At 38.1% G+C, this 83,357-nt stretch carries 60 protein-coding genes; 36 read left to right on the top strand and 24 right to left on the bottom strand.

From position 1 onward, the window contains the following. Window positions 1–100: 100 nt before the first annotated feature. Complete coding sequence (locus tag XM47_RS15465; protein WP_048694481.1) at window positions 101–2,482, bottom strand: alpha-L-rhamnosidase-related protein; 2,382 nt, start codon at window positions 2,480–2,482, stop codon at window positions 101–103. Window positions 2,483–3,106: 624 nt separating this feature from the next. Between XM47_RS15465 and XM47_RS15460 the strand changes: the two genes are divergently transcribed. Continuing rightward, complete coding sequence (locus tag XM47_RS15460) at window positions 3,107–3,937, top strand: heparin lyase I family protein (RefSeq protein ID WP_048694479.1); 831 nt, start codon at window positions 3,107–3,109, stop codon at window positions 3,935–3,937. 143 nt (window positions 3,938–4,080) lie between these two features. Here the strand turns inward: XM47_RS15460 and XM47_RS15455 are convergent, their stop codons facing one another. The 3 genes from XM47_RS15455 to XM47_RS15445 form a co-directional block, all read right to left on the bottom strand. Further along, window positions 4,081–5,781 carry a LamG-like jellyroll fold domain-containing protein gene (locus XM47_RS15455; protein WP_048694476.1) on the bottom strand — a complete coding sequence of 567 codons (1,701 nt, stop codon included), beginning with the start codon at window positions 5,779–5,781 and terminating at the stop codon, window positions 4,081–4,083. Further along, window positions 5,778–6,356 (bottom strand): sigma-70 family RNA polymerase sigma factor, encoded by a 579-nt coding sequence (locus tag XM47_RS15450; RefSeq protein ID WP_078061934.1) that lies wholly within the window; start codon window positions 6,354–6,356, stop codon window positions 5,778–5,780. The genes XM47_RS15455 and XM47_RS15450 overlap by 4 nt, the downstream gene beginning before the upstream one ends. A gap of 367 nt (window positions 6,357–6,723) precedes the next feature. After that, the gene (locus tag XM47_RS15445; protein WP_048694473.1) at window positions 6,724–7,491 is read right to left on the bottom strand and encodes a PEP-CTERM sorting domain-containing protein; all 768 of its coding nucleotides are present in this window, start codon (window positions 7,489–7,491) and stop codon (window positions 6,724–6,726) included. Window positions 7,492–7,743: 252 nt separating this feature from the next. Between XM47_RS15445 and XM47_RS15440 the strand changes: the two genes are divergently transcribed. The 5 genes from XM47_RS15440 to XM47_RS15415 all read left to right on the top strand — a co-directional run bounded on the left by XM47_RS15440 (window position 7,744) and on the right by XM47_RS15415 (window position 12,497). Continuing rightward, on the top strand, window positions 7,744–8,331 hold the full coding sequence (locus XM47_RS15440; RefSeq protein ID WP_048694472.1) for an ECF-type sigma factor: 588 nt from the start codon (window positions 7,744–7,746) through the stop codon (window positions 8,329–8,331). A gap of 1 nt (window position 8,332) precedes the next feature. Then, on the top strand, window positions 8,333–9,025 hold the full coding sequence (locus XM47_RS15435; protein ID WP_048694469.1) for a protein kinase domain-containing protein: 693 nt from the start codon (window positions 8,333–8,335) through the stop codon (window positions 9,023–9,025). A 57-nt stretch (window positions 9,026–9,082) separates the two neighbouring features. Then, window positions 9,083–9,361, top strand: coding sequence for a hypothetical protein (locus tag XM47_RS15430; protein ID WP_048694467.1), 279 nt, complete (start codon window positions 9,083–9,085; stop codon window positions 9,359–9,361). Continuing rightward, complete coding sequence (locus XM47_RS15425) at window positions 9,358–12,000, top strand: hypothetical protein (RefSeq protein ID WP_048694465.1); 2,643 nt, start codon at window positions 9,358–9,360, stop codon at window positions 11,998–12,000. The genes XM47_RS15430 and XM47_RS15425 overlap by 4 nt, the downstream gene beginning before the upstream one ends. Window positions 12,001–12,185: 185 nt before the next feature. Next, the gene (locus tag XM47_RS15415) at window positions 12,186–12,497 is read left to right on the top strand and encodes a hypothetical protein (RefSeq protein WP_048694459.1); all 312 of its coding nucleotides are present in this window, start codon (window positions 12,186–12,188) and stop codon (window positions 12,495–12,497) included. Between the two features lie 83 nt (window positions 12,498–12,580). Here XM47_RS15415 and XM47_RS15410 read toward each other — a convergent pair whose 3' ends face one another. The 3 genes from XM47_RS15410 to fdhD are packed head-to-tail and all read right to left on the bottom strand — an operon-like array spanning window position 12,581 to window position 16,313. Then, window positions 12,581–13,243, bottom strand: coding sequence for an HAD family hydrolase (locus XM47_RS15410; protein ID WP_048694457.1), 663 nt, complete (start codon window positions 13,241–13,243; stop codon window positions 12,581–12,583). 5 nt (window positions 13,244–13,248) lie between these two features. Further along, the gene (locus XM47_RS15405) at window positions 13,249–15,567 is read right to left on the bottom strand and encodes an FdhF/YdeP family oxidoreductase (protein WP_048694456.1); all 2,319 of its coding nucleotides are present in this window, start codon (window positions 15,565–15,567) and stop codon (window positions 13,249–13,251) included. A gap of 14 nt (window positions 15,568–15,581) precedes the next feature. Then, complete coding sequence (gene fdhD, locus XM47_RS15400; RefSeq protein WP_053084589.1) at window positions 15,582–16,313, bottom strand: formate dehydrogenase accessory sulfurtransferase FdhD; 732 nt, start codon at window positions 16,311–16,313, stop codon at window positions 15,582–15,584. A 151-nt stretch (window positions 16,314–16,464) separates the two neighbouring features. Between fdhD and XM47_RS15395 the strand changes: the two genes are divergently transcribed. After that, window positions 16,465–17,352 carry a LysR family transcriptional regulator gene (locus XM47_RS15395; RefSeq protein ID WP_048694450.1) on the top strand — a complete coding sequence of 296 codons (888 nt, stop codon included), beginning with the start codon at window positions 16,465–16,467 and terminating at the stop codon, window positions 17,350–17,352. Between the two features lie 19 nt (window positions 17,353–17,371). Here XM47_RS15395 and XM47_RS15390 read toward each other — a convergent pair whose 3' ends face one another. Beyond that, window positions 17,372–17,980 (bottom strand): GntR family transcriptional regulator, encoded by a 609-nt coding sequence (locus tag XM47_RS15390; protein WP_048694448.1) that lies wholly within the window; start codon window positions 17,978–17,980, stop codon window positions 17,372–17,374. A 763-nt stretch (window positions 17,981–18,743) separates the two neighbouring features. On the opposite strand from XM47_RS15390, the gene XM47_RS15385 reads away from it, so the two are divergent. The 4 genes from XM47_RS15385 (at window position 18,744) to XM47_RS15370 (ending at window position 27,008) form a co-directional block, all read left to right on the top strand. Further along, window positions 18,744–22,460 (top strand): TonB-dependent receptor domain-containing protein, encoded by a 3,717-nt coding sequence (locus tag XM47_RS15385; protein WP_048694446.1) that lies wholly within the window; start codon window positions 18,744–18,746, stop codon window positions 22,458–22,460. A 58-nt stretch (window positions 22,461–22,518) separates the two neighbouring features. After that, window positions 22,519–24,630: a COG1361 family protein gene (locus XM47_RS15380; RefSeq protein ID WP_048694445.1), complete on the top strand. Its 2,112-nt coding sequence runs from the start codon at window positions 22,519–22,521 to the stop codon at window positions 24,628–24,630. An 89-nt stretch (window positions 24,631–24,719) separates the two neighbouring features. After that, window positions 24,720–26,270, top strand: a complete 1,551-nt coding sequence (locus tag XM47_RS15375; RefSeq protein ID WP_048694441.1) for a tryptophan halogenase family protein — start codon at window positions 24,720–24,722, stop codon at window positions 26,268–26,270. A 24-nt stretch (window positions 26,271–26,294) separates the two neighbouring features. Continuing rightward, window positions 26,295–27,008, top strand: coding sequence for a SapC family protein (locus XM47_RS15370; RefSeq protein WP_048694438.1), 714 nt, complete (start codon window positions 26,295–26,297; stop codon window positions 27,006–27,008). A 65-nt stretch (window positions 27,009–27,073) separates the two neighbouring features. Here the strand turns inward: XM47_RS15370 and XM47_RS15365 are convergent, their stop codons facing one another. Further along, complete coding sequence (locus XM47_RS15365) at window positions 27,074–27,619, bottom strand: hypothetical protein (RefSeq protein WP_048694436.1); 546 nt, start codon at window positions 27,617–27,619, stop codon at window positions 27,074–27,076. 12 nt (window positions 27,620–27,631) lie between these two features. After that, on the bottom strand, window positions 27,632–28,240 hold the full coding sequence (locus tag XM47_RS15360; RefSeq protein WP_149865533.1) for a hypothetical protein: 609 nt from the start codon (window positions 28,238–28,240) through the stop codon (window positions 27,632–27,634). Window positions 28,241–28,602: 362 nt separating this feature from the next. Here XM47_RS15360 and XM47_RS15355 point away from each other — a divergent pair, with 362 nt between their 5' ends. Further along, the gene (locus tag XM47_RS15355) at window positions 28,603–30,144 is read left to right on the top strand and encodes a CHRD domain-containing protein (RefSeq protein ID WP_048694431.1); all 1,542 of its coding nucleotides are present in this window, start codon (window positions 28,603–28,605) and stop codon (window positions 30,142–30,144) included. 254 nt (window positions 30,145–30,398) lie between these two features. Beyond that, window positions 30,399–31,481, top strand: a complete 1,083-nt coding sequence (locus tag XM47_RS15350; protein ID WP_053084588.1) for an NHL repeat-containing protein — start codon at window positions 30,399–30,401, stop codon at window positions 31,479–31,481. A gap of 326 nt (window positions 31,482–31,807) precedes the next feature. On the opposite strand, the gene XM47_RS15345 is transcribed toward XM47_RS15350, so the two are convergent. Then, complete coding sequence (locus XM47_RS15345) at window positions 31,808–32,575, bottom strand: phytanoyl-CoA dioxygenase family protein (RefSeq protein WP_048694426.1); 768 nt, start codon at window positions 32,573–32,575, stop codon at window positions 31,808–31,810. A 205-nt stretch (window positions 32,576–32,780) separates the two neighbouring features. Between XM47_RS15345 and XM47_RS15340 the strand changes: the two genes are divergently transcribed. Then, window positions 32,781–33,554: an IclR family transcriptional regulator gene (locus XM47_RS15340; protein WP_048694422.1), complete on the top strand. Its 774-nt coding sequence runs from the start codon at window positions 32,781–32,783 to the stop codon at window positions 33,552–33,554. 222 nt (window positions 33,555–33,776) lie between these two features. Continuing rightward, entirely contained in the window at window positions 33,777–34,559 is a 783-nt protein-coding gene (locus XM47_RS15335) for a hypothetical protein (RefSeq protein ID WP_149865532.1), read from the top strand. Window positions 34,560–34,651: 92 nt separating this feature from the next. Here the strand turns inward: XM47_RS15335 and XM47_RS15330 are convergent, their stop codons facing one another. The 3 genes from XM47_RS15330 to XM47_RS15320 all read right to left on the bottom strand — a co-directional run bounded on the left by XM47_RS15330 (window position 34,652) and on the right by XM47_RS15320 (window position 38,614). Continuing rightward, entirely contained in the window at window positions 34,652–36,577 is a 1,926-nt protein-coding gene (locus XM47_RS15330; RefSeq protein WP_048694418.1) for a glycoside hydrolase family 97 protein, read from the bottom strand. A 63-nt stretch (window positions 36,578–36,640) separates the two neighbouring features. Further along, window positions 36,641–37,693, bottom strand: a complete 1,053-nt coding sequence (locus XM47_RS15325) for an aldose epimerase family protein (protein ID WP_048694415.1) — start codon at window positions 37,691–37,693, stop codon at window positions 36,641–36,643. A 60-nt stretch (window positions 37,694–37,753) separates the two neighbouring features. Continuing rightward, window positions 37,754–38,614, bottom strand: a complete 861-nt coding sequence (locus tag XM47_RS15320; RefSeq protein WP_078061932.1) for a substrate-binding periplasmic protein — start codon at window positions 38,612–38,614, stop codon at window positions 37,754–37,756. 839 nt (window positions 38,615–39,453) lie between these two features. Here XM47_RS15320 and XM47_RS15315 point away from each other — a divergent pair. The 3 genes from XM47_RS15315 to XM47_RS15305 all read left to right on the top strand — a co-directional run bounded on the left by XM47_RS15315 (window position 39,454) and on the right by XM47_RS15305 (window position 47,762). Further along, window positions 39,454–42,984: a LamG-like jellyroll fold domain-containing protein gene (locus tag XM47_RS15315; RefSeq protein ID WP_048694413.1), complete on the top strand. Its 3,531-nt coding sequence runs from the start codon at window positions 39,454–39,456 to the stop codon at window positions 42,982–42,984. 105 nt (window positions 42,985–43,089) lie between these two features. Then, window positions 43,090–45,882: a TonB-dependent receptor gene (locus tag XM47_RS15310; protein WP_048694410.1), complete on the top strand. Its 2,793-nt coding sequence runs from the start codon at window positions 43,090–43,092 to the stop codon at window positions 45,880–45,882. A gap of 398 nt (window positions 45,883–46,280) precedes the next feature. Continuing rightward, a complete protein-coding gene (locus tag XM47_RS15305; protein WP_053084586.1) occupies window positions 46,281–47,762 on the top strand; it encodes an aldehyde dehydrogenase family protein in 1,482 nt (493 codons plus the stop codon). 109 nt (window positions 47,763–47,871) lie between these two features. Here XM47_RS15305 and XM47_RS15300 read toward each other — a convergent pair whose 3' ends face one another. Then, a complete protein-coding gene (locus XM47_RS15300) occupies window positions 47,872–48,837 on the bottom strand; it encodes a glycoside hydrolase family 43 protein (RefSeq protein WP_048694408.1) in 966 nt (321 codons plus the stop codon). A gap of 238 nt (window positions 48,838–49,075) precedes the next feature. Between XM47_RS15300 and XM47_RS15295 the strand changes: the two genes are divergently transcribed. The 4 genes from XM47_RS15295 to XM47_RS15280 are packed head-to-tail and all read left to right on the top strand — an operon-like array spanning window position 49,076 to window position 55,230. Beyond that, window positions 49,076–50,437 (top strand): MFS transporter, encoded by a 1,362-nt coding sequence (locus XM47_RS15295; protein ID WP_048694405.1) that lies wholly within the window; start codon window positions 49,076–49,078, stop codon window positions 50,435–50,437. Window positions 50,438–50,474: 37 nt separating this feature from the next. After that, complete coding sequence (locus XM47_RS15290; protein ID WP_048694402.1) at window positions 50,475–51,434, top strand: glycoside hydrolase family 43 protein; 960 nt, start codon at window positions 50,475–50,477, stop codon at window positions 51,432–51,434. Between the two features lie 8 nt (window positions 51,435–51,442). Continuing rightward, the gene (locus XM47_RS15285; protein WP_078061931.1) at window positions 51,443–53,836 is read left to right on the top strand and encodes a glycoside hydrolase family 127 protein; all 2,394 of its coding nucleotides are present in this window, start codon (window positions 51,443–51,445) and stop codon (window positions 53,834–53,836) included. Window positions 53,837–53,853: 17 nt separating this feature from the next. After that, window positions 53,854–55,230, top strand: a complete 1,377-nt coding sequence (locus tag XM47_RS15280; RefSeq protein WP_053084585.1) for an MFS transporter — start codon at window positions 53,854–53,856, stop codon at window positions 55,228–55,230. Here the strand turns inward: XM47_RS15280 and XM47_RS15275 are convergent. Then, on the bottom strand, window positions 55,227–55,949 hold the full coding sequence (locus tag XM47_RS15275) for a FadR/GntR family transcriptional regulator (protein WP_048694399.1): 723 nt from the start codon (window positions 55,947–55,949) through the stop codon (window positions 55,227–55,229). The genes XM47_RS15280 and XM47_RS15275 overlap by 4 nt on opposite strands. Before the next feature lie 362 nt (window positions 55,950–56,311). Continuing rightward, the gene (locus XM47_RS15270; protein WP_048694396.1) at window positions 56,312–57,355 is read right to left on the bottom strand and encodes a cupin-like domain-containing protein; all 1,044 of its coding nucleotides are present in this window, start codon (window positions 57,353–57,355) and stop codon (window positions 56,312–56,314) included. A gap of 261 nt (window positions 57,356–57,616) precedes the next feature. Here XM47_RS15270 and dsbC point away from each other — a divergent pair, with 261 nt between their 5' ends. Genes dsbC through tadA form a run of 3 tightly spaced genes read left to right on the top strand, consistent with a single transcriptional unit; the run spans window position 57,617 to window position 60,549 of the window. Then, entirely contained in the window at window positions 57,617–58,327 is a 711-nt protein-coding gene (gene dsbC, locus XM47_RS15265) for a bifunctional protein-disulfide isomerase/oxidoreductase DsbC (protein ID WP_048694393.1), read from the top strand. Window position 58,328: 1 nt separating this feature from the next. Beyond that, window positions 58,329–60,032 carry a single-stranded-DNA-specific exonuclease RecJ gene (gene recJ / locus XM47_RS15260; protein WP_048694391.1) on the top strand — a complete coding sequence of 568 codons (1,704 nt, stop codon included), beginning with the start codon at window positions 58,329–58,331 and terminating at the stop codon, window positions 60,030–60,032. A 25-nt stretch (window positions 60,033–60,057) separates the two neighbouring features. Continuing rightward, on the top strand, window positions 60,058–60,549 hold the full coding sequence (gene tadA / locus XM47_RS15255) for a tRNA adenosine(34) deaminase TadA (RefSeq protein WP_048694388.1): 492 nt from the start codon (window positions 60,058–60,060) through the stop codon (window positions 60,547–60,549). 62 nt (window positions 60,550–60,611) lie between these two features. On the opposite strand, the gene XM47_RS19470 is transcribed toward tadA, so the two are convergent. Together XM47_RS19470 and cysZ are read right to left on the bottom strand one after the other, a co-directional pair. Then, the gene (locus XM47_RS19470) at window positions 60,612–60,746 is read right to left on the bottom strand and encodes a hypothetical protein (protein ID WP_281175820.1); all 135 of its coding nucleotides are present in this window, start codon (window positions 60,744–60,746) and stop codon (window positions 60,612–60,614) included. A 184-nt stretch (window positions 60,747–60,930) separates the two neighbouring features. Continuing rightward, a complete protein-coding gene (gene cysZ, locus XM47_RS15250) occupies window positions 60,931–61,647 on the bottom strand; it encodes a sulfate transporter CysZ (RefSeq protein WP_048694385.1) in 717 nt (238 codons plus the stop codon). 126 nt (window positions 61,648–61,773) lie between these two features. On the opposite strand from cysZ, the gene smc reads away from it, so the two are divergent. The 5 genes from smc (at window position 61,774) to nspC (ending at window position 69,397) form a co-directional block, all read left to right on the top strand. Next, on the top strand, window positions 61,774–65,250 hold the full coding sequence (gene smc, locus XM47_RS15245) for a chromosome segregation protein SMC (protein WP_048694383.1): 3,477 nt from the start codon (window positions 61,774–61,776) through the stop codon (window positions 65,248–65,250). Window positions 65,251–65,326: 76 nt separating this feature from the next. After that, window positions 65,327–66,232, top strand: a complete 906-nt coding sequence (gene zipA / locus XM47_RS18765; RefSeq protein WP_053084584.1) for a cell division protein ZipA — start codon at window positions 65,327–65,329, stop codon at window positions 66,230–66,232. A 14-nt stretch (window positions 66,233–66,246) separates the two neighbouring features. Next, window positions 66,247–66,501: a DUF2164 domain-containing protein gene (locus tag XM47_RS15235; protein WP_048694380.1), complete on the top strand. Its 255-nt coding sequence runs from the start codon at window positions 66,247–66,249 to the stop codon at window positions 66,499–66,501. A 417-nt stretch (window positions 66,502–66,918) separates the two neighbouring features. After that, the gene (locus XM47_RS15230) at window positions 66,919–68,127 is read left to right on the top strand and encodes a saccharopine dehydrogenase family protein (RefSeq protein ID WP_048694377.1); all 1,209 of its coding nucleotides are present in this window, start codon (window positions 66,919–66,921) and stop codon (window positions 68,125–68,127) included. Between the two features lie 100 nt (window positions 68,128–68,227). Continuing rightward, window positions 68,228–69,397: a carboxynorspermidine decarboxylase gene (gene nspC / locus XM47_RS15225; protein WP_048694375.1), complete on the top strand. Its 1,170-nt coding sequence runs from the start codon at window positions 68,228–68,230 to the stop codon at window positions 69,395–69,397. 153 nt (window positions 69,398–69,550) lie between these two features. On the opposite strand, the gene XM47_RS15220 is transcribed toward nspC, so the two are convergent. From XM47_RS15220 to XM47_RS15210, 3 genes are all read right to left on the bottom strand, one after another. After that, on the bottom strand, window positions 69,551–71,068 hold the full coding sequence (locus XM47_RS15220) for an SEL1-like repeat protein (RefSeq protein WP_048694372.1): 1,518 nt from the start codon (window positions 71,066–71,068) through the stop codon (window positions 69,551–69,553). Between the two features lie 138 nt (window positions 71,069–71,206). Beyond that, entirely contained in the window at window positions 71,207–71,953 is a 747-nt protein-coding gene (locus XM47_RS15215) for a hypothetical protein (RefSeq protein WP_149865531.1), read from the bottom strand. 48 nt (window positions 71,954–72,001) lie between these two features. Then, window positions 72,002–72,901, bottom strand: a complete 900-nt coding sequence (locus tag XM47_RS15210) for a hypothetical protein (protein WP_048694366.1) — start codon at window positions 72,899–72,901, stop codon at window positions 72,002–72,004. 300 nt (window positions 72,902–73,201) lie between these two features. Here XM47_RS15210 and XM47_RS15200 point away from each other — a divergent pair, with 300 nt between their 5' ends. Together XM47_RS15200 and XM47_RS15195 are read left to right on the top strand one after the other, a co-directional pair. Next, on the top strand, window positions 73,202–74,464 hold the full coding sequence (locus tag XM47_RS15200; RefSeq protein ID WP_048694362.1) for a sugar MFS transporter: 1,263 nt from the start codon (window positions 73,202–73,204) through the stop codon (window positions 74,462–74,464). A gap of 11 nt (window positions 74,465–74,475) precedes the next feature. Further along, the gene (locus XM47_RS15195) at window positions 74,476–75,777 is read left to right on the top strand and encodes a glycoside-pentoside-hexuronide (GPH):cation symporter (RefSeq protein ID WP_172656548.1); all 1,302 of its coding nucleotides are present in this window, start codon (window positions 74,476–74,478) and stop codon (window positions 75,775–75,777) included. Window positions 75,778–75,786: 9 nt separating this feature from the next. Here XM47_RS15195 and XM47_RS19150 read toward each other — a convergent pair whose 3' ends face one another. Beyond that, window positions 75,787–75,930, bottom strand: coding sequence for a hypothetical protein (locus XM47_RS19150; RefSeq protein WP_154665756.1), 144 nt, complete (start codon window positions 75,928–75,930; stop codon window positions 75,787–75,789). Between the two features lie 69 nt (window positions 75,931–75,999). On the opposite strand from XM47_RS19150, the gene XM47_RS15190 reads away from it, so the two are divergent. Together XM47_RS15190 and XM47_RS15185 are read left to right on the top strand one after the other, a co-directional pair. Then, complete coding sequence (locus tag XM47_RS15190) at window positions 76,000–78,525, top strand: glycoside hydrolase family 3 protein (protein WP_048694359.1); 2,526 nt, start codon at window positions 76,000–76,002, stop codon at window positions 78,523–78,525. Between the two features lie 69 nt (window positions 78,526–78,594). Next, window positions 78,595–79,602, top strand: a complete 1,008-nt coding sequence (locus tag XM47_RS15185) for a glycoside hydrolase family 16 protein (RefSeq protein ID WP_053084583.1) — start codon at window positions 78,595–78,597, stop codon at window positions 79,600–79,602. A gap of 83 nt (window positions 79,603–79,685) precedes the next feature. Here XM47_RS15185 and XM47_RS15180 read toward each other — a convergent pair whose 3' ends face one another. Further along, entirely contained in the window at window positions 79,686–81,134 is a 1,449-nt protein-coding gene (locus XM47_RS15180; protein WP_048694357.1) for a helix-turn-helix transcriptional regulator, read from the bottom strand. Window positions 81,135–81,323: 189 nt separating this feature from the next. Between XM47_RS15180 and XM47_RS15175 the strand changes: the two genes are divergently transcribed. After that, window positions 81,324–82,766, top strand: a complete 1,443-nt coding sequence (locus XM47_RS15175; protein WP_048694351.1) for a sulfatase-like hydrolase/transferase — start codon at window positions 81,324–81,326, stop codon at window positions 82,764–82,766. A 19-nt stretch (window positions 82,767–82,785) separates the two neighbouring features. Further along, window positions 82,786–83,357, top strand: a 572-nt coding sequence (locus tag XM47_RS15170; protein ID WP_048694484.1) for a sulfatase-like hydrolase/transferase, incomplete at its 3' end; no start/stop codon positions are given.

The raw sequence follows: 83,357 nt of genomic DNA, 5'->3' as shown, positions 1-83,357 counted from the left end.
AGGCTTTCATATGAAACTGATATTTTTTAAGGCCAAGCATCACACAAAGCACGGCCTGATTCAGTTTCGATTTTTAAAGTTTATTCATCGTGTTGGCGTTTTAATTGGCACTGATTGCCCAAGTGCCCTCTGTTATTTCAAACTTTAGGTATTTGTCGTCATCACCGATAAACCGAACGCCATCGAGCTTTTCTGGTTTTGACCAGAATGAGCTGTTTTTTTGCCACACCTTTTTGCCGTTTATGCTTACCTGTTTAATGTTGAAATAGTGCTTTGGAATACCGACCACGGCTATTGTGTTTGCCGGTGAAGTTAAGCTAATAGCAATTTTGGAGTCGGTGCGTTTAATCTCAAAATCAATATCACCTTGTACACTGGGTACTGATTGTTTGATGTGCTTCATGTGCGCCATATTTGGCATGATTTCATAAGTTTTCCAAGCAACTGATGTGGGTGCAATGCCGGCAATATGTTGGCTTAATACCGTAGCTGGAGCATTCCATGCGTGGTTTTCGGTGCCACGACCGTCCATATACTCGGTTAAGGTGGAGCGTTCTTTGTTATCCACTTGCTTGCCATAACGTTGTTTCATTCGCGCTAACGCGTCGTCGTAACGGCCAGCAATCGCCATGGCGTTATAAATCATCCATTCAAAATGCGGGCTGGCAAAGTGATTAGGAATTAATACGTTATTGACAATTTGTTGATACTGCTCTGGCGTTGCTAAACCGAATAAAATAGCGATGGCATTGGCGCGATCATCTTTGAGCTTGTTAGGCTTACTACTATAAAAACCATCTTGCCAAAAGTGCTGTTGGAAGGCTTGTTTAAGCTCTGTTATTCGTTTTTCGTAAAACGCTATATGAGTATTGTCGTTTAAGGCTTTTGCCATTTTATGAGCAGATACTAAAGCGCTGTAATATAAAGCGTTTTGGATCACATCGTAATCAATAGTGTCTTGTGGGCCCCAGTCAGTCCATTTCCAAGCGCCACTTCTAAAGACGATCAGGCCATTGTCTTGTTTGTCCCAAATTGAAATATATCTGTGTACATAAGGGTAGGCGTAGGCGAGGGTTTCTAAATCACCGGTATTGTAATAATAATGCCAAATGGCTTGTTCAATAAACTGCAGGCTTTGTGCTGGTAATTCACGAAAACGTCCCGGACCTAAGCCTGCGAATACGCCTGATTCAGAATCACTAAAGGCCATGGTAACTTTAATCGCTTTTTTCAGAAGATCTCGGCCGGGTTTATCCATGCTATAAAATAGATAACTGGCTTGGTCGGCGACATCGCCAATCCACAAACCACGTTCACGGTCGGGGGTGTCCATAAAGTTATCACGTGCACAAATGTACAGGGTGTTTTCAGACATTTGCCAGATACGTGAATACCATGCATCGTCACTTTCAAAATGACCAACAGGCTTACCTACACCTGTCCAGCGGTATTTTAAACCGTGCACTGTCACGCCTTTAGGAATGGTATATTCAATGATGCGACCATTTAACCAAGAATAAGATTCAAACTGCTGGCGACCAGTTTTAGTGGTATAAAAGGTCTCAATTGTGTTTAATCGCATATTCGATTTGATGTGAATGTTTAAGCCCGCAGGCGCTTCAATATCAAAATAAGGCGTGAAGTTTTTATTAAAATCTAACTTACATTTTATTTTTTTACCGTCACTGATAAACGGGAATTTGGACGCAGGGAAGTTAGTGCAATTGACTAAACCGAAGTTATTTAACGGCGGGATTTCACTCGGGAATAACTCGAAAAACGGGGCGCGAGGAGGGTTTTTTGCACTGTTTGCCGCTTTCCACTTAGAGTCGTCAAAACCCGGTAAATACCAAGCGTCGTTACCCCAGTCACCCATATCATTGCGGGCATCATAATTAACACTCCATGCAGCAACTCGGCGATGTTTTTCTTTCGCTACCGGTTGATAAGCTAAATGTTGTTTAGCTTTCCATGACGTGTCAGAAATAATGAGCTGTTCACCCACCTTAGCCTGAAATATAAAACCACCAATTCTCGCCGAAATATGGGTGCCTTTGTCACCATTAGCGCCGTAATACCAAGCTAAAGCCGCAATGGTGTTTTTACCTTTTTTTAAGTATTTCTTGATATCAACTTGGTCGTAATATTTATTAGACGCAATGGGAAAACCGTCAACACGAGGCGAGGCTTTTACTGGCGATGGGCCACCAGTATAGCTGCCTTCAAACACCACCATTTCGCCATTGATCCATAACCAATATTTAGTATCGGCGCTGATATAAGCGGTTATTGCTTCATTAGTCGCTATCTTGTCAAAATCAGTGATATCGACTTCTTTACGCAGTGCAACCCAAGTGTTTGGGTTGCCAATTTTTTGTTTAGTCCAAATCCATTCCGCATCCCATTTTACAGCGGCAGATTGTAAAGAAAATAAAGTTAATAAGCTGGCAAGCAGCCCGAGTAATGTTATTCGTTTAGTCATTTGGTGTCCTAGATGTCTTAATAAGCACTGCATATATTTCACTCAGCACTTTTAGTCATTGGCTGTTATGTTTTATATGCATAAAAATCTTGATAGATATAAGACTTAGTCACCTTAATTGGCTATTGATACCCCTATTTTTTAAATTCTTTTATTTGTTTCTGTCATGGGTGTGTGAATCTTTGGCTTAGGTTTGAGCAACAAGTTATTTTCTTCATTAAAAACAAAGCAGAAAGCAGAACTAGAGTAGCTTAGCTCGCTTAGTTTAATGTCGCGCTAAGATGGGTTATGCGTAAGTGATTTAAACCATTCCACTGTAATGAACCTCAACTCGGTGCTTTTTTGAGGGCCTTTTTCCTGATAACTACGTTCAATTCGTTAGCAATAGCCAGCTATTACGTACGCAAATCCGTCTAGTTTAAGAAAGACACCTGTGAAAATAAATAATATCAATGGTTTAATTTGAATGGCTAATTTCATAATCAGAGTTAAGGTTAAGTAAATTCGGCCCTAATCTTTACAACTGAACTAAAATAATAAAATCTCAGAATAAGTTTGATTTGAGTGTTTTGGATGAATACTGTGCTGCTGTTAACACCCATTTAATAAGGAAGTAACTCGGACATGAAACAATTATTGTTAATATTATTTTTATTTACCTTCAATATATCGTCGCTTTCAGCACAAATTATATGGTCTGCGGAACCCACTAAAAGTGCTCAAGTCAGTGACTTCTTTAAAAGACTGGATACGGGGAACTATCCTCAAGATTATTGTGTTAGTCGAGGTGATGAAAAGGGCGTCCCCTCATCGTCAGCCAAAATAGCACAAGACCCTGAATTGGGAAGTATTTGGAAAATACATAAACCGCTTAATCGAAAAAGAGCCGAGTTTGCGCGTTTTGAGGGCACAGTTAATGCTTTATCGCCTAAAGAGGGAGATGACCTTTATATTTCATGGCAGTGGAAAATTGATACCCTTGATGGAGCCAAAATTGATAAAGAAATCACGGTATTTCAATGGAAATCAGCAAGTCCGCATCACCAAAATTATCCGCTTAACCTAGAGTATGATGGTGAGTTAACCTTAAATGCATTTGGCGCGAATTATAAAGGAAAGGTTTCGCAATCTGCTCGTCGGACTGTGCTGTGGCGCAAAGCTGTTCCGCAAGGTGAGTGGGTTTCTTTCATAGTTCGGATTAAAGTTGATAAAAATGATTTTGGTGGCATTGTTCAGTTTTGGTTTAATGGCGTTCAACAAGCGTTAGATAATAAACAAAGTAAGTTATATCAGGTGAAGTTATCGGATGATAAAAAAACCGCATTCCATAGGACTAATGATGGCAAGTTTGTTTATCCAAAGTGGGGCGCTTATAACAAGAAATCTTGCAAATATGCTGTCAACACTTACTACCATGATATGAAGGTGGGGACTAGCTTAGATTCTGTCATGTAAGTTTACGACGCAAACCATACATGCATCCCTCCTCTTCCTTAAGGGGGTTTTGCCTACAGCCATGGTAACATTTCATAGTGAGTTGTAGGCAGCCTGTTTTCCTCACCTTTTTTCCCGTTTCTTTTTCCTTTAGTTGGTATATATCAATCGTACGATTTTTGTATGCGTTTTAAAGGTAAGCCAGTTAATGGCTCTAGCTCAACAGCAGCATTCGCAGGTAACTCTAGTGTAGATGTTTTGGGGAGTGGTTGGGCATTTGGCGGTCGACCAAAGTAATTTTGCCCTTGCTGAACATTTTTAAAATGCTGCTGTAATAAAAATGGCGGTAAAGCAAAATCGTAAAACGCGACTTCATCAATAATGCCTGAGAAAGCCTCCATCGCCCAACGAGATTCTGCTGGATTATTTCCAATCGAAGCTTGTCCTGGCCCGCCACTTAAAATTTTTGACCCAGCTGGATATTGGTAACTTGCAAGTCGAACACCGTTTATATAGATGGCTTTCAAACCTGTTGTTACATTGTAGCTTGCTACTAGATGATGAAAATCACCTTGTTGCAACTGAGCTAATGTTGGGCGTCCTTCGAGCCCATCAAGTGGCAGTTTTAATTCATGGTAACCTTGACCGACAATGTAGAGACCAAAGCTTAAACTTTCATTAAATTGACCTTCTGGTCGCAGGTAGTTTTTACCTTGATCATGCTGAAAGCTGAGTAGCATGCGGAGTTCACCATCTCCTCGGTCTTTACGAAAGATAGTATCTATCGCTTTAAATTCACCAGAATATTCTGGACGAATCAGTGCCTCAATGGTGACGCCATCGGTCACCGAAAAAGATCCAGTTGCCGGTGCTGTACCACCACCGGAGCCTACATCAATACGTGCGTTGGCGCTATTATCAAAAATAAACGCGCCGTGTCCTACTAATCCGACTGTTCTGGAGGTTCCTGTTGAGGGGATGCCTGTTGCTCCGCCCGCTGAATCAATCGCACGATCACTTTGGCTATCAAAACTCCAAAAATGTTTCGGTTGCCATCGGCTGGGTATTAACAAGGTATTGTCGCCACTATGTATGATGGGGTTTTGATGCGCTTGAGTTAAGTCGAGGGAAAGCAATCCGCCATTTGTATGTAGGGTAAAATTGGAGCCATGCAGAATAATATTATTATTTGTTACTGGAGTGATTCTCAATTTTCCTTGGGTTAATCGTATTTCATTATGATTAAAAAACTTAATATGGGTATTGGCGGTTAAGAACAGTTTATCACCATCGGCGAGTATCAAACTAGAATCTTGATCAACTTGATATTCGCCCGAAAATAGCTGGGATTTATCTATTCTACCTTGGCCAATAATTGAAATTTTTCCCTGCTCGATTTCTGCAATAACCGGCGCAGTGTTTGGATTAAATATTTGCCAAACTAAGAATAACAAAAAGGTTAGAGTGATGAGTATTATCGACAATTTTAACAGCTTAGCAGGAGCTTTAGGGGGCTGTTTATTATCTTGGTTAGAAGATGCTGCTAATGGCATAGCTGTTGTTTGTTTTGGGTTGCCTGTGTATGTCGCTATATCGTTTAGTGCGTCTTCGCTGTCTTTACGTCTAATGACAAACTCTTCTGTGACGGCGGTTTCTGTTTTGCGTTTGTAGGAAAATTCTAAATTACGATCGGCACCAGAGAGTAATTGAGCATGCATTCCCATGTAATCATAAAAAAATTGTTGCGCTTCAAGGTTACCTTTAAGCAACTGTGATAATTGCTTTTGTTGTTCGGGAGTCGCTGTTTTAGTGCCTATCGCGTCAGCAATTTCTCGAATAGCGGCAAATTTTTCACTTCTGATCATTTCTTCTCTCCGCTAATTTTTTGTTCAACACAATCGAATAATTTTTTTCTTAATTTGTGGATAGCCTTGCGAATAGCATAGATAGAACGACCAGATTGATCAGCAATCTCTTGTGCCATCAAGTTATGATTATAAAAATATTGGTAAATTTTCTGCATTGGAGGGGGAAGCAAAGTATAGCAATGCTCTAAATGACGCCACTTTACTTCCTGTGCTGCAGTATTCTCTTCAAGGATTGAAAGGTTATTACTAAATTCTTGTAATAAGTCGTCTTCTAATCCTAACTGATATTTATTTTGTCTGCGTTTAAAGGCCCTAATGCGGTTAAATGCAATACAAGTTGCCCATTTAGAAAAGTCACTTCCGGGTTCAAATTTAGAAAACTCATTCCACAAAGTTAAACTAGTTTCTTGAAAAATATCGTCGGCAGCACTGGAATCCCAAACAGAAGCATAAATATAGCGATAAAGCCGATTTTTATCAGCTTCAAATAAGGCTTCAAATCCCTCAATGCTAGCTAAATTAGAGGGATTATTCTCAGATAACCGTATTTTATTTGATTGGTTTAGCGGCAAGCGAAGACCTTTAACATGTAAATCGAAAATGACTCGGCAGTGTATTAAACGTGCATATTGTTTAAAAAATGAGGAGGTATACTAGCCTATTAGTTATATTCTAAACAAGTCCTATCAAATTGAGTCATATTTTGATTTTTTCTTTTACCAAATTTAACTAGCTGTTTTTATGAGCTCAAGTTTAAAGTTAAGCGCAACAGGCTTTTAGCGGATCTATAAAAAGACTTATGATACATAGAAGATGCATTAAATATATCGTTAGTTGAGTTAAAGGGAGAAAGGTAAAGTTGCTTTATTAGTCATGCCGCTTCAAGCAAGCGGCATACTTTAGCTCAGGTCAAATAAATCATTTTTTTAAGTGGTTAAACTAATTTCCTTTGGGATTGCTTAATTTTCGAGCCGCCAAACCTAACATGCCAACACAGAAAATTGCTAAAGAAGTCGGCTCTGGTACTTTCGATACTTGAGACGATAGGATATCGCCATCTCTTACAGCCCAAGCATAGTAAGCACGAGATTTGTGAGAGTTAGTGACAGAGCCGTAAGTCGAATTTAAGTTAAATGCGGAGTTGGAACCTTCACTGTATTCGTCTTGAGTCCAATAATGAGAAGAAATCAGGTTATCAATTTGTAAGATCTCGCCAGTGATTGCATCGTTAAATTGGTTCGTTAATGCTAAAGAGCCACCTATATCATGCCATTCTGGATCGGTTGCACCATTTGAGTCGTAGATCCCGTGTAAACCAAGGTTGATATAAAACATGTAAGATAATTCGTTTTGGTGGCTAATGCATCCATAACCATTGTATATAGGATCACAGCTGGTATCAGTTGGATCTGCGGTTGTTAAGCGCCAATCGTCAAACCCTTCATATACAAGTTGGTCGGCCCAATTGTTAGCCGCATCCCAGCCCATACGGCCATTCGATTTTATGTCATGTGTCGAGCTAGAGAAAAATGAACCTTGCTTATTTTCTGAGGCGTACCCACTCGTATAGGCGTAATTAGCATCTTGTAACCATGTGATATCTAGCACGTCGTCGTATAACATGCCGTTACCTCTGTTGATTAAGCCTGCATGGGCGACGTTACTAAATATTAATGCGGCTAAGCTAATCAATTTAATTTTAGTCATCTTATCTTTCCTTATATGTGGTAAAACTAAACTCTATTTATTTCAGCGCTCTGTTGGAGCTTGCAATATGAGAGTCGTAGCAATGAGATTATTAAACTTGCTCTAGTTTAATAAGATGATTAGCGGGTGGTAGATACGTATTTTTGAAAGCTAAGTGCAATAAATAAATAAAAATTTAGTGCTTGAAGCTTAAAATTAGAATCATATAAGATAGAATCTGTATTTATTTTACGGAATTTATAGAGTCACTGAATGAACGATGTACGAGATAGCTCTCCAGACATTACGGAGTTAATTGTAAAGTGGAAATCTGGCAGTTCGACATCTTTTAATGACATTTTTTCATACTGTTACCAAAGAATAAAAAACGAAGTTAGAAAACAAAAACTCAAACAAAACAGTAAATCTGCCGCTTTGGACATTTGTTTACAGACGACCACCACTATCGTTCACGATGCTTATATAAAACTATCAAAGCACAGAGAACAAACAGTGAGTACAAGGAAAGAACTTTATACCTTGATTGCTCAAGTGGTTAAGAGTGTGTTGTATGATCAATACCGGAAAGCTTCTAGTTTAAAAAGAAAGACAGATTCTGCCGATAACTTTAATCATGAGCAAAATCATATTTTTGAAGTACCTGATATTTATGCCAAATTAAATCTGGCGGAAACCAGCTTAGCGGCTGAAAAGGAAAGGTGCGTTGAGGTATTTAATTTAAGTTTATTTGCTGGTTTAACGCCAGATGAGATAGCTAATTTACTGGGCATATCTATTAGGACAGTGCACAATGACTTAAGCTTTGCTAAGTCGTGGTATCTTAACGAATTAGTTGATTAATATGTCAAATTTTTATGATTTATTTATAGAGCTTTCTAAAGAGCCGAATCCTGAAGTCTCTGAAATTTACAAAAACCTAGTACAGCATAGCCCTAAAAAAGCTAGTAAGTTGCTTAATCTGCTTTCTCACAAGCAAAAAGATTCCGATTTGCTGTTTGAAAAAATTTACGAACCACTCATGCAAATGGATGACCCTGATAACAGAATAGGTCGCTTAATTAATGGAAAATACCGTTTGATCGAACTGATTGGTCAAGGTGGTATGAGTGATGTGTATAAAGCTGAACGTATCGATGGATTAATTGAGCAAGTTGTCGCGGTGAAATATTTTTCGTTAGCACATAGCTACGATGATGCAATGGTCACAATTAAAGGCGAAGCACAAATTCTGGAAAAATTAGATCACCAGCACATCGCCAGTTTTATTGATGTTGGTTTTGATGAAACGGGAGAACCAAATATACTAATGGAATATATAGCAGGTGAGACTCTGCATCGTTTTTTACAATCAAATCCAGAACCGAAAACACTGAAAAAAATTGAACATACCTTTAGGCAGGCATTAGCACATGCTGAGTCTAAAGGGGTTAAACATGGTGATATTAGTTTGAACAATGTATTAGTGGATCATGATGGTAACGCGAATATTATTGATTTCGATATAGCCAGTACAGAACCAAGGTGTGTTGATTAGCGCACTTTGAGTTCCAGCAAGCAATAAATTATTAATTCCAAGGAGAAAGGTATATTTATGTTTTACAAACTCTCACGTTACTTTAGCTTAATTTTCGCTATATTGTTTTTATCAAGCTGTGTCAGTGGACCTTCTAAGTCTACTCAAAAAATTAATGCAATTACGAGTAGCCCAATTGCCCCTTCATCTTACAAGTCAAATATTTCAAAAAATGTGAAAGTCGTAAAAGATAGATGTCAGGACGTTAAACCTCAAGATCAACACTATCAATTCTGCATTGACAGGAAACGTGACGCTCAAAGCCGTGCTAAAGATAAAGTTGTGGTGTTTAAATGATAATGGAACAATCAGAAATCAAGCCATCTTCTTGGTATACCCATACTAAAATCATACTGCTTATTTCAATATTTGTTATTTATATTGGATTAGAGTTGTCTCTCAATTTTATGCTGATTGATTTTTATTCATTACCCGTTAGTGAATTATTTGGGGAGCAAGCGGAAGCTATAAAACGTTTGGATATTTTTGGTCGTTTGTTATCTAGCTTCGGCCTTGCTTTGGTCATTGTTTCATTTTTTCCTAAGATTAATGCACTGTCTCTTAAGCTTAATAACCGCTTTATGAAGCAATTTCCTGCGCTGGCTTTTTTACGTCAGGATATTGTTTGGTCAAAGATTATTATTTTTATCTTAATTTGGGCTATGTTGTTCCCCATTTATAGGATTGCGGTTGACTCTTATGTTCACTCTCGCAGTAATGATGACAAGTTGAGTGCAGTGAGGGCTATTATTTACAAGGAAGGTCACTTAGCTGGTCGAATAAAAATTGATGGTGCCAATGATTATAATGCTTTGTTGGAAGACGGGCAGAGAGCTGGGTTAATTAACTCGTTAATTCCAGCATTAGCCTATATCTCTACAGAATTTAATCAGCTCATTGAGCGTAACATGGAGCAGTTAGCTGATACATATTTAACGGGTCACCAAGAAGAGCGTTTCTTAAAAGAAGGGCTACCCAAATTAAGACGGTTCGATGATTTTTATCGACAGGAATACCAAAAATATCAACAAGCGAACAATCGCTATATGCGAGCGGTCGAACGATTAGAAGATGATGACGCGATATATAGAGAGCAGTTGCAGTTAATTGATATCACAAATAAGGAATTGCAAACGAGCTGGGACACCTATGTTTATCAATTTGAATCGGCGAGAGATAACTTTAAAACTTTATCAAAAAACCCAAGCTTGGAAGATTTACATCGCCAATATAAAAAGCAATTCAAATCTAGCCGATGTAACGATAGTTGCCGCCAACAAATCAGAGCTGCACATGCTAATGATTTGAATAACATCAAGTATGAAAGTGGCCAATATATAGGTGTTAATGTTCTCCCCGAAGATGTCTTCTTTATGGGGATAATAGACACTGATGACCGATTATTAGCTATGCTTACTACTGGCCGTAAACGTTGGTTGAAAGCTGCTTATGGTGTTGGAGAGCATGAAACCTTTGATACTTTTGTTGTTTCGGAAGATGCACGTAAATTACTGATTAAAAAATTTAATCAGCAGGGGATTACTTTACCTGATAATTGGCAAGTTCACGAGGTATCTGCAATTGCAGAATTTCTTTATAAGAAATATGAAACTGAAGCAAAAAATATCTGGGATGAATACAAAACAACCTCCAAGCTTTCAATATTTGAGTCTGGTTTAGATAGGGTTGGTTTTGCGACACACAAAAATGTAAATAAAGAAGCAAAACGAGTACTTGGCTCATATTACATATCCGAGTTTACGCCAGGTTTATCGGAAAGCGAGTATTTAAAAAAATGGATAGCACAACAAGATAATATTTCATTTATTCGAATGATATCTTCAACTGCTGCTGCCTCTGCTTTTGCTCCGGGTGGATCTTTGTATCAATTAGGTGTCGATGCACTGAAGCTATCTGTCGTTTTGCCTTTTAGTGTCGCTATTAGTTTTACGGCTATTTTTGTCTTAATGTTGAAAACTTTGATTCAATTATGTCGTTTTAGATGGCACGGATTGCCATACATAATTTTATTATCTAGTTTAGTTTCAGTGGTATTTATTGTTCCTGTGTATGACTCCCTGCATGAAGAAAATAGCTTTGCACAAATTATGAATTCTTTTGCAGAAAATGTTAAAGATGAAACTTCATTAGCTATCAAAAGTGATGAAGAGGAATTAAAATTTTTAGTTTTTGGCCGTGGTTTAGACTTAGAGAGTGGTTTGTATCTTAAATATAGAAATCATGGCTTTTTACAGTTTGTTTCAAGTTTGGTTGTACCTCAATTTTATCTCAATAATGAAGGCGAAAAGATAGCTAAAATTAGCTCTACGGATTCTGTGTTTAAAGCCTTAAGTTCTTATGATGAAATTTTTAATTCAGTGTTTTATCAAGTCCCAAGTTGGATGCTCTCCGACTTTTTATTTTGGGTGAGTGATAAAAAAGAATTTGACGCGAATGTAACTATCCTCAAGCGAGATCATAGTATTGGTGCTTTCTTTGGGGTTAATTTAACGAATAACAAAGTGTCTAAAGTCACAGTCCCTAATTTTCTAGAAAATAGAGATTTAGCTTTACTCGCGGAACAAAAGTATTTCTATAACCCTGATATATCCAGTTTAGCCGAAAGTTTTGTTAATAATTACGGCGATGGCGGATATTTTTTGAGTATGGCAAACGGGTCTATTTTTAAAGAATCACTGTTAAATAAAATTGAAAAATCTATGGTAACGCTTTTGAATGATCAGAAGCACTTATTAGCAACCATTAATAACTTGAAATCCATGGGCTATGAGAATTTAGTTTTAGTGCAGACAACTCGGTCTGATGATTATCAATGTTTTGCTGTGCCAACAGTTTCAACAAGTTCATTTGCTGAAACGATTACGGCTAATAATCTCAGCTTTAAGCAAATAGATAACTGTAAAGGAGTTTTGTAATGTTTAAATATGGACTGAATTGGATTAAAAATACCTTCATTGATTTGGTTTTTCTTTTGATTATGTTTTCGATTATTTATTTCGCTTTTAAGTCGATGAATCAAGAATTACAAGAAGAGGTCAATCAAGCTGTTCACACACTAGAGCGGATTAAGATTAAATGGGTAATGATTAAGGAATAAGTTATGTCAGATGAAACGAACACGAGTAATGTAGAGAAAAAGTCCATGTTTAAATTTTCATTCGAGTTAAATGCCTATGTCGGGATCGCAGTTTGTGGATTGCTTTGGTTTGGCTATTCAGGGCACCAAGAAAACTTGAAAAACAGTCAAAAAGTGAATGACTTACTTGTTAAGTACGAAAAAACACTGGATGCCGCAATCAAAAATGATTCTGCCTCTTTGAGAAATTACCAAAAAAATCTTGAAAAAGCATTGTCAGATCTTTCACCACAAGAGAAAAAAATATTAGAAGCCGCCTTAAGGTTGTCTGAATAATCTAGCAGACAGAATTATTAACACTGCACTGGAAAGGGCATTTACATTCTGCCCTTTCCCACCTAGGTGAGTTCAAGGATAAATTATTGAGTAGAGATTCTGTCTATTAAAAAATGAGCTTGCTCAAAGCTTTCTAACACATGGATGCATTTACCTAGTAATTGTTTATCGACAGGCAGATAATCTGGAATGGCTACAGTTTGACAACCTGCACTTGTCGCGGCGGCAACACCTGCTGATGAATCTTCAAATACCAATACATTTTCTGGATTAAGTTTTAGCTGCTCACAGGCCATTAAATAACAGTCAGGTGCTGGTTTTGCCTGGGTGACTAAATCGCCGGTGATAAACACTTTAAATTCATCCATGTAATCTGTTTTTGTAAAGCTAAGTACGGCTGCGTCATGCACGCTAGAGGTGACTAACCCAATAGGCATATTGAGTTGCTTTAGTTGACTAAAAAAATCTGAAAATCCAGGTTTCTGTGGTAAGCCTAAGCTTTTTTGATGATCTATATATGCACGATTGTGCGCGATAAATTCTTCCATAGGAAAGTCTTCGCCAAACATTTTATGCGCCCGTGCATAGCATTCAACTGCTCTGACGCCAACAAAATCATCATACATTTTTGCAGTAAAATGCTGATTAAAGGCTTTAGCGCTTTCAACCCAAGAATCACAGTACATTTTTTCACTGTCAAAAATGGTTCCGTCTTTATCAAATAATACGGCTTTTATTGGTTTCATTCTGTTTATTCCTGACTGGTTTGGTTTTGTATAGATAAATGGTCTTTTGACTCACATATGGTCACTGGAATCGATTTAGAAGTTGGAGTATATGATTGTTTACCTACACTATCAATTGCAAGTAAAGGGTTAGTCTCCGGGTAATAAGCCGCTAAATTTCCGGCTGGAATATCATAAAAAACGAGACTAAACCCAGTGACCTTTCTGCTAATACCTTGGTCGCATTTTGAGTGAATGTCAATGAGTTGAGATTCAGTTAAGTTTAATTTTTTGGCGTCATCAGGATTAATAAAAACGATATTGCGTTGACCTTTGATACCTCGATATCTGTCGTCTAAACCATATATTGTCGTATTGTATTGGTCGTGTGAGCGTAGGCTTTGAAGCATAAAAAATGCTTTGTCATTGGCAACCTTTTTTTGCTGGCTGTAACAGTCCGCCAAAATCGATGTTGGCAAAGCGCTAGGGTTAAATTGGGCGCGGTTATTTTGTGTTCGCCAAGTTAAGTTTGCCGCTGAATTTGCTAAATGAAATCCATGTTTTTGGGTAATCTTTTGATTAAAGTCCTCAAAGCCTGTGACGGTCTTTGCGATTAGATCTCGGATACGGCTGTAGTCTTCAATTAAGTGAAGCCAGTTTATTGATGTCTCGCCTGTCTTTTCTGAAAGTGTTGCATGAGCCATATTCGCGACAATAGCAGTTTCAGATAGACATAATTCAGAAATCGGCGGTGTTAGACCAGATGAGGCATGCACCATGCTAAAGGTATCTTCAACGGTAATTTGCTGGGGGCCAGTTGCTTGCATGTCGATTTCGGTTCTACCTAAACAAGGTAAAATTAAGGCTTGGTCTGAAACGAGCAAATGTGAGCGATTGAGTTTGGTACTAATTTGAACGTTTAGCTCGCTGTTTGTGATGGCTTGATGAGTATATTCTGTGTCTGCCGCCGCCGATGCTAAATTGCCACCTAGGCAGATTAAAACCTTGCTGCTTTTTTCATGTAAGGCTTTTAACGCCGCTTGCACATTATGTCCTGATTGTTTAGGCAATTCGGTCGCGTAGAAATTCTCTAAGCTTTGAATAAAATCGAGTGGCGCTTTTTCGTTTATCCCCATAGTGCGATTGCCCTGAACATTACTATGACCTCGAACTGGACACAAACCTGCGCCTGGTTTGCCAATTTGACCGGTAAGCAAATGCAGGTTGACGATTTCTTTAATTGTATCTACCGAGTGGCTATGTTGAGTAATGCCCATTGCCCAACAGCTAATCACCTTGTCACTTTGAATAAAAATATCCGCGGCTTGCTGTATTTCGGCTTTTGTTAAGCCAGATTGCGCTTCAATTGATTGCCAAGAGGTTTGCTTAACTGCTTGCTGGTAAGCTTGATAAGCATGGGTATGTTGTTCGATAAATTGAGTATTAATCGCTTGGTTATGCTGCTCAAAAATGTGTTTAGCCATCCCTCTAAGCGCTGCCATGTCACCGCCAAGAATAGGGGTAAGGTATAAGTGACTAATTTTAGTAGCGGCAGAGGTTAATAATTCGGTTGGGCTTTGCGGACTAGCAAACTTTTCTAATGCGACCTCTTTTAGATTATTAAAGCTGACAATTTTACACGCATTTTTGGCCGCTTTTCTGAGCGCGTTCATCATTCTCGGGTGGTTTGTACCTGGGTTTTGACCAAACACAAAAATAGCACTTGCTTGATAAAAATCGTCTAAAACAACAGTACCTTTACCAACCCCTACGGCCTGATTTAATGCCACGCCACTGGCTTCATGACACATGTTTGAACAGTCTGGAAAGTTATTTGTTCCAAACATTCGGCCAAACAATTGATATAAATATGAAGCTTCATTACTGGCTCTACCTGAGGTATAAAATTCGACTTCATTCGGTGAACTGAGTTGATTTAGTTTACGGCTAATGAGCTCAAATGCATCGGCCCAGCTGATCGCTTCATAATGATCAGTTTGCTTGTTATAAGACATAGGCTGAGTTAGCCGGCCTTGGTATTCCAGCCAATAATCGGACTGTTTTCTAAGTTGACTCACTTTATGCTTGGCAAAAAAATCAGCTTCTACTTTTTTCTCTGTTGATTCCCAAGCGATTGCTTTGGCACCATTTTCACAAAATTGTAGATGTCCTTCTTTGCTGTCTCCCCAAGCGCAACCAGGACAATCAAAGCCGCCTGATTTATTCATCCTGAGCAGGTTCTTAATATTATCTTTTGCTCTTTTACTTTGTAAAACATGTTTTATGGTTGACTGTACCGAAGCCAAACCGCCTGCTTTACTTGGTTTTTCTATGTTATCAGACATATTTAATTACCTGTTTATTGACTAAGGGTTGTGCGGCAGTAATAAATTGGCGCGTCTACTTTAGGAATGTGAATTAGATTTAACCCATGTTCTATTGCCATATTGACCGCAAGCTGGCTGGGGGAAGCTAGACTGACTAAATTATTAATTTTTGCCAAAATCGCTTTTTGGATTAGCTCACTACTACATCGACTTGTGACTAATACAGATTTAATTTGTTGATTTGATCTTAGGTTATGACCTATAAGCTTATCTAAAGCATTGTGCCGGCCAATATCTTCACGACATGCCGTTATATTAGTCTGTTCATCCAAATTAAATGCTGCGTGGATTGCCCCGCTCTGCTTAGCTTTAACTTGAAAGGTTTGGATTTGCCGCCTTAAAGCGACTAGATCTGTAAATTCAAGCGCTTCACTAGGTGCTAGTTGATTTAATTTGGGAAAGGCTTGTTCTAATGCTTCTAAGCCACAGATACCACAACCAGCAGCTGCTGGATACTGACGTTTTTGCTGCTTTAATTGTGAGCTACACCGATTGGCAATATCGACATTAATTAGCAAGCCAAGGTTAGTATTTTCGACCTTAATATCATGAATATCATGATTATTTTTAATCACAGACTGACTAAATAAAAAGCCCACGACAAAATCTTCTAGATCATCCGGCGTTAACATGACCACGGCATAGTTGATGCTATTAATACTAATAGCCGCAGCGACTTCATCGACTAGGTGGTTAATTTTCATTATGGGGGCTGGGTTTGATTTCAAATTTTGTCTTGTTAGTAAGGTCAATTAGGCCTTTATATTAGTCATTTGTTAACAATAGTCCAATTAAACAATTTTATTCCGTGATAGTATTAATCTATCGTTAAATTAACTTTAATAGTTATTGTAAATGAATTTAAAGCAGCTTAATTATTTTCATCAACTTGCCAAGCACAAGCACTTCGCAAAGGCCGCTAAAGCTTGCCACATTACTCAGCCTACTTTATCTGCAAGTATTTCTGCCTTGGAGCGAGAGTTAAACACAGATCTTGTGATCCGAAACAGCCAGTTTTTGGCTTTAACGGATGAAGGTAAAATTTTATTAAGTCACGCGGAGAAAATCTTGTTTGAACAACAAGCTCTAACACAAGCGCTGTCGGTTAAATCTGGTGAGTTAAGCGGAAAGTTAAAACTAGGCGTAGTGCCTCAATCTGATAAAGATATTATTTCAATCGTTAAGCGCTTTAATCATAAATACCCTAATATCACTCTGGTTTTGAGGGTAATGAGTAATGAACAAATTTACCAAGAATTAGACTCTCACGCTTTAGACATAGGACTCGGCTTTGTGCCGCCAAATGAGGCTAGCTTTAGCGCTTATCAATTCATTGCTACTTGCCAAAATCGTTTAGCCTATATTACTAATCAAAAGTCGATTACTGCGGATCTTGAAACTTGTTCATTATCTCAGCTGGATGGACAAAAAATTTGCCTACTCAGTGAAAATATGAAGTTTAGGCAACTAATAGATACAGCACTTGAAACTAATCAAATTAAAATACAACTCGTATTGGAAACTGATTGTATGTTGAGTTTAGCGACAGCGGTTAAACAAGGGCTAGGTGGAGCGATTATAAGCCTAAGTAGTGCGAAAGCCATAGCAGAGGCGTTTCAATTAACTTATCTGGAAATTGTAGGGGGGGAATTAAGTAAAACAGCCTTTATTACACGTAAGACAAGTATGACACCTGCAACAAAGGCTTTTTTAGCTTTGCTAGATGAATATCAGCAAAGCTAATGGAGAAGATAAGGTATGGCTACTTTATATTTTTTCTTAAAGCAGCAATGGCTTCTTTAACATCATCGTTGCGTATGCCATTAATGATATGCTTATGCTCATCTACAAGCGCTTGTGACGTTTTAATTCGCTTATAGTTCATACGCATACGCATGACAATTGGATACCATATATTAGTTAAATCTTCGCCGCCGGCTAGATTAACTAAATATTGATGGAATTCGACATCTGTTTTAGTTAACTCAGTAAATTCTTCACGGTCAAAATGCTCTTGCATACGTTCTATGATGAGTTCAAGGTCGCTTAAATGCTTTTCTGTCACAATTGACATTAAGTTTTTAATCGCAAATTCTTCAATTTTACGACGAATTTCAACGTTTAACTTTTGCATTTCTGGTGATAACGGACTGCTGACTGATGAGCCTATGTTATTTTTACTAACTAATAATCCTTCTTTAGTCAGCTTTAATAATACATCTCGGATAGGTCCACGAGAAACGCCAAAACGTTCGGCTAGTTGTTGTTCGTTGAGCTTAGTATTTGACTCTAGCTCGCCAGAGATAATGTCTGACCTTAAAGCATCTGCAATTTGCTCACGAACAGGGACTATTTTGTTAGTTTTATTCATCTTACTCAGTTCCAATTCATATGATAATTGATATATATGGTCGATTGTAAACGAAAAACAATTGATAGCGAAGAGTTTAATATTGCTTTGCGACAATTTTCTATATTTATCTAATTTATATTTCCAAATATATATATGTTATTAACAAAAAAACAACAGTTAAATCTGATTAAGATTTAACTATATGATATTTATGTAAAATGTTAATTATTAGATACTCCCTGTACTTTCTCTATTTAGTTAACTGTTAACTATTTTGTTAAAAAATGCAAGTTCACATTCAAAAATACCCTTAAGTTAGTTAAAGAATTTAATCTAAATTTACACTTCTAATTTGATTGATATTCCTTTTTGTACTTAAAACCTAGTCCTAATAACAAAATATCATATAAATTTTTTTCTATTTTTTTAAAAAAAAATTATTAGATTCGTCTAATTTTCGTGCCGAAAATACTAAATTAACAAAATTAGTGGAAATCTTTATTGCGTTAAATTCATACAAATAATTAAATTAAGTAACTGTAAATCTTATATATTTTTTGTTTGTTTATTTTTTAAATACTTTAAAAAGAAAATGATTTGTGATTAATTTGTGAATTTATATTGATTTAAGTTAATTGTTGACAATATACTATATGTGTCGCGTTCGGTTATGTGAGTAATCAGGAGCACGATCTCGATGGGTAGTTTGCTTGAAAAAGCTTAGTTATGTGCTTGAGTCATATAACAGGGTGAAATGTGTAATCCTTAGTGGAGATAAAAGATGTCAACAACACGAGAACGATTCAATTTAAGTGCGCTTTCGTTAGCAGTCATGGCGAGCATTAGTATGCAAGCACATGCAGCTGAAAATAATAATAATAGTGAAGAAGAAGTCGAAGTCATTGAAGTATCTGGTATGAGAGGCAGTATTGCTAAGTCAATTAATGACAAGCGATTCTCAAAAAATATTGCGGATACAATTAATGCAGAAGATGTTGGTAAAAACACAGACCAAAATATTGCAGATGCTTTAGGTCGTGTAACCGGCGTGTCAATTGTCAGCCGAGATGGTGAAGGATCACAAGTTACAATTCGTGGTGCGACAGCTCAGCAAAATAACATTACGTTAAATGGTCAAACATTGACCTCTACAGATTTCAGCCAAGCTGTAGATTTAAGCTCGTTCTCAGCGGATATCTTATCTCGTTTAGAAGTTGTTAAAACTTCAAGTGCAGATCACGATGAAGGTTCACTTGGTGGTAGTGTTAACTTAGTGACAGTAAAACCTCTGAATACAAAAGATGACATTAGAACATTACAAATTCAGGGTCGTTACAATGATTTAGCTGAAGAAAATGATCATAAAATCCAATTTACTTTCACAGATAAATTTTTAGACGACACATTAGGTTTAGTTGTATCTGCTTACAATCAAACGAACTCAGTCCGTCGAGATCAATACCGTGTTGGTAACTTTGTAGAGTCCTTAGATTTTGTTGCTGCGACCGATCAAAATGGCAATGTACTAAATAATGTACGTGGTATCACGCAAAACGAAACTTTCTATGAATTACACCGCAATGAATCAGACCGAACAGGCTTAACCCTAGGCGTTCAATGGCTTGCGGGTGATGCGACAGAAGTTAATTTTGATTTAACTTACAGTGAACAAGATTATGTTAAAACGTTTGATGCAGTTAAAACTCGATTTGGTTCTAGTGCGGGTTTTGTTGAAGGCGATTTAAATACACCAAACTACTCTGCTGAATCACAAAGAGATGAGTATGAATCCCCGTTTACTGACCCATTTGCTGATTGGATTAGTGTTGATACAGATACAAAAACCATTACTAAAAACATAGGCCGTTTTGGTCAAGGTGATGTAATTCGTTCCGATGGAGGCGACGAGCAATCTAATTTAAGTGCTATTTTAGATGTTAAACACTCTATTACCGATGACTTAGAAATGAGTGTGAAATTAGGTCACTCGAAAAGTGAATCTAACAGTCTTCCGAATAATGCATATACCAATATGCAAAATTTTAACCAAATAAATAGCCCATTATTATACAGAGCAGGCGCTGATATAGTTGCGACTGGTTATGACTGTACAAGCGGCTTATGTCGTTTAGTTGCAGGCGATACTGTGAGTGATTTAGGCGAAAATATCACTAATGCTCCATACACTGATAGCGAAGGTGTGTCTCGTCCAGGTTGGTATGATAATACGAATGTATTAACAGGCTTTAACCCATCTGACACTAAAACCTTTCACTTAGGATTTATACAAACTAAAGGTCGTACGGTTGAAGATACAGCTAATAATTTCCAAGTAGATTTTGATTGGTACAAAGAATTAGGCCCGATTACATCATTTGAATTTGGCTTAAAATTAGCTGAAAGAGAAAAATTTGTTGATAATCAAGAGTATAGGTTTAACTCTGCAACGCAGACTGCTGTATTCCAAGATCCTATTACAGGTGAACGTTTTATCATTCAAGAAGGTGGCCTGAACGATATCCGTGCGGATTTAATTGCTAAACCAGGCGGTTTAGGGGTTGATAATTTCATGGAAAATTTAGGGTATGGCGACGACCCTGTCGCTAACGGTTTAACTCCAATTGATATTAAAACAGCTCGTGACCTAGTATTAAGTGCTCAAGATACAGTAATTAATGTTGACGATACTGAGACACGTTTAACCAATATCGATAGCCAAGCCTTATATTTTAAAACTAACTTTGAATTACTGGATGGCCGCTTAACAGGTGACTTAGGTGTTCGCTATGTTCGCACAGATGTTGAGTCTAAAGGCTCAGCAGGTGCCGTTTGGTATACACATAGAGATACTAACTTAGTTCGTGAATTCGACATGATTAAGTTAAAAGAGTTAAGAGATCGTTCTTTACCTGCATGTCCAGATGCGAATTATACTGATGACACGCCAGGATATGTGAAAAAATTTGGTCGAGTTGATGGCTATGGTTGGGATACAAGTGCTGGGACAGATCCAGCTACTTGGACTCGAATTCCAGATGCGGGTCCATGCTATGATAAAGAATATGCTGATTGGTTTGATATTAAGAGTGTCGATCCGTCAGCAACTGTTTACCCACAAGATTGGCCAGAACTAAGTAAACGTGCAGAAGACTTGCCTGTTGTTGATTGGAACTCAATGTGGCGTCATGCTGACATTAGTGGTACGCACTTCTTTGAATTTGGTAACTTAAGTGATACGGCAGCTCAGATAACATTTGATAATACATCTACGCCAGGCAAGTTTGATACTACGGGCTTTACTGCTAATCAAGTACAGGATAAAACAGTTTCAGCATATCCTGCATCTAACAGCCATACGTATACTAATTTATTACCGAGTTTAAATTTAAACTATGCATTCTCTGACGAGTTAGTTGGTCGCTTTGCTGTGTCAAAAACTATGACTCGGCCTGAGATTGATTCATTAAGACCTGGTTTCCAATTAAATCAATCACCTTATTGGTCTGGTACAGATTCAAATGTGGGCAGTAAAATTGACATGTTCAATACTAAATTGGACCCACTAGTTTCTAAAAACTTAGATATTTCTTTGGAGTGGTATTTCAATCCAACAGGCATGTTAAGTGTGGCCGTATATCACAAAAATATGACTAACTTTGAAACTATTAATTCGGGTTTATATCATATTCGTGATTTTAGAGAAGATGAGGGTCAATTAGATCCTAATTCTATCCGATTAGCGGAAGCTACGCTTGAAGACCAAAACGACGCTGATTTAGAAGGTTGCTTCGGATTAAAAGCGGTTGCTGATTATCCATTCGGTACAGGACCTGATAATGCAATTGGTTTAAGTGATGACTTAGACGTGTTATGTGATACGTTTGAGGTTAATGAGCGAGTGAACGGTGACGGCGCTAAAATTACAGGTGTTGAACTTGGTTATTCTCAAACTTATGACTTCTTGCCAGGCATATTTAGCGGTTTAGGTTTATCTGCAAACTACACATATCAAAGCAGTAAATATGATACGACTTCAGCTGATGAAGTTGAGTACCCTGTAGAAGATACACCAGAGCATAGCTATAACATGACAGGTTTCTGGGAAAAAGATGGTCACTCAGTTCGTTTAAGTTATCGTGGAACGTCTGATTCATTAGTCGGAATGGACTGGAATACAGCACTTCGCGGTCGTAACTGGAAAAGTGGTACTTTATGGAATGAAGGCCGTGATTCTTTAGATCTTTCAATTAATTATAAAGTTAATGACACAGTTTCAGTTAGCTTCCAAGCGGTTAACTTAACTGATGACAACTTCCGTCAATACTTTACTAGCCGTACCTTACCTGTATTACGTGTAGCCGCTGACAATGCAGCTGGTTACGAGTATCAAATGTACAACGAAGGTAACCCGCTAGATGGCGATGCGACTAAATCACGCACCTATGTAAATTATAAAGTAGGTAAAACATACAGATTAGGCGTTCGAGTTAACTTTTAAGAATAATTAAATGTGGGCGATTTGACGGTCGCCTACATAAATTGAATGGTGTAATACTATGAATATAATGAAAAAGTCTTTATTAGTAAGTGCTGTATTAACTGCACTTACAGGTTGTCAAGATGACGATAATTCTGGGATTGTATTCCCACAAGAAAACTTAGCGCCTTCTCAGCCAGGCGACATTGCTGTAACAGTAAATGAAAGAGACGAGCGAGTACGTCAAGTTTATTTATTAGGTACAGCGGCGGGAGAAAAATCTGGGATTAATGATAATGGCACACCAGATGATACATCTGATGATTTATCTGCTGTTGCAACGGATCCGAATGGTGATTTCTTAAGTGTTATTGACCTTCAATCTTCTTCTGAAGATCTGACAGGTTTTGAAATTAACAATGGTGTTGTTACCGTTCGTCCAGCTGAATTGAAACCGATTCTAGATGCCGGTGATGAACGCACAGTGACTTTCACTTATAAAATTTCGGATGGTGAACTAGTAACTGAAGAGCGAAAAGCTGTTATTACAGTTGTTGGTGACGAATCTGTGCCAACAGCAGAAGGCGACTTAGCCTATAACTATACAAAATCTTCTACCGTTGAGATGGTCGATTTATTATTGGGCGTTGAAGATTTAGATGGTGAAGATTTAACCATTAGTAACTGGCAGAAAGTAGGCGCTCACGCCTATGATTTAGACGTTAGCTTAGATACTAGCAACTTAACTGTCGATCTTGCAACAGTTAAAGATGCGGTGCCAAGCGGTGAGTTTGTACCTTTTACTTACAGCTATGATATTTCGGATCGTAAGAATACGATTACTCGTAATATTACAGTGAACTATCTTGCGGTAGAAAAGATTGAAGGCGCACCATTTTTCACTGACTATTTCTTGACCTTACCGGTTACAGAAAATACTAACCCTACTGATATTGATCTAACTATGGGTGCTGAAGATGACGACGGTGCAATTAGCATTAAAGATCTTCAAGTTGAAGGTATGTCGGAATTACCTAAAGGTGTTTCGGTTGAGGGTAATATTTTATCTGTCGTCCCTGCTATTTATAGTGATGATTTAGCGCCAGGTGAATCACAACAATATGTTTTCAGTTTCCAAGTTGAAGATGAGTCAGGCAACACAGCTGATGGCCGTCGCCGTTTAACTCTGACAATTAACGGTGCGGATAACAACTTATTACTCGCTCAGGGCTTTAATGCTGACTTTGAAGATGTGAATAAAGTGGGAGCAGTTGGCGAAAGCAATACGAATGACTTTGTTTTTGGTTGGGCTAACTGGGGCTGTCCAGTTAAATCGATTCAAGCAAGCTCAGCTAGAACGGGCGCGTATGGTTTCCGTTTAGAAGGTAATTGGTGTGATAACCGTATTCCGGGTCAATATTTTATTCCTGAATTAAAAGCGGGTGAAAAATATGTAACGTCTTACTGGATTCGTTCTGAAGAAATAGTTGGCGCAAATGGCAACCCATATGTACCAATTTATGCTGGTCCTGGTGACGGTCCTCGTTTTTGGGTTGGTGCTCGTTTTCAGAATACTAACTTGAATGAGTGGAACCAACACGTGCAATATATTGATGCGAGCGAAGCTAGTTTTTCTGCTCATGTCGGCAAACCGTTTTGGTTTGGCTTACTTAAATATGATGGTCAGGGCAAGCATGACATTGATGACTTAAGTCTGATTCGCTATAGTGCATTTATGCATCCATCATTGGATTTACTAACGAGTGATTATGGTTTATTTGAAAATAATGAATCCATTACAAGCTCAGGCGGTGTGGCTGAAATTCGCGACGTGGCAGGTGAGAATAAGTTATACGTAGATACAACAGGCGAAGCTTCTGGTGTGACTGTGAGTGTGCCACTTGAAGCTGGCAAAATCAGAATGAATCGTCATTATGTGGTTGAGTTTGATGTTGAAAATATTAACTCAGATGACAACACCACATTTACGGTTAATATCACAAACGGTGTTGAATCAATTACTATGTCAGGTGATGTAGAAGATGGCTCTGCTGAGTTAGTGATTGATGAGCGTATGGCGAAATCGGCATCTATTGACTGGTCTGCTGAGAATATGACTTTAGATATTACCTTTACAGGTACGGACACACAGCACTATATTGATAACTTAAGACTATATAGTGCGCCATAGTTGATGATTTAAGATTGATTTTCAATTAATGTAAATGCCGCTCTATTGAGCGGCATTTTTGTTTCTAGCATGGTGTAATAGGTGAGTTAATGGCAAAACCCTTACAAGATATTCTGATCCTCGGCGGCGGAACTGCAGGTTGGTTAACCGCGGGTATTTTAGCTGCGCGACATCAGGCTAAAATTCAAGCGAATCAATTATCGATAACGCTTTGTGAATCGCCAAATATTCCAACTATAGGCGTGGGTGAAGGCACGTGGCCGACTATGCCTAAAACATTGCAAAGTTTGGGAATTAGTGAAGCCGAATTTGTTAGTGAGTGTGATGCGTCTTTTAAACTTGGCTCAAAATTTAACGGATGGGATAGGGCGGATAGTGAGGATTATTACTACCACCCTTTTGAAGATATACACGCGAGCAAAGAAGGCTTAACAGCTGAGTACTGGCTTTATCTGCAAAGCAAAGGACAAGTTACAGATAAATATTCAGCCATGTATTGTTTTAGTGACTTGCTTGCCAATGCAGGTTTAGGTCCAAAAACGCCTGAAAATCAGGCATATCAGAGTGTGGTTAATTATGGTTACCATTTGGATGCGGGCAAATTTTCTAAATTCTTGACTCGGCATTGCACTGATAAACTAGGTGTTAAACATGTATTGGCTGATATCACGCGAGTTAATTTGACGCCAACTGGGGAAATTGATTCTGTATTAACGAGCAAAAATGAAAGCTTAACGGCGGATTTATTCATTGATTGTACTGGCTTTAAAGCATTACTTTTAGGTGAAGCACTAAACATCCCCTTTATATCCGTTAAAGACTGCTTATTTGCTGATACAGCGATAGCAACTCAAGTCCAATACGTAGATGCTCAAGCTTCGATTAGCTCTGTTACTCAATCAACAGCTCAGCGAGCTGGTTGGATTTGGGATATAGCCTTACCGACTCGACGAGGCGTTGGTCATGTTTTCTCTTCTAAATATACAGATGTGAATACTGCGACAGAAGATTTGTATCACTATATAGAAGCAAGTGGCTCTAGTACTAAAGATCTTAAACTAAAAGAGATCAAGTTTAACCCTGGTCATAGACAAAAATTTTGGCATAAGAACTGTGTTGCTGTCGGTTTATCGGCAGGGTTTTTAGAGCCGTTAGAAGCATCCGCTTTAATTTTAGTCGAGTTATCTGCTCAAATGATAGCGGATCAGTTACCACCGACTAAGACTTGTATGGAAATTAGTGAACAGAGATTTAATAAAAAATTTAGGCATCATTGGCAAAATGCGATCAACTTTTTAAAGTTGCATTATGTTTTAAGCCAGCGAGATACCCCATTTTGGCACGATAATCGGACTGTCGAGTCAATTCCTGAATCTTTATTGCAGATGCTTGAGCTATTTAAACACAAAGTCCCTAATGCGCATGATTTTGAAGTAGTTGGTGAGCTATTTAGCGCGACAAATTATCAGTTTGTTTTGTATGGTAATCAATTTAATACCCAAGTTGCTTTCGGCTTGAGTACTGCAGAAATTGATTATATGGCGCGGCATGTAACAGAAAATCAGCATAAAATGCGTCAATTTTTAAAACAAATGCCGACAAATAGACAATTGCTCGCTAAGATGGTCTCGCAAGCATAATAATTAGTTAATTCCGAGAAAATAATGACAGATAAAAATATTCAAATCGTTAACTTTCAATTGCATAGTGATTTATGTATTGATACTAAAAATTACGAAGCCGCTGAAAACAAAATGAATACGGCTTATATTGTGGCAACTGAAATCAGCACTTTATGCCATGAATACCCCATTTTTATTATTAAAAATCCAGATAATGGGCTGTTTCAACTTTGCGCTTTATTGGGTCTAAACTCTGGTGAAAATTTATATTTAGATAACGGTCAATGGCGAGCGAAATACTTGCCATTAGATGTGTTAAGACGACCGTTTCAGCTAGCTTTACCAGAAGGTTCTATGGATAACCAAGGGCAGGTTGCGATTAATATGGATAGCCCTCAGGTATGTGTTGGTAAGGGAGAAGCTGTGTTTACTGAAGAAGGCGAACCGACGGCTTATTTTAAACGGATTCAGCAATCTTTCTCGCAGTTAATGGGCGGTACAAAATTTACTAGCTCGTTATTAAAACAAGCAGATGACCTTGGCTTGTTAGAGCAAGTGACGCTAGATTATGAATCATCAAGTAAGGGTAAACAGAGTCTAAACGGATTATATAGCTTTAGCCAAGAGGCTGTTAGTAAATTAGCTGGAGAGTCATTAGAACAGTGTCATAAATCAGGTATTTTGCAAGTCTGCTATTTAATGCAAACATCTGGCATTCATTTACAGAAATTAGTTGAATGGAATGAAAAGCTTTAGTTAACGCTTTATTCGAGGCGGTAAGGTTGAAAAGGTCACGATTACGTGACCTTTTTTTATCAAATTTATTGTAGACTCGAGATAAAATCTTGGTCTTTATATAAATTTTCTAGTAGTTGTTGAACTAGTTTAGGGTAAGACATTTGCGCATTTTGGATCGCTATAGCCCCCATAAATGAAGACTCCCAGCTACTGTTTGCCGTAATGGTTTTTTTGAACAAGCTTTTTCCGTCTTCTTGGATCACAAATTCAACACTTATAATGCCTTCACCTGTGCTGATCCCTGTTGCATCTATGTCATTTTCAACAATAGTTGCTTTTAACTTTCTTGGCGAGAGGGGATTGTGCAACTGAGCTTTTTTTAGTTCTTCGGTAATTGCCGTTTCAATGTATCTACCATATGACTCCTCGTAAGGGGAAACGAGTTTGGTTCCTCTCAATGAGATTGAATTTTTTTTCTTATCAACTTTTACAGTATTTACATCAACATCTTTTTTTACTACTTTTAGTAAATTTACATTTTCAACTTGTGCTTGGTAAGAGGGAGCAACAATTGAGCAGCCAGATAAAACTAAATAGCAAATGCTAATCAATAGTAATTTAATTTTCACGGTATATCCTTATTAAATAGTGACTCTAAGTGGGTAAGGGATGAAAGCGTATTTCAGTTGTTTGTTTTCGATCATGGTATTTAGAGCATCTTTGATCATATTTGTGAATACTTCATCCATCGCTTTTTGCGGTGTGTTTGCCATAGCTGGAATAAACCAGATCCCAATCCAAGTTGTTAGCTCGTCTTGATTTTCTTTTACATAGATACTTTGATTATTTTGAGCAACTTCGGCTTTTAGAGTGTATTTATCGGTTGCTGCCGCAGGAATTACGCCAAAAGTAAATCCAGAAAGGAAGCCCATAACAGCTGCCGCGCCATTCTCACCATAATTATAAAAATGCAGTTTAACTACGTAATCAGCCTGGTCTTGTTGAAATAAATCGTAAGTGTAACTTTCGAATAAATTTGAATCGTCTAAAACCTTAGTTGCTATACGTTGTAACTCGGGCTGGACTTGATTTATTTCAATCGCATTAGCGTCATTAGGCTTACCCCTAAATAGCTTAAGGTCGACAACTACTTTAGGTTTTTCTTTGTATTGACTGACATCAGGTAACTTATCTATTTTAGCTATTTTATCACCCGGAAATGCTGCGCAAGCTCCTAATAATATTGACAATGATAGAGTAATTATCCTTATTGGTAACATGTTTTTTGTATCCTAATTGTTAAAAAAATGAATTTTAACTTGTCTCTTTTGTAAGTCAATTATTTTATTTGTGTGTTACCATTTTTCTGTCCCTAGGTCATTTTCTTTGGGCGTGAAAGATTTCAGGGCTTAGTGTAAGTAGCGATTTATGTACAGATCACCAATTAATGTGATCTCTATCACAGCTTGTAAACTAGGGAGGACTTAAAGCTGATCCTATAATTTTTAATTACGTATTGAGAGGTGTTAGCCAAACGTTATAGCGTTTTGTGTTTAACAAATACCCTAATCCCCAGTATTTCTGGGGGGTGAATAAAACAAAGGACAGAACTATGATTAAATATATTAATACCCTGTTATTGAGCATGCTTGTAATGGGTTGCTCAATAGATTTCAGTTCTGATGATGATCCAGAAATGGATGAATTCATGCCAAGTGTTAGCTATAAAATAGAGTTAACGGGCCAGCAAGAAGTACCTATGGTAGAAACGGATAGTGTTGCTTACGCCACTATCGAATACGATGCAAATTTGATGAAATTTCGAGCTTGGCTAGATGTTAGCTCAGTAGATGGTTATACCGCAGCTCACATACACCAAGGTCATATTGGAATGAATGGTGATGTCGCTTTCGCGTTTGCACCTAGCTCAGATCCTGACATTTACAAGATTGAAGAAACTATGTTAGACACTAACGCGGTTGAAGCAATGTTTGACGGGGCTTGGTATGTCAATCTTCATACTAGTGAGCATCCAATGGGAGAACTCAGAGGACAAATCCTATCAGACAACCACTCAATTATAACTTTTAAATTATCTGGCTCACAAGAAGTCCCTGCCGTAGATACCCAAGCTATGGGCTATGGTTATGCTAGCTATGATTCGGTTTCTGGATATTTAAATCTTAAAGTGATGACAATGGACTTAGCTTCCGCTTCTGCGAGCCATATTCATACCGGCCGAATTGGAGAAAATGGTGGCGTGCTTGTCGGTTTAGTACAGTCGACTACTGATACCTCTATGTGGATGACTCCAGACGATACTATGCTAGATGCAGTGACGGCAGCTGAACTTATGGCGGGTGGTCATTATGTGAATGTGCATTCTACTAACCATGCTGGAGGCGAAATACGAGGACAAATATTAATGGATAACTACAAGCTTGCCACTTTTGCACTGGATGGTGAACAAGAAGTGCCAGCAGTGGATACCAGTGCGATGGGCAGTGGTTATGCTTTAATTAATCTAGACAATAATCATTTAGAACTGAAATTAGTGGCATCTGGAGTTGATGATGCTAGCGCTGCGCATATCCACACTGGGCGAGTTGGAATGAATGGTGGTGCCGCAGTGAGTTTAATTCAAGGGACGTCTGCAAATATCTGGATGACACCTGACAACACTATGCTAGATAATGACACTTTAGCTGCTTTAATGTCGGGAGGGCATTATGTCAATATTCATACCCCAGCGAATGCCAGTGGAGAAATTCGAGGACAAATCTTAACCTCTGATTTTAGTCTGCTAACTTTTGGAATTGATGGTGTTCAAGAAGTACCCGCAGTAACCACTTCTGCAATGGGCGATGGTTACGCACTGGTAAACATGAAAGATATGTCTATAGAACTTAGAGCCGTTACCACAGGTGTTTCAGATGCGACCATGGCACACATACATAGCGGCACTGCTGGTAGTAATGGCGGTGTGGTTGTTGCATTAGAGCAATCTAGTGATGATATGAATGTTTGGATGACACCCGGTAATTCAATGTTAGATCAAGCTAATTTTGAAGCACTCTGGCAGGGTGGTCATTATGTCAATATACATACGCCAGCTAATGCCTCGGGAGAAATCAGAGGCCAAATCTTACCTTAGTAGTCTCCTTACATTAACAGATTAAGCTTTGGTTTAATCTGTTAATGTAATTCACGTTAGTCTCTTCTGTGTTATTACTTACCTTTTATTTTAGTCATCTATTTTTTTGCGTATTTGCTTTTTGAACAGTATTTTAATTCTTGATACCTCGGCTAATTGACATAATTCACTTAGTTAAACCTATATGAATTTTAAATTTATATAAAAATAAGTTAATATGCAGTATGTTTGTTAACAGTGTACAATTTTAGATTATGAATATTGAGCCAAAATCAATTCCCAAAAATAACATAGATCCGCATGGCCTGATTGTTGGTCATGGCGATTTTAAATATAGAGTAGACACAAATTGGGGGCGATTAGATCCGTCTAAGGTGCCTGTTGAAAACTGTCACGGTATGGCATTTGATTCTCAAGGCCGAATTTTTATGGTGACGGATAACGATAAAAACAACATTATTGTTTACAGTAAAGACGGCGAACTACTTGATGCTTGGGGAACACAGTTTCCAGGAGCACATGCAATTAAAATAGTGGAAGAAAATGGGGTCGAATTTATTTATTTGGTTGATTCAGGTTGGATATTAAATCGAAATTGGGATGGAGAATCTACCGATGATTGGGAATCACCATACAATAAAGTTATCGCACAAGCCGGTTTTATCGCTAAATTAACTTTAGACGGCAGAGTCTTATATACAATAGGACATCCACAAACCATAGGTATTTACCGTCCTGATCAAGCTTTTAGACCGACAGATATTGCTATCGCTCCAAATGGAGATCTCTATGTCACCGATGGTTATGGCTCTGATTATTTAATTCAGTATAACAATCAAGGGCAATATATTCGGCATTGGGGCGGCAGTGAGAATTCGGATAAGAATTACAATTTAGTTAATACTCATGGCATAGAGGTTGATTTACGTCAGCCAGAACAGCCGAAGCTGATCGTTAGTTCACGTTTTGAGCAAGCGCTAAAAGTGTTTAGTTTATCGGGTGAGTATATTGAAACTATCGAAACCCCAGGCGCTTATATTGGTGGGCCGGTTTTTCATTATGACCACTTTTTTGCACCTGTGTGCTGGTCTGATCTAGAGGGTAAAAATGTCGACGATTCAGGATTTATTGCAATTTTTGATCGAAACAACAAACTGGTGTGCAACCTTGGCGCGCAGCAGCCAGAATATATAAATGGCAAGCTACAGAAAATGTGCTCAAGCTGGGATATTTTTAACCATGTTCATGCTATCTGTGTCGATGAAGACGACAACTTATACGTTGGTCAATGGCGAGCGAATAATAGCTATCCATTTAAGTTGGTTAAAATAGATTAATCTCAACTCGATGTATGGACTCCACCACCCTACTGAAGTAGCGTGGTAGTCACCAAACCAAAGGAGCCCATACATAGAGTTAAGGTTAGATTAATTTTACTTGCCTCTTCTTGGATAAATTAAGAAGAGGTTAATATTTGGATACGCCCTTTCCAAAAACAGACTACAGAGCTGAAGTTAAGGGTTTTGAGCTTTAATTTGAGGCTAAAAAAATTAATCTTTAGACACTTCCTATGTCTAAAGATTAGTGTGCTTTGGGCTTATTTAATGACCAATTAAACGAGCCGCCAGCAGCGTTTTTGAATAGACCGTTTTATCGGTAACGATTAAACCTCAGCAGTTTCCTGCCATTTCAAAATTGCATCATCTTCTACTTTATGTAGTGGATGATACACAGCTTCATTTTCCTTAAATGAAACATTTCTCATTGCATTAAATGCACTGATCATTGACCACCTTGGTTCAGTTGAACGGTTTTGGTTTGATTTATGGAGTAAATTACAGTGGAAGAATAAAGTGTCTCCCGGCTCTAATTCAACATTAACCAGTTCGTGATGTTTCATGGCTTCTTCAACAAACACCATATCAGCACCTTTTTGATCACCTGTTTTATTGTGATTAATTCGACCAATATGATGCGAGCCTTTTAAAACCTGTAAACAACCATTTTCAATTGTCGCTTTGTTAATCGCAACCATAACGCTTACCAGTAAAGGGTAAAGCTGATAATTATCATTGTGCCAATAGCCAAAATCTTGATGCCATTCCCAAGCGCCGCCAACCAATGGCTCTTTCATCATAACTTTGGTGCTGGTGTGATAGACAGCTTCCCCTAGTATTTTTTCAACTGAATCAACCATACGGCGTCCTCTGGCAAACATACCATAAAGGTCATCGCCAGCGTCCTGCCATAAGCAAACTTTACTAACAGCGCCTTTAGCATCTTTTTTATGCCAAGCTCTGTCGTATAAAGAGTCATCGTTAAACGCTCTGTCTTGCAGACGTTTTACTTCTTGCTCGTTATAAAAATTTTTCGCTATGACAAAACCATCACGGTGAAAGTCATTAATTTGTTCTGCTGTTAAAATTGTCATTATTCTCACTCCTAACATTATCTTAGTCAATGAATACATCATGTCTAATGTTAACAATAATTTCAAGTTTTATTTTTATATGAATTTTATATTTTTATATGAATATTTTTTATTTGGGATTTATCTTAGGCAAAACAATTGATTAATGAAATATAAAAGGGATTTAAGTATGATGTTGTAATGCGTGTGTTGAGAGGGGTTTAGCTTGTCAGGAGCCGAAAAAACAAATAAATATGCAGTGCCTGCACTGGATAAAGGGTTAGATATTATTGAATATTTAGCTAATCAAGAATTACCAAAATCTCAAACTGAGATAGCACTAGGCTTAGACAGAAAGCCAAATGAAATCTATCGAGTGTTAGTGGGTTTAGAATCAAGAGGCTATTTATCAAGAGACGATTTGTCTGGCAAATATAGTTTGTCTTTAAAGCTGTATAATTTATCTAGATCGACCTCTCCAATCGATAAAATAAGGCAATGTGCATTACCCTTTATGGAAGACTTGGCGGTTAAACTTGGTCAGTCGTGTCATTTAAGTATGCTTTATCAAAGTAAAACCATGGTGGTTGTTCAGGCTCGAAGCCAAGTTCCAATCTCGATTAACATAGCAGAAGGAGCTGTATTCCCGACGCTCAGCACAACCTCAGGTAAAATTTTACTCGCTAATAGTAATAAAGCTGTATCGGATATGATTTTAACCCGAGACAAGACTTATAAAAAAATGACCAGTGAAGAGAAGCGGGATTTAAAGCAAGAACTCGCGGAGATTAGAACATCGGGCTACTATTTTTCTGAAAACTCTATGGCATCAGGTGTCTGTGATTTAGCTGTATTAGTGGGTCATCCCGAAGGTAAAGTGGTTGCTGCGCTCGCTGTATCTAGTTTGCATAATCCTGATAGTAAAGCCATTGACAATGAAACCATTAAATCGTTATTGGTTGAAGCTGCGGGTAAAATATCTAATCAATTAGGCTGTTAAGACGCTAAGTATTTTGTTCTGTGTTAGCCTAACCTTTAATGGCTAGTTCAATATTCGCTGGATGTGAGTAATTGGACTAAAATGTAAGTGCTTATTATCTATTAGCTTTTAGTCGCTTTAATTTTATTAGGGTGGAAATCTGCATTATTTAAATAATAAGCGACTCATTTATTAATCATATGAACAGTGAGCTTTGATTTGATACGCTTTTTACCAATAATTTTGCTGTTGTTCTCGGGCCTTGTTTATTCCGAGCCTAGTAATCAAACCATAGCTGAAAATACCCGTATCACTCATTTAGCCGGAGGTTCTGATTACTTTCCTCGTTTACTAAAGCTAGCCTTGGAAAAAACAAAAACGACTCATGGTAACTATGAGATTAAGGTAAAACCTTGGATTGCTACTAAACAGAGAATGCGAAAAATCCTTGCAGAGAATGAATATTTTAATCTGCTCTGGAGCACCTATAGTGAAGCAAGAGAAAAAGAGTTATTACCGGTTAAAGTCGACTTGCTCAAAGGATTAAACCAACACCGAATTTTATTAATTCATCCCAATACACAAAGTCAATTTGATCATGTTCGTAGCATAAAAGACTTAAGTGCCTTTACTGCAATATCTGGCGCATTTTGGCAAGATTCTATCATTTTAAAGCGTAATCAATTACCTGTTTTATTAGCACCAGATTTAGATAAAACGATTAGAATGTTTAACCTAAAAAGAGCTGATTATTTTCCGCGCGGTGTTTACGAAATTTGGCAGGAATTGACGCGGCCGGAGTTTGCAAACTTTGAGCTGGAGAAAAATTTGCTACTCAAATATGAAGCGGCTTACTATTTTTTTGTCAGTTATAAAAATAGAGCTTTAGCCGATAGATTGACGCTAGAGTTAAAACTCGCCCAACAAGATGGCAGCTTTGACGAGCTCTTTTTCAGTTACCCTGAGTTTGCTAAAGGCTGGGATAGCGTGGTTAATAATCAAAGACGAGTGATTTATTTAAACTAGCGTTATAGGCTTAAGGTGGCTGGCAGCTTAACTTGTTAATTGAGCTAGCTGCCTTGGTTTGTTGAATTTTATATCGATTAATTTGGTTACAATTAAAACTTAGTCGTCATGACAAAACCATCATTTCCAGCTAGGGTAACTTTAGTTGTTTTACTCGCCACTATCTTCTCCATTTTTAAGCCTTTTACACCAGGACCTTGGCTAATCAAAGATAAGTTTTGACCATTTAGAAAACTCAAATCTAACTCGATGGACTTGGCTTTGTTCTCGCCATTAATTCCTGCTACGTACCAAGTATCGCCACTGCGCCTAGCAAATACAGCTAATTTACCTGGGTAGCCTGAAATAAATTTGGATTCATCCCAGCTAGCGGGCAATCTGCTTAATATATCTTTGGCAAAATAAGGTACAGATTTCATGCCTTGGGGTGTTTCGACTATATGTTGAATACCAGATACAAAAATAATAGCCTGTGCTAGTTGTAGTGCGTTAGTCGTTTTACGCTCAATGTTTGGAATAGGATTAAAAGTGGTTGGGGTATAGTCCATAGGGTCAAACAAGTTTCTTGTAAAAGGTAAAACACTAGAATGACTTGCGACTTTATCCGCAGAATCTTGGAAAAAAGTAACCATTTCAAAGCCTTTAACCGCTTCTGCTGTCATTAGATGCGGATAAGTTTTATGCAAGCCTCTTGGTAAAGTGGCGCCGTGAAAATTAACCAGTAATTCATATTGAGCAGCATCTTTTAAAATTTCATGATAGTAGGCAATCATGGATTGACCATCTCCGGCGAAGAAATCAATTTTAACGCCTTTAACCCCTAATTTTTTTAGCTGCGAGAAGGCTTGGTGGCGCAGTTCTGAGGTGAGCAATTGACCTTTAGGCGAATACTGAGTTTGATTCCATGAGCCAGAAGAGTTGTACCAGACTAAAACACCAACATTTTTACTTTGGCCATATTCAACTAGCTCTTTTAATTTCTCGAAGCCGATTTTTCTATCCCAGTCAGCATCTATTAAAGTATATTGCCAGTCCATATTTGCGGCATGATCGATAAATTCTTTTTGTACTTCGAAAATAGTAAAGTCGTCCTTTAATAAGCCCCAACTCCATGAAGAAACTCCCGGCTTAATAAAATCTGTATTCATTGTTATGCTTGGTTCGGCTAAATCTGTGCCTAAGGTTGACTCTGAAACCGTTTTTAAATCACCAATAGTTAGCACTCTCCATGGGCTTGAAAATGGGAGCTTGCCTTGAGCCAATCGCCCTGAATTTGTGAAAACTTCAGCTTGCATAGGTTGGCCTAGAGTATACTCCCCATTAGCTGAACTAGGTGCTAATCGCGAAGCATGGAAATTGGCTGAAATGCCTGCTTCCGTTAGTGCTAGCCAGTTTGATTGTGTTTTATATAAAGCAGGAAACACCCAACCCGCAGGCGACGGAGAGCTTTGGTCTACAGGTATGTCGATTTGGTAATGCTCTTCGTACGATGGATTTGTATTCGCCCAGCCTGTTTGAGCTTCGGCAATTGGTTGCAGCCAAGCTCGGCTGTCGTCCGGTAGATTAAAACTGGTTAACTCTTGAGAAAATTGAACTTGCTCACCATTACCAAGAGCTGTGTATTTAAACGCAACCCCATCATCAGATACTCTAAAGGTAACCTTTAATTTTTGTGCTGCTGAGTTCTGAAAAATAAAGCTTTTTTCATTAGCCTGATAACGAATGTTTTTTTGCTTAGCCGAATATAATTGGTAGCTTTCATCCACAAGTTTTGTTGATGAAGTCGACACGCTTTGTAGGTCTTGAGTGAGATCTCTATCAGTAAATACGAGCCCTAATTTAGAGCTTTCTAAAACCAGCTCTCCGTCTCTGCTTATCTGATATTCAATTTGCCCATTGTTATTGTGTACATGTACATTAATTTTTCCGTCTGGACTGGATAAGCTTTTATCTATGTTTAAAATTGAGCAGCTCGCCAGCGTTATCGTTAACGCTGGCAGTGTCAGTAAATATTTCATTTGTAGTACCTTGAGTGCAATTATTTATATTAGACGACTTGAGCAAGCCGCTTGGTTTTGTGATTAGTTTATTGTGCTGAGTTTGTAGATCATTTTTGAGTTATATTTTTGACCTGGTTTCAACACGGTAGAAGGAAAGTGCGCTTTATTCGGTGAATCTGGAAAATGTTGTGGTTCTAAACAAAACCCACTTCTTTGCTGGTAGCTTTGCCCTTTGCCTTTTGATTGACCATCCAAAAAGTTACCTGAATAGAATTGGATGCCAGGCTCAGTTGTAAAGACCTCTAAGACTCTGCCTGTCGTTGGCTCTACTACTTTAGCTGCCAATGCAAAATCGATTGTAGATTTTTTATTTAGAACATAGTTGTGATCAAAACCTAAACCGTATTTAAGCTGGGTATTTGAATCTTCGATATGCTGGCCGATAGGGGTTAATCGCTTAAAATCAAAAGGTGTATCCGCCACATCAATTAGTTTTCCGGTTGGGATTAAACCTGAATCAACTTCTGTTATCTGTTCGGCATCTATCATTAATTCATGCGATAAAATCTTGCCTTGTCCTGCTAGGTTAAAATAGGTATGTTGGGTTAGGTTGATTAAAGTGGCTTGGTCTGTGATAGCTTGGTACTGAATAACAAGCTCATTTTCTTGAGTCAGTAAGTAATCAACTTGAACAAAAACATTGCCTGGATAGCCTTGATCGCCATCTTCACTCAATAGTTGTAACTTTAATCCTTGTTGGCCATCTTTTACGTAAGGTGTGACTGACCAATTTTTTTTATCATAGCCGTTATACCCTCCATGGAGATGGTTTTCGCCATTATTGAGCTCAACTTGATAGCTTTTTCCTTCTAGTTCAAACTTACCTTGAGCAATGCGGTTACCAAAACGGCCGATTAGCGCGCCAAAAAAATTAACGTCTGTTAGATAATCGTCTAACTTGTCATATCCTAAAACAATATCACCCAGCTTACCTTGGTTATCAATAGCTCTAAACGATGTAATAATACCACCGTAGCTAATCACGTTTACCTCAGTACCTTGTTGATTAGTTAGTGTATATTGAGTGACTATTTCGCCATTTGCTAGCGTGCCATAATAAGTTTGTTTGACCATCTTGTTTGCCTAAAGCTATTGACTTGGGAATCTCAAATTTTAAAAATATAATATGATTAATTAATGTAATTTTTTGGTATCTAACCACAATCGTTTGTCTTGGAATGGGGTTTGCTCTGGAATTGACGGGTTTTCTATTTCAAATACTAATCTATGCTCAATATTTGCCTTTTCAATTACGTCTTGAATCATAGGGTTATTAAAGAAGTAATCATTAAAAGTACCGTCGTTGATTGCAGCATCTAGTCCACTATAAATAGCTTGGGCTAAGGCTTGGTTTTCTTTATTAACAAAAAAGTATGCCGGCATAGGGTATTTTACAAGTAGGTTTTTTTCTACGGTTAAAGGTAACTCGGGACGACTTGCAATTTCAGCCCAAGGTTCGTGAACTCCGCGAGGTAAATAATCGTAGCGTCCACCTTCTAGCATATGAAATAAATTCTCATAAGTTCTAGTGCCATACACTTTTATTCCTGCGCTGCGTAAAATGGCAGTATCAGCCCAGCTACGCTCTTGAGCGGCTGTTAGTGATTTCAGTTCAGATAAACTTTTTATTTGGTCAAACTTAGCTTGGTTGCCTTCTCGAATAATGAAAATTCTGTGTCCGAGTAAACCTTTATAAAGTGGGATCCTAATAGGCGTTAAGCTATTTTCTAGCTCTTTTGACGTGCCAGTCCAAGCTACATCTAGTTTATTTGTCTTGAGCTGTTCGATCATGCTTGTCTGAGGTATGTAGCGTTTACTTTCTTGAAATATATAGTCATTGCCTTTGTCATAACTAAGTGCCAGTTTTAATAACCCGAATTGGTAAGCCTCTTTTTCTCCCATCTCTGTCACTTTGTTGTGATTTATTATGATGCTGGCGCTAACACCACTTGAGAAAAGACAAAAATAAAAGAAGAAACTAATTAATCTAGCCATAACCACACCTCAAATTAACAATATAGTATTACTATATACTTGTGTGTATTCGGATACAAGTAGAACGTGTGGTTGTTATATGTACAAAAATTTATGAGTGGGGTGATTATACAAAGTTAAGCTTTGACCCTGTATTTGTAGTGCCTAAGTACAAATCAACTGGGTTATTAGATCGCAAAATTAAATGTGGCGAGCTTAGCTATTGCTAGCCAGTACTTGCAGTAATAGATGCTGCACTTGAATGGACGGATTCAAGTCGTACCAAAAATATCAACATAAATGTATTTGTTGAGACTCGTTATCACCTAAGTCAGGGCTAAATCCAATCAAAGTAATTATCTAAGAAGTCGCTAAAGTCAGCTCTTATTGGTATTCGTTGTATTAACTTAGGCTTACAGAAGATTTTGAGGGGCCAATTTGCTCTTATGTTCTTCGCAATAGTGTCAATTTTTTAGCATTTTTTTCGTTAGCTCAGTGATATATAAATATATAACTCGCGTTATTTGTTATTAACTTAATGAAAATTGAATGGATTTAAGAAAGAAAGTTTTTGATGAGCTATGTAATTTATTTAAATTCACTATAAATAATACTTAAAATTTTGAGTACTATTTTCTATTAAACCCGACAGCCCGCAAGCATTTAAGCCTAAATTAACATATAAGTTCTCACAATCTAACTATAATTAACAAAAAATTTACTAATGCAAAGTTATTGACACAGATTAAATAGTATTATTAAATTACCATATTGTGTTTTATAGATTAATTACAAACGCACATAGCATTTATCATCCAAATGACAAATGAAAAATATCTCAGTGAAAGAGGGTTCATTTAATGAAACTAAATAAAATAGCACTAGTTATAAGCAGTGTTTTAACCATTTCAGCTTGTGGCACAGATGATGGTGAATCACTATCAACCACTGTGGCGCCAAGTAATCCGGGTGTCGCAAACCCAAGCACCCAACCAAGTTCACCAAGCACAGAGCACTTGGATTCAGTTACAGGTGCAGCTAAATTTACAAATGTGGGTGTACACGATCCTTCTATTGTGAAGGCTAATGTTGAAGGTGTAGATACTTATTATATTTTTGGTTCGCATTTAGCCGCGGCTAAATCCACGGATTTAATGAACTGGGAAATGATTTCTAGTTTGTCGAATAATGCTAATGTAAATGAAAGTCCATTATTTGATTTTAACTACACAGGTGAATTTGCTGAAGGTATCGCATGGACAGACGGTTTTACTGGTAACTGGGCTGCCAATGTAATTAAAGCACCAAATGGTAAGTATTGGTTCTATTACAACCACTGTGCTCAAGACAATCCAGATACTGATGATAGGGATGAAGTGTGTTGGAACCGTTCATATTTAGGCTTAGCCGAAGCTAATTCAATTGAAGGACCATATGTAGATAAAGGTATTTTCTTACGCTCTGGTTACAGAAGTGTCCAAGAAAATATTTTAGACGGTGATGGTCATCCAATCCCGCAAACGGATTCCGATGGTAATGAATTAAAAGATGCGGATGGTAATACGCTTTATCAAACACAAACTGTATTCCCTGAATTTGCCGATTTTCCGCTTGATAATGATCAGGTTACTTGGAACGGAGCTGTCGATCCTAACGTTATCGACCCAACTGCCTTTTATGATAAAGAAGGCGGTTTATGGATGGTTTATGGTTCATACTCTGGTGGTATTTTTGTCTTAGAAATGGATGAAGCAACTGGTAAACCTGTTGTCGGTCAGGGTTACGGCAAGCACTTAGTCGGCGGTGATTTCCGTGCTATTGAAGGTCCGTACGTATTTTATAGTCCTGAAAGTGACTATTATTATTTAATGGTGTCAACCGCAGGGTTTGCATATGACGAAGGCTATAACATTCGTATTGCACGATCAAAAACACCAGATGGTCCATATTTAGATGCAGCGGGTAATGACATTGCGAGTGCTCCAGGATTAGACGTAGGTGTTAAATTAATGGGTGGTTTCGTTTATACCCAAGAAATTGCTGAAGAAGCTGAATCTTGGGGTTATAACGCGCCGGGTCATAATTCAGCCATTTATGATGAAGCAACAGGCCGTCATTTATTGGTAACTCATACTCGTTTTCCTCAATCTGCGACAGAGTTTCCAAATAACGCTAACGCTCATCAAGTGCGTGTACATGAAATGTTTGTCAATGAAGCGGGTTGGTTAGTCGCATCACCACAACGTTATGTACCTATTGATGGACCTAACCTAGTTAATTCAGAAGATGTCTTAGGTTATTACAAATTTATTAACCATGGTAGCGAAGTAAATAATGCTTCAACGCTATCAGGTCATATTGCCTTAAATGCGGATTATACGATAACAGGCAGCGAGACTGGTACTTGGTACATGTTAAATCAAGGGCAAGTAGCACTTGAACTTGAATCTGGAAAATACAATACAGTTGCTAAGTGGCAATGGGATGACCATCGTCAAGAGGTCGTCGCAACTCTTTCTGGCTTATCAAGTGCAAATGCAACCGTTTGGGCAAGCAAGGTTGATGATATTACTGCAACAGCAGAAGTGTTAGCAGATGTTGAACAAACGCTTGATTTACCAACAGAGCTAACAATAAACGAAGAAAGCTTTGTCATCCCTACTATTGGACGAAACGGAGCGAAAATCACATGGGAAAGTAGCGATGAGTATTACATTAGTAATGACGGTTCTATCTTTATCCCTACACCAGACCGTGGTGATCAAACGGTCAATTTAGTTGCCACTATCAGCTTAAATGGCCAAAGCACCACTAAATCTTTCACTGTTGATTTAAAAGCTCGTCCTGCTTTTAAAAATGCGGTGGCACATTATCAATTTGAAGACAACTTAAACGTTTCTTTGGGTAATTTTGCTGCAGCTAGCATGACTGGAGACAGAATTGACAATACAGGCGGAACAGAAGCTTATGTCGCTGGACAAAAAGGTGAAGCTGTATCTTTAGATGGTCTATCTGGTGTCAGATTGCCTGATGATTTAATTAACAGCTATCAATATACAATTTCATATTGGATTAATCCGACCGAAATTACTAATTTCTCAACCAGTTTCTTTGGTGCGCAAAATAATACAAATTGGTTAAGCTTTCTACCAGGCAACTGGGATGGTCAAACCATGTTATGGAGTGGTAGTGAGCAGTGGGTTGACTTAGTTTCAGGCATGACAATACCAACAGGTCAATGGAGTCATCTTGCTGCTACAGTAAATAATGGTGAAGCTAAGTTTTATATAAATGGTGAACTTAAAGCTAGCGCTAACAACTATAAAGATTTGTTTAGTACTGCTGGTAGCTACTTTGCATTAGGTGTTAACCATTGGGATTTGCCATTTAAAGGCGCTATTGATGAATTAATCATTTATGACTATGCGCTATCATCGTTAGACATTAACGGTGCAGCTAAAAATAACCTGACAGATCCAGACGATTTTGCAGACGTTATTAAAGCTGCATTAGATTTAGGCGATACCAGTGCGGTGCGTGATAGCTTTGATTTATTACGTGTAGGTCCGTTTGTTTCTGGTATTAGTTGGGTGTCTGATAACCCTGACTATCTTGAAGTTAGAAATGGTCGAGCCATAGTAACTCAACCAAGTGGTGAATTAGGTGACCAAGATGTGACTTTAACTGCAACTATCACCTTTAAGAAAACTGACGGTAGTTTTTACACAGATACAAAAGTATTTGATGTCACTATTAAATCACTTGCTCCAGCAGAATACAGTTTTGAAGGTGACTTAACTGCACTTAATGGTTCAGCTGAGGCTGGCACTGTTACGGGTGACCGTATTGATAATACAGATGGTGCTGTTTCATATGTTGAAGGCGTCAAGGGTAATGCTCTTCTACTCGATGGTACTTCTGGTGTGAGGTTACCAAATAATTTAATCACAACTTATGACTACGCTGTTTCTATGTGGTTAAAACCAAATGTAATCACGGATTACACTACTACCTTCTTCGGTGGAGTAAACACTTCTAGCTGGGTCAGTTTCGTACCTTCTGCTGGTGGTCCAACTCGTTTATGGTCTGGTACAGCTTGGTACGATGCGGAGCCAGGTGGCACTATTCCAGCTCAGGAATGGACACACGTCGCTTTCTCTGTAGCAAACGGTGAAGTGAAACTTTACTTAAATGGTGAGCTTAAATTTGACGGTGTTGGTTATCCAAATGTATTTGGCGCTGGTGGAACAACTTACTTTGGTTTGGGTGTCAACCATTGGGATGTGCCATTTAACGGTGCAATTGATGAATTGAAAATATTTGGTAATTCAATTTCTCAAGGCAAAGTTAGTGAGCTGTTTAATGAAGGCGAACTTACATCTAACGAATAGTCAGTAGTTAAGATTTTTGTAGAGGGAATTTTGTTCCCTCTCAATCAGAACAAATTTAAGCAGTCAGCTGTTTAAGCAAAATTAATATTATTAGGAGCTACAAATATGTACTCAAAATCAGCTATCGCCAGTGCAGTCTTTACAGCATTATTAACTCAGCCAGTGTTGGCTGCAGAGCAAGATACACAAGAAGATGTTGAAGTAATCCAAGTAAAAGGTATCAGAGGTAGTTTAAATCAAGCATTAAATAACAAACGTTTTAATACTCAAATTGTTGATTCAATTGTTGCTGAAGACATAGGTAAATTTCCAGATAATAATGTTGTAGAGGCCTTACAACGTGTAACTGGGGTTCAGGTAACTGGCCGTGGCGGCGGTGAAGCAAGTACAGTCTCGATTCGAGGTTTGAATGACGTTCATACTACAGTGAATGGCCGTGATGTATTTACCGGGACTGGTAGAGCGGTTGCGCTGCAGGATATTCCTGCCAGTTTGTTATCCAATGTTACCGTTTATAAAACACGTTCAGCATCTCAAACTGAAAGAGGTATTGCGGGCTCGATCGATATTGAAACTAACAGACCATTTAAGTTTTCGGGTTCTAAAGTTGTATTAGCTGCTCGTGGTATCTATGCAGACCAATCTAAAAAAATTGATCCTGCATTAAGTGCATTAGCAAGTAATCGTTGGGAAACGGATCTAGGTGAATTTGGTGCTTTAGTCAATGTTTCTTATGTTGAAACAAATTACCGCGATGATGGTTTAGTTGCTGGTGCAGCTTTTCCATTTTTTACGTCGGAAGCACCTTTTGGACACCAGCCTTATAAAATTATGAACTATAACGGTTCTAATGAGTTTTGGGATGCTGGTCGTGGCGCAACGAATGGATTACCCAGCGAAGCTGGTTCGACTTTATCTGTAGACGGGCAAGAAATTCCATATTACATAGCGCGTGATGCCGTATTTGGTACAGTCGGTGAAGCAAACCGTAAACGACCTGCAGCCAGTGTATCATTGCAATGGGCCGTAAATGATGAATTAGAATTATTAGCTGAAGGCTTTTACACGGGTTATCGTCAAGAATTACAAAATTCATTGTGGTTTACTAATGTTTTTGAAGAAGACGGTAATAATGGCAACTTGATTATTGATGCGCCTATATTAATAGAAGGCACAAACATTATTAAAGAGCGTCAAGTATATGCGCCAAATAGTTTTCAAAGTGGTGATGCAACAACAGGCAAAACAGACAGCTATTTATTTGCTTTAGGTGCCAAATGGATGCCGACATTAGATTTAACTATTAATGCTGAATTAATCGCGCAGAACAGTACCTTTGAGGGGGATTTTTTTGCGATGCGATTTGATCGTAAAGCATACGGCTTAGATGTGGATTTTAATCATAGTGGTGGTGTCCCAGGATTACATTTTTGGGATAACCCAGAAACGAGTATCGATGAATCAGATCTTGCAGATCCGGCTAACTGGAAAACAGGGACAGTATACGACAATGGTGGAAAGCAAGACGGTGATTCTATAACTCTGAAAGTTGATGGTGAATACTTTTTCAATAATATTATCGATAAAGTTAGGTTTGGTGTGAAACTTGAGCAACGTAATGCACTAAATTACCAAAGAGAGCAAAATAAAACTAAAGTATTACCTATACCGGATATGATCCAAGCCTTGACGGAAGAGGGTGTGGATAATGCTGGTGAATTTGTTAAGACTGTCGATGAATACATGTTTGGAACGGCTGATATTTTTGACAGTTATTCAGTTGCAAATGGTCTCTTCATGATAGATAACGCGGCTGCGGTTCGCTCAATTTATGAATACGAGAAAAACCAATATACGAATACATTCAATGTTTCAGAAGACTCAATGGCAGCCTATGTTACAGCTGATTATAAATTAGGTGACATTAATGGCGAAATTGGTGTTCGATATGTCAAGTACAAGCAAAATATGGAGTTTTTAGATTTTGATGATAACGACGGATATGGTGTAAGTGAACAAAGTGAGGTACTACCAAGTTTTACTTTAAACTGGAACATTACAGACGATCTCGTTGGTCGTGTTGCTTATACACAAACTTTGCGTATGCCAGAATATAATGCCTTAAGTCCTCTGCAGTTTTGGTTTGATCCACTCACTGAAGGTGTTACTTATGGAACAGGAAGCGGTGGTAATCCTGATCTGAGACCGACCAAATCAGCCAATTATGATCTTTCGTTAGAATGGTATTTTTCACCAGGTAGCTCTTTATACGGTGCTGTTTTCCAACGTGATATTGAAGGCTTAGTGATTGGTGGTAGAAAAGTCGTTCGCCGAGTTGGCAATGATGATGTGGAGCGTGACTATATTTTAAGTGCTCCTGTGAATGCGTCAGATGGTGAGTTATCTGGTTTGGAAATTGGTTTAGTTTATGTGCCTGAAAACCTACCTGAAACCTTAGACGGTATTGGTTTTCAAGCTAGTTATACTGAATTAGATTCATCTCAAACTGTGCAAGATTTTAATGAACTGGGCGAAGTAACAGCAGTTATTGACTCAAAAATGTCTGGCGTATCAGATTCATCTTATAGCTTAGTGGCTTTTTATGAGAAAGAAGATTTCGACATGCGTTTATCTTATGTTTGGCGTGAAGCTTTTTACAGTGGTGATGAGGGGCCTAATTTTGCCAATCCGATTCAATTCTGGAGTAAGCCTGAGCAAAGTTTAGACTTCCAGTTTAGTTATGATGTGTCAGATGAGTTAACCCTTACTTTTGATGCAACTAATATATTGGATGATAGGTTCCAGAATCATTACGGAAAAGGTAACGTTGATACCTTTAACTTTGCTACAAACATTTTCTCTCGCACATTTGCTTTAGGTGCTAGATATAGTTTTTAATATTGTTAATTAAAGCTGATATTTAAGAGATTAAACACAAAATCCGGTGGCTATAAGTCATCGGATTTTTTGTTTTTAGGATTTATAATTTAGTAGAGCTTTACTTCTACTATAAAGCTGGCTTCATCAGGAGATTAAATCATAGCTGATGGCTTGGCTAGAATTCAGGGTTTAGAAAGTTAAAGCATTGACTAGTTAACCATAAACTTTCTTTTGCTAGATTAATCTGACTAAGAGATTCTAGCTATAGTATGTAAAATGTGATATTTATATTATTTATTCGTTTTTAACGCTTTATTGTTGTATATTTGTAAACATCTTTTATTATTGAAGCATAATAAAAATTAATAACCCAAGTTATTAAAGATTTATCTTAGCTTATTGGTAACGGGATTCAAATGCACAACATAGATTGGTCTTCACTTGCTGAGACAATTAACCCATCCACTTTGCCATTCATTAATGGTCGACACTATCAGCCTAAATCAGATAGATGCATAGTTAAAAATAGTCCGATTGATAATCGAGTTCTCCCTAGTATTCCTATTTGCAATCGTTCAGATGTCGATATTGCAGTTGCCGCTGCTCGTGGATCTTTTAATCGTGGCGTTTGGTCGCAATTGCCGATTAATGAGCGAAAATCGATTTTATTTAAATTTGCCAATTTAATTGAAGCGCATATAGCCGATCTTGCGATTTTAGATTGTCTTGAGATGGGTAAATCAATAGAAAATTTAGTATATGATGACGTGCCAGTTGCTGCACAGAGTATCAGGTGGTTTGGTGAAGCAATTGATAAAGTTTATAATAATTGTTCTCCGCTTAATGAAAACTCGTTAGGTATTATTACCCACGAACCTTTAGGGGTTGTGTCTGCAATTGTGCCTTGGAATTATCCTATGATAATGACGGCTTGGAAAATTGGTCCGGCATTAGCTATGGGTAATTCTGTGATATTAAAACCTGCAGAGCAGTCAAGCTTATCCGCAATTAAGCTCGCTGAATTAGCACTGGAAGCTGGTATACCTGCAGGTGTACTCAATGTTGTCACAGGCGATTCAGAAACGGGTCAGGCTTTAGCTCAGCATATGGATGTTGACGGGGTCTTTTTTACCGGCTCCACGCAAGTTGGCAAGTTAATTATGCAGTATGCTGGTCAATCTAATTTGAAACGAATTGCGTTAGAATGTAGTGGTAAAAGTCCATTTGTCGTATTAGATTCTTGCAAGCAATTGCCTTTTGCGGCCCAAACTCTAGCTAGACACTTGTTTTTTAATCAAGGCCAAATTTGCTCGGCGGCCTCCAGACTCATAATTGATGAATCCTTAGCTGCAGATTTTATCCCTTTGCTGCTCGAGCAAGCGCAAATTTACCAGCCTAGCAATCCATTAGATATTAATAGTCGAGTAGGTGCTTCTTTTTGCCACAAACATTTAGAAACAGTTGATAAATTGGTAAAAAATGCCCAAGCTGATGGTGCAAAACTAATTTGTGGGGGGCATAAGTTAGAGACAGTTAAAGGCGGTGCTTACTATGCGCCGACTATTCTAACTAATGTAACCAACGATATGGAAATTGCTCAAGCCGAAATTTTTGGCCCTGTGTTATCTGTGATTACAGTGAAATCAGAAGCAGAGGCAGTTGAAATCGCCAATGAAACACCTTTCGGTTTAGCTGCTGGGGTTTGGACTGATGATTTTTCGACTGCTCACAGAGTATCTAGACAGCTCAAGGCTGGCAGTGTGCATGTTAATTCTTGGGGTGAAGATGATGCGACAGCACCTTTTGGTGGTATTAAACAATCAGGGGTAGGAAAAGATAAGTCAGTTTGGGCGTTACAGCAATACGCTAATATGAAGAACACTTGGTTTAAATTTTAGCCGTATTAGCTTATTTCCAGCTGATCATCTCAATTTATATTGATTTAGCTCTATGTAAACAAAGGCTCTATATTGAATAGAGCCTTTGTTATTTAAGAAGAGAAGCAAGTTATTTCACTGGTTCTGTTATACCTTCTGTGGTCATTATGATTCTTTGAATGCTACCATCTGGGTTGTATTTCATTTCTTCTACGGCAACTGATCGTCTGAATCGACCTCCACTTTCTTGCCCTGGTTTAGGTGGTAAACCGCCGGTATGATAGAAGAAATAATCTTTCCCTTTAAACTCAATAATCGATTGATGATTGGTTTCACTGTTACCTGCTAATTCGTTCAGTACGCCTTTGAACTCCCAAGGACCATGTATGCTTTTGCTCATCGCGTAACAAATTTTTTCAGGGAACTCACAAGCATAAGAGAGGTAGTAATTATCATTTTTTTTATGTACCCAAGCTGCTTCTGTGTAGTTTGGCACATCAATTACTTTGATTGGGCCATCAAGCTCGATCAAATTATCTTTTAGTTTTACATATTTAGGAACCAAGTTACCAAAGAACATGTAGACATCGCCATTTTCTTCAATATGAATCGCTGGATCAATATCGTCCCAGTCATTTGGCGTATGTTTTGTCATATCATCTGTGACGAGTGCTTTGCCTATTGCATCTTTAAATGGGCCGAGCGGGTTGTCTGAAACGCCAACACCTATCGCAAATCCAGGCTTGTCATCTTTATGTCGAACTGTTGTGTAAAAGTAGAATTTTCCATCTCGCTCAATCATGTGAGCAGCCCAAGCTGAACCTTTTGCCCATTTAAAATCGTCAGCACGCATAATTGGACCATGTTGTGTCCAATTCACCATATCTTTCGAGGTAAAGACCAACCAATCATGCATTTGAAAGAAGACGTTATTGCTAGGTGATTCATCATGGCCAGTATACAAATACACAGTGTCATTATGTACAAATGCAGCCGGATCTGCTGTAAAAACGTTATCTATAATCGGGTTTTTAGCAATTGATAAGCCCGAAGTCAGAATTAGCGCAGCGGTTAAAGTCGATTTTATTAATTTCATATAGCACCTTGTTGTATTACTAATGTATAATAGTATTATTATATTCTTTTTGCTGCTTGTAAATATTTTGAAACTAAATTTTTACTATTTATTATCATAATATTGCTTTTATACTTGCAATAGTAATACAATATGTATTAATTTAAATTGTTACACATCAGGCTAAATTTTAGATTAGTCTTATTATTAACTCATAAGTTGCTTTAATTTTAATGTGGTTTGTTACTTAGGTTCTTATATGAAATCAGCAAAGTTAAGTTTGTTAGAAAAAATAGGGTACGGCTCAGGAGACATGTCGGTTAATGTTGTTATCTCTTCAATGTTTTTGATAATGACTTTTTTTTACACTGATGTATTTGGTTTAAAACCAGAAGATATGGCTTTAATGTTTTTACTCGTCCGGTTAATTGATGGGGTAACCGATCCATTAATGGGGTTATTAACAGATAAAACCACAAGTCGTTGGGGCAGGTATCGTCCGTATTTCTTATTCTTATCTATTCCTTTTGGCATTTCAGTCTTTTTAACTTTTAGTACGCCTGATTTTGATTACAACATGAAGTTAGTGTGGGCATATTCCACTTATATCTTTGTGACCCTGATGTTTACCGGAGTGACGATCCCCTATATTTCGTTAATTGGGGTGATGACAGATGATCCTAAAGAGCGCTTATCAGCAAATGGATATCGTTTATTTTGTGCCAAAATTGCTGCTTTCTTAGTTACCATTATCGTGCCTCAATTAGCCAATGCCGATATTTGGCAAGGTGATGTGGCGGCTGGTTACCAAGCCGCTATGGGCGTAATGGCACTTATCGGTGCTGGTTTATTACTTTTTTGTTTTGCGACAACTAAAGAGCGAATCGCTCATACGGTTGATTCAAGACACCTTTTTACTCAATTTAAAGTGTTATTTAAAAATGATCAGTGGCTTATTTTAGCTTCGGTTTGTTTTTTGGGCACTATAGGTTATGCCGTCCGTTCCGCGGTTGCGCTTTATTATGCTAAATACTTTTTAGGGGGAGATGCTGCATTTCAGTCGTTATTTCTATCTGTATCAGTGGGGGCCGCTATTCTAGCTATGGTTGCTTCAACTTGGATCACTAAGGTTTATTGCAAAGTTAATCTTTTCCGCATTTCGCAAATTTTAGTCGGTGTTGTTAGCGTTTTAATGTTTTTCACGGTTTCGCCAGGCGATCAAATTTTAGCGCTTGTTTTTTACTTCGCAATTTCCTTTATTGTTGATTTACATGCCCCGGTCTTTTGGTCCGCTATTTCAGAGTCTGTCGATTATGGTGAGTACAAAAATAAAGACAGAGTATCAGGCGTTGCTTATGGTGGTATTACGTTTTTCCAAAAAGCAGGTATGGGTATTGCGGGCTGGTTAGTCGGTATTTTGCTCGCCTTTTATGGTTATGTTCCAGATCAAGCGCAAACAGCAGAGTCGTTGTTTGGTATTGCGTTAATGCTTTGTATTGTACCTGCATTGTTTCACAGTTTAGTCGGCATGCTTATGTATAAGTATGTCATCACAGATGATTACTACAATAAAATGAAATCATCTTTAAAACCTTTAGCATCAAGCGAGACTTCGGCTTGAAGGCGCGTTTAATTGTTGTATTTATTTTGGAGTTTTTATGAGTGCTATTAAGCCGCTGATACCACAAAGAGCAGATCCTTTTATTTATAAGCATACAGATGGTTATTATTATTTCACGGCTTCTGTACCTGAGTATGATCGCATTGAGTTGCGTAAAGCTAAGACGATTAAAGCGTTAAGTTCAGCCGAAACTGTGTCTGTATGGCACAAGCCGGAAACAGGTCCCTATTCTGAATTAATTTGGGCACCCGAGATTCATTTTGTCCGTGGTGCTTGGTATGTCTATTTTGCAGCTGCGCCAACGCGGGAAATTAAAGACGAATTATTCCAGCATAGAATGTACGTTATTAGTTGCCACGATGCCGATCCTTTATCTGGAAACTGGCATTTTGATGGCCAGATTGAAACAGGGATGGATACTTTTTGTTTGGACGCGACCGTTTTCGAACATAAGGGTATATTATATTACTTATGGGCGCAGAAACAGAATGATATTCAGGGTAACTCAAACCTTTATATTGCTGAAATGAAGTCTCCTACTGAAATTAAAGGTGAGCCTGTTATCTTGACTAAGCCTGAGTTTGATTGGGAAATCCGAGGCTTTTGGGTCAACGAAGGTCCTGCTGTACTACATAAAAACGGAAAAATTTATGTCACTTACTCAGCAAGTGCGACAGATGAAAACTATTGTATGGGTTTGTTATCAATAGACGATCAAGCCGATTTATTGGTTACAGATAATTGGCACAAAGCAGACCAGCCTGTGTTTATGACGAATGAAGCAGCTAAAATGTTTGGCCCTGGACACAATAGTTTTACTCAGTCCGAAGAAGGTGAAGATTTACTGGTCTATCATGCGCGTAATTACACAGAAATTGAAGGCGATCCTTTATGGAATCCAGACCGCCATACATTTGTTAAAAAATTAAATTGGGATCAACAAGGCAACCCTGTATTTGGGACCCCTGCTGATATTCAAGATATTATTTCTGCTTGAGTTAAATTATGAAGATACTTTCTAACCTAGTGAAACTGAGCAAAATCGCTGGTTTAATGACAGGACTGGCGATAGGACAAGTCTGTGCCCAACCGCAGATAAGCTTATTTTCACTCAATCAGGTTGAAATTAAAGACGGCCCTTTTTTACACGCTCAGCAAGTAAATATTAATTACTTATTAGAACTTGACGCGGATAAATTACTCGCCCCATACCGACGAGAGGCGGGTTTAGATGCCATTAGTGATAGCTATGGTAATTGGGAAAATACTGGGTTAGATGGTCATATTGCAGGTCATTATATAACAGCATTAAGCTTAAGTTATGCATCGAGTAAAGATATTCGTTTATTAAAACGACTGCAATATATGCTTGCGCAGTTACAACTCGTTCAAGATGCGAACGGCGATGGCTACCTGGGCGGTATTCCAAGTGGTGAAAAAATGTGGAATCAGGTCGGTACAGGTAAGATAGATGCCGATCTATTTTCTATGAATAAAACCTGGGTGCCTTGGTACAATTTACATAAGATGTTTGCAGGGTTAAAAGATGCTTATGTGATTGCTGGCCAGCATAATGCGAAGGAAATCTTGCTGGATTATGGTGACTGGGTTAAGTATCTGGTTAAAAATTTAAGCCATGGACAAATTCAAAAAATGTTGATTACAGAACACGGCGGTATGAACGAAGTGTTTGTTGATATGGCTGAAATAAGTGGTGATCAAGAATATTTACAATTAGCTAAGTCATTTTCTCAGGATGCTATTTTAAATCCTTTATTGAAATCTGAAGATAGATTAAATGGTTTACATGCTAATACTCAAATTCCCAAAATAGTGGGTTTTAAACGTTATGCTGATGCTACAGGGAATAAAGAGTGGAATGCAGCCGCTGAATTTTTTTGGCAACGTGTGGTTAATCATAGAAGCACAGCGATAGGTGGTAACAGCATTAAAGAACATTTTCATGCCATTGAAGACTTTGAATCTATGGTCAAAGATGTTGAAGGTCCAGAAACCTGCAATACCTACAATATGCTTAAGCTGTCGAAAATGTTATATCTTACGAGCGCAGAAACTCAATATTTAGATTACTATGAGCGAGCTTTATATAACCATATTTTAGCTTCACAACATCCTGAGCATGGTGGTTTAGTTTATTTCACATCTATGCGTGCGGGACATTATCGTAAATACTCATCTGTTCATGATTCTATGTGGTGCTGCGTTGGTTCTGGCATTGAAAACCATGGTAAGTATGGTGAACTAATTTACGCCCAAGATGCTAATGATAATTTATATGTGAACTTGTTTATTGCGTCTAAATTAGAAGTCATTAATAAGAAAATTACCTTAGAGCAAGACACCTTGTTTCCGGAAGAAGAAACTTCTGTGATTCGGGTTAAAGGTGAAGGTCAATTCTCACTCAATATTAGACGACCAAAATGGTTAGCAGATAGAAAATTTAACATTAGTGTTAATGGCAAATTTGTAAAAGATAGTACCAAAAACAAAACCTACTTTAGTATTAAGCGTAAGTGGCACCATGGTGATCTTGTTAAAATTAGCTTACCAATGGCGACAAAAGCAGAAGCCTTGCCTAGCCAAGCTAAACACTATGCAATAGTACATGGGCCGATTGTTTTGGCGGCAAAAGTAAATCCATTCCCAAATGAGAAGCTTAATTTTATTGGTGATGACAGTAGGATGGGACATATTGCGAGTGGGCAAGTTTGTCCACCAGAAGCCTTGCCAGTGATGTTAGATAACCCAGATGAATTTATTCGTAAATTAAAACCTGTTGCAGGTCAGGCTTTGACTTATATTGCAGACGAACAGGTTTCAAATCCTTTATCAGAACCGGTTAAATTAGTACCTTTTTATAAATTGCATGACAGCCGCTACCAAGTGTATTGGCCAAATGCCACGCAGGCAGAGTTAGCCGCATTTAGGCAGCAAGAAGCGTTGAAGGCGGCTAAGTTAGCTGCGATTGAAAAATTAACGATTGATAAGGTAGCCCCAGGCGAACAACAGCCGGAATCTGATCATTTTTATCAAGGTGAAAATAGCGAAGCAGGTGTTCATATGGGGCGTCATTGGCGTCATACACGTGCCTGGTTTAGTTATGAGCTTAATGATGAACAGCAGCGAGCTAAAATATTAAGAATTAGTTATTTTGGTTTAGATAATGGCCGTTATTTTACTATTCTTTTAAATGGTAACAAAATTGCGGATGTTGAATTAAAGGGCGATAAAGGGAATCAATTTTTTGATCTAGATTACTCAATCCCTAGTTCAGTCATTAATTCATCTAATGGCAAACTGACACTTAAATTTATCGCTAAGCCAGGATCTGTGGCGGGTGGTATTTATGGTGTTAGGCTAATGAGCGCAGCAAAATAGCAGCAAGGTATCGCCAAGTGATTAATCTCAATAGTAAGCATAGCGAATTAACCAGAATAGAGAAAATAGCCTACGGAGCAGGTGATTTCTCTATTAATATTGCTTACGCATCTATGATGTTGTTAATTACTTATTTTTACACTGATATCTTTGGTCTAGATCCAATTGATTTAGGCCTGATGTTTGTCATTATTCGCAGTATAGATGCTATGTTAACCCCTTTTATGGGACGCCTTACAGATATTTACACATCACAATGGGGCCGATATCGTCACTATTTCTTATTTCTTTCGATACCTTTTGGTTTGTCTATTGTCCTCACTTTTACGACACCTGATTTAACTTACTCGAGTAAATTGTTGTATGCATACTGTAGTTATGGTTTTTTCTCATTAATGTTTACGGCTGTGACCATTCCTTACATATCAATATTGAGTGTGATGACAGATTGCCGTAAGGCCCGTTTATCTGCCAGTGGCTACCGATTGTTTATGGCTAAAATTGCGGCCTTTTCAGTTGTGCTGCTAGTGCCTGTCATTACTAGTATTGAATATTGGCACGGCGATATCAAGATTGGCTACCAAGCCATTATGGCTTGTATGGCAGTGATTGCGGTAATAGGTTTGTTATTGTGTTTTTCTAAGGTTAAAGAGCGAGTTCATTATCCAGATAATAATTTAAGCTTACTCCAGCAAATAAAGATTATCGTAAAAAACAAACTGATTCTGCTGCTCTCGGCTAGCTGTATTATTAGCACTATGGGCTTTATGATCCGCGGTGCGCTAGCTATCTATTTTGCTAAATACTATCTTAATTTAGGCTCAACCGGCCAATCTTTATTTTTAGCAACTAATGTCATAGCTTCTATATTAGCTATGATCGCCTCTACTTATATTACTAAACGCTTTTCTAAAATTGGTTTATTTTACAAAAGCCAGCTGTTAGCTGGGGTTGTTAGTTTACTCTTATTTTTTGTGGTCACCCCAGATGGTATTGTTTTAGCTTTTTTCATGTTTTTTGTTTTAAGTTTTGTGGTTGATTTACATGCGCCAGTATTTTGGGCATCGATCGCGGATGCGGTTGATTATGGCGAAGCGACAACAGGGCACAGGCTAACCGGTTTTTCATATTGCTTAATATCTATGAGCCAAAAAATAGCCATAGGCTTATCTGGTGCCTTGGTCGGGTGGAGTTTAACGGCTTTTGGCTATGATGCGAATAACGAATTGAAAAACCCCGAGACAGCTCAGGGTATACTGGTGCTATTTGCTGTTGTACCAGCTTTATTTCATATCTGTGTTGGCTTGATTATGAAAAAATATAAATATGTTAAGCAAACCTCGACAGGTATCACACAAAGCTACAGGGGGAATACCAAGCTTGAAAAAATTTAGCCTTGGCTAATTGCTTGTTTTGCACCTTCGTCTGTTACATTTAGTAAAGATAGCATTTCAAAATTAGCTCGTTCAGGGCTTCTTGATTTTATACCTAAGTAAACCGCTTTATGCATAGGAAGTGATGCTTTCCAATATTCTTCACCTCTATTTGTCGTAATTTCAAATGAACGATATAGCGCTTCAGCCAGCATAGTGCCAAACGAATCCATTAGAGAGTTACCAGAGGCCGCTAAAATAGACTGATGGAACATTACATCAGAGAGCAGTGTGTCTCTTGTACCATATTCAGCAGCTTCCATTTGTTCGTAAGCTTCACCTATTTTTGCAATTTCTTCGTCAGTTGCATTCTTGGCTGCTAATAAAGCCGCACGTGGCTCAATTGCTTGGCGAAGTTGAAATAAATCTTCTAACACTTCCTTGCCCATACTGCTTTCGAAGCACCAGTTTAAGACGTCAGGATCTAGCATGTTCCAAAATCTTTTGGCGCTTACTTTAGTACCTGTTTTCGGCTTTGACTCAATTAACCCTTTAGCTGACAGTAATTTAAACGCTTCACGTAATGCTGTTCGAGAAATGTCGAACTCTTCCATTATTTTAGCTTCTTGAGGCAAGTTCATCCCTTGCGTATAAAAACCGCAAACAATTCTTTCACCAAGCGTATTTGCAACTTGGCCATAGAGGTTTCTCTTATTAATTGTTCTTTTGTTTTCTAACATTTTTACCTCATAAATTTATGCATTATGATTAATACAATTACTCATTTTTGTTAAATGTTATAGTAATATTAAAATATAGCATTTATTATGTGTTAAGTGTAATTTCGCATGATTATACTGTTTTTTTTTAAGTTATGAATAGTATCGGTGCTTATATATTGTTAATTTATGTACTTGGTATTTGTCAGTATTGAATATAACTGGCTATTTATGCTGAGGTTGGACTGTCTGGAAACACTTTTGCTTGGCAAATTTAACAAAGTTAGTGTCTTCTAATGACACTGAAGGTCACAGTTGGAGTTTAGCTAAAAGTAATATGTTAATTGGATTGACGCTATTCCACTTAAGTTAATTAAGTCCTGCTATTTAGAATATTTTCCTCTCATGACACCATCTAACTTAAATCCCATGTTACACATCATTAAATCTCTAAGATCGTAAGCGTGATCAGGCGTTATTTCACTAAAAATACCTTTATCTTCAACATGCCCCATAGGTTCACCTTGTTCTTTAAAAACAAAATAATTGAAGAGGGATTGCCATTGTTGCCTTTCTTTAGCTGGCAAGTGAGATATTGTATAAAGGCCATGTAGTAGCGAGTTTAAAGGACACTCTAGTTTATTAGGATTGGCGTTCCAAAAATAATTAATCATTAAACAAAAATCGCCCTGAGACCTGACATTATGCCACCAAAGGTTAGGTACAAATAACGCGTCGCCAGCTTCTAACTCTGCTATTTTTGCGTGTTTAAGCGCCTCTTTATATTTAGGGTGCTTCTCAAAGTCTGGGTTATCTATATCGACTAAACTCATAGGTGCACCCGCAATCGTTTGGTTGAAAGGGGCTGGGTATAAATTTTCGATTTGTTCTATTGGGAAAAAAGTAAAAGTTCGCTTACCTGAAACAACACAAGCAATGTTGTCTGTTAAATCTAAGTGTGTGGAAATGGTCGCTGAATTCCCAACCCAGATTCGAGGTTCCATCTCCGAGTTGTTTAATAAAAATTCGAGAGGATGATCCAAATCAAATGAAGGGAAATGCGGTTTAATTAATTCACCACCGACATAAGCAGTTTTATCTGTTTTTATATCTTTTCCGTTAAGTAAAATCCTTTGTAAGGCTTCACGTAAAGGCTCTTGAATTTTTATAAAATTGGTGTCGTTTTGTGCATTGCCAAAAAAGTACCTTCCATTTTCGTTACAGTTTGCTTCAAAGGTTGCGACTGTTTTTGTATTCGAATTTAGGCGCTTATCTAGATACTTAATTAAATCATCTTGGCTTTTATTAGCATGCTGCCAAAGTGGCCAATTTTTTATTCCGCCTTTTATGATGGCAGGTTCGTGCAATGGAATGATTTCTTGATTAAATATTTTAGGTGTTACATTCTTCCATGTAGAAACAAACATACAATATCTTGTTGACTGTTGACAATATGAGAATGATACCTAGTTAGGTTTAATTTTTCTAGCTCTGAGTTTAAATAAACTTGTTTGTATTTTAGCCACAGGGTGTTTCAAGCAGCTGGGGTATAGGGTTATTTTTCCATTATATAAGCGCATAAATACAGTTTAAGATTGCAATCACTTTTCTTAACCTGTAACTTTTATGACTTAAGGTCGGTCTATATTCAGACAACAAAGCATCCATAATTATTGAGATAAAGTAATATGTTAAATAAGTTAAAACTATTCATTTTATGTAGTTCAGTATTAAGTCTGAATCTTTTCGCAGCGGATAAAAATCATACGGCGATTAAAGCCCAACTAGATATGATGGGACTGAGTGTTAAGTCGATTGAAGCTTCTCCGATTAACAACATGTTGCAAGTCATGACGAGTAAAGGATTATTTTATGTCAGTGAAGATGGTGAGTATTTATTTCATGGCAGCTTATTTAATTTAAAGAAAGGCTTAGTGAATGAGTCAGAGTTAGTGTTAGCCAAACACAGAAAAGAAGACTTAGATAAATTCAGCGGCTCGACGATTGAATACAAAGCGAAGAATGAAAAATACGTAATCAATGTATTTACCGATATTACTTGTGGCTACTGTCGTAAATTGCATAATGAAATGCAGGGTTATAACGATTTAGGTATCACAGTTCGTTATTTAGCTTTCCCTCGAGGTGGTATTGCTAGCCAATCTTATAATGATATGGTGAGTATCTGGTGTGCTGATAGCCCGAAAAAAGCAATGGATACAGGTAAAGCTGGTGGTCGTTTAACGGCAAAAACTTGTGCTAATGATATTAAAGAGCAATACGAATTTGGTGCCCAATCTGGGGTAACAGGTACACCAGCCATTATGTTAGAAAATGGCGTGCTAATTCCTGGCTATAGACCGCCTGCAGATATGTTGTCAGCATTACAAGGCGTTTAATATGCAAATTGAGCGACGCCTGATTGAGCAGTCAGGCGTTTTGCCTGACACCCTTCACCCAGTTTTAAAACGTGTTTTAGTTAACCGCGGTATTTCCCAACCAGATGATTTAAATCTCTCTGTAGCTGGCTTACCTGAGCCAAGTTTAAAAGGCTTACCCGAAGCGGTTGAGCTGTTGCATAGTGCTATTATTCAAAATAAGAAAATTTTTATTATTGGTGATTTTGATGCCGATGGTGCGACCAGCACGGCTTTAATGTTGACGGCTTTAAAAAGCTTTGGTGCGAAAAATCTTGATTATCTAGTACCGAATCGATTTGATTTTGGTTATGGCTTGTCTGTTCCCTTGGTTGATATGGCGGTTGAATATGGAGCAGAGGTATTAGTTACAGTTGATAACGGTATCGCCTGTATTGATGGCGTAAATCGCGCTAAGTCTTTAGGTTTGGAAGTGATTATTACCGATCATCATTTACCCGGTAACGTTACGCCAAAAGCAGATGCCATTGTCAATCCTAACCAAAATGGCTGTGATTTTCCAAGCAAGAACATAGCTGGCGTTGGTGTTGCATTCTATTTAATCCTTGCACTTAGGAAGTTTTGCCGCGACATTGACTATTTTGCGCAAGCAAAATTAGCGATACCTAATGTTGCTGAGCTATTGGATTTAGTGGCATTAGGCACGGTTGCTGATGTTGTCGCTTTGGATAATGTGAATCGAATTTTGGTTCAACAAGGCATTAATCGCATTCGAAAAGGGGTTTGTCGTCCTGGTATTAAGGCTTTATTAGATGTTGCGGAAAAATCGCATCGAGCTTTAGTTTCTTCCGATCTTGCCTTTGCGCTTGGACCTAGATTAAACGCGGCTGGCCGGCTTGATGATATGACAGTTGGTATAAGCTGTTTAATGGCTGAAAATTACTCAGAGGCAATGCGATTAGCGGCTCGGTTGGATGGCTTAAATCGAGAACGTCGAGAGATAGAACATAGTATGCAGGTAGAAGCGGTTGCCGAAATGGAATCACTTAGCTTTAAGCAAATACCTTTTGGCATATGCTTATATAAAGACGATTGGCATCAAGGTGTTATTGGTATCTTAGCTGGACGAATTAAAGAAAGGTTTCACCGCCCAACTGTCATTTTTGCTGAAGATAACGACGATATTTTAAAAGGCTCGTGTCGCTCTATCAAAGGTTTTCACATCCGTGATGCGTTAGAGCAAATGCACACGCAAAATCCAGATTTAATCATTAAATTTGGTGGCCATGCGATGGCAGCTGGTTTAAGTATACATAAATCTAATTTAGATAGGTTTAAACAAATATTTGATAATACGGTTGAGAAACTGATACAAGCTGACGCTTTAACGAATAAAGTGTTAACTGATGGCGCATTACAAGCTGACGAATATAGTATAGAAATTGCGAATTTATTAAAGCAAGCCATGCCTTGGGGTCAATGTTTTGAAGCCCCTATTTTCGATGATGAATTTAAAGTCGCGCAAGAAAGGCTGCTAAAAGACAAACATTTAAAATTAGTACTTCAGCATGCCAGTGGTGAAGTGTTTGATGCTATTTGGTTTAACTATAATCCTGATTTGTGGCAGCTAGGTAAAAGCCAAACTATGCACGCGGCTTTTAGTTTAGATACAAATACTTTTAGAGGTAAAACCTCTGTGCAATTAATGATACATACTGCTAGTTAACGCTTACTTACATTGAACTTAGATCATGAAAGACCATGAATATTGGATGAGGCTTGCACTGGAACAAGCGGCTTTGGCAGAAGCAGAAAATGAAATTCCAGTAGGTGCAATTATAGTGAAAGACGATACTGTAATCGCCAGTGCCTATAATCAATCTATTACTCAGCATGATGCGACAGGTCATGCCGAAATCAAAGTGATTCAGCGGGCAGGGCAATTTTTACAGAATTATCGTTTAGTCGGTTGCCGCTTATACGTCACGCTTGAGCCGTGCTCTATGTGTGCTGGTGCTTTAGTACATAGTCGGTTAGATAGTGTGATATATGGTGCTGACGACCTTAAGACTGGCTCGTGCGGCTCGATTATGAATTTAATCCAACACCCACAGTTAAATCATCAACTTGAATTGGTCTCTGGTGTGCTAGCTGACGATTGCGGTGCAATTATCTCAAATTTCTTCAAACGCAGAAGAGCAGAAATTAAAGCGTTGAAAAAATCTAAAAAGCAAGATAGTTAAAGAGTTTACTTGTGGTGTTTAACTAGATTTGAAACGGGGAAAGGGTGAAGAAACCAAGTAACCTAAAATGTTACTGTTTCTTCCATTTGTTGGTTAGCAAAGTTTTTACGTCGACCGATTACTTTATTATGAATTTTCTTTAATAAATGTTTTCTACGACAGCTTGTGCTATTCAACCTTCTTCTTTGTACAGCCATTTTGGCCTCCTTTTGTATTAAGATTTCTCTCCATTTAACCTAATGATTATGACAATAATATTAAGCTGAACTATTTTTATACAATTTAAGCTCTCATTACAAGCTTTAATTCGTCATTTCCTGATATAAAGTGATTAAAATTGATTTAAATTTAAAATTCCTACTTTATTTAGAGTTATTTTTGTTAAAAATAACTCTGTCTATGTTTTTCGACCCAAAGTAAACTCGAACCACAAACCGCAGCAGGTGCTATGATTAAGTTGATTATTGGTAACATAGTTAAAAAACTGACGATAAAACCAAAACTAAAGCAATCGGCTTTGTGTCGCCACAATTCGTTTTTCATCTCAATAAAACTGATACCGTTGTTATCGTAACTATAATCACAATACTGAACCGCCATCATCCAAGCGATAAAGCCAAGCCAGAGCAACTGGCCGACAATTGGAATCGTCATAAATAAGACAAAAAAGAATAAGGCTCGTGGAATGTAATAAACCATTTTTTGCCACTCACGAGTTAAGGCTCTGCCAACTTCTTCGGATAATTTAAATTGAGGGATTTTTGCCTGTTCAGCTTCAGACAAATGCATCTGTTCTATTTTACTCGCGAGTAGGCCATTAAATGGTGCAGCAATAAAATTATTAATGCTGGTAAAAACCAACGAAAAGAAAAACATCACACCAATTAAAGATAAAGGAAATAAAATGTCAGCAAGCCAAGATAGGTAGCTTGGAAAAAAACCTTCTAAAAATGCTTTTAGCCCACTTAATTCCTGATAGAGCCAGTAAAAACTGACACTGAGCAAAATAACATTTAGTAAAATTGGTAGGTAAACATACTTGCGTATGCCTTTTTGGTTTAAAAGGCCAAAACCTCTAAATAAATACTCTATACCCATGAAAAAAATCTTATTTGTTTAAAATCGCTAAAATATGCGACAAATCTATGAAGTCGTTTGTTCTTAGGCGCTTGTTTTGGTATGTTGCGTCTACTATTTTCTTGAAGTACCCAACCATACTGTTTAATGCGATTAAAGCAAATAAAATTAGCTGGCTTTAAGTCATTTGTTGACCCAACGACGGTTCCATTCCCAGGACAAATGACGTCTATTGTTGGCCCAAATGGTTGTGGAAAATCTAATATTATAGATGCAGTGCGCTGGGTATTAGGCGAAAGTTCAGCAAAAAATTTACGCGGCGATGCTATGACAGATGTCATTTTTAATGGCTCTTCTGCGCGTAAACCTGTTTCTCAAGCTAGCATCGAATTGGTATTTGATAACACTTCAGGCCGCATTAGTGGTGAATTTACTAGTTATAACGAAATATCGATAAAGCGAACGGTTAATAAAGACGGTACTTCACACTATTTACTCAATAATAATAAATGTCGCAAAAAAGACATTACTGAATTATTTTTAGGCACAGGGTTAGGCCCAAGGTCATACGCTATTATTGAGCAAGGCATGATCTCTAAGCTAATCGAATCTAAGCCACATGAGCTCAGGTTGTTTATTGAAGAAGCCGCGGGTATCTCAAAATACAAAGAACGTCGCCGAGAAACCGAAATCCGAATTCGGCATACACGTGAAAATTTAGAAAGGCTCGATGATCTCATCGCAGAGTTAGCGAACCAAATCGATAATTTGAAACGCCAAGCTGAATCAGCAAAAAAATATAAAGCGCTCAGGGCTGATGAAAGGCAATTTAAAGCAGAACTGTTAGCACTTAATTGGTCTGAATACCAAAGTGTCGTTGATACTTTGGACAAGCAAATCAAGCAGCAGCAGCTCAATTTAGATAAACTGATTAGTGAGCAATCCGTCGATGAAAGATTACAAACAGAATATAAACAAACTTTAGCTGAGTTAACGACTGAACAAGAACAGGTTAATCAAAGCCAATTTAAACTAGCGCAAGAAATTACCAAAATTGAGCAACAGCTGATTTTTCAAAAAGTAGAAAAAACTAAGCTAAATCTAGAACTCGATAAGTTGAATCAGAGCCTGACTGAATTAACAGCACAGGTTAAACAACAAACACAGCAAAATACCGAACAAACTGACAAGTTGAGTCGCATTACCCCTGAAATAGAACAAATTAGCTTGCAGTTAGACGAGGTAGAACAGCAACTCGAACAAGGTGAGATTGAGTTTAATCAAGCAAGTGAAGCCTTTGAATCAAACTCACAACAATATTATCAAACTAAAAACCAGCAGCAAAACATACAATTACAGGCAGAAAACTGTCGGCAAAGCATTACGCAAGATACCCAAAAACTTCATCAATTAAAGCAACAAGGCATAGAGCTTAGACAGGTTAAATACAGTGGCGATATTCAACAAATTACAGCGAAATCGAGTCAGGAGAAGACTCGATGCGAAGAGTTACAGAAACATGTTGCATCGACGAAAAATCAACTACAAGTTGATTATCAAGCATGGTGTGAAAGAGAGCAAACCAGAGATGGACTTAGAGCAGATTTACAAAACTGTCATGCCAGAATAACTAGCTTACAAACGCTAATAGAAAACCAAACTCAATTAGATGACACTAAACTGCAAACTTGGTTTCAACAAAATCAGATAGCTGAATATAAAAATTTATATGACGATATCAAAATACAAGCAGGTTGGGAACTTGCCGTTAACACGGTTTTAAAGCAATGGCCTGCAGCTTATGTGATAAACCAAGCAATTGGGTTACAGCTGAGTATGCCTGATTTTGAGCTCACTTTGTTCAATCAAGGTAAGAGCCAAACACCTGTCGATAAAGTTGCAAATAGCTTAGCGGAAAAAGTGGATGCGCCAGCTGCTATCATCCAGTTATTAAATCGAATTGAAATAACGACAGAAGCGCAAAACTCTAACCCTGATATATTCGATTCTATGATTGAACAAAATGGCCATTGGCGCAGTCAGGTTTGGTCTTATTTCCCAGCTAAGCAAGATAATGCAGTGTTAGTGAATAAATCTAAACTAGACAAAGCGCAAAACCAAGCTCGGGAAATAGTGGCGGCATTAGAATTGGCGGAAACTCAATTTTTACAAGCAAAAGCTCAACATGAGAAAACGCATCAGCTCAGCCAGAAGCAGCAAAACGCATTCGTCATTTCGCAGCAAAAATTAGATAAATTGGCTGATGAATTAGAGTTAGCTAATAAACAAATGCGTTATCAGCAAACACAAATTCAAGCCAATGACACTGAAACCGCTCAGCTGACATCAAGACTTGAAGATAAAGCCCAGCAGCTAGAAATACTAGAAGACCAAAGCGAAGAATACACAATCAAGCTAGCTGAGTTAGCCGACGTTAAAGCATTATCCGAAAATAATAAGCACAGCTTATACGAAAAACAAAAGCACCTGCGCGCATCGCAAAACCAGGTTAAGCATACTCTGCATCAGCTTCAGATCCAATTTGAAACCACAAAGCACCAAATTGAAAGCATCAAATCAAATTTGGCAACGAATCAAACGAGACTAATTGAGCTAGAAACAAAGCAAACTCAAACTAATCAAGCGTTAAATGAAGTAACCCAGCCAAATCAAAGCTTAGCCTTAACGCTTCAGCAAAAGTTAGGACAAAAAACAGAGCTAGAAGACACCAAAGTTCGACTGCTTGAGAAAATAAAAACCGTCCAACTCAGTTTAGCTAATTTAGAGCAAGGCCAACACAGTCACTTTGGCCAGAGGCAAAAGCTGCAAGACTCAATTAGCCAATTTCAAATTGAACAACAGGGTTTTAAAGTCAAAGCCAAAGGTATTTTAGAAAATTTAAATGAACTGAATGTGAACTTGGATATGTTGTTACAGCAGATGCCAGTACAAGCAGAGCAGAAAACTTGGCAGCATAATTTAGATAAGTTGAGCATTAAAATTGCGAAATTAGGCGCAATTAACTTGGCGGCGATTGATGAATATGAACATCAATTGCAGCGTAAAGAATATTTAGACGCACAAAAACAAGATCTTGTTTCAGCGATTGAAACCTTAGAAGATGCGATTAGAAAAATAGATAAAGAAACAAAAGCTAAGTTTAAAGATACCTACGAAACTATCAATCAAGACTTAAAGCGACTTTTTCCAAAAGTATTTGGCGGAGGTTCAGCTTGGCTCGAGCTGACAGATAATGATTTACTTGATACTGGGGTTAGCATAATGGCTAGACCTCCGGGTAAGAAAAATAGTACGATTCATCTATTATCTGGTGGTGAAAAAGCATTAACTGCATTATCGTTAGTGTTTGCAATATTTAGGTTGAATCCTGCGCCGTTTTGCATGTTAGATGAAGTTGATGCCCCTTTGGATGATGCCAATGTTGCGCGCTTTTGTAATCTAGTTAGAGAAATGTCGAGTACGGTCCAATTTATTTATATATCACACAATAAAATAGCGATGGAAATGGCTAATCAACTGGTCGGTGTCACAATGCAAGAGCCTGGAGTATCAAGAATGGTTGCAGTCGATATCGAAAAAGCAATAGAATTAGCTCAGCATTAGATTATTACCCTAAGTACAGCTTATATATTCTGAGCTGAGGTTAATTAGTGAATAAAATTAAAAGAAAAGGTTAAAAATGGAATCAGAATTACGTTTAATCCTTATGGTGCTAGGTTTTATAGCAATTGCTGCGCTTGTCGTTCACGGCATATACACCATACGTAAAAATAAGCAGATTGAATCCGAGCAATATTCAACTAATACCGACGCAGAAGCTGATGATGGTGTAATTTCTAAACCTAGGGTAGTTACAGCCAAAGCTAAAAAAGCGGAAAGCAGCTCAGACCAAGCCTCAGATGATAAAAAGTTTTCGATTAAACAAAGTATCAATAATCTAAAACAAGAGAAGGTTGAAAAACCAAAAGTGAGAGTAGAGCCTGAGTTAGCAGGAAGCCAATTGCAAATGGAATTACCCGACGCGGATGATCACTTTGGCGATGAGATTATTGATCAAATCAGCGCTCGTGAAACACTTGAATCTGAAATACCTTCGGTTTCAGAGCCTGCAGAAGTAGAACAAACGGCTAAATCGAGCGAACAAAATCAGTCTAACCCCGAAGAAGTTCTAATTTTGAATGTAGTGGTTGCAGAAGGCCAGCAAATGTCGGGTGCGGTATTATTACCTACTTTATTAACACTGGGCTTTAAATTCGGCGAATTTAATATTTTTCACCGTCATGAATCGCCATCAGGCGAAGGTGAAGTCTTGTTTAGTTTGGCAAACATGTTTAACCCAGGTACTTTTGATATTGATAATATTGAGCAGTTCACCACTCAAGGGGTTTCATTATTCTTGAGTTTACCTGTTGCGGGTGACTCACAAGCTGCGTTTAACATGATGCACAATGCAGCGAAAAAAATAGCCGCAGAATTTAATGGTCAAGTATTAGACGGCCAGCGCAGCGTGCTAACGCGACAAACAGTACAACACTGCACAGATCGCATTCGCGAATTTGAACGCAGACAGTTGCTCAAAGCTTAAGAAGTTAAGCACATATGTCGGATATAAAATTTAGCCCAGAAGAAAAGCAGCACCTTGTAGATAAACTTCAAACTTACTTTGAAGACGAACTACAACAAGAACTCGGCCAGTTCGATGCTGACTTTTTACTTGATTTTATATCTGAACATATGGGTAATTATTATTATAATCGTGGTGTACAAGATGCTCAGCTTGTACTCCAAGAAAAAGTTGAAGCAATAACTGACGCGCTTTACGAAATTGAAAAACCGACCCGATTTCACCGTTAATATCCTCAAGCTCAAGGTGTTTTCTAGTTAGCCCTTTTGCAAAATCTGTAAAAATAGTTCGATATTTTTATCTTTTATTTGTCGAATCCTCACTAAATCGAAATTAATTGATCCAATCAGCGAAAAAGTAATAATTTTTATTATGTAAATTGGCATAAAGCGATTAATATCCCCGCCTGAAAAGCTTGCTTAGATTGAGTAGTTGTTTGACATAATTTAAGCTAGCTTTTGACAGTAAATAGTTAGAGCGTATAAAGCAGTTGAATATGGTTTCTCAACAAATTTTTGGTGTTTATGCTGATCATTGTCTATACAATTTAATTTAGTAAATAGTAGACGGTTCAGTGCAAAGAGCACATGTGGAAGGTGAATACGTTTTAGATGAATAACGCAGTAATTTAATGAAAGAGCAAAATCATGAGTAAAGTAGTCATAATTGGTGCTGGCGGTGTAGGCCAGGTGGTTGCGTTTAAATGTGCGCAATTAGCAGAAGTATTCACAGATATCACTTTAGTGAGCAGAACTGAATCTAAATGTGTTGCGATTGCAGCAAAGATAAAGCAAAGCCTAAACCGTGAAATATCAACCGGTCAGGTAGATGCAGATAATGTACCTGAGCTAGTCGCTTTACTGAATAAGATAAAGCCAGAGTTGGTTATAAACGTAGCTTTACCATACCAAGACTTAACCATAATGGATGCTTGTTTAGAAGCTGGCGTACATTACATGGATACAGCCAATTATGAGCCACTAGATACAGCTAAATTTGAATATAAATGGCAATGGGCTTATCAAGAAAAATTTGAAAAAGCTGGTTTAACTGCATTGTTGGGTTCGGGTTTTGATCCGGGCGCGACCAATATGTTTACTGCGTACATTGCAAAACATTATTTTGACGAAATACATACACTCGATATTATCGACGTTAATGGTGGCGATCATGGTTACCCGTTTGCGACAAACTTCAATCCAGAAATTAATATCCGTGAAGTGACTGCAGAATGTCGTCATTGGGAAGATGGTCAATTCGTTACGACGCCTGCTATGTCGACTAAGCAAAGCTTCACCTGTCCTGATGGTGTTGGTAGCTATAACATTTACCGTATGTATCACGAAGAACTTGAATCTTTAACCAAGTTTTACCCAAGTTTAAAGAAAGCTCAATTCTGGATGAGTTTTGGTGAAAGCTACTTAAAACACTTAGAAGTTTTAGGTAATGTTGGTATGACAGGCATAGAACCAATTGAATTCCAAGGCCAACAAATTGTGCCGATTCAGTTCTTGAAGCAGCTGTTACCAGATCCATCTACTTTAGGACCACGAACTAAAGGTAAAACTTGTATTGGTTGTGTGGTCACTGGGATTAAAGACGGCCAAGAAAAAACCGTTTACTTGTACAACATTAAAGATCATCAAGACTGCTATGCTGAAGTTGAATCACAAGCAATTTCTTACACTACCGGTGTACCAGCTATGATTGGCGCGAAAATGATTTTAGAAGGCCAATGGAAAAAACCGGGTGTTTGGAATATGGAACAGCTTGACCCAGATGCATTTATGGCAGACATGAATGAATATGGGTTACCTTGGCAAGTTATCGAAAACCCAGACTTTAATTTACTTTAATAACTCAACCCGAGTTAACTAAGTTTTGTTGAATGGCATTAAGGTGAATACACCTTAATGCTTTATCTCCTTCCTCTGATTCAGCTAGCAGAAACCGAATATGTTAAACAGTAAAACTTTTCATCAGTTCGATCCTAATCGAGTTCCTTCACCTTGCTTTGTCGTCGACGAAGTTGCGTTAAAAAACAATCTAGAAATTCTTCAGCAAGTGCAACAAGCGTCTGGGGCGAAAATTCTTTTAGCGTTAAAAGCTTTTTCTATGTTTAGCCTAGCGCCACTTATTGGCCAGTATTTAAAAGGGACTTGTGCCAGTGGCTTAAATGAAGCGAGATTAGGTAAAGAAAAGTTTCAAGGTGAAGTACACACTTTTAGCGCAGCCTATACAGAGCAAGATTTAGCTGAAATTTTAAAAATTACCGACCATTTAATTTTTAACTCTTTTAACCAATGGCAAAGATTTCAGCCATTATTACAAGCAGCAAAAGCAGAGCGACCTGAATTAGAGTTTGGTTTAAGAGTGAATCCATTACACTCAGAAGGTTCGACACCTATTTATGATCCATGCGCCCCTGGTTCTAGACTGGGGATCCCTTATCCAGAATTTCAGCAGCATAGTTTAGAAGGGATTACAGGAATTCATTTTCATACTTTATGTGAGCAAGAATTTGAGCCTTTAAGCCGAACTTTAGATGTTATTGAAAAAGAATTTTCAGAGCTATTACCTAAATTAAAATGGGTTAATTTTGGTGGCGGACACCATATTACTAAGCCGGGTTATAACATAGATGGCTTGGTCGAAAGGATTAAAAACTTCCAACAAAAATATGATGTACAAGTTTACTTAGAGCCGGGTGAAGCCATTGCGATTCACACAGGTGTGTTGGTTAGTGAAGTGCTAGATATAACGCACAATGCGATGGATTTAGCTATATTAGATACCTCAGCGACGTGCCACATGCCAGATACATTAGAAATGCCATACAGAGCAGAGGTTTTTGGCGCTGGGGAAGCTGGTGAGCAAGCGCATACATACAGATTGGGTGGCCAAACTTGTTTGGCGGGCGATGTCATTGGCGATTACTCTTTTGCTGAGCCATTGACTCTTGGTCAAAGGATAATGTTTGATGATATGGCGCATTATACTATGGTTAAAACGTCGACCTTTAATGGCATTGGGTTACCGAGTATTGCAGTGTGGAACTCAGTAACAGATGAAGTGAAGCTGATTAAACAATTTGGTTACGAAGACTTTAAAATGAGGCTGTCTTAACAGGGCTTAGATGTATGCGTTTATATTGATTTAGCTCTATATTACTTACTCTATCTAGCTGACAATACGGCAATAAGCACAGGTTATTTTGATTCAATGAGACCCAATCACAAAATCTGTGCTCATTTTGGCAAGCATTAACAGACCTAAGATTTAGCTGTTATTTATGTCATCTTGCAGTGTGATTCTACCTTCTGTCCAAGTCGAAAATAAGTTTTCCCATTCTGTTGTATCCCAGCTTAAGCTATCTGCTAAATCTATTGCTTTACGCATGTGGGTAAAAGCCAGTTTTAATTGGCGATTGTTACTATCACGATAGCTTAATGCTTTAACAAAATGAAATTCTGGATCAGCTGCTTTTTCTTCGGCAAGTTCGGTTAGATATTGGTTAGCAAGCCCTGCATTATAATAATCTTGCTTGTTATCAATTAAATGGATGTAGGCAGCTCTGAGCTTAGCATTTGAGATATTTTGCTCAGCAGCACGAGCGTACCAAAATAAAGCTTTTGGTATATCTTGTTCAACCCAAGGACTATGCTGAAGTAACGCTGCTAATTGGAAATTTGCTTGGCTGTAACCGTGTTGCGCTGCTAACCCTATATATTCAATCCCTTTGGCGACATCAATTTGTTCTCGGTATAAATACAAGCCATATTCGTATTGAGCGGCAGGCCAGTGCTTTTCTGCACATTGTTTAAGTAGCGCTGCGCCTTCTTCTGGTGTTTTGGTTAAAAATTTAAACCGCATTAATGCCATCGCAAGTTGGAACTGATCTGCCGTTTTGTCGCTTGCTCTGAGTTTATTCGCGATACGACGCATACGTGAATATAAATTAGGGTGCTTGGCTTCTAACTCGAATCTAGACATATCGGCAATGCCTAAAATTTGCTGGCCAACAAACCAGTTTGGCTGTTGATCCAGTTGCACTGGGGATTTATAAAAGCGGGCAAAGTCGTCAACCCGTTTTTTGACATAACCCATTTTTTGACTGGTTGCTAAATCGCGAACACTGCCATCTAAAGCGATTTGATAGTCGAGTACGGCAAAGTAAGGTCGGTCGTTTAAATTGATAAAGCTAGATGGGCGGGCAGTTGATTGCGCTGGCTCTGAGCCAAAGTCACTTGATGTAAACTCACCGTCCTCGCTAAAGCTATCCGAAAAACTATCTTCAATTGAAAAGCTTTCAACCGAATCGCTTGGATCGTCAAACCCTTGCTCAAACCAATCTTCGTCAAATACTGATGAACTCAGGGTGAGTTTTTTGGATAAATTTTCATTCACTGTGACTGGGAAGTATTTTGCCTGCTGGGCTTTTTTACCATATTTTTCAATTGTTTTTGCTATCAGATGGCTTTGTTTAAGGCGTTGTTGCTCTGGTAAGCTATCTAAAATTTTTGCGGCAATTTGCTCTGAATCCGAAATTTTATATTCAGCTGCTAAAGAAAAATAGATTAAAGCTAAGGGAATATTTTTCGGAATACCTAGCCCTTTAAAATGCATGTAACCTAATTGGTAATAGGCATGTGGGCTGCCAATCTCTATATTTTGCTCGTAAGCTGCTTTTGCTTCTGTGTAGGCTTGTTGTTCAAACAGAACATCTGCGTCCATGACTGTGGTAATTGCTTGCGTATAACCACTAAAGAATAAACCTAAAACTAACCAATTTTTCATTTTTATTACTCATAACATCCGATGTTAAGCTTTATACTATTTGGTCTAATTATCGTCTATCAAAATAACATAAAATTTACTTTCGGCTTAATTGGGTTTCGCTGATTAGTGAAATGCTTAATAAGTGGCTCGATAATTTTATAAATCGAGTTGATTTTCTATCTGCTGGCGCAGTGCTTTGTTGGGTAGCTTGTTTAACCAGTTTCGTGCTGCAACCATGTCGAGTTTTGCGTACGTTTCTAATACGACTACATGAGCTCCAGTAAGATACTCGATCGGTTGTTTACTATTAGCAAGGTCATCTAACCAACGGACTGCTTCATCAGGATTTTGGTTGACCCATGCCTGTGCTATATCAAACATTAACTCATGCCAAATTGCCTCAGGAGCAAGGTACTCGAGTTGATAAAATACATAATCGGGTTGTACTTTCGCATAGTTTTTGAGTAGACCACGCATCAGCATTTCGTATTGTACTTTAGAGAATTTATTGCTCTGTGATTGTAACCAAGTTAGTGCTAATTGTGGTTCTTTAAGGCTCCAATTATTGATTAACGACATACTAAAGGCGAATTGTTCGGCCACCTCATTCTCACTTATAAACTGTGCTGCTTTTGCTGGATTTTTGCTGATGAACTCGTAAATCTGTTGAGTGGAGTTAATGCGAGTTTTAGACTGGGTTAAGCTTATATCTGAGTTAAGGCTTGAGTTTGTCTCCAAAGAGAATGACTTGACTGGTTCTATGTCTAGTTTTGCTTGTTTAATTGATGAGTTAAATTGATCTGCGGGTGGTTTTTGCTCTATGTTTTGTTTAGGTAAAAAATAGCCTAACCCCATAATGATAGGCAATAAAATCAAGCTTAAGCTGATAAACTGTCGAGTCATAACAAGCACCATAGTTAATTGGCGCACCATACGGCGCGCCGCTTAAAATTAATTTAATTCAGCTCTGGCACCACTAACATAAACAACTTGTTCGTCGTTAATTGTACCGCTTAAAATTCCGCTTTCACCACCTTGTACGTATATGCCCCAGCGTTGTACCGTTGGTGTATCACCTCGCTCCCAAGTTCCGGCCGCTTTTTCAACGTTATTGATGAAAGCTTTATAGTTATAGCCATCGTCAGTCACTCTTAAGTTAAAACTTTGGCCAACATTAAACCCAGTATCAATTTTTTCGTTTTGGCTGAATACTTGATTACGTTTGACTAAAATAATGTCGCCGTCTTTTTCTACCCATAAAGAGATCCCCCATGCTGGATAGGTGCCGTCTTGGGTATTTAAGCCGCTGCCTTTTGATTGGAACAGCATGACATCTTTACTACCGTTATGCTTTTCTACTCTAAAGCGAGCTGAAAATGTCACGGTTTTACCATCTGCTTCAACTGTTGATAAATGGTTACCCACAAAGGCTTCACTTCGAGCTGCACCTATTCGTGTACCAAAAAAGTTTTCATCATTAGGAAACATTCTAAATACTTGAGTGTTACCATCTTTTTGATACCAACGCGTGCTGGGAGAAGTTGAATAAGAGCTACCAAATGGATTATGCCAGCGCATGTCACTATTCGGCATAACCGAGCGAGACCCAGTCCCAGTTGTTTCAACAACCGAGTTATTTACGTTTATTTCGGTACCTCGAGTATCTATTGTGCCGTTATTTACGTTATTAAGCATGCTTGTTTGTTGTTGTGAAGTAACAGCCCTAGCGACATTATTGGTTAAATTGCTCCAATTTGGATTCCAACCTTTAAAGTCTCCCCATGCTTGGCTACTAGCCAAAGACGCTGCAATCAGAAATGTTGCAGAAAGCGGTTTAGCGATGATTTTCATTATTTTTCCTTATTTTTAAAGTGCTTGGGTTAATAAAGTGTTTGTTTTGTTGTTTTTGTGTTGATTTAATATGTTTCATGTTGGTCTTAATTGCAACAAAAAGATCTAATTTGATTTTTTTGTCATGGGTGTTTTTATCTTTTAGTTTAAGTGCGTGTTTTAAATAAAAATGATTTGGGTAAGATCTAAACACATAGTATTGCCCATGATATTTACTATAAATTTATTTATTTGATTTGTTGTAAGCGCTTACATTTTGTTTTAAACTTATTAATGCATATTTAATTTAAGGTAAACATCATGGCTTTTTCTATTGAAAACCCAGAATCGAATGCCAGTATTCCAACTGGAGAAAATGCTGGGCAATATCGTTCAGCGTTAATTGTATTAACATCACTATTTTTTATGTGGGGCTTTATCACAGCCCTGAACGATATTTTGATTCCCTACCTTAAGAGTCTTTTTTCGCTTAGTTATTTACAAGCAATGGCAGTAAACTTTTGCTTTTTTAGTGCTTATGCAATTGTTTCCTATCCTGCAGGTAAGTTCGTAAAAAAAGTGGGTTTTCACAAAGGGATAGTCGCAGGCTTGAGTATCGCGGCCTTTGGTTGTTTGCTGTTTGTGCCAGCAGCCCACTTTAAAGTGTACGCTTTGTTTTTAGCTGCTTTGTTCGTGTTAGCGAGCGGTATTACTTTGCTCCAGGTATCAGCTAATCCATTTGTTACTATCTTGGGAGAACCCGAAAAAGCCGCGATGCGCTTAAATTTAACTCAGGCATTTAACTCTTTAGGGACTACAGTTGCGCCAATATTTGGCGGAGTATTGATTTTATCTTACTTAAGCTCTGCAGATAATTCAGATGCCGGATCGGCAGTTCAGTTACCCTATTTATTGCTGGCTGCGACATTTTTCGTCTTGACTCTTTTATTTTGGAAAGTGATTAAATTACCACAAATAAATACCGAAGAACCTAATACAGAGAGCCAGTCTGGTGCCAGCGCATGGCAGCATAAGCATTTGGTGTTGGGTGCGATTGGTATATTTGTTTATGTTGGCGCTGAAGTTTCTGTAGGTAGTTTTTTAATTAACTTTTTAGGCGAATCCCATATCGCAGGTATTACCGAACATCAGGCTGCTAAGTATGTATCAATATTTTGGGGCGGTGCCATGGTTGGCCGCTTTGTCGGCGCTGCATTGATGACTAAAATTGCAGCCAATAAACTCCTTGTTTTGAACTCGTTTTGTGTATTTGCTCTATTATTGGTCACTATTTTGGCTGAAGGTCAGCTAGCTATGTGGGCTATTTTAAGTGTTGGCTTTTTCAATTCTATTATGTTTCCAACTATTTTTAGCTTAGCGTTAAATCGTCTCGGTTTAGCAACGAGTCAGGGCTCTGGTATTTTATGTTTGGCTATTGTTGGTGGCGCTTTCATTCCTTTACTTCAAGGTGCTGCAGCAGATATTTACAATGTGCAGTTTGCTTTCATTGTGCCTTTAGTCTGCTATCTTTATATTGGCTTTTATGGCTTCACTGGTTACAAATATAAATTAAATAAAGCCTGAGGGTAAATAATTTGGAAAATATTAAGGCATTGAAAATAAGTGAAAAAATTGGTTATGGTTTAGGTGACACGGCCAGCAATTTAGTTTTTCAAACGCTGATGATATTTTCCACTTACTTTTATACCGAGGTTTTTGGGCTATCTGTTTACTTAGTCGGATTTTTACTCATTATTGTTCATTCGATTGATGGACTTTCGACTTTTTTTATTGGTTTTTTAGTTGATAGAACCAATACTAGATGGGGAAAATTTAGACCATATATTTTATGGTTTTGTTTTCCTTTGGCCTTTTTTAGTTGTTTAGCTTTTACCACACCTGATTTTACTGAACTAGGCAAGTTCAGCTATGCCTTGGTCACATTGGTACTGCTCACGATCACTTACTCATTATTAAACATACCTTATTGCGCACTTGCAGGGTATTTAACCCAATCGCCTCAACAACGAATTTCTTTACAGTCATACCGCTTTTCTCTTGCTATGTTAGGTGGCTTAATGATCAGCGCTTTCATGATACCTATGGTGGAATGGTTAGGTGCAGGAGATGAGCAGCAAGGATTTCAGTTGGCTATGATAGTATTGAGTTCGCTCGGGCTGGTATTTTTTCTGATTTGTTTTTACACCACTAGAGAAAGAGTTGCGAATGAACATATGTCTCACGGCAGTCTTAAGCAAAACTTAAGTTGGATATTATCCAATCCAGAGTGCAGGTTTATTGCATTTATTTGCTTTTTAATTTTATTAGCAATCGTGATTAGAAACTCTGTGACTCTGTTTTATGTTGGTTATTATTTAGATATGTCAGCCCAAAGCTCACTTTTTCTTTCTGTTGGAATGATAGGGAGCATTATAGGCAGTTTTTCCACCCAGCATTTCTCAAAATATATTGGCCAACTTGGACTATATCGAACGGCACTTATGGTTTGTGCTTTGATAAGCTGTGCTAATTATTGGGTGTTGCAAGATCAATTTTATCTCGCCCTAGTTTTTAATTTCGGCTTAAGTTTCTTTTTACAAATGGGAAGTCCCATTTTATGGTCAATGTTAGCTGATGTTGCTGATTATGCAGAAGAACAAAGTAAGATACATCTGACCGGTGCGGTTTATTCTGTTAGCCAAGTTTCAATGAAACTCGGAATTGCATTGGGCGGTGGCTTATCAGCATGGAGCCTAGGTATGTTTGGCTATCAAGCAGATTCAGTTCAAACTGAGACGAGTTTGCATGGGATCTTAATTGTCTATACTATTTTTCCTGCTGTGTTACTGGCCTTTATTGCTTACCTGCTCAAATTTTATAAGTTATCTATAAAATGATAGCGCTTATCATTCTGTTGTCTCGCCTTTAAGTCTAAAATCCGGTTTATCCGCTAATTTACCGAGTGTAAATAGTGTATTTTGTTTGTCTGTTTCGTTTTTTTTACATTTTAAAGATAAAAAATCAACAATTACTAATGTAAGCGCTTTCATTTTGTTTCACTTTATTCTAAACTTATTTCAATTCTTAAATTATTGGCAGAGATAAGGTCTATTCAAATAATGAAACTTCCATCAAATAAAATACTTATCGCACTTTGTATGTCAGGTGCATTAGCGAGTTGTAGTCAGTCAAACCAAGCAAATCAAACCGTTAACCCGATTGATATCTGGCCATCGGTTAAATCAGCTGTCACTAAAGATGCGGCTGTGGAGCAAAAAGTGGCTTCTCTTTTAGCTAAAATGACACTCGAACAGAAAGTCGCGCAAATGATTCAACCAGAGTTACGCTTTGTTTCAGTTGAAGATATGCGTAAATATGGGTTTGGTTCAATCTTAAATGGAGGAGGCTCTTTCCCTGATGGTAATAAACAAGCCAACGTTAAAGATTGGGTAGATCTTGCTGATAGCTTCTACCTTGCTGCACTAGATGATTCTCAAGATGGTATAGCAATACCATCAATTTGGGGAACAGATGGCGTACATGGGCATAATAATGTTTATGGTGCGACTTTATTTCCACACAATATAGGTTTAGGTGCTGCTAATAACCCAGAACTGATCAAAAAAGTTGCCGAAGTGATTGCGAAAGAAGTTGCAGAAACGGGTATAGGTTGGAACTTTTCGCCAACGGTTGCAGTTGCGCGAGATGATAGATGGGGACGCGCTTATGAAAGCTTTTCTGAAGATCCTGCTATTGTAAAAAGTTATGCTGGTAAATATGTAGAAGGCATGCAGGGCGAAGCCGGTAAAAACTTTTTAGCTTCCGACAAAGTTGTTTCAACGGCTAAACATTTTCTTGGTGATGGAGGAACAGTTGAGGGGGTCGATCAAGGCAATAATATTGATTCAGAAGCAGAGCTGTTTCGCCTACATGCTCAGGGATATGTAACCGCTATTGAAGCGGGTGTACAAACCGTTATGGCATCATTTAATACATGGCATGGTAAAAAAATGCATGGTAATAAATATTTATTAACCGATGTATTAAAAGAAAAGATGGGTTTTGATGGCTTAGTGGTTGGTGACTGGAATGGACATGGTCAAGTCAAAGGCTGTAGCAATGATAAATGTGCCCAAGCAATTAATGCTGGGGTTGATATTCTTATGGTTCCGGAAGATTGGAAAGCTTTATATTTCAATACAATCGCTCAAGTTCAGTCTGGTGAAATTGCACTATCTCGAATCGACGACGCTGTGACTCGAATTTTAAGAGTTAAATATAGAATGGGCGCGTTTGATGCTAAGCCATCTGATCGACTTCATGTACCTAATAAAGGGGCGATTGGTTCTATATCACATAAAGAAATAGCACAACAAGCGGTGCGAGAATCTTTAGTCTTACTTAAAAATAATCACAACATATTACCGCTAAAACCAAACTTGAATGTACTTGTTGCTGGTGATGGTGCAGATAACATTGGCAAACAAAATGGTGGTTGGACACTCACATGGCAAGGTACTGCAAATGTAAATTCTGATTTCCCTAATGCGACTTCTATTTATCATGGTATTAAACAAACACTAGAAGCGAACGGAGGCCAAGCAAACTTAAGTTTAGATGCTTCTTATACTGAAAAACCAGACGTTGCCATTGTAGTATTTGGTGAAAATCCTTATGCGGAAATGCAAGGCGATATTAAAGACGGCAATTTAGAGTATCAAGCTGGCGTTAAAACTGATTTGAAATTATTGCGAAAGTTAAAGAGTGAAGGCATTCCTGTTGTGAGTGTATTTTTAACTGGTCGTCCGCTTTGGGTGAATAAAGAATTAAACGCTTCAGACGCTTTTGTTGCTGCTTGGTTACCAGGTACTGAAGGTGGCAGTATTGCGGATGTTTTATTTAGCGAGCTAAATGGTCAAATTAAACATGATTTCAAAGGGAAACTTTCTTTCTCTTGGCCTGCAAAACCAGATCAAACAATACTTAATGTAAATGACCAAAACTATAAGCCATTATTTGCATATGGTTATGGTTTAGATTACAACTCTAATCAAATGATTCCGGATTTAAATGAAGATTTAACTATTAAATCTGCGGCTGTTGCAGATGAACTGACCTTGTTTAATCAAGCTCCAACACTGGGTTTTGACTTTAACTTGTACAGCCAAAATACAAAGGTAGCGGTTAACTCGAATACGGTAAGCTTGGACGCAGCTAACAGTGTGACTTACAAAAGCTTTAACCGTTTTGTGCAAGAAGATGCATTTGAATTAACTTGGTCAGGTAGTCAATCAGCGGGTATTCAATTAGTGAATCCAGCAGGCTTTGATTTTTCTGAATATGCCAAAGCAAATAGCAGTGTGAGTTTTGATTTAAGGTTACAAACGCCAGTTTCAGGTCAAGTGGTTTTCAATTTAGCAACGACTCAAGGGCAAGCATTTTCAGTTGATTTAGCTAAATACATTAACAGCTCAGCACTTGGAGAATGGCAAACGCTCAATATTAATCTATCTTGTTTAAATGAGAACTCAGAAACTTTCAAACAGGTGAGTAATATCTGGTCGATTGAATCAGACCAGCCTAATAAGTTGAGTGTTTCTAAGATTCGCATCGTTTCAAATCAAGCAAGTCAAGACTGCCCTTAAGCTTTCCCTTGTAGCATAACTCTAGCAGTCTAGCCGTTCGGACTAGGCTGCTTAATTTATGGAAAATGTATGACTCATTTAAAATTTACGGTATTAATATCTTCTTTATCAGCACTCGTATTAATTGGTATTTCAAGTTGTTCAGGAATCAAAACGGCAAAATGGGAGCTGGTTTGGCAAGATGAATTTGACGGCGCTAGCCTAGATTTAAGCAAATGGAATTACGAAGAAAATTGTTGGGGTGGGGGTAATAACGAACAGCAGTGCTATACAAATAAACCCGACAATGCTTACGTAAAAGACGGTGTTTTGAATATAGTTGCCAAAAAAGAAACCTTTACTGGTCCAGCTCATGTCGATGGTAATATGTCTGATAGCAAAACTTTGCCATATACCTCTGCCCGTTTAAATACCAAGCATAAAGCCGATTGGACATATGGCCGCTTTGAAATTAGTGCCAAATTACCGCAAGGGCAGGGTACATGGCCAGCCATTTGGATGTTACCTACGGATAATGTTTATGGGACTTGGGCGGCTTCTGGCGAAATAGATATTATGGAAGCGGTTAATATAAATACAGCTTCGGATGCCCCTGAAGCAGAGCAAGGCGCTTTAGAAACCCGAATCCATGGCACTTTGCATTTTGGACGAAATTGGCCAGAGAATGTGCATTCTGGTACAAGCTACACCTTGCCAAACAGTCAAGATCCAAGCTCAGATTTTCATCAATATGCAGTTGAATGGGAGCCGGGGGAGATTCGTTGGTATGTCGATAACATTCACTACGCAACTCAGACTTCAGCTGGTTGGTACACGCAATACCCAGATCAGGCTGGCAAGTTAGTGAATGGATCAGCCGATGCGCCATTTAATCAAAACTTTCATATATTATTAAACTTAGCTGTCGGCGGTGCTTGGGCTGCTAATACTAATAATAAAGGGATTGATCCAAGTGTTTTTCCTCAAACCTTGGCGATTGATTATGTTCGTGTCTATCAATGTAGTGATCAACATAACTGCGGCACTAAAAACCTTAAAATTAAACCGCTAAAAGGGCTTTCAGCGCCAGCGCTTTAACAATGGCGATTCAACTTTAGCCCAAATTTTAGATTAAAGTTTGGGCTAAAAATGGGGCTAACATGAAGGCTAAATGTTAGCTTTTATTTTGCGAGTTTTTGAAATTCACTCGGGGTCATACCCAGTTGTTTTTTAAACACAGTCGCGAAATAAGCAGGATTTTTAAACCCGACTTCATAGGCAGTTTCGGTAATACTTTTAACAAGTAATAAAGATTTTGCTTTGTCTAATCTCACTTGGGTTAGGTACTGATTTATTGTTTGGCCCGTATGTTGTTTAAATAATTTTATGGCCTGTGCGCGGCTGGTTCCTACTTGCTCACAAATAGTCTCCAAATTGAGTTCTTTATGGTAGTGGCTCAAAATGCAAGCTTGGATTTGTTCAACTATTCTATTGTCGACACCTTGGCTATTTTGTTGGCTTAATTGGTTTACTAAATCATGTGTATGTTTTAATAATGCTTGGTTAATCTCGGCTAAAGAATTTGCCTTGTCTATGTTGTCGCCGCTTGTCTCAAGTTGTTTCATGCTTCCTTCGTAATCAGCGCCTTGGTATAGAGCTGCATCGAATAATATAAAAGCGATTTCTTTGGCTCTTATTTTGTATGTATCTAAATTGTCATGACAAAACGTTGATAAAGCGGCTACCAAGTCATCAAACCTTGGCTCTATTAAGCCTAAGCTAACGGTATTGACAGCTTCAACTAAAGATTCCCTTTCTTTGTAAGGGTAGCTTTTATTGAGTGTTGCTGGATAAAACTGACTAAATTCACAATGTTTATTTAAGCTAAATTGAGTTCTTGCTAACTGGTTTTGATGTGTGTGGTGTTGGTTTTGTTTTAGTTGATCAAGTCTAATTTCATAGTAAACGGCCCATGCCCAAACTAAAGCCGTCACGCTCGCGCCACTATAGTACCAAGCCCACTGCTTAAAGATTAGGCCAACAGTCATACACAAGCATAGCCACAAAACACCGTAACATAAGATTAGCGCTTTATGATTTTGATTCGAATTGTCGGATTTTTGCCTTAAAAAATATACTAAAGACAGGCAAGGAATAAATAAAACGCTAGCGATAAATCCCAGTTGAGAAAGGTACACATACTCGGCTTTAATCAAAAAGTTAGTCCAAGGTATTTCGCTGCCTTTTATTTGAACTAATGGCGGTGAGATAAGAAAAATGGCACTCCAAATTAATCCCAAGTAATAAGGTATTCGTTTTAATTGGCTTGAGAGTGTTATTTTGGCGCTGATAAGTAAGCCGTTAAGCAGTGACGGAATACCAAAACTAAACAGTAGAATATTCCTAGCAATATCAAAATACCGGTTAGCGGTTTCAATCGGCAGCATATTGATCAGTGGCCCTGCTAAAAAACAGGCAAAGCATAAGATAAATATAGCGAAATGATGGTAAGCCTGCATTTTATGTCTGATTAAAGTGAAGTAGGCTAAAACCAATAAATAGGTTATTGCTGCGACAAAAGGTATGACCCCTTGCGTAAACATGTGCCAAGAAATCTCAACTTTGTTCATTTATTACTCATAAATTTTACTGCTAGTTCTAGCTTTAAGTTTAACGTTAATTATTGTTGAATGTTTACAAATTTGTAAGTTTATTAAAGAATTAGCTTAATTTGAAATCTTTATAGCCTTTTTTATAAGCTGAAATTTTGATTATGTGAGATAAATCCACTGATTAAAATTGTTTAGATAAGGTTTCAAATGAAATTAAATATTCAGCGCATTTTGGCTAAGGGGTTAAAAAGTTTAGTTTGGCTTTTTGTTGCTTGTACTTTTGCGAATGATACCGAGCAACCCAATATACTCTTTATTTTAGCGGATGATGCTGGATATCATGATTTTGGCTTCCACGGGAGTAAAGTCATGCAAACGCCTAACTTAGATAAGTTAGGCAATCAAGGCATCTTATTTACACAGGCCTATGTGAGTGCCGCTGTGTGTGGTCCTTCTCGAGCGGGTATTTTAACCGGTCAGTACCAACAAAAATTTGGCTACGAAGAAAATAACGTGCCCGGTTATATGAGTCACTCAGGTACGCTTGGCGACGAAATGGGCTTGCCGCTTAATTTAAAAATAATGCCCGAATATTTAAAAGCGCAAGGTTACACCACAGGATTATTTGGCAAGTGGCATCAAGGTAATGCGGACAAATTTCATCCAACTAAACGTGGCTTTGACTATTTTTATGGTTTTCGAGGTGGGGCAAGAAGCTACTTTGCTTTTAATGAAGACAACCCAAATACTCGGCCTGAAGATTATTTAGAGCAGGGATTCAGGCAGTATAAAGAATCACCTAAGTACTTAACCCATGCTTTGGTAGATAAAACCATAGAATTTATCGAACACAGCCAAACCAAAACAACAGACAAAAAACCTTTTTTTGCGTTTCTATCTTTTACTGCAGTCCATGCGCCTATGGAAGCTGAAGCCGCTGATCTGGAAAAATTTTCAGCCTTGACGGGTAAACGCAAAACGCTGGCAGCGATGACATTCGCTATGGATAAAGCGATTGGACGGCTACTGAATCGACTCGAGCAGCTAGGAATTAGAGATAATACCTTGGTTGTGTTTACCAATGATAACGGCGGACCAACCGATCAAAACGCTTCAAACAATGCGCCATTAAGTGGTACAAAGGCAAATCATTTAGAAGGCGGAATTCGAGTGCCTTTTATCATGTGTTGGCCTGCTAAACTGAACCAATTAAAAGTTTACCGTGATCCGATTATTACACTCGATTTGTTACCAACATTTTTTGCTGCTGCGGGTGGTGATATGAAAACACTCAAAGATATTGATGGCAAAAACCTGCTTCCATTTTTAACTGGAACAATGGCGAATAATGAAACACATACACCACATCAAATGCTTTTTTGGAAGAAAGAAACCCGAGCTGCAATACGACATGGGGCATGGAAATTATTACGCTTCCCAGATCGGCCTGCTGAACTCTATGAGTTGGAATCAGATCCGGCAGAAGAAATTAATTTAGCGGCAGCACATCCAGAAATCGTCACTGACTTATATAAAAAACTATTTAGCTGGGAGCTCACTCTAGAGCGACCTAAATGGCAGTTGAAACGCCAATATGAAGGTGCGGCTATGCAGCGCATGGATAAGTATCGAAAACATCTAACAGATTAATTTTAAGAAGGTTTATCGCATGAAAAAGTTCATTCATCTGTCCGCTTACTGGGCAATTGTACTATGGGCAAGTGTTATAGGTTTAGCGCAAGCAAAGCAAAAACCTAATATTGTGGTTATTTTAGCGGATGATCTTGGTTATAGAGACGTAGGCTACACAGGTGCCCAAGATATTAAAACGCCCAATATAGATAAATTAGCTTATGGTGGTGTAAGGTTTAACAACGGCTATGTGACCCATTCTTATTGTGGGCCTTCTCGCGCTGGGCTACTAACTGGTCGTTATCAAGCGCGATTTGGCATGGAAAATAACGTATCTTATTCTCCAGATGATAAGTATATGGGACTACCTCTGTCTGAAAAAACCTTTGCCAAACGGTTACAGGAAGTTGGCTATAAAACAGCCATTATAGGTAAATGGCATCTGGGTGGCGCACCCCATTTTCAACCTAATAAACGAGGTTTTGACTATTTTTATGGCTTCTTAGATGGCGGTCATCAATATATGCCAGGCGAGGTGCATCTTGGGGCGGATGGTTATTGGTTACCAATTATGCGAAATCATGATGTCGCTGAATTTGATGAGTATCT

Source organism: Catenovulum maritimum, assembly GCF_001050375.1.
Classification (GTDB): Bacteria; Pseudomonadota; Gammaproteobacteria; order Enterobacterales; family Alteromonadaceae; genus Catenovulum; species Catenovulum maritimum.
The sequence above is the reverse complement of the archived record's forward strand: the minus strand, read 5'-3'. Positions and strand labels throughout refer to the sequence as shown.

Excerpts from the sequence above, each read along its gene's own strand:
- XM47_RS15315 (WP_048694413.1), top strand. The coding sequence starts at position 39,454 with ATGAAACTAAATAAAATAGCACTAGTTATAAGCAGTGTTTTAACCATT.
- fdhD (WP_053084589.1), bottom strand. The coding sequence starts at position 16,313 with ATGAAAATTAACCACCTAGTCGATGAAGTCGCTGCGGCTATTAGTATT.
- XM47_RS15200 (WP_048694362.1), top strand. The coding sequence starts at position 73,202 with ATGGCTTTTTCTATTGAAAACCCAGAATCGAATGCCAGTATTCCAACT.
- XM47_RS15325 (WP_048694415.1), bottom strand. The coding sequence starts at position 37,693 with ATGGTCAAACAAACTTATTATGGCACGCTAGCAAATGGCGAAATAGTC.
- smc (WP_048694383.1), top strand. The coding sequence starts at position 61,774 with ATGCGATTAAAGCAAATAAAATTAGCTGGCTTTAAGTCATTTGTTGAC.
- XM47_RS15230 (WP_048694377.1), top strand. The coding sequence starts at position 66,919 with ATGAGTAAAGTAGTCATAATTGGTGCTGGCGGTGTAGGCCAGGTGGTT.
- XM47_RS19150 (WP_154665756.1), bottom strand. The coding sequence starts at position 75,930 with ATGAAAGCGCTTACATTAGTAATTGTTGATTTTTTATCTTTAAAATGT.
- XM47_RS15350 (WP_053084588.1), top strand. The coding sequence starts at position 30,399 with ATGAATATTGAGCCAAAATCAATTCCCAAAAATAACATAGATCCGCAT.
- XM47_RS15465 (WP_048694481.1), bottom strand. The coding sequence starts at position 2,482 with ATGACTAAACGAATAACATTACTCGGGCTGCTTGCCAGCTTATTAACT.
- XM47_RS15410 (WP_048694457.1), bottom strand. The coding sequence starts at position 13,243 with ATGAAACCAATAAAAGCCGTATTATTTGATAAAGACGGAACCATTTTT.
- nspC (WP_048694375.1), top strand. The coding sequence starts at position 68,228 with ATGTTAAACAGTAAAACTTTTCATCAGTTCGATCCTAATCGAGTTCCT.
- XM47_RS15425 (WP_048694465.1), top strand. The coding sequence starts at position 9,358 with ATGATAATGGAACAATCAGAAATCAAGCCATCTTCTTGGTATACCCAT.
- XM47_RS15390 (WP_048694448.1), bottom strand. The coding sequence starts at position 17,980 with ATGAATAAAACTAACAAAATAGTCCCTGTTCGTGAGCAAATTGCAGAT.
- XM47_RS15440 (WP_048694472.1), top strand. The coding sequence starts at position 7,744 with ATGAACGATGTACGAGATAGCTCTCCAGACATTACGGAGTTAATTGTA.
- XM47_RS15190 (WP_048694359.1), top strand. The coding sequence starts at position 76,000 with ATGAAACTTCCATCAAATAAAATACTTATCGCACTTTGTATGTCAGGT.
- dsbC (WP_048694393.1), top strand. The coding sequence starts at position 57,617 with ATGTTAAATAAGTTAAAACTATTCATTTTATGTAGTTCAGTATTAAGT.
- XM47_RS15415 (WP_048694459.1), top strand. The coding sequence starts at position 12,186 with ATGTCAGATGAAACGAACACGAGTAATGTAGAGAAAAAGTCCATGTTT.
- XM47_RS15345 (WP_048694426.1), bottom strand. The coding sequence starts at position 32,575 with ATGACAATTTTAACAGCAGAACAAATTAATGACTTTCACCGTGATGGT.
- XM47_RS15370 (WP_048694438.1), top strand. The coding sequence starts at position 26,295 with ATGACAGATAAAAATATTCAAATCGTTAACTTTCAATTGCATAGTGAT.
- XM47_RS15405 (WP_048694456.1), bottom strand. The coding sequence starts at position 15,567 with ATGTCTGATAACATAGAAAAACCAAGTAAAGCAGGCGGTTTGGCTTCG.
- XM47_RS15180 (WP_048694357.1), bottom strand. The coding sequence starts at position 81,134 with ATGAACAAAGTTGAGATTTCTTGGCACATGTTTACGCAAGGGGTCATA.
- XM47_RS15220 (WP_048694372.1), bottom strand. The coding sequence starts at position 71,068 with ATGAAAAATTGGTTAGTTTTAGGTTTATTCTTTAGTGGTTATACGCAA.
- XM47_RS15455 (WP_048694476.1), bottom strand. The coding sequence starts at position 5,781 with ATGATCAGAAGTGAAAAATTTGCCGCTATTCGAGAAATTGCTGACGCG.
- XM47_RS15300 (WP_048694408.1), bottom strand. The coding sequence starts at position 48,837 with ATGAAATTAATAAAATCGACTTTAACCGCTGCGCTAATTCTGACTTCG.
- XM47_RS15185 (WP_053084583.1), top strand. The coding sequence starts at position 78,595 with ATGACTCATTTAAAATTTACGGTATTAATATCTTCTTTATCAGCACTC.
- XM47_RS15320 (WP_078061932.1), bottom strand. The coding sequence starts at position 38,614 with ATGGCTAGATTAATTAGTTTCTTCTTTTATTTTTGTCTTTTCTCAAGT.
- XM47_RS15295 (WP_048694405.1), top strand. The coding sequence starts at position 49,076 with ATGAAATCAGCAAAGTTAAGTTTGTTAGAAAAAATAGGGTACGGCTCA.
- XM47_RS15290 (WP_048694402.1), top strand. The coding sequence starts at position 50,475 with ATGAGTGCTATTAAGCCGCTGATACCACAAAGAGCAGATCCTTTTATT.
- XM47_RS15375 (WP_048694441.1), top strand. The coding sequence starts at position 24,720 with ATGGCAAAACCCTTACAAGATATTCTGATCCTCGGCGGCGGAACTGCA.
- XM47_RS19470 (WP_281175820.1), bottom strand. The coding sequence starts at position 60,746 with ATGGCTGTACAAAGAAGAAGGTTGAATAGCACAAGCTGTCGTAGAAAA.
- tadA (WP_048694388.1), top strand. The coding sequence starts at position 60,058 with ATGAAAGACCATGAATATTGGATGAGGCTTGCACTGGAACAAGCGGCT.
- XM47_RS15215 (WP_149865531.1), bottom strand. The coding sequence starts at position 71,953 with ATGACTCGACAGTTTATCAGCTTAAGCTTGATTTTATTGCCTATCATT.
- XM47_RS15385 (WP_048694446.1), top strand. The coding sequence starts at position 18,744 with ATGTCAACAACACGAGAACGATTCAATTTAAGTGCGCTTTCGTTAGCA.
- XM47_RS15275 (WP_048694399.1), bottom strand. The coding sequence starts at position 55,949 with ATGTTAGAAAACAAAAGAACAATTAATAAGAGAAACCTCTATGGCCAA.
- XM47_RS15310 (WP_048694410.1), top strand. The coding sequence starts at position 43,090 with ATGTACTCAAAATCAGCTATCGCCAGTGCAGTCTTTACAGCATTATTA.
- XM47_RS15460 (WP_048694479.1), top strand. The coding sequence starts at position 3,107 with ATGAAACAATTATTGTTAATATTATTTTTATTTACCTTCAATATATCG.
- XM47_RS15395 (WP_048694450.1), top strand. The coding sequence starts at position 16,465 with ATGAATTTAAAGCAGCTTAATTATTTTCATCAACTTGCCAAGCACAAG.
- XM47_RS15305 (WP_053084586.1), top strand. The coding sequence starts at position 46,281 with ATGCACAACATAGATTGGTCTTCACTTGCTGAGACAATTAACCCATCC.
- XM47_RS15355 (WP_048694431.1), top strand. The coding sequence starts at position 28,603 with ATGATTAAATATATTAATACCCTGTTATTGAGCATGCTTGTAATGGGT.
- XM47_RS15285 (WP_078061931.1), top strand. The coding sequence starts at position 51,443 with ATGAAGATACTTTCTAACCTAGTGAAACTGAGCAAAATCGCTGGTTTA.
- zipA (WP_053084584.1), top strand. The coding sequence starts at position 65,327 with ATGGAATCAGAATTACGTTTAATCCTTATGGTGCTAGGTTTTATAGCA.
- XM47_RS15445 (WP_048694473.1), bottom strand. The coding sequence starts at position 7,491 with ATGACTAAAATTAAATTGATTAGCTTAGCCGCATTAATATTTAGTAAC.
- XM47_RS15270 (WP_048694396.1), bottom strand. The coding sequence starts at position 57,355 with ATGTTTGTTTCTACATGGAAGAATGTAACACCTAAAATATTTAATCAA.
- XM47_RS15210 (WP_048694366.1), bottom strand. The coding sequence starts at position 72,901 with ATGAAAATCATCGCTAAACCGCTTTCTGCAACATTTCTGATTGCAGCG.
- XM47_RS15380 (WP_048694445.1), top strand. The coding sequence starts at position 22,519 with ATGAATATAATGAAAAAGTCTTTATTAGTAAGTGCTGTATTAACTGCA.
- cysZ (WP_048694385.1), bottom strand. The coding sequence starts at position 61,647 with ATGGGTATAGAGTATTTATTTAGAGGTTTTGGCCTTTTAAACCAAAAA.
- XM47_RS15235 (WP_048694380.1), top strand. The coding sequence starts at position 66,247 with ATGTCGGATATAAAATTTAGCCCAGAAGAAAAGCAGCACCTTGTAGAT.
- XM47_RS15330 (WP_048694418.1), bottom strand. The coding sequence starts at position 36,577 with ATGAAATATTTACTGACACTGCCAGCGTTAACGATAACGCTGGCGAGC.
- XM47_RS15175 (WP_048694351.1), top strand. The coding sequence starts at position 81,324 with ATGAAATTAAATATTCAGCGCATTTTGGCTAAGGGGTTAAAAAGTTTA.
- recJ (WP_048694391.1), top strand. The coding sequence starts at position 58,329 with ATGCAAATTGAGCGACGCCTGATTGAGCAGTCAGGCGTTTTGCCTGAC.
- XM47_RS15435 (WP_048694469.1), top strand. The coding sequence starts at position 8,333 with ATGTCAAATTTTTATGATTTATTTATAGAGCTTTCTAAAGAGCCGAAT.
- XM47_RS15430 (WP_048694467.1), top strand. The coding sequence starts at position 9,083 with ATGTTTTACAAACTCTCACGTTACTTTAGCTTAATTTTCGCTATATTG.